Origin of the sequence: Paenibacillus sp. DS2015 (assembly GCF_050433705.1) — a bacterium.
Lineage (GTDB): Bacteria > Bacillota > Bacilli > Paenibacillales > Paenibacillaceae > Paenibacillus_AQ.
This window is the reverse complement of the sequence record NZ_JBNPWS010000007.1, coordinates 57672-173014: the sequence shown is the minus strand read 5'-3', so window position 1 is coordinate 173014 and position 115343 is coordinate 57672. Positions and strand designations below refer to the sequence as shown.

The window sequence follows — 115343 nt, the reverse complement described above, 5'->3', positions numbered from 1 at the left end:
CTAATGCCTTGATCAGCAACTGAATAACCTTTCCATGATAGGGTAATGTTATACATATCATAACCCTATGACTGGATAAGGAGAGAATTATATATGAACAATAATATTGTAAATGATTATGCTGGTCAGATGGGACACAAGCTGCAGAAGTCGTTAGGACATTTCTTATTTGATTGCCTGAAGCAGGAGGGTATAACTGAAGTTTTTGGCGTGCCTGGTGATTATAATTTCACTTTACTTGATTGTCTTGAGAGATACGATGGCATCCAGTTCATAAATGGACGGAATGAATTGAATTCAGGATATGCTGCAGATGCCTATGCTAGAATCAAGGGGATATCAGTACTCATAACGACGTATGGTGTAGGGGAAATGAGCGCATGTAATGCGATTGCTGGCGCTAACAGCGAAAATGTCCCCATTATTCACATCGTAGGTTCACCTCCTGATAAAGATCAAAAAGAAAATAAGTTCATGCATCATACCTTGATGGATGGGAATTTCGATGTGTTCCGTAAAGTATATGAGCCCATCACAGCTTACACCGTTGTTCTTACGCCTGAAAATGCTGAGATTGAGATACCAGCTGCCATTCGTATTGCACATCAGAGGAAGAAACCGGTGTATTTGGTAGTGGCCGATGATCTGGTCATGAAACCAGTCCTAGCCCATAATCAAGTTACCTCACCCCAACCCAAATCAAATCCCAGAACACTACAGGCAGCATTGGACCATGCACAGCATCTGCTGAGCCAGTCTCAAAATACGGTTCTATTGGCAGATGTCAAAACCATCCGATTCGGTCTACAGGTATCCGTACGCAAACTGGCTGAGTCTATGAATATACCCGTTGCATCCACTCTATATGGAAAGAGTGCTTTCGATGAAAGCCATCCTTTATTCATTGGAATGTATGGAGGAGCATTTGGTAGTCCAGCAGTTCGCAGTACAGTAGAGAGCGCGGACTGTATCATTGCCGTGGGATTAGTGTCAGCAGACACCAACATGGCCAATTTTACGGCGAAACTGAACCCACTTCAAATGGTGGAAATCCAACCGAATATGGTGAAGGTCGGCGAGGCAGAGTATCCCAATGTGCAAGCAGTAGATATGCTTTTTGCCTTGCAGAATATCGGACACAAGCAGCAAAGTCCGGTGATGAAGGGAACATTTCCTTATGATAAGATGACGGACAAGCCTGACGACTACATCTCAGCAGTATCCTATTATCCTCGCTTTCAGCACATGCTGAAAGAAGGCGATATTGTAATCGCAGAAACGGGTACATTTTATTATGGTATGACTCAGGTCAGACTCCCGCGTGACGTGACATTTATCGCTCAAGGTGGATGGCAGTCCATTGGTTATGCAACACCATCGGCTTACGGTGCTTGCATAGCAGCACCTAACCGCCGCATATTACTCTTTACAGGTGATGGTTCTTTGCAGCTTACTGTTCAGGAGATTAGTTCCATGCTGTATTATGACTGCAAACCGATTATTTTTGTATTAAACAACTACGGGTATACCATCGAGAAATATTTGAATGTGAAGACTGAAGATCAGCAATATAATCAAGTGCCTAATTGGTCTTACACGAAACTAGCAGAGGCCTTCGGGGGCGAAGCCTTCACGGTAACTGTCCGTAGTAATAAAGAACTTGATACTGCAATTTCACGTGCCGAAACCGAATGCAATCACAAGTTATGTCTCATCGAAATGATTGTCAGCGATCCCCTGGATGCACCAGAATATATGCATAATATGCGTAGATATATGGAGCAGCAAGAGAAGCAGCGGAGTTAAAAGTAAGCGAGCGAGAGATGGGCAAAGAAGATTATATAGTGGACAAGTTATTCGCGGTTGAATGATTTAGATAGTAGCTTAAACAAACAAGGTTATTTGATCATTGGTGCGAATCTAGCAGACTAAAGATAGGCAATAACTTAGTTTATACTTGAAAAAAGCCATGAATATGCCGTTTGCGGCATATCCATGGCTTTTATTGTTCAGACACACGACCGCTCAAACCATAGGAAGGCGAGATATGTGAATGATTTTGATCGATTTGTTGTAGACCAGTAGGACGTACACAAGGTCCAATATAAAGATCAGAATATACATAATCGTTAACAAAACGGATTGTGGGAAGAACGAATAGCATAAGATGGAAGCACATAGGGTGCCTATCATTTTGAGATAAGCGATAGTTAAGGATTGACCTAGCAACTCGTGGGTCATTAGCATCTTAATGAAGAGGATGGACATCAACAGATTGATACCAAAGGCGGAATAAACACCCAATGTATCATGAAATTCAACGGCCATTCCATAATGCAGTAGAAATGCTCCGATCAATAAGGAGAAAACAGAAGCATGAAGCGTGTGTTTGGGATATGATTTTTTTGAATAATAGAGAAATTGAAGTAGAATGATGCAATCTAATAGAAACCACACAAAGGTTACGATTTGCTGAAGTGGATGAAACGGCATAAGAAAGGTTAGTAGGAATTCCCAAGTAATATTTGCACATATAGCGGCTAAGGGCATACCGCAGAATTGATCCTTAAACCCTTTATAAATAATGAGAATATAGCCGATAGTCCAAAATAGGGCTATCCCAAACATCAGAAGATATTCTACTTGTAGCGGTAAAAGGTGCTCCATATCGTGGTGATCGCATCCTTCCATAAGATTTGGGACTATCAAGAATAAATAAACTAGCCTGTCTAAGTATATGAAACAAGCAATCCATGTAGACCATTAGGAGAGTAGGCTGTGTCAGTAGACCTTTGGGCTGTTTGTAATAAGTGTCAACAACAGAACAATTGTTCCGTTCATCGATTATAAGCAAGCAAATTCCTTTGATTTATGTCGTGAAAAATACAGGCTAGTAAACAATCAGCATCTCTCTTATTTGAATACAATAATGAAAAGAGAGGAGTGGAAAATCATTAGAAAATTTAGAGCTATCTTAAATGGACGTAACGAGGTACCGCCTGTGAGAACTATTGCTACCGGGAATGCGGTTTTTCATCTTAATGCTAACGGCACTCAACTGAGATTCCGACTTGTCGTCAATAATATCTCCCGGATTACTCAAGCTCATATCCATCTTGGACGTAGGGGGCGAAATGGCCCCGTTGTTGTATTTTTATTCGGACCCAGTAAATTTGGTATTTCAGTAAGACGTGGCGTTGTGACAGGAGTCCTGACCAAGCGTGATCTGGTAGGTCCTTTACAAGGTAAAACTCTCCTTGATTTAGTCCGGGAGATCGACAGAGGTAACACTTACGTTAACGTGCATACCGTGCAGCATCCGAATGGTGAAATTCGGGGCCAAATCAGCAAGTGACCAGCAAGCATCGAGAGAGCTCATCAAAGGGATGGTAGCCATAATGTATGTAAGGAATCGCCCTTTAGTAGACGGGGAGTCCATCCATAAGTTGAGCAACAAATAAAATTGCTAAGTAGCTATACCTACATGTAGCCGACATAACCACCTATGTCGGCTGTTCATACAGCAGGGTATATTCCGATTTATCAAGTTGACACATTATCAGAAGTCGTAATATACAAATTACTTCTGTATGAATGATGTATAAAAGTTGAATTCTGGCACAGCATATACATAATAGGCACATTATAGTCAGGTGGGTGATGTTCATTAATAAGAAAAAAATGAGTTTGTATGTGCTTGTGATCTTGATACTGATCATGGCTTTGGGATGCCAAAGACAGGACTCAGCACATAAAGAACAGGATTTAGTCCGAGTTAAATCCATAAACGGAGTGAATACAAAGAAAGTTATCTTATTGGTGATCGATTCTTTAATGCCGCTAGCCATTGATAAAGGAATAGCGCAAAAAGAACTTCCCACCATACAATATCTGATCGAACATGGTCAATATCATAAGGATCTGGTTAGTTCCTTTCCTACTATGTCCGTGGCGATTGATAGTTCTCTGCTTACAGGAACATATCCGAATGGGCACCACGTGCCTGGTTTGACTTGGTATTCGACGAAAGAAAAGAAACTCATCAATTATGGAACTGGTCCGATGGAGATCATCAAACATGGAGTTGACACGGTATTGGTTGATGCATTAGTCAACTTGAACGGTAGTCACTTAAACCCACAAGTACCAACCCTTTACGAAGACTTGACCCGACGTGGGAAGAAATCGGGTAGTATTAACGGATTGATTTATCGGGGAAACTTTGATCATACGTTATCCATTCCTGCTTGGATTCAGGGTCCTACCTCTTTGCCCAAAAAAATCGCTGTAAAAGGACCCGATTATTTAGCGTTGGGCTCATTATCTGATCCGCTTGATGGTATCCAGAAACTGCCTGATGGTTTAACCCATCGTATGGGTTTAAACAATCAATTTTCCATTGAAACGGTCAATTATTTAGTGAAAGCAAATAAATTACCCGATTTTTTATATGTATATCTACCTGATTTGGATCAAAAGATTCATAAAAATGGTCCTTCGGAACTTAATGGAGTTAAGGAAGTAGATAAACAGCTTCAAACATTACTGCAAAGCTTTGGTTCACCGGAAGAAGCTTTGAAGAAAGCGATATTTATTCTCGTTGGAGATAGTGGGATGACCCCAATTTTATCTGATAAAGATAACCCGGTTATCGATCTGCCTTCTATTTTAAAAGACTATGACGTATTGCGTCAGGGTGAAGCAGTAACGAAGGAAACAGAAGTCGTTCTTGCCGTTAATGAAACGATGGCTTATGTCTATAAACTTAAAGCGGACAAGTTAAAAGACATAGCCAATGTATTAAAAGCTGATCCTCGCGTCGATATTATTTCATGGAAAGAAAAGGAGTGGATATACGCTATTCAAGGTAACTCCTCCAAAGAGATCAGATTCAAGGCGAATGGAAAACTGATCGATCCTTATCAACAAAAATGGCTGATCGAACAAGATGCAGATGTATTGGATTTGAAAATAAATGCTCAGAATCATACATTGAACTATGGTCAGTATCCTGATGCATTGCAAAGGTTAACTGGAGCCTTACATTCTAACCCTGGAGAATTCTTGGTTGTTACTGCAAAGCCGGGTTATGAATTGGCAGACAGAAGCTCGCCCACGCATAAAGGAGGAGGGGGTCATGGAGCTCTAGGACAAGCAGAATCGCTAGTTCCCCTTATCATCAGTGGAACGGATCAGCAGCCCCAATATTTACGGATCATTGATTTAAAATCATTTCTCCTTAAGCTGATAACAATGTAGTCTTTGATCTACAGTAAAAAGAAACTAGTATACTAAATTGATTGGTTATAGATGGGATAATAAAAAACCTGCAATTTGCCAAATTCAACCATTGGCGGATTGCAGGTTTTTTATCTTGTTGTATAGTAGGCAGCTATTCCCTTATATCGCTGGGAACAACAGCTTCCCTGTATTAATATTAAGGTTTATCTATAGCAAGCGAAGAAGAATTAGTTTTCTTTTCTTGTTCCGCTTCCTCTGGAGTAGGCATATGGTTTGATGTTCTAAGTGGTAGTTCCTTCAGGAAGAACACAAGAACAAAAGCAACCACAAGCACGACAGTTCCTGTCAAGAACACTGACGACAACGTCAGACCTAAAGCATCACGGATCGCATCAATCATTTGTGAGAATACAGGCTGTACATCAGCGGGTAGACTTGCCTGAGTTTGCTCTAACAAAGGCTTGTTCATCAGCGCCTGTGGATTAGCGAAAGAAAGCATTTGCTCAGCAAGTTTTGGATCCATCTGAGAGAAATCAGGTGCGGACTCCGATTGCAAAGCATCTTTTAAGTTTTTGGATAGATTATTTGACATAACCGTACCCATAACAGCTATTCCGATTGTACCGCCGAGATTGCGGAATAATTGAGATGAGGCCGTAGCTACACCCAACTCTGCGTGAGAAACTGCATTTTGCGTAGCCAGCGAGAACACAGGCATTCCTAGTCCTAGTCCAAGACCAAATACAGTCATACTAAGAACTGCCATCGGTACACTATTCATGAATACCATAATCGACATACCCGCAATCATAATCGGTATACCAATCAAGGCATAACGTTTATATTTCCCTTTTTTAGCCATCATCTGCCCCGTAATGGCGCTGGCGATAACCATGACGATTGACATAGGCATAGTTACATATCCAGCGTAGGTTGCGGAAATGCCCAGTACACCTTGTACGAAGAAGGAAAGATAAATCATAGCACCCATCATACCAAAGTTCATGATAAACCCAATAATATTGGATATCGTCACTACGTTATTTTTAAACAGATGAAGCGGTAAAATTGGGTTTTTAGCTTTGGATTCAATATATACGAAGATAAGTGCCGACACGACTGTTCCTGCCAAAAGTCCAATAATTTGTGAAGATCCCCATGCATATTGCGTTCCCGCCCAAGTGAAGGCTAGAAGCAATGGGACGATGGTCGTTGTCATAAATAGGGAGCCTAGATAATCAATGCTGGTCGACTCTCCGCGTTTGGCTTTAGGGAATAGGGTAAGAATCATCACGAAGGCAACAACACCAAGTGGAAGGAAGATCCAGAACAACCAATGCCAATCTAGATTGTCAATCAAATATCCTCCGAGCGAGGGTCCGAGCACACTAGAGAAACCGAATACTGCCATCATTAGGCCCATCCATTTACCACGTTCACGTGGTGGAAATAAATCTCCGACAGCCGTAAATGCTGTGGACTGGATAATACCTGCTCCAATCCCTTGAATACCGCGGTAAATAATAAATTGATAAACGTCTGTTGAAGTACCTGTTAGAAAAGCTCCTATCATAAATAGCAGAATACCTGCTAACAGAAACGGTTTGCGTCCGAACATATCTGACAGCTTACCAACAAGGACCGTAGCAATCGTTGATGTAAGCAAGTAAATATTAATGGTCCAAGTATAGTATTCCATACCATCTAGAATGGCGATTATGCGCGGCATGGCTGTACTTGTAATGGTCTGATTGATTGCCGCAAATAGCATTGCAGCCATAATAGCAATCATAATACTAAGTTTTCGTTTGCTTGATAAATGTTCCATTTGGTTTTTCCCCACCATTATTCTAATTTTATCTATTTAATCTCTGATATTAATTTTGTGAAGATCCTTCTCAAATGCTCAATATCTTCACTGGGCAGTATTTTAAAGTATGATCCCATAAGTTCTCGTTGGTTTTCCCTTAGCCCAAGAACCATTTCTTCTCCTTTCTTGGTGATCGTAATATTAACAACTCTTCGGTCACTCTCTGCGCGCTCTTTATTCACGTATCCTTCTGCAAACAAATGGTCTGTTATACCCGTGATTGCCGCAGAAGTAAAGCTGAGAGAACTGGCAAGCTGGGATACTTTTTGTGGACCGTGTTGGGATAAGCGATAAAGCGTCTTACATTGTGTAATACTTAATTCGTGCCCTTGTTTATTCCAGTCTTGGGTAATTCCTTTTAATAGTGTCTTGAACATGGAAGAGATTTCATAAAACTCTTCATTTTCAGTCAAAATTTAACCTCCTAGATCATCAAAACGGAAATTAACGTAATCCATAAAAATTTAGTTAACTACTAAATAATTAACTGATAAAGTATTTAACCGAGAGCTAATATATCATTTGTTTATAATTTCGTCAAGGTTTCAGAGGTACTAAATTTGCACGAGATGTAGAAAAGGCTCCTTTTCATTATTGGAGTCAATATCTGATATCATCTGTTTACAATTTAAGATTATAGGAATATAATCAACTAAAATTTGCATTAGGTAAAAATAATTGCACGAGGACAAAAAATAATGTTGGAGGAACTTCTATGTCTGGACAATTAAATCTTAAAAATGAAAATCAAATCATAATTGATAAGCAACGGGAAACACTAAATACTGAATTGATCTTGCGGGGAGGAGGCAAAGGATTGTCAAAGCTACTGCCATTCCTTGGTCCTGCGTTTATAGCTTCTGTTGCCTACCTGGATCCAGGTAACTTTGCCACAAATATTACAGCTGGCTCACGATATGGATATCTTTTGTTATGGGTCATTGTATTTTCTAATTTAATGGCAGTTTTAATTCAATCTTTATCCGCCAAACTTGGAATTGCCACTGGGATGAACCTTCCAGAAGTAGCCCGTGAACGGTTTCCTAAGAAAGTCTCCTTATTTCTGTGGATTCAGAGCGAATTAGTAATCATTGCTACAGACTTAGCTGAATTTATAGGAGCAGCATTAGGACTTTACCTACTGTTTGATATTCCTATGTTGTTGGCAGCTTTTATTACAGCCATTGGATCCTTCGCTATTCTGGAATTACAACGCCGCGGAGTACGTACACTTGAAGCAGGTATCAGTGCAATGATCTTCATTGTTGCATTGGCCTTTGCTTTTCAAGTCATCTTATCTAAGCCTGATATCGGTGCTATGGCCGCAGGTATGGTAACACCAAGGTTTCAAGGGGTAGACAGTATTATACTTGCTGCTGGAATTCTTGGAGCGACAGTCATGCCACATGCTATTTATCTTCATTCATCACTCACACAAAACAGAATTGTTGGACGAAATGCTCGTGAGAAAAAACGAATTTATAAAATGGAGTTATTCGACATCGTCTTTGCTATGGCAATTGCTGGGGCAGTAAATTTGGCTATGGTGATCATTTCTGCGGCATTATTCTTCAAAAATGGTCTGGATGTAGAGGATTTAGAGGTAGCTTTTCATCAATTTGGACAATTAGTTGGACCTTTTTCGTCAATACTGTTTGGGCTCAGCCTACTTATTGCTGGTTTGGCGAGCGCTTCTGTTGGGACGATGGCCGGAGATGTTGTCATGCAAGGTTTTATCAATAAACGTATTAATCTATATCTACGTAGAGCAATTACAACGATTCCCCCTCTGGCCATCATTTGGAGTGGCGTTGACGCTACAAAAGCTCTAATTATGAGCCAGGTGGTATTATCCTTTGGTATTGCATTCGCCTTGATTCCACTCATACTATTTACAAACAATAAAAAGATAATGGGAGAGCTTGCCAATCATCGATTCACTAAAGTTGTAGCTTGGATCATTGCAGGCATCGTTGTCTCATTGAACTTATTTCTTATCGTAGAGATGGTCATTTAGCTTAAATGAAGTTCATTACAGTTACTCATAATGTTCTCCATATGACAGTGTCATATAAAGATACTGACTGCTGTGAATATCGTACCCATCCGTTCAGGGATTAGAATGAATATACTTACTGAATGAAGGGATGATTGACGCAATGGAGAGAGATAGCAGTAGAATTCGCTTGCTAGATATACTGAGAGGCTTTGCTGTATTGGGAACGCTTGGAACTAATATTTGGATAATGGCACATCTGGGGGATTTGAACTATATATTTTCCTTTAACCAGCATGCGTGGCGGGGTTCTTTCCAAGATTGTGTAAGAAGCTTCGTGTTGTTTATAGTTAATGGAAAACTCCTTGGCTTATTAACCATCATGTTCGGCGTAGGGCTTGAGATGAAGTATCAGCAGACCTTACAAAGAGGAATTGCTTGGCCTGGCGTATATATATGGACATCCATAATACTTATGGTGGAAGGATTCATCCACTTCACTCTAGTAATGGAATATGATATTCTGATGAGCTATGGTGTAACAGCGATCATTGTAGCTTTTATTATAAAAGGCGGTGATCCCCTCATGCGACGCGTGATGAAGATTGTTGGCGGACTGCATGGGGTAATGATGCTCCTAGTATTGGTTCTTGGAATCTATCTGGGTCTAACCGGAGCTAATATTTCTTTAGGAGATATGAACGAGACTGTATTATTATATAGAGATGGCAGCTGGATCCAGCAAGTACAGGAACGCTTAACAAATTTTGTTATGCTACGTTTTGAAGCCATTTTCGTGATTCCGATGAACATTTTTCTTTTTCTACTAGGGATTCGTTTAATGAGATCTGGGACGTTTGCTGCGGATGAGAATGGGAGAAAGAAAAGAAAGAAACTACTTCAATTTGGGCTATACATAGGTATTCCGTTGAATTTACTAATTTTCGTGCCAGGCGGCTACTTTGATTTTCCCGTCCGTTATTTATTTGCACCTATTCTTTCGCTCGGATATATCGCATTGATTGCTAAATTAGTAGAAACATTTCAGAAGCTCTGGCTGTGGGATAGACTCGAGCATATCGGTAAAATGTCACTCAGCTGTTATGTAATGCAAAATGTAATTGCTACGGTCATTTTCTATGGATGGGGTTTCGGTCTTGGCGGCAAAGTTGACTCCGTAACGATTGTGTTTATATGGCTTGTTATAAGCTATTTCCAGGTACTATTTGCTTCCCTATGGCTGAAGCGCTTTAAGTACGGTCCGATGGAATCAGTACGAAGATTTACTTCTAATCTATTAAGCAAACGATGAAGAAACGGATGAGGTAGAGAAGTAGAATGATTATAGAAATTAGGTGTGCATCTAATGACGTTGAAGAAGATTTACCCTGCAGATCAGATTGAAAAATATTTATTTATCGATATCATTGCTGTAATCTTTCTAATATATCGTGTTGTCATTTCAGATTGGGCCATTCATTTTACTGTCAAACTATTAGTCATCGGATTATTTGTAGGTTGCTATTATATTGGCTTGTGGTATCGGGATTGGCGTCTGCTCTTGTCTAGTCTTGCAGGTTGCCTACTCATTGTAGCACTTAGCATGTACGTTGATAATTGGCTATTAATATATGGATTTGTCTTTGCAAATCTGCTTGGTAGAGCTTATCAAAAGTGGATTATCAGTGTAGGGATGGCTGGCATCATTGTTATGTTTCTAGTGTTCTGTTGGATCAATGAGGGTAGTCCGTTGAGTATGTTCGCACCCACGTATTTTCCAAATCTTATCGCCCAGCTTGCCACACCCATCGTTATTTATACAAGAACGAAGGCTAATTTCTTGAAAGAGAAGCTGGATATCGCGAATGCTCAGCTTGAACGTTATATCCAAGAGGCGGAAAGGACCCGGATTGCTAGGGATCTTCACGATACACTAGGACAAACGTTGACGATGATTAAATTAAAGAGTGAGTTGACAATAAGACTGGTGGATAAGAATCCAGAGAAGGCTAAGCATGAACTAAATGATATTTTGAACACCTCTCGTCATGCATTAAAGCAAGTGAGAGAACTGGTCACCGATATGAAATTTATATCCCTTGAGAAAGAGATTGAGTTATCGAGGGATATTTTGGAGAAGGCTGAGATTGATCTAGTCATGATGAATAAAGAGTCTAACCCATTACCTTTGTTAACCAATGTGGCTGAAACGATGCTCGCACTGTCTGTCAGAGAAACCATTACCAATATTATTAAACATAGCGAAGCCCAACAATGTACAATCAAGCAATACACGCAAGATGATCATTATGTTATTCAAGTGAGCGATGATGGAAATGGCAACCTACAGGAAGGTCATGGGAACGGTATTCAATCCATTCGAGAACGAATGGCCATGCTACAAGGCGAATTACATATTACACCACCGAACAATGGAGCTACGCTTACCTTAAAGGTTCCACTGACGAGCAATGGGAGGATATAACAAGCGTGATACGTGTCGTGATAGCAGAAGATCAGAAACTTCTTCGAGAGGCATTAACGTCTTTATTATCCTTAGAGGATGACATTGAAGTCGTAGGAGTAGCAGCGGATGGACAATCAGCATGGGAGGCTATCCAGCAACATGAACCGGATGTTTGTTTGTTAGATATCGAAATACCAGTACTTACAGGTCTTGAAATTGCCAAGAAACTCAGAGCATTACGGTGCTCGTCAAAAATAATGATAGTGACCACCTATGCCCGCCCTGGTTTTTTGCAACAAGCTATGGATTTGAAGGTGGAGGGCTACTTATTAAAAGATGAACCCATCGATTTCTTAATTGAATCCATTCGTAAGGTCATGGCTGGTGAGCGGGTCATTAGTATGGACTTAGCAGCGGCTCTATTTTTAAAGGAAGAAAATCCACTCACTGAGCGTGAAACGGACGTATTGCGAATGGCACAAGAGGGGCTGACGACCAAAGAAATTGCAAAAAGCTTATTTCTAACAGACGGAACAGTACGAAACTACTTGTCTTTAGCTATTCAGAAGCTAGAGGTAGAGACCCGACAACAGGCCACCGAGAAAGCGCATGAGCGAGGCTGGATTTAAGCGATACGTGTGTGTCATTACGTTCATCGACAAACGTTGAAGATGCGATGTATCCATTAATATAAGATAGAAAACACAAGGACTTCAATGATTAGATTGAAGTCCTTGTGTTTATTTAGGATAGAAAATAGCGTTGTGCCAAAGGAAGTTCATCAACGGGATGGCAGAGGAGAGTCTCCCCGTTTACAGATACGCTGTAATTCGTTGGATTAACCAGAATCTCTGGCGTTTCTCCATTTAAGATCATATCTCTCTTCGTTACAGTCCGACAGTTCACAACAGGCTTGAGCTGTTTAGTGAGTCCAAGCGCACCTAAGTTACCTGCGCTCAAGGATGCTTGCGAAACGAATGTTGCGCACGTAGCGGAACGAGCTTTGCCGTAACTACCGAACATGGGTCTATACATATATGGTTGTGGGGTTGAGATGGATGCGTTGGGATCGCCCATCGCACTATGAATAATCATACCGCCTTTAATTACGAACTCAGGTTTCGCACCAAAAAATGCGGGCTTCCATAATACCAAATCAGCCATCTTGCCCACTTCAATGGATCCGACATATCGAGAGATGCCATGTGTAATTGCAGGATTAATAGTGTATTTAGCGATGTATCGTTTAACTCGATTGTTATCAGCCTGACTATCGCCTGATAGAGAACCGCGTTGTTTTTTCATTTTGTCGGCTGTCTGCCATGTTCTTGCTGCGACCTCTCCCACGCGTCCCATAGCCTGAGAATCGGAACTTGTCATGCTAATCGCGCCAATATCATGCAAAATATCTTCTGCGCCTATGGTTGTTGCTCGAATACGAGAGGCTGCAAATGCTACATCTTCAGGAATTCGTGGGTCGAGGTGATGGCAGATCATAAGCATATCCATGTGTTCATCTAGAGTATTCCGTGTATACGGCATAGTTGGACTTGTTGAAGAAGGTAGAATATTGGGCATTGATGCAACACGCAGCAGATCCGGGGCGTGACCACCGCCAGCACCTTCAGTATGATATGTATGAATGGCACGACCGTTGAACGCCCGAAGACTGTCTTCGACGTAACCCGCTTCGTTTAGCGTGTCGGTATGAATATTCACTTGTATATCATATTGTTCAGCAACAGTCAGACACTTGTCGATGACATAAGGTGTACTTCCCCAGTCCTCATGAATTTTGAGTCCTCCTACGCCCGCTAGCACTTGTTCGTTCAAAGCCTCTGGTCGCGAGCTATTCCCACGTCCAAGCATTACGAAGTTCATTGGCAATGAATCGGTGGCTTGTAACATACGCTCTATATGCCAGACTCCTGACGTACAGTTCGTGGCTAGTGTGCCTGTAGCTGGGCCTGAACCTCCGCCAATCATCGTTGTAACACCGCTTTGTAGGGCAATCTCTATCTGTTGCGGAGATATGAAATGCACATGGCTATCAACACCGCCAGCTGTAACAATCAGATTCTCGCCAGAGATGACCTCCGTGCCTACGCCAATGTACATGTTAGGCGTAACACCATCCATCATAAGTGGATTCCCTGATTTGCCAATCCCGCTAATAAGTCCATCCTTGATACCGATATCTGCTTTGACAATTCCCCAAGTATCCATAATAACAACGTTTGTAATCACGGTATCGAGAACACCCTCACTGCGTGTCGCAAGAGGATGTTGCCCCATGCCATCTCTAACCGTTTTTCCTCCACCAAAAACACACTCATCACCATAAACGGTAAAGTCTTTTTCAATCTCAATTTTCAGTGATGTATCAGCCAGTCGAATACGATCTCCTGTAGTAGGGCCATACATGCTTGCATAGGTAGCGCGATCAATAGTTTTCATTATTCGATCCTCCCGTTCATCAAGCCGGCGAAGCCGTGAATTTCTTTCGAACCACCAATTTCTACGAGTTCAATTTCTTGTGTTTCACCAGGTTCAATTCGAACCGATAGGCCTGATGGAATATCGAGACGGTAACCTTGCGTTCCTTCTCGTTCGAAAGAGAGGGCTGGGTTGGATTCAAAGAAGTGGAAATGCGATCCAACTTGAACTGGGCGACTGCCTTTATTGGTAACCGTACGAGTTATGCGCTGACGATTCGGTAGTAAGACGATAGGATCGTCGGCAAACTCATACTCGCCAGGAGTCAAAGCACCTGTACGTCCTTCAATCGGGTCATGAACTGTAACGAGCTTCGTACCATCGGGAAAAGTAGCTTCGATTTGGACTTCGCTTAAGAGTTCTGCAACGCCATCCATGACTTGCTCGGCTGTTAAAACATGCCTTGCTTCTTCCATAAGGGAACGGACGGTTTTGCCATCACGTGCGCCTTCGATGACGAACCCAGCAATAAGGGCGATGGATTCAGGATAGTTCAGCTTTACACCTCTAGCGAGTCGTTTCTGAGCCATATCGGCGGCAAGATACATCAATAGCTTCTCTCGTTCTTGTACGGTTAAGTGCATAAATAACACAACTCCTTCTGACCCTTAGCAGGTTGATTTCATGGGCATACGTGTATTCTCAAGACGATTAAGGATGGGAGGTTTGAATAACGCGTAGCATATAATGTTGAAAATTTATCATAATAATCCAGTTTGGTCAATGTATTTTTGTTAGGATATCTAACATGTAACTTGAATATAGTGACTGCATCGGTATGATTGCTAGTTATATGACATTATATATTACATATATATTCGAGGTAGGTGGAATAATTAGCATCTCCGAATCTGGATAAATAGGTGTGGATGTGATGTCAACGGATTGGATATAAGAAGTGCGGATAGGACTTTCTCATGACTGTATTCAAGAAATGATGAAAATAAACATGACGCAATTACCGTATCACTAATGAATTCGAGTAAATGTGTAATGTTATGTAACATTATTTATGTGCGAATCACCATAAATATCACAATTCAGAGTTAATTTATCAAATAAATAAAAATATATGTTAAATATGTTGACATATAAAATATTACCAAACTATAATGGAGACGCGAACAAACAATGGGAATTTAATCCAAATGTTCGGGTATTTATAAAAAATAGAATAATTGGGGAGTGGAGAGATGAAGAAGAGGTTATTTTTTCAATCTAGCTTATTGTTGGTGGCATTGAGTATCGTATTGGCTGGATGTGGGGGAAACAACAACGCGACATCAACGAATAAAACGGCTAACACGCCGACAGAAGCAGTGAATACGGAGACAGCTGCAGATGGGGAAATTAAAGTAGGGATTCTTCACTCGCAAAGCGGTACCATGGCAATCAGTGAAGTCTCGGTAATAGATGCTGAAGTGATGGCAATCGAGGAAATTAACGCTGCAGGTGGCGTGCTTGGTAAACAAATTGTGCCTGTTCTTGAAGACGGCGCTTCGGATTGGCCGACCTTTGCTGAGAAAGCGCGTAAGCTAATTTCTGAGGATAAAGTTGCCACCGTTTTTGGTGGATGGACGTCTGCCAGCCGGAAAGCGATGTTACCAGTATTTGAAGAATTAAACGGCTTACTCTGGTATCCCGTTCAATATGAAGGACTTGAGTCCTCGCCAAATATCTTTTATACGGGGGCAACCACAAACCAACAGATCGTCCCTTCGGTTTCTTGGCTGCTTGAAAATCGGGGCACAAAGTTTTACCTTCTCGGTTCGGATTACGTATTCCCGCGAACGGCAAATCTCATCATTAAAGAGCAGTTGAAAGCAGAAGGTGGTGAGCTGGTAGGTGAAGAGTACACACCGCTCGGCCATACGGATTACAGCACGATTATCAGTAAGATTAAAGAAGCAAAACCGGATGTGGTATATAACACGCTTAACGGCGATAGTAACGTTGCATTCTTCAAGCAACTGAAGGATGCAGGTATTACAGCTCAAGACCTTACGACGCTTTCAGTTTCGGTAGCCGAAGAAGAAATTCGTGGTATTGGCGTTGATGTACTGGAAGGTCATCTTACAGCATGGAACTACTACCAAACGACGGATACGCCTATGAATACAACGTTTGTTGCAAACTATAAAAAGAAATACGGAGACAACCGCGTGACAGCAGATCCCATTGAAGCAGGTTATACGGCAGTCTATTTATGGGCGGCAGCTGTAGAAAAAGCCGGTTCCATTGACGTAGATAAGGTGAAAGAAGCGGCGAAGGAACTCGAATGGGACGCACCCGAAGGCAAGGTGAAAATTGATGGAGAGACACAGCATATTTATAAAACGGTACGGATCGGTGAGGTTCAAGCAGATGGTCAATTTAAAGAACTATGGAATTCAGGAACGGTGGTTAAGCCGGACCCATTCCTAAAGGGCTATGAATGGGCGGCTAACATTTCCAAATAAAAAAATTAAAAGGTAGACATTAATTCGCAGCAATGCTTGGAGGGAGAATTCGTTAGGATCGAATTCTCCCTCCATGTTCATGAAGGCCTGCGAGGGGAGTGGTCACATGGATGTATTTCTACTTCAGCTCTTTAATGGACTCAGCATTAGCTCAATTTTGCTGCTTGTCGCTTTAGGGCTGGCCATCACATTTGGACTTATGAAGGTTATTAACATGGCACATGGCGAGTTAATTATGATAGGTGCATACGCCACTTACTTGACTCAAAATTTGTTTAAGGATTATTTGCCAGAATCACTATTCAACTGGTATTTCGTACTGGCGATACCTGTAAGTTTTGGAGTAGCCTTTATTTTCGGACTTTTACTTGAAATGTCGCTTATTCGATTTTTGTATGGAAGACCGCTTGATAGCCTTCTTGCGACCTGGGGTGTTGGGCTCGTACTGCAACAATTGGCACGAACGTTTTTCGGCGCACCGAACGTTGCGGTGAAAAGTCCCACTTGGTTGGATGGTGGATTGCGAATTATGGACGGTACACTACTGCCTTATAAGCGTCTTTTCATTATCGCACTTGTTGTTGCCTGCCTCGTTGCGATGTACTTTTACATTTACCGCAGCCATGAGGGCAGAAGAATGCGGGCGGTCATGCAAAATCGCGATATGGCCGCTTGCCTTGGTGTATCGACACGCCGTGTAGATGCGATGACGTTTGCCATAGGCTCGGGTATTGCTGGTATTGCAGGCTGTGCACTTACACTATTAGGTCCGATTGGTCCATCTCTTGGTACCTATTATATTGTCGATGCCTTTATGGTCGTTGTGCTCGGCGGTGTCGGCAAGCTCGTGGGAACAGTCATGGGCGCTACGGGAATTGGGATGTTTAATACATTGTTTGAATATTGGACGAACGCTTCGCTCGGCAAGGTGCTTGTGTTTGTATGTATCGTTGCATTCCTTCAGTGGAAGCCAATGGGGTTAGTTGCAATGCGCACACGCTCCCTAGACTAGGTGAGGTTGGATCCAACATAACGGAAGGTGGAGTTTACTCATGCAGCTAAAAAAGTTGACACGACAGCGAATCTGGATACTTGTCGGTTACGTAACTGCAGCAGCGGTATTATTCTCGGCGCCGTTGTTTATCAGCGATTTTCGGCTTAACTTGCTGGCGAAATTTCTAGCTTTTGCAATCGTAGCATTGGGGCTTGATCTTATATGGGGGTATACAGGCATTTTGAGCTTAGGCCATGGCATTTTTTTTGGACTTGGCGCCTATGCAATGGCAATGTATTTGAAGCTTGAATCAAGTGGAGGGAAACCACCTGATTTTATGGGCTGGAGTGGGCTCAAGGAGCTTCCGTTCTTCTGGAAACCCTTCGAGAATCTTGCATTCGCTGTAGCCATGGGCATTTTAATTCCGGCGTTGTTGGCAATGATTCTTGGCTACGTAACATTCCGCAACCGCATTCGTGGCGTATATTTCACGATATTGACACAGGCGCTTGTCATTATTACGACAACTCTGTTGATCGGTCAACAAGCTTACACAGGGGGAACAAACGGAGTCACCGGATTTTCTACACTACTTGGCTTCTCGCTTGGATCACCTGATACGAAGCGCATGTTTTACTGGATCACGGTTATCGCTCTCATTGGCACCTTCGTATTTTGCCGATTTGTTATAGGAAGCCGGTTTGGCAAAGTCCTACGGGCAATTCGGGATGGTGAGAATCGCGTCAGGTTTATCGGATATAATCCAGCGATCTATCAGACGGTTATTTTCACTATATCAGCAGCCATTGCTGGACTCGCAGGGATGCTTTTTGTCCTCCATGTTGGCATTATTTCTCCGTCTATGCTCGGTATTATGCCTTCTATTGAAATGGTTCTATGGGTTGCCATCGGTGGCCGGGGAACGCTTATTGGAGCAGCACTTGGGGCTATTCTAATGAACTGGGCAAAGAGTGAGTTTAGCACCGCTTATCCAGAAGGTTGGACGTTATTTATGGGATTATTGTTCGTAGTGGTGGTTGTCTTTATGCCGCGAGGAGTTGCTGGTCTAGTAAGTCAATTGAAGTTCCGTAGAAAAAGGAGGGAACCGCAACATGAAGGAGTCCGCAATCCTGCAGTGTGATGATGTAACGGTTGAATTTGACGGTTTTAAGGCGGTACAAGGCATGAGTTTAAATCTCCTCAAGGGGGAACTTCGTTTTCTAATTGGTCCTAATGGTGCTGGGAAAACAACCATGCTTGATGTCATTTGCGGTAAAGTCAGACCGTCTGCGGGTAGCGTTACATTTGGGGACAAAATTGATATTACGCGTAAAAAAGAACATCAGATCGCAGAGTTGGGTATTGGACGCAAGTTTCAAGCACCTTCTATTTTTCCAACGATGTCGGTAATGGAGAATCTGGAAATTGCCATGCGCCAGAAGCGCACTGTATTCGCCACCATGTTCGCTACAATGCATACCGAGGAAAAGGATCGTATTCATAGTCAACTGCATATGATTGGATTGCACAATAAGTCGGACTGGCGTGCCGGCGGGTTGTCTCATGGCGAGAAACAATGGCTTGAAATTGGGATGATGCTTCTGCAAGAGCCGGAGATATTGTTATTAGATGAGCCTGTTGCAGGGATGACAGACAAAGAAACGGATAAAACCGGCGAATTACTGCATGAAATAGCTCGTAAGCGTTCAGTTGTAGTAGTGGAGCATGATATGGAGTTTGTTCGGAACTTTGCCAGCAAGGTTACTGTCATGCATGAGGGGAAATTACTGAAGGAAGGCTCAATGGACGAAGTGCAGGGCGATGAACGAGTAGCTGAAGTGTATCTAGGGAAAAGGAGGGATACCGATGTTAGCCGTTCAACAGCTTGAGACGGGGTACGGGGAAAGTACTATTCTGCGGAACGTTTCACTCAAGGTCAAGCCGGGGCAGGTCGTTTGCTTGCTCGGCCGCAATGGTGTTGGAAAGACAACACTTATGAAAAGTATTATGGGGCTGCTGAAAGCACGAGAAGGTTCCATATCGTACAACGGTTCCGATTTAACGAAGAAGGCGCCTGGGCTTCGCGCGAAGAGCGGTATCGGATATGTGCCGCAGGGTCGTGAAATATTCTCGCAACTATCCGTTTATGAGAACCTACTGCTCGGGCTTGAAGCCACTAAGGTAAAGGTCGATAACATACCGGAGGAAGCTCTCGCTAAATTTCCTGTGCTGCCGACGATGTATAATCGGCGAGGTGGTGATTTGAGCGGTGGTCAGCAGCAGCAGTTGGCATTCGCAAGGGCGCTCGCTTCAAAACCGGAGGTCCTTCTGCTTGATGAGCCTTGTGAGGGTATTCAACCGTCGATCGTAGATGATATTCGTGATGTTATCCGCTCGATTAAGCAGGATGGCAAGACATCTATTCTGCTAGTAGAGCAAAGCCTTGAGTTCGTGAAAAGTGTTGGTGATTACTTTTACGTGCTGGAGAAGGGCGCTATTGCTTGGGAAGGCGAATTTGAATCACTTAATGATGAGGTAATACGCAAGTATTTAACAGTTTAGAGAGATTGACGTATAATCAACATTAGAGATTGCATGGTTAACTTTAATAAACTACGCCCTTAGTAGATACCTTGGTGTATCTGCTTTTTTTAGCGGATTGCTGTTAATAAACGATAAGCCATACTAGCATGATAAATAAGCTTGTGAAGGGATGAAGGGATGAGTTGGGTGATTTCTCAATGAATAATTGTCACGAAATTGTGACATGAGGTAAAATTTTCATGTTATAGTGTCATTACGTGTGAAATACAGATAGTAAGTATGATGTACATTATAGAGTCGATTGGGACTTTGGTTGTTACCAAACCGGAAATATTACGTAGATATACTAAAATGCTCAGATCAATACAATGTCATATGTCCGATAACAAGGTCATGACGCAATAAAACCGTATGAATATTAGGCGTTCACTAAATTAACATATAAGTATTCCTACTGGACGTAGAGGAGGTATCATTATTGACTAATACAAAATACATAAAGTTACTAGGAGTCATTTTAAGTGTGGTGGTATTAAATATTCTAGTGCTCTCGCCCGGATTTATGGGGGTGAAAATAGGCGAAAGTGCTCTCACAACAGCCATTGGTGTAACATTACTATTCGCCAGTGCGCTAGTGCTAATTTACGGAAGTTATGTCCTATTGTTTAAGCCACCCGTAGTGATACCTGTAAAACAAATTAAAACGCATGAGGACTACGTTGAAGCATTAACACACTATAGACGTGTAAGAGTACTGGAGCATGATATGACTCATGCTGTAGAACAGTTGGAGCGAATACAGAAGAAGAATGAGACTTTGTTAAATGTTCTAAATCAGAGATTTGATCCGGCAGAGTTAAGTTACAAGAAGTTTGCCTCGGTCATTCAAGAGGTAGAAAAGCTATTTTACCTTAACGTAAGAAGTGTACTGAATAGGCTTAATGTTTTTGACGAGTCGGAGTTCAAGAGAGTTATGAATCCTAATGTAACACAGTTTTCAAGTGAGCTTCTTCAAGAAAAGAAAAACGTTTATAACGAGTATTTGTCTTTTGTGAAAAGTTCTATAGGTACTAATGAAGAGATTTTGTTGAAGCTGGATAAGTTGCTGTTAGAGATATCACGCTTAGATAGTTTAGAACCAGGCGATATAGAAAGTATGCCTTGCATGCAAGAAATAGACTCGTTAATTAAGCAAACAAAATATTATAAACAGTGAGAGGTGCAAAGAATGGCAAAGAAGAGTAAATTTTTCCTAATATCCGTTATTCTCGTTGTATTCGTGTTCGCCCTTGTGTATTTCGGAGTAAATCTGACCTCAAATTTTGGGAAAACAGAAACTCAAGTAACTTCGGAAGACGCAAATAAGCAATTAAGCAAGCTTTACTCTAATATCTCGATCACTACGGAGACGCCAGTAAAAGGTCAGATCGATCTAAATCCAGCTGATGTTGCTGAGTCGTTGCCGGATATTTCTAAGTTTCCTATAACTGTAGAGAACACGACGGATCATTTCGTAGAGATCTTCTCCTCCACTGAGAAATCGGGTACGGGTATCGACGGATGGTTGACTGAAGTAGCGACCGAGTTCAACAAAGCTAATATTGTTATTAACGGGAACGCTGCGTCTGTTAAGATACGGAATATCGCTTCCGGAACAGCGGCAGATTATATCAAATCCGGTAAATATGTACCCGACGCTTATACACCTTCTAACGAGTTATGGGGTGAAATGGTAAAAGCGAGTGGTGTTAAGACGGAGATTGTATCTAAGCGTCTCGTCGGGAATGTTCCCGGTATTGTCATAGTAAAGGCCAAATATGATGCCCTAGTAGATACCTATGGGTCGGTGAATGTCAAAACAGTTACCGAGGCGATCGCGAATAACGAGTTCTCGATGGGGTATACAGATCCGTTCGCTAGTTCCACAGGGTTGAACTTTCTTGTCACAGCCCTTAATACGTTCGATAGCACTAATATCTTAGGAGATAAAGCCGTTCAGGGGTTTGAAAAATTTCAAGCCAATGTACCTTTCATTGCATCTACGACTATACAAATGCGTGAAGCAGCGAAGTCAGGTATGCTTGACGGGTTTGTGCTGGAGTACCAAACCTATATAAATGCTACAGACTTAAAAGATGCTTATGTCTTCACGCCATTTGGTGTAAGACATGACAGTCCGTTGTACGCGTTAGGTGAGGTGCCCAAAGAAAAGTTAGATATCATTACGAAGTTTGCTGAATTCGTCGAGCAAGCACAATATCAGGATTTGGCGAAGAAAAATGGATTCAATAATCTAGATGACTATAAATCGGAAGTTGCAGTAGTCGAGGGTAGTCTCCTGTCTTCTGCACAGAAGTTGTGGAAAGAAAAGAAGAACGGAAGTAAACCCATTGCGGCAGTGTTCGTTACCGATGTTTCCGGAAGTATGGCAGGTGAACCTCTGAACCGCTTGAAAGAGTCCCTTTTGAAGGGTCAAAAGTATCTAGGAAAAGATAACAGTATCGGCCTTGTCTCCTATTCAAGTGGTGTAACCATCAATCTCCCTATTGGAAAATACGACACAAACCAGCAGTCCATGTTTGTTGGAACGGTCAACAGCCTTCAAGCCAGTGGAGGTACGGCAACATTTGATGGAATCGTTGTGGCTTTGAAAATGCTTCAAGATGAAGTAGCGATTAACCCCAATATTAAGCCTATCATCTTTGTCTTAAGTGATGGTGATACGAATGAGGGTCATTCGCTCAAAGATATTAAGGGGTTAATTGAGAACTACAAGGTTCCCATTTACACGATCGGATACAATGCCAACATTGAGGCGCTTCAAAGTATCTCGAATATCAATGAGGCCGCGAGCATTAATGCTGATACAGATGATGTAGTCTACAAGATTGGAAACTTGTTCAACGTCCAAATGTAACTTAAATCAGGGGAGGGTTAACATGTCATTCACAATGGAAATACCAAGTCAAGAAGAGATCAAGGTAGCGATCGAGGAAGAAGTTAAGCCCGTTCCCGAGGAAGTGGCAAAACTAAAAGAAGTAGCGGAGAACAATGTCGCAACGATTATGGCCCTAGATTTCGAGTCGCTTGAGAAGCGAAAAGAAATACTTCAGTCGATCGATTCTTTCGGTATAAATACAATGAAATCATCCTCAGATAAAAATACTTTGCTTCAAGTTTCAGTAGGAAATCTCTCGAAAACGGGAGATGAGGGAGGCCAAGTAGCCAAGGGACTAGCTGAACTGCATACTCAACTGAAAGATTTAGATCCAAGCGTAATAGACTTTGCTAAGACGGGGTTCCTCGGCAAGCTGTTCAATCCATTACGTGCTTACTTTCTCAAGTATCAAAAAGCCGATGTTGTGATTGCTGATATTGTTGTCTCATTAGACAAGGGGAAGTCGACACTCAAGAACGACAACACCACACTAGAGATCGAGCAACAGACGCTGCGGGATTTGACCAAAAAGCTTCAAAAGGAAATTCAGCTAGGGATGTTAATGGACGAATCGATCGATTCGCAAATCGAAGCGGCCAAACAGCGTAGTGAAGATCCTGACAAGATCCGCTTCATTACCGAGGAAGTACTGTTCCCCCTGCGTCAGCGGGTTATGGACTTGCAACAGATGTTAGTAGTCAATCAACAGGGGATTATGGCGATCGAAGTGGTAATCAGGAACAACAAAGAACTGATTCGCGGGGTAGATAGAGCCAAGAACGTTACCATCTCAGCATTGAAGATTTCCGTAACTGTAGCAAGTGCTCTCTATAATCAGAAGATTGTATTGAAAAAAATCGAGCTCTTAAATCAAACCACGAATGATCTGATCTCCGGAACGTCCAGAATGTTGAAGACTCAAGGGGTTGAGATCCAGAAACAATCGCTAGAAGCTAGTATCTCGGTGGACACCATGAAAGAAGCATTTACCGATGTATTATCGGCTCTAGATTCTATCAGTACCTACAAACAGGAAGCCCTGCCAAGAATGCGTGAAACGATCAATCAGTTCCGGGAATTGGCTGATGGTGGAGAGAAGCAAATTCAGCGTCTGGAGAAGGGTCATAAGTTGGGACTGTAAGATTTTAGTGAATATAAGTTTATCAATAAGTCCGCGTAACTAGCGGGCTTATTTAAATACTATCGAAGATAGATTACTTTAATTTGAATAATCGCTTTTATCATTTGCATCTTCTTTACTATTTTATAAGAAATGCTCCTAACGAAATTGACGTACAAAGCTTTAAACAAATGGTGCATGATTATAGTACAGACATTTTGGAAGCTCAGCCCGCTTCAATCACATCGAATCAACGCATCGTAACACAACATATAACATTACGATTGAGCACGAAGGGAAGAAGGCAATGTCCGAGGTTTCCACGTTCGTAAGCGACGACACTTGCCTGACAACAATGCAATTAATCTAGAAAAATGACGTTTCGTTAATGGAGCGGACAGTAATGGTGTATTACTCGAACTAACTAGTCTGAGTTGTTTTTTTTGTAAATTAACTACATTCATTAGTCAACAAAGCCGAGAAAATCCGTTATGTAGCGGTATCCTACACCAATGTGTGTGGACTTTTCAATGGCCTCGAAGAATCCGAGCAGCTTTTTCTCTGATTAGATATCGTTACTATAAATGAGCCTCAAGACTAATCTTAGATCGGTGTGATATTTTTTTAACAATCTGGTATAGCTATTAACTATAACTAGATATAGTTTAATCCAGTTACACTATAGCACCAGATACGTGATATCTTTCTATTAACAAGTAATTTAAATAGGAGTGGTACTGGATGGTAAAGAGTAGTGTATTGGGATATCCACGTATTGGTGCGGAGCGCGAATGGAAGAAAGCACTCGAAGCGTTCTGGTCTGGCAAAATTGAAGAACCAGAGCTTCATAGTACATTACAAGAGATTCGTTTGAATCATTTGCGTAAACAACAGGAGAAGGGCATTGACATCATTGCAGTAAATGATTTTAGTTATTACGACCATATTCTGGATACAGCTACGATGTTCGGGATTGTTCCCAAGCGTTTTCCTTATGCTGGTGGTATTGTTCCATTGTCTGTATATTATGGTATTGCCCGTGGGACAAAGGATGCAACAGCAAGTGAAATGACGAAGTGGTTCAACACGAATTACCATTATATCGTTCCCGAGTTAGATGATGCTACACCGGTACTCACGGAGAACAAACCTCTTATAGCTTATCGCGAAGCTAAGGAAAATCTTGGAATCGAGGGAAAACCAGTTATCGTAGGACCTTTAACATTCTTGAAACTATCCAAAGGATATAATGTTGCAGAAACAGATGCATGGCTAGATCGTTTGCTACCACTGTATGTGCAAATACTTCAGGAGCTTGCGAATGAAGGGGTGCAATGGGTACAAATAGATGAACCGATTCTTGTTCAGAAATTAAGCGCAGAGGATCTTCAAAGATTGAAGACAATCTATGGAACTATTGCGAAGTCTGTCCCTAGCTTGAGCATCATGTTGCAAACTTATTTCGAATCCGTAGAGAACTATAAAGATATCATCCAGTTGCCAGTCCAAGGATTAGGTCTTGATTTCGTGCATGGATTGTCTGGAAATTTGTCATCCATTAAGGAATATGGTTTCCCAGCAGACAAGATTCTAGGAGCGGGCGTGATCGATGGTCGTAGTATCTGGAAAGCATCACTTCAAGAGAAATTGGGACTCCTAGAAGAGTTAGGTGAACTCGTGGGGACAGACCAGCTAATCGTGCAATCATCGTGCAGTTTGCTTCATGTTCCGGTTACGGTGGCTAGTGAGAAGAAGCTATCAACTGAGCTTAAGGGTGCCCTCGCATTCGCTGATGAGAAGTTAGATGAGCTTGTTCTTCTAGCAAGAGCAGTGACTTCAGATCAAGCTGCCATTGCAGACGAATTGGCACAATGTGAACTTGACCTACAGGCACTTAAACAATCCGGCGAGCGTAATCGTAACGATATTCAGAGCGCGGTTGCCACGATTAGTTCGAAGCATCCTGAACGTCAACTTCCTTTTGCAGAGCGTCACGTTGTACAACAAAAGAAGTGGCAATTACCATTGTTCCCAACAACGACGATCGGAAGCTTCCCGCAATCGGCTGGAGTACGTAAGGCCCGTCAATTATGGCGCAAGGGTGAATGGAATAACGAGAAGTATATTGGTTTTATCCAAGAGCAGATCGATATTTGGATTAAGCTACAGGAAGAGATTGGATTGGATGTTCTTGTCCATGGTGAATTTGAACGTACAGATATGGTTGAATTTTTCGGTGAGAAGCTTGCCGGATTCGCGTTTACTCAGTTCGGATGGGTACAATCTTACGGTTCTCGTTGTGTGAAACCACCAATTATTTTTGGTGATGTAGCATTTGAAAAGGCAATGACTGTTGAAGAAACGAAGTATGCTCAGTCGAAGACAGATCGTCCTGTTAAGGGAATGCTTACTGGGCCTATTACGATTATGAACTGGTCTTTCGTTCGTGATGATATTAGCCGTGAACAAATAGCCTACCAATTGGCCTATGCACTTAGACAAGAAGTAGAAGCACTAGAGATTGCAGGCATTGGAATGATTCAGGTTGATGAGCCTGCCATTCGTGAAGGGCTGCCACTGAAGGAAGAGGAGCAAGCGAACTACTTAGCATGGGCTGTCAAAGCGTTCCTCATGACCACATGTACGGTGCAAGACACTACTCAAATTCATACGCATATGTGTTATTGTGAGTTCCATGACATGATTGATTCGATTGAAGCGATGGATGCAGACGTGATTTCGATCGAGACATCTCGCAGTCATGGTGAACTGATTCATAGCTTTGAATTGAACACTTACAAATTGGGGATCGGTTTAGGTGTTTATGACATTCATAGTCCACGAATTCCGCGAGTAGAGGAAATGACGAGTATGATTGAACGCGCCTTGCGTGTGCTAGATCCGAAGCTTTTCTGGATCAATCCAGACTGCGGACTTAAAACGCGTGGATTCGAAGAAACGATCGATTCTTTACGCAACATGGTTGAAGCGACACAGATCGCACGTTCGAAGCATTTCCTAAAAGTCTAGTCATTTACTCCAAATGCTAAGTTAATGAGAAGCATTTGGAGTAAATGACAAACAAATTTTCAAATTGATTAATCCGATTCTTATCGGTAAAAACGGGGGCAATACTGAAAAAATATACTACCCTATCATAATCTCGTATAAAAATTCCTGAGTCTACTCAGACGCTTCCCATTTCACACTTGTCTTCAAGAACAGCCAGTACGATCAGCTCGACTCCGTCTCATTGAAGGCAATGGGGATTACGGCTCTTGCAAAGGATCAAATGAAGATTGTCGTCGATCTCAACAAGAAACAAATCGTTGAAGCACCGGACACTAATCTTACAATCATTCAGCCCATTAGCCAGGCAGGAGCGGGGGAGGTTCAGTTCCAACGCAAGCTTGAAAAGGCTCAATCTTCGTACAGCATCATGATGTGGCTGGACGACAGTTTCACGGATGCGAAAGGCGAGAAACATAAAATGTTAACGGAAGGTTTGTCCCAAAGAGGACATGGAGTTTCGACAAAAGATGATACAGTAGAAGACAATTACTCCTATAATTTTGGAGAGAAAGCCCTCGACTATCCGCAGCCGCTTACTATAGAGATCAAAGAGTACTGGAATCCGATTATGGAAACGCAAACTGTAGAGTTATTTTCGAAGAAATAGGGATGAAATTAAGGATTGAGAAAAGACAAGTAGAACGTTCACATAAGGTAGGATCAAGGGATATAGTATCCCTTGATCTTGCCTTCTTTCCTTATGGTTGATGCTATGAATCTTGCTTATGAGGAAGGCAATATAGGGAACATCGAATTGAGAAATAACAGTCTCAATGGCTTATTCTGACTTGCTATGTGAGACGGAATATGCTTTTTTTATGGAAAAATGAACCATTTCATCCGGTTAACCGTAATATACCAAAGTTTGATAATTAAAGGAGGAACTTTATGAAGAAAAGGTTGGCATGGTTTCTGGCAGCTGTTATTGCACTGACACCACTAGTCCCTACAGATGCAATAGCGTCTAGCCGCGATGTTGCAGTTCCTAATCTAGAACTAGAGAAGATCGCTTCTCAGAAAGCGGCGCTACTTACCGAAAATTACGGCACGAACAGCGTCCAGTATGCATTAATCGATAACGGCAAGATTAAAGTGTCGGGACAGACGGGCTTAAACGATAAGGAAGAAAAGATCCCTCTGACCAAGGACACGATGTATGGTATCGGATCGACGAGCAAAATGTTTACGACCGCTGCTGTCATGAAATTGGTAGATGAGGGGAAGATCGACTTGGATAACTCCTTAGTGCAGTACATAACTGATTTCAAGATGAACGATGAACGTTATAAGCAAATCACCCCACGTATGCTATTGAACCATTCTTCTGGTCTTCAAGGGTCGAGCCTGGGTAATGCTTTTCTGTTTAATGATGATGACACGTATGCACACGATACGCTACTGAAGCAGCTGTCTATTCAGAATTTAAAAGCTGACCCGGGGGCATTCTCTGTTTATTGTAATGATGGATTCACGTTGGCTGAGATTCTTGTAGAAAAAGTAAGTGGTATGGCATTCACCGCATTCATTCATCAATATTTTACTGAACCGTTAGAAATGAACCATACGAAGACATCGCAGGACGTATTAGAGTCAAGTAAGCTAGCGGGTCTTTATCTTCCGACTTATCCAGAACAGCTTCCGAATGAAACTGTCAACGTGATTGGAACGGGCGGAATCTATTCTACCGCTGAGGATCTAGTTCTATTCTCGCAAATATTTACAGGACAGGAGAAAGGTATCCTCTCAGACAAGGCGGTACGGGCCATGGAACAAGAGGAATACAAAAAGGGAGTGTGGCCTAAAGATGCAGATAATTCAGTTGACTTCGGGCTTGGTTGGGACAGTGTAAGGTTATTTCCTTTTAACGATTATGAAATAATGGGCCTCAGCAAGGGCGGGGATACGATTATGTATCATGCTTCCCTCGTAGTGCTTCCAGAACAGAACATGGCTGCTGCGGTACTGTCGTCGGGCGGTAGTAGTTCGACGAACGAGCTGCTTGCGAACGAGCTGCTTCTTCAGGCGCTGAAAGAGAAGGGTACGATTAAAGACATCAAACCGGAAAAATCATTCGGCAAGCCTGTAAAGGCTGACATGCCGAAAGACATCATAAAGTACGCAGGCTATTATGGTACTACCAATCAACAAATTAAAGTTACTATAAAGAATGGAGAGCTATCATTATCGGTGCCGAGTGTCCCCGAGTATCCAGAGCAGAAATATGTATATACGTCGGATGGGTCTTTTGTTAACCCAGAAGGCAGCTCGAAGATCAGTATTGTAACTGAAAAAAATGGACGCATTTACCTGTGGAATAGAGAATATGCAACCATTCCGGGGTTGGGACAATTGGCAATATCTCAGTACTTAGCCGAGAAGCTGGAATCTCAGATACTATCTCAAGAGACGGAAGATATATGGGCAAAGAGAGAAGGGAAAACGTATTATCCTGTGAGTGAAAAGTTCAGTTCTCTTATTTACATGATGAATCCGACCCTCAAAATTTCCCGTAACAATGATCTAAAGGGTTATCTAGGGGATAAGATAATTACGGGTCCGAATACTGCTGAAAGCCAGCATCAAATCCCTACCATGGGAAGCCGAGATACGGCTGAATACCTTTTTTACATGAAGGATGGTATCGAGTACCTTGAGTCGGCTGGAAGCGTGTTTGTCAGTGAGGAGAAAGTAAATCCACTCTATAAAGGTAAGTATTCTACGGTTAATGTTCAAACGGATGGCCACGCGAGATGGTATAGTGTACCTGAATCGGTTGTAGGCAAGAAGATGACAGTTGCGATGCCAGAGCAGGGCGCTTTTGCGGTATATGACGAAAAAGGAGCTTGCATGAACTACACCATAATCAGCGGCAATAATGAAGTTGTTCTACCTGAGAACGGAACGATAGTATTTGCTGGCATGGCTGGCTCTTCGTTCAGCATTTTGCTCGAGAAGTAGTTTCATTAGCCAGATTTGATTGCAGTAAAGGCTATTTTTATAAGGAACATCTGTTAACTTTGGCTTGCTCAAAGTTAATGGGTGTTCTTTTTTTCAATCTTTAATGTTTGATTTACATAACCATGGGATGTTTATTTTGAGAATACAGTGTAATAACCAATTGACATTATGTATGATATATATTACATTATGTACACAACATATTACTTTGGTAAATATTAGGATGAAGGAGGAAAAATTATGTCCTATCAAGAAAAAAAGAATATCGTATCCTTAATGGGTACCTTACTGGTTTTTGTATGCTATTGTTTGTACGTATTTGAACGGTACCCCGAAGCAACCCTAGATTCGACAGATACCTTCAGATTTTGGGCGTCAGTCATTTTAATCTTAATCCCAGTGTCGATTGTAGCCAAAATCATCATTACTATTATTTTCAACATTATCTATAGAATATCTACGAATGAAAAGGAACCTTCATTTGCTGATGAACTAGATAAGATCATTGAATTGAAAGCCACAAGGAATTCTCATTATGTGTTTATCATTGGCTTTCTTCTAGCCATGGGATCGCTCGTCATGAATATGCCACCCTATATGATGTTCATCATCCTGATTTTCTCAGGGCTATTGTCAGAGGTAATTGGCGTTATCACACAGATTTATCTTTATCGGATCGGAGTCTAAGATGGGTAAACTTCATATCAGTAATAACATTCGTAAATTAAGATTTCACAATAATGAAATGACGCAACAACAATTAGCTGAAAAAGCGAGCGTGACACGACAAACTATCGTAGCCCTAGAACAAGGGAAGTACTCTCCTTCACTGGAACTGGCTTTTCGTATTGCTCTTGTCTTCAACACACCGTTGGAAGAAATATTCTTTATCGAGAATAAGGGGGAATTGATATAAAAGCGATCGTATGTGAGAAATATGGAACGCCCGAAGTTCTTCAGCTTAAAGAAGTAGAAAAACCTACGCCCAAGAACAATGAAGTACGGATAAAAGTACATGCGGCAGTTGTAACACCCTCGGACTGTTCCTTTCGCAAAGCAGACCCGTTTATGGTCAGATTTGTTTATGGTTTCAGAAAACCCAAATATCCGATATTAGGGGTTGAGCTAGCTGGGGAAATTGAGTCAGTAGGTAAAGATGTAACGTTATTTAAGAAAGGTGATCAGGTTTTCGGTATAAGTCCGAATAGCTTTGGTACGCATGCCCAGTACATGTGTTTGCCCGAAGATAAGCCGCTGATTATCAAACCGACCAATGCGACCTATGAAGAATCCGTCGGCGTCTGTGATGGGGCATTAACTGCATTGATTTTCCTTAGAGATACGGCAAATATACAGCACGGACAGAAAGTATTGATCTATGGTGCTTCTGGAGCCGTAGGTGCTTATGCTGTACAACTTGCAAGGTACTTTGGAGCAGCAGTGACCGGAGTATGCAGTAATAGGAATTTAGAATTAGTGAAATCTCTGGGTGCCGATAACGTCATTGATTATACTCAAGAGGACTTTACCCAAGGTGGTCAGACCTATGACGTTATTTTCGACGCGGTAGGCAAGCGTTCATTTTCACAATGCAAAGGCTCACTAAAACAAAAAGGAATCTATCTCTCAACCGTCCCTACACTGGGAACTCTGCTTCAAATGTTATGGACTGCCAAGTTCAGCAGCAAAAAAGCAATATTTACAGCCTCAGGCTTAAAGCAGAGTAAAGAAAATCTAGTCTTCCTCAAAGAGCTATTTGAAGCGGGAAAGATACAATCGGTCATCGATAGACGCTATCGGTTAGAACAGACAGCCGAGGCTCACAGGTATGTTGAACAAGGACACAAAAAAGGAAATGTGGTTATAACGGTACATCAGTAAGGTGAGATGCTAGAACCAGACAAACATGAAGGAAGCATGGTTGAATGCAATGTAGAATGCAATGTAGAATTCTGTTCAAGCGAGAATCAATAGTCAAAGTCGCAAGGGCTGTCACGTGGCAGCTCTTTTTTATGTCATCCAACATCTTGACAGAGAGAAATAATTGTCAGATACTTAGTAAATGATCTTTGTAAAGTCAGTTTATTATGGTTGTATAGGGGAGTTGTGCATGGAAAACGCGAACGCAAATTTAATGAAAGAAATAAACTTGAACAATGTACGCCGAATGATGAAACAGATCGGTGTTGCAACAAAGCCCCAACTAGCTTCAATGACAGGACTGAGTGTGGTAACCATCAACTCACTTGTAAAAGAATTGCTTGATTATGGAGAGATGTTTGAAGATAAAGCCATTTCTTCTAGTGGGGGAAGACCCGCTTTAGCGTACCGTTTCAACTATGACTTCAATCTTGCATTGGTGATACATATGCATGAAAAGCAAGGAACAGATGTCATTTTTACAACAGTAGTTAATTTACATGATGACATTATAATGAAGGAAGAACATGCCATCCCCATTCTTGATAGTACACAATTGTATGAAATGATCGATCAGATTCTTTCCCTTTATTCCTCCATTAAAGTTATTGGACTAGGAATTCCGGGACAATCTGTGAATGGAGAAATTACGGTTAGCAGTCATGAAAAGCTTCTGGGAGTCCGATTGATTGATGAAGTACAGAGTAGATTTGGCATTCCTGTTATATTGGAGAATGATGTAAACGCCGCAATTAGCGGATACTGTTCTCGAGCACAGTCGAGCGAAAGCCAATGTGTATTAGGCGTGTATTTCCCTGATAAATATCCACCTGGCATGGGGATTCATTTAGAGGGGAATGTTGTAAGAGGAAAATACGGGCTTGCTGGTGAAATCAAATTTCTCCCGATGGATATTGATTGGAACGGTTCTTTTGAAACGGAGGAATTTATAGCGATTCTTAGCAGCATTATTCAGACTCTAAATGCAGTTCTTGCCCCAGATCAAATCGTAGTTTATCAAAAAATGATAGACGAAGATACCTGGATTCCACTTTGGGAATTGTATAAATCCAAACATATGATGCCTTATTATCCTGAAATCATTTTATTGAATACGTTTTATGGGGATTTTGAAGAAGGCATGAGATGGCTAACCTTAAAGGAACTAGAACCCTCAATTTTACATTACAAGTGATGGATCGGAATAATGAAGTCCTTGATTAAGCAATACATCCTTGAAGAGATAAACAAATGAGTTTTTAACTTAGGAAGGAACATTAATATGGCAACGTGGTTTATTATTATCATTTATCTTTCTTTTATCAGCTTGGGAATTCCAGACTCCTTGCTAGGGGCCGCTTGGCCAGTCATGCATCCTGAAATTGGGGCATCCTTTGAATCGGCAGGACTTGTAACCATGATCGTTTCAGCGGGAACCATCCTATCAAGCCTATTCAGCGGGACCATTATTGAGAAATTTGGAACAGGGAAGGTTACTTTAATCAGCTGTTTCTTGACGGCAGGGGCGTTGCTGGGTTTTTCTGCCTCACCTTCGTTGCTTTGGCTAATGATTTTGGCTGTTCCTCTCGGTCTTGGGGCTGGGGCTGTCGATTCAGGGCTCAATAATTATGTGGCTACGCATTATAAGGCTCATCATATGAGTTGGTTGCATTGTTTCTGGGGTGTAGGAGCAACTATGGGGCCAATGATTATGTCTTATTCTATTGCGACTCAGAATTCTTGGAGAGAAGGTTACTTACAAGTTGCGATGATCCAATTTGGTCTTGTTATCATATTGTTTGTTACGCTTCCGTTATGGAAACGTGTTGCTGCACAACAACAATCTACAATCATTCCAGTAGAAACTGGATCACACCCTAACGAGTTAAGAGAAGGCAATGAACTAAAACAGACACATCCGATTCGGATTAGAGGGGTAAAGTTTTCGCTTATTGCGTTCTTATTTTATTGCGGTGTTGAATCAACCGTAGGTTTATGGGGTGCCAGTTATCTGGTAGGTGCAAGAAATGTCTCTGCGCAAACAGCAGCTGGTTGGATTTCCTTGTACTATGGTGGAATTACAGTAGGGAGGCTTATAGCCGGATTTGTGACTCTGAAAATAAACAATCGTGTTTTAATTCTGCTTGGCCAACTTACCGCACTTGTAGGCGGACTTATTCTGTTTATACCGTTGCCTGACGCGTTCACACTCATGGGTTTCATCCTTATTGGCTTAGGGCTGGCTCCTATTTTTCCTGGTTTGCTTCATGAAACGCCTACCCGGTTCGGCAAAGAAAATTCTGCTAAACTGATGGGATATCAAATGGCGGTTGCTTATACGGGCTCTACATTACTCCCTCCTATATTTGGTCTCATCGCTTCGCGTACAAGTATTTCCTTGTTCCCAGTGGCTGTTCTAGCTTTTATCATCTTCATGCTGTTCAGTTCAGAGAGATTAAACCAAATAATAAAACAATAAGTGCGTTAATCTAACTTGATTACTGGGTTGAGGCAAAACAACATTTCTCAACTTATGGGTAAATATGAATTTAGCGTTGGTTTTTATGAAAAGGAAATTGTAAACAGGTGTTGAGCTAACACATTCAGTATTGATGATAAATTAACAAAATCATACTCTCTAGTTAATAAACCACGGATATAATATTGTAGGTCGGGTGAAAAAACAAGCATACTAGAGAGGAATTGATTAGAGAATGAAGTCGTTAAAGAAACAAGTAACCGTGGCTGTGTTATCTGTACCCATACTTTTGAGCTCTTTAGGAGTCGGTTACGCAAGTGAGGCAACAATTCCCACAACAGTTACTCTCCCTTCGGAACCATCTGAGGGGTATTTTGTAGATAATTACAAAAATAATAAATCGGATAATAAAACAGTAGATTCAAATCCAACAATCGGGTTACTTTCTGGGTTTAATAAATTGTGGGCACCGGGTACGACATGGGACACGGGTACCAAGCTGAACGATAGCGTGCTGGATCTCAACATTATAAAAGTATTTAACATGGCATATCGCCGCACTGCTGTTGAATCCGATGCAGCATATTTGGATGACCGCAGAAAGCAGAGCTACAGTGTGATCTCCGGCCTGGGTTCGCTGACTGATACATATCGAGCTAAAGCAGAAGCGACCACTACGATCAACGATGTTGTAGTAGATGCCACGACTCAAAAATATAGTGACGAAGGCAACAACGCAGGAAGTACAGATTCCAGTTTGGGCAACATGGTGGGTTTGGTCAATACTTTACGTGGTGAATTTTCAACGACGAATCCGGCTAAGTCGTATTTTAATTATCCTCGTCCGTTTCGTTGGGTCAACAACTCTCTCGTAATTCCAACCCTCATTCCGGTGCGAAATTCTGATCCGAGTAGTGACGGCGGCTTTCCTAGTGGTCATACCAATGCTGCATATCTCAGTGCTTTTGCTCTGGCTTATGCCGTACCAGAACGATATCAGGAACTGTTAACACGTGCGTCTGAGCTTGGTAACAATCGTATCGTTGCCGGTATGCATTCACCCCTTGATGTCATAGGAGGACGTGTCATGGCAACTGCTATGGCTGCTGCTATCCTGTCCGATCCTGACAATATCAGTTTGAAGCAGTCCGCTTATCAGGATGCTCACAGTGAACTGTTAACGCAAAGCGGTACATCATCAGATCTATACAGCGATTACGTCACGAACAAAATAAGTTATTCCGAACGATTAACCTATGGCTTCAGTCAGATGGATTCAACGACTTCTCCAATAATTGTTCCAAAAGGAGCGGAAGTACTGCTTGAAACACGTCTGCCTTACCTTGACAACACTCAACGCCGCTGGGTGTTAGCTACGACAGGTCTCCCTTCAGGTTATCCCGTACTTGATGATGCTGAGGGATGTGGACGCCTTAATCTCTTTGCCGCCGCAGACGGTTATGGCGCTTTTGCCAATAACATAACAGTGACCATGGATTCCCAACAAGGTGGATTCAATGCTTTGGATAGCTGGCGCAACAACATTTCTGGTGTCGGAAAGCTGACCAAAAAAGGAACAGGTACGTTGAAGCTTGCTGGGAATAACACGTATTCTGGTGGTACTCAGATTGAGCAAGGCACACTTCAAGGTGATTCGAAGACGGCTTTTGGGACCGCGAGTGTGACGAACAACGGGGGAACTCTCTTGGAGAATGTTGACGGACAACTGATTATTGGAGGAGATTACAAGCAAACTGCCAAGGGCGCACTAGAGCTTAACATTGGTAGTAAAAAAGATCTGCTCAAAATCAAGAATGTGGCAACACTCAACGGAAAATTACGCCTAAATTTCACGGACAAATATGTACCGGTTAATGGCGAGACGATTATGACGTTTGATAAACGGAGTGGAGCATTTTCTTCCATCGAAACAGTAGGTTTGCCAAGTAAATACAAAGTAAAATTGATCTACAAATCCAACAGCGTTCAGTTAGAGGTAACCAAATAACAATGCTTATGTAAGTAAGCGTCAAGCTTCCCGCTGTGATTCATGTCATCCGCCTAAAAATGCAGGTAGAAATGTACAGCGGCACTAACATTGGATCAGTTTAATGTCACGTTAAGATGACACTAGACTGATCCTTTTTGTTTTCTAGCGATGATATTGGAGCTGGAAGAAGATCATCAATGTACGTACGAAGCAGTGAATGATGACGAATTATCGGCAATTGTTTGTAGTTCAAAAGCCGGTGAAGTTTGTGATTCAATAATGGAAGCAGTATTTAACAGGACTAACATAGTGAGAAAAATAAATATTGACAACAACAACGCTAATCGTTATTATTACTATTAATATTCCGCTTAATAGTAATAATTACTATTAAGCGCGTCCGTCTTATGCATATAGAATAAAAGCAAGACTTATGAATGGGTACTTGATTTTTACTAATATTTACATCTTCGCTTCGAAAGGAGTATAGGTAACATTGAACATTTTAGGGTCATAAAATTGTTGTAATCCATTTTTTTTGTTTTCAAATTATAGTCCATTCCGAAATGGAGGCGCGAAACGTGCTATGGAAGTCAAATTTATTAAAACAAATCCAACTCAGAACATGACCATTCTTGTAGAAAGTCAACACAACAGAGAAATGTACCAACGAGTGGCTTCCCGTATTATGGCCTATGATAACGTTTACGCTGAGCAGGTAGGGTTTATTGAATCATCGGAAAGGGATATGGCATGGGCTCGGCTACAAATGATGGCTGGAGAGTTTTGTGGTAATGCAACCATGTCTTTAGCCGCAGTAATGGCTTGGAAAGAGAACTTACAACCTGGAAATCATTTAGAAATACCTCTGGAAGTTTCTGGATCAAATCATTTGCTGGTGTGTCAGGTAAAAGCGAGAAAAAACGGATATCTTTGTAAGTTAGACATGCCACTTCCCTTATCTATAGATAAAAAAACGATAAACTGCAAAGGAGTGAACATTCAGACTACTATTCTCAGATATTCAGGAATTGTTCATGCAATAGTCGATGTTCCCTGTATTGATCCCTATGCAAGAGAGATGGCGCAGATCATGGTGAAATCTCCTGAGTTATTACAAAACGAAGCTGCGTTGGGAATTATGCTGTATCGAAATCAAAGTAATGAGATGGCACCCTTGGTTTATATTCCCGCTACAGAAACTATGATTTGGGAACGGGGTTGTGGTTCGGGTGTTGCTGCATTAGGTACATACATGGCCATAGAAACCCAAAGAGACGTTCATTTGGAGATTAAACAGCCGGGAGGTACTGTAGAAGTTTGGGCGCAATATCAAAAAGGGGTTATTAACCATTTGGCAATTCAAGGGCATGTTGATATATCTGCTGTAGGAACGGCTTTTGTATAGCCGGGGGAAAATAACGTTAGGGAGAGTGGAATATAATGACTGATCAAGATATGTTAATTCAACAATTGAACACTTTTCTATCCGAATTTAGGCAACTCAATATTTTGAATAACAAAAATGTAAATAACTATAGCGAAATGGAAAAGACAATAGGTCATTTCACATCTTTTATATTGAGTAAAAAGAATGTGAAGATTTGGGAGGGAATTGAGCGCCAAAAGGATGATAATCTGGCAAAGCAAGTAGCAGAAATTAGGAAACAGTCCGCACTTTGCGTATGGAATATGGAAAAATACAGGGCGTTAGAATTTCAAGACAACAGGCAAGATATAGCTGATTATTTCAGTAATATAGAAGCATGTATTGAAATGGAATTTGACAATTTTGAGATTACATCTAATTCTAAAGTGCTATTGATTGGATCTGGAGCATTTCCAATGACGCCTCTATTCATTGCCAAGAAAACGGGAGCGAAAGTGGTTGGTATAGATATTGATCCAGAAGCGATCAATCTTTCAAGAATTATTGTGAATTTACTGAATAAGAACTCCAACATCACGATAGAAAATTGTACAGTCGATCAATTGGAATTTACTCAAAAGGCTACACATATTGTTTTTTCCTCCACTATAAAGGAGAAGTTCGATATTCTCAAGCAGCTGCATGCATTGACAAATAAAGATGTTGTTGTAGCTATGCGATATGGGAACGGTCTAAAATCTTTGTTTAATTATCCCTTACAAAATGTAGAAAGTTCGCTTTGGAATGTAGTGAAAAGTACAGCACACCCAGAAAATGTATTTGATACTGTTTTATACAAAAAGGGTTAGATATATGATGTATTTTTTGTGGAAAAGGAGGATGTAAACTTGGGTGTTATGAAACGAGTACTCATATTGGGAACGGGTTCAGCAGCGATACAAATTGCGGTAAATCTAAAAACCAAGTTAGATTGCAGTGTTGGGATAGCAGGAAGGATTTCGGCACGATCAAAAATTTTTTTTAGTGAATTGAACGAGAATAACAATAGAGTCTGTGTCCATATTCAAAATAATGAGCACATTTCAATGTCTGGTGAATGCTTTATAGATCATGCATTTGCAGGGTATGAAACGATTAGCGAGGAATGGGATACGATTATAGTATCGGTTACGAATAACGCATATATCAGCGTGATAAAGCAATTAGATTTAGAGTTTATGAAGCGTGTACAATGTGTTGTCTTGGTGTCTCCAATCATGGGTTCCAATCATCTGGTCTCTCATTTTTTGAAGCAATCTGGCTGTTCTGCTGAAGTAGTTAGTTTCTCAACATATTATGCTGCAACAAAAGGAAGGGACTCTGCCACTGAAGTATTGACTAAAGCTGTAAAAAAGAAAATATATATTGGATCTACGGACAAGAACTCTGAAGCATGTAGTCAATTATCGAATGTGCTTAATCAGTTGGGGATCGCTGTTGTACTAACAAAAAGTCCCTATGAAGCGGAGAGCAGAAATATTTCAATCTATGTGCATAGTCCGATTTTTATGAATGAGTGTGCCCTGGATAATATATTCGGAGAAGATAACAATCCCAAATATGCATACAAGTTTTATCCGGAAGGCCCGATTACTCAATATGTCATGCATGACATATTGGAGCAGTGGAAAGAAATTTCATTAATATTAAATACTTTAGAGGTAGAACGTTTTAACCTGCTCGAATTTATGAATGATGACAATTATCCAGTAAGCCCTCAAAGTTTATCGCGAGATGATATTGAAAACTTCACCTCGTTTGATGCTATCAAGCAGGAATATTTATTATACATACGGTATGCATCTTTATTGATCGATCCATTCTCAACTCCAGATGCAAATGGTAAATATTTTGACTTTTCGGCAGTCCCCATCCAGAAGGTATATCAAGACCCAGAGGGGTATTGGTGCATACCCAGAGTCCCGAATGAAGATTATTACAGATTGAAAATATTACAAGGTACAGCACGTAACTTAACTTTGCTGACCCCTACTATAGACAAATTGATCAAAAATTATGAACGTAAATTGGAACAATTTGCGCAAACCAATCAAGAGTACCTGTTGTCTGATGATTTCATTCCCAAGTGTTGGGACGAAGAGGTTTCATTAATTTGTAATGAAATTAGAAGTGCGAGGCAATTAAATTAACATGAATATTATTAAAAATAATTTAGCCATACGGGGTATTCTGTATGCCATTACATCGAGCTTAATATTCAGTATTATGAACGTGTTTGTAAAAGCTACAGCGGCCTCTATTCCTTCCAATGAAATTGTTTTTTTTAGAAGTGTTATTGGAACTATCATGATACTGTACCTTATGAAAAAAGATAAAGTGTCATTTTCAAAAGTAGGCATACCCATGCTTGCCTTGCGGGGATGTTGTGGAGCGCTATACATGATTTTTTATTTTTACACCATTGCCAATTTACCATTGTTGGATGCCATCGTCCTGATTAATACTTCACTTATCTTTACCATTCTGCTCTCGCGTTTATTCTTAAAAGAACAGATTTCACCTAAAGTCTATTTCATTATGCCGATTGTTATTGTTGGAGCCATGTTTACAATAAGACCTTTCGGATATTCTACCTATTCTCTTGTAGCGTTGTTAGGAATTTTGGCTGCTGTTTTTTCTGCTGCAGCCGGTATATGTATAAGATATTTGGGCCAGAAACATCACACATACGAGATTATCTTCTATTTTATGGTGACTGCAACAATGGTCTCTATTCCTCTGATGTGGAACGAATTTGTTCTGCCGAATTCTAAAGAATGGTTTTATCTAATCTGTATCGGTGTTATTTCTTTAACGGCACAAGTTTTTTTGACAAAGGCCTTTACCCATGAAAATGCGATTGTGGTAGAAATCGTGCGTTATATCGGCATTGTGTTTAATGCGTTGTGGGGATTTATTTTCTGGATGGAAATACCCAATATACTCTCGGTCATTGGAACAATTTTAATTGTAGGTGGATGTTTTGGTATCACTAAAATAAAGAAGGAAATGACCAAATCTTAGAAAATAATCATACTATGGAGGTTTCTCATGAAAAGAAATGGAAAGAAAATCATAACAAAATCGTTATTTAAGTGTTTCGTAATGGTATTATCATTATTTATCTTATTGACAGGTTGTTCAACCGATTCTACCGTATCTGAAATTTCATCCACATCACAGAAACCGATAGCTGTTAAAGAGGATTTGGTGCTTGCCGTGGGAATCATGGATGGTGGGCAGTTCGATCCCAAGAAGGGTTGGGGGATGACACAAATCCGTCTGACTCATAGCTCACTGTTAGCTATTGACTCTGATCTTAATTTTATTGGGGACCTCGCGAAATCCTATACCATCAGTGATGATGCGCTCACGTGGACATTCCCGCTCCGCGATGATGCCAAATTCTCCAACAATGAGCAGGTTACTCCGGAAGATGTCAAGTTCACATATGAAATGCTCAAGGAGGATGGCATTAAATTCGATTTGTCGTTTGTCAAATCAATAGACGTAATTGAGGACAATACCATCGCTATTACGCTTAATGAGCCACGTTCCACCTTTGTAAGCCAACTTACGGAGATCGGAATCGTCCCCAAGGCTCATTATGATGAAAATTATTCCCGAAATCCGATCGGCTCAGGACCTTATAAAGTGGTGCAGTACAATGCGGGACAACAAGTCATTATGGAATACAATGCTTATTGGTACGGCAAGGAACCACAATTCAAAAAATTGACCTTCCTACTTCTCGAAGAAGATGCCGCTCTTGCAGCCGCGAAGGCTGGGGAAGCCGACATTGTTTACGTTCCACCGACATTCGCAGAGCAAAAAGTAGAGGGAATGACCCTTCGTACTTATGAAAGCATTGACTCCCGCGGAATCATGCTACCCACAGTGCCCAGCGGCGGTAAAGGCTTGACCAATGGCAAAGAAGTAGAGATTGGCAACGATGTGACGTCAGATCTCGCGATCCGCCAGGCACTTAATATTGGACTGGATCGCCAGAAGCTTCTGGATGTGGCACTGGATGGACACGGTGAGAAGGCATACTCACTTGCTGATAATTTGCCTTGGTTCAATGAGGAAACTATTGTCGAGGACGGCAAAATTGAGGCAGCAATGAAAGTCCTCGCCGATGGTGGGTGGGTAGATACGAATAAGGACGGTATTGTAGAGAAAGACGGTAATAAAGCAGAGTTTGACATGTATTTCAGTTCCAGTGATCAGCTTCGCAGTGACCTTTCCCTTGCTACTGCAGATCAAGCGAGTGCCTTCGGTATTCAGATCAACCTTATCGCCGTTTCATGGGATGAGATTTATCTGAAAGGCAAAACAGCAGCAGTCGCATGGGGGGGCGGAAGGCATCACCCGTACCAACTGTATACAATGAATGCAACCGATCAGATCGATAAGGGCATTGGTAATATGTCTAACTACCATAATCCTAAGGTGGACGAGTATTTGAAACAGGCAATCACTTCTTCCACACTTGGAGAGGCCAACAAATACTGGAAGCTTGCTCAATGGGATGGAGAAACAGGCTTTAGCGGTATCGGGGATGCTCCAATTATTTGGTTAGTGCGAGTGGACCATTTGTATCTAGCTAAAGAAAATCTGAATCTAGGTAAGCAGCCGATTCACTCGCATGGTCATGAATGGGCATTGTTCGGCAATGTAACAGAATGGGAATGGAACAATTGATTCGCTGATTATTATTAAGAAAGAGAGTCTCTGGAGGCTCTTTCTTCAGAAACTCTCTTTCTATGGGGAAGGGGAGTAAGTTATTGTGGCAAAAAACATCGTTGTTCATCTATTTCGCGTTGTGACCTTGCTGATCGGATTATCCATTCTGACTTTTTCTCTCATCCATCTGTCTCCAATGGATCCGATCAATGCTTATATTGGCGGGGACAGTTCGGCGTCGCCAGAACAAATTGAGAGAATCAAAGAATACTGGGGCTTAGACAAAAGCCCTGTGGAGCAATATATATCCTGGGCAGGGGCACTGCTACAAGGAAACTTTGGAATTTCAAAAATTTACAGAAGTCCAGTCATTGATATTATTCAAAGCCGTTTTCTATCATCTCTTGCATTAATGGGCACGGCGTGGATTTTATCGGGAGTGATCGGATATGTTCTCGGAATGACCGCCGCTATGAATCGAGGGAAATTTATTGACAAGATCATTAAATGGTACAGCTATACGCTGGTTTCCACTCCAATTTTCTGGATGGGACTCATTCTTTTAATTGTTTTTGCGGTATGGATCAAATGGTTTCCCGTAGGCCTAGCGATGCCTGCTGGGGTACTGGAGAGTGACGTTAGGTTTATAGACCGGGTCCACCACTTTGTGTTGCCGGCCCTGACCTTAAGTATTCTCGGGGTTGCCAATGTAGCGATGCACACTCGCGAGAAAATGATAGACATTTTGAACACGGAATATGTCATTTTCGCGAAGGCCCGAGGCGAAAGCAAATGGCAAATATGCAAAAATCATGGTGTTCGTAACTCTATAATTCCCGCTATTTCGCTGCAATTTGCTTATTTCGGTGAACTTTTCGGAGGCTCTATGCTCGCAGAGAAGGTATTTGCTTATCCGGGGCTGGGCAGTACCTTGACCACTGCGGGATTGAAGGGTGACCTACCTTTATTGGTGGGCATTATCTTGATTAGCTCCTTGTTTGTTTTTGCAGGAAATCTTATTGCTGATATCTTGAATAAGGTTATAGATCCGCGCATGAAGGGGGCGGCCTAGGATGCTGAGCCTACAAAAGGGAATGAATGTACGAAAAAATATAATTCTACTGCTTGCCTTATCTTCCGGATTTTTGCTGACTATTCTGGTTCTCAGCTTTTGGCTGAGTAATGAAAATCTTCGTTTGAGTGTCGCGAGTAAGAACCTTTCCCCCAGCCTTCAACATGTATTTGGCACGGACTGGCTCGGTCGGGATATGTTCACGCGTACCATGAAGGGATTGCGTCTGTCACTGACAGTGGGAGCCTTTGCCTCTATACTCAGCGTTCTAATCGCAACCTTTATGGGCATTTGTGCGGCGACCTTTGGAAAAGTAGTTGATAACGTCATATCATGGCTTATCGATTTGTTTATTGGCATGCCTCATCTCGTTTTTATGGTTTTGATCTGCTTCATAGTAGGTGGTGGAATACACGGCATCATACTGGGCGTTTCGCTCACACATTGGACGGGGCTAGCAAGGGTGGTTCGCTCGGAAGTATTACAAATTAAAGGTGCGGAATACATCCAAATATCGAAAAGCTATGGGAAATCCGCGTGGTATATCGCAAGGAAGCATATATTACCATCTATATTCCCACAAATTATGATTGGCTTTCTGTTGATGTTTCCCCATGTGATTCTGCATGAAGCCGCTCTGACTTTCCTAGGGTTCGGGCTCTCTCCGCAAACCCCGGCTATCGGGATCATACTATCTGAGGCGATGAGCCATATTTCTACCGGAAAATGGTGGCTCGTCGTGTTGCCGGGATTACTCTTAGTAATAGTCGTTAAAAGCTTTGATAGTATTGGCGAACAGCTTCGCATTTTAATGGAGCCTTCCAGCTCCAATGAATAGAGGGGATACATGATGAGTAACACACAGACCAAACCGTTACTACAGGTGGAGAACCTGTCGATTGGCTTCTCTCAATATTTTAAGGGAACACAAAAACGTGTAATACACCCCATAGCGAATTTGCATGTGGATATTGATGAAGGTGAAATTGTAGCAGTGGTAGGTGCTAGCGGTTCAGGTAAAAGTCTGTTGGCACACGCTGTGCTAGGAATCTTACCTGGCAATGCCAGCTGCAACGGAAGTATTCTTTACAAAGGAGAAGAATTGACACAAAAGAGAAAAGAACAACTCCGGGGAAGAGAAATTTCCTTCATTCCACAATCTATCAATTATCTTGATCCTCTCATGCGTGTAGGGCGACAGGTACAGATCGGACTCGATCAGAAAACTGCACAGGCAAAGCAAGAAAAACTATTTGCACAATATGACCTAAAAAAGAGTGATGGACGGCTACTTCCGTTTGAGTTATCGGGCGGAATGCTCCGCAGGGTGTTGTTTGCAACTAGCGTTCGAGAGGGTGTCAAACTTGTCATTGCCGATGAGCCAACGCCCGGAATCCATCCGCAGGCGCTATCCGAAATCTTACAGCAACTGAAGCAATTTGCCAAAGATGGTGCGGGGGTCATGCTGATTACTCATGATATTATGTCGGCGCTTGAAGTTGCAGACCGCGTCGCTGTCATCAAGGATGGAACCACCGTGGAAATCTCCGAAGCAACGGCTTTTGAAGGTAAGGGAGAACGATTGAAAACCGAATATACCCGAAGGTTGTGGCGGGCCTTGCCGCAGAATGATTTCGATTTGGAATTTAAGGAAAAGGAGGGGGATCATGTCTCTAATTGGGGAGAATCTGGGTCACTATTATCAGAAAGATCGCTGGATTTTTAAGAATATAAACATTTCAGTAGCTCCAGGTGAGGTCCTTGGTTTATCCGGCTACAGCGGATGCGGAAAAACCACGTTAGCCAGAATTTTGGCAGGGTATATCACACCCCGTGCGGGTCAAGTAGGGCTAGATCATAACGCTTGGAGGCACGAGAAATTTCGCCCCGTACAATTAATCTATCAACATCCAGAAAAGGCGATTAACCCCAAATGGCGTATGCGGGATGTTTTGACCGAATCCTACACGCCTACTCGGGACATTCTAGATGCTTTCGAAATACGGGAGGAATGGATGAACCGTTGGCCTGTCGAGCTTTCCGGTGGTGAGAAACAGCGTTTCTGTATTGTTCGAGCTCTCAATCCCTCTACCAAATATATTATTGCCGATGAAATGACTACCATGTTGGATGCTATTACACAGGCACAAATCTGGAATGCATTTCTTAGCATTTGCAAAAGCAGAGACATTGGTGTTATTGTAGTCAGTCACGAGACCAGCCTTTTGAATCGGGTATGCGATAATATATACAAGGTAGGCGAGTAGTAAAGAAACCTGATCATCGTCAATTAGCATGTAATCCTTAAAGCGGATCTGTTCGATATCAGTAAAAGAGGCAGTTGTGATTCATGTCATCCGCCAAAAAAATGTAGGGAGAACTAACATTGGGATCAGTTTAATGTCACGTTAAGATGACACTAGACTGATCCTTTTTGCCCTGCTGCCAGTTAAATAGTGTAATTAATACATACCGTTTCATGAGATCCTTTCAGACGATATATCTTCTGAAGATACTAAAACCGATGAGGAATGAACCAAAAAACGAAAATAATTGATGACAACGGACTCACAATATAAGAGAGAGGAAAGGATTGGACTTGAAGTCAAACGAAATTTTAAGCCATATCCTGCTTTGACGCAGATCGATCTGGTTATTGTGACCGGTATGACAATCTATTTCATCGTTCAATCTTAATACGATGATTATGGGAAATGAAGCAGCATAAAAAGCTAGAAATTGTTTACATTTTTGAAAGACAGAAAAACAAAATAAGGCAAGGTAATGAAAACAGATTGTGACACAATCCATTTACAGCGGACAAGAAAATATACGCATAACAAGCCGGCTTTATCGCGTTTTATGATCAAGGGATATACGTTTTTGCCTAGACTTAAGGCCAAGAACATATATAGTTAGCCGAATGGGCAATAATAATTATTCATAGACGATAATCAAGTTAATGTAAGCGATTTTAAATTTAGATTGACGAAAACCATTTTCATAACTATTATTGTAATGAAAACAGTTCTAGGAAGGTGGTCGCCAAAGTGAAAATTTTTTTTGAACAGGCTCAGAAGTTTGGTAAATCGTTTATGCTTCCTATTGCAGTTTTACCTGCAGCGGGTCTATTACTTGGCATTGGAGGTGCTTTATCCAATGCCAATACGGTTGCATCATATCCATTTTTACAAGTAGCCTGGTTACAGCAGATTTTTACGGTTATGAGTAGTGCAGGAAGTATTGTGTTTGATAACTTGGCACTGATATTTGCTATTGGTGTAGCTGTGGGACTGGCTAGGGCGGACAAAGGAACGGCAGCTTTAGCAGCAGGTATTGCCTATCTAGTCATGAATGCAACCATTAATGCCATGTTGATCAATTCGGGAACACTTGCGGGGGAAAACTTGGCAAGCGCGGGTCAAGGCATGGTGCTAGGAATTCAATCTCTGCAGACCGGTGTTCTTGGAGGGATTGTGATAGGACTGGTTACAGCATGGCTTCATAATCGATACAACAAGATAGAGCTCCCCCAATTCCTTGGTTTTTTTGGCGGATCTCGATTCATTCCTATTGTTTCATCTTTTGCGGCCATCTTTATCGGTATAATTTTATTCTTGATTTGGCCAACAGTCCAACTCGGAATAGCGCAGCTTGGTAGTTTGGTCGATAGAACCGGGTATATAGGAACATTTTTTTACGGATTTTCCTTAAGGATGCTTGGACCACTTGGGTTGCATCATATCTTTTATCTTCCCTTCTGGCAAACGGGTCTAGGAGGAACACTGGAGATCGGGGGAAAGGTTTACGAAGGAACACAGAATATTTTCTTTGCACAATTAGGAGATCCTTTAACTGAGAAGTTCTTCTCCGGTACATCAAGATTTATGTCGGGACGTTTTATAACTATGATGTTTGGTTTGCTTGGTGCCGCACTTGCAATTTATCATACGGCTAAGCCCCAACATAAAAAGGTAGTCGGCGGTCTTATGTTATCTGCCGCACTCACATCGTTCTTGACGGGAATTACGGAGCCATTGGAATTTTCATTCTTATTTATAGCTCCAGTACTATATGTGATTCATGCTGTATTTGATGGATTGGCCTTTATGCTTACGCATATTTTTGAAATTACAATTGGCCAGACCTTCTCTGGAGGATTAATCGACTTTATTTTATATGGAATTCTTCAGGGTAATGCGAAAACAAACTGGATTTTAGTACCAATTATAGGTATCATCTGGTTTTTCCTTTATTACTTTACCTTCCGATTCTTGATCGTTAAACTCAAGCTAAAAACACCAGGGCGTGAGGAAAAGGTGGAATCAGAACCAGATGTAACAAGTCAAATTACCAATGAATCGCCAAAATCAGGAGCGGCACGTTCGATCGCCATTTTGAATGGATTGGGCGGTGCAGATAATATTAAGGATCTAGATTGTTGTGCAACGCGGCTTCGTGTATCGGTAAAGGATACAGATAAGGTAGAAAAAGAAGCGCTTTTAGCTACGGGAGCCAAAGCAGTTGTTCTTGTCGGTAGCGGAGTGCAGGTCATTTACGGACCTCAGGTAACGGTAATTAAGAATGAAATTGAAGAATATATGGAAACGGAGTGAATACAATGAATTTAGACAAATTAGGTTTAAAAGGCGGTCTCGTAGTATCATGCCAGGCTTTAGAGCATGAGCCGCTTCATAGTTCATTTATTATGGGAAGAATGGCAGTTGCGGCAAAAGAAGGCGGAGCGATAGGCATACGAGCAAATTCTGCTGTTGATGTGAAAGAAATCAAGGAACAAGTTGATCTTCCAGTGATAGGGATTGTGAAAAGAAATTATGGAACAAACCCTGTATTTATTACACCGACGATTCAGGAAGTGGATGAACTTGCTGAGGTTAATGCAGAAATAATTGCTGTTGATGCAACTTTGCGTGCACGGCCGGACGGTAAAACTCTAGATGAATTCGTCAATGAAATTCGTACAAAACATCCGCAAATTTTATTAATGGCAGATATTTCGACAAAACAGGAAGCAATAAATGCAGAACGGCTTGGCTTTGATCTTATTTCCACTACATTAGTAGGATATACAGAAGAGACAGCAGGACGTAAGCTATACGATGATCATTTTGCAGCATTAAAAGAGATCATCTCTAATGTGAATACACCTGTTGTTGCTGAAGGAAATATTATGACCCCAGAGATGGCGGTAACCTGTTTTGAAGCCGGAGTCTACTGTGTTGTTGTTGGTGGAGCTATTACTCGTCCAATGCAAATTACGGAGCGCTTTGTCTCGGAGATTTCAAAATTGTGGCAGCCAGCTCCTTCTAGCAAATAATAAGAGACTAACCTATAAAAAACAGCCAACTTACTTATAGTTGGCTGTTTTATTATTCTGCTGAATAAAGGGCTTGTAGCGTTTGTTGCCGTGCCTTGAGCAAATCTCTATCTTCTAGCAATAGAAGAGAAATTACGTCTAGGATGTAAATAATGGCTAGTTGGCTATTGATGAAGTTAACATCTCCAGAACGTCCGATCTCCGGTGTGAAAATACAAATATCTGAGATTTCAGATAGGGGTGTATGATCGAAATTAGTGATTCCAACGATTTTGGCTCCTCTATTTTTGGCCGCATTTAATGCATTGCTGACTTCTGTGGTTCGACCTGAATTGGACAAACCAATGACAAGATCGTCTTGGCCAAGAAGGGAAGCACTCATGATCATCATGTGCGAATCTGTCACCGCATCGATTACGATATCCATCCGAGTTAGTCTGTGTTTGAACTCTAAGCCAGATAGCCCCGAACTTCCTAGACCATAAACGTAAATTCTCCGAGCTTCCTTTATGTACTGGACAACTTGTTCGATTCTGCTGGTATCCAGCATTTCCGCGGTCGCATTCACGATATTATTATAAATATTTTGCGTTTTCATAAAAATGTCGGTGTCGTTACGAGGATGTTGGACTTCTCGGTTAAGGCGAATTTTAAAGTCGACAAAGGTATCACAACCTACTTTTTTACAAAACCGAGTAATCGTTGACATGGAAGCATTGGTATTAGCCGCCAAATCCCTAATATTGATATTGTTGATGGATGATTTATTTCGCATGACATAATCAGCAATTTCCTTTTCTTTTACCGAGAAACGTTGATACTCAAGCTGTAGTATGTCAATGACACTGGATGACATTATTAATCCCCATTTCGCTGAAACTATTAACATTTTTAATTTCTATCCTATTAGTCTACTTCCAAAATGGCAAAAGCACAAATGACATCTAACGATTCATAAGTTTTTTGAAGGTCCCTAGCCAACGATCCCACTGGGTAATTCCCCCTGTTTACTAGAAGAACTGTCCAAAATATTCACTTTAGAAATCGTTGCTAAATGGTTAGTTTAATCACGAAAAACCACTATAAGGCGTGAACTCAATGTTCGCGCTGAATAGTGGTTTTCTTAATATATCACCTTCATATTTATAGGATCAATTTATACGAAAGAGACTAGCCATGTCTGTAAAGAGAGTCCTCCGTCAAGTTGTCCATAAAAAAGGGTTAAAATGCGACAGGCAGAGAAGCTAATCCTTGCGAACTTAATGTAAAGTTCCAATTGACGTTCTCGCGAGGGATGTTCAGCCGCAAGTTCGGCATGCGTCTCAGCAAGGTGGTAAATGCAATGTCCGCTTCCACACGGGCTAAGGGCGCTCCAAGACACATATGAATGCCAAATCCAAAGGCAAGATGACGATTTATTTTTCGAGTGACATCCAATTCCTCTGACTGCGAGAATTGGCTCTCGTCACGGTTCGCTGACTTTAAGACGGGGATAACAACTTCGCCCTTCTTGATCAGTTGACCGCCTAGTTCAATGTCTTTCGTGGCAAAACGCGGTCCTGCGATCGTAGACGGTCCATTGAAACGTAGAAGTTCTTCGACGGCCGAAGGGACCAAGCTTAGATCTGATTTAAGCTTCTCAAGCTGAGCGGGATGATCCAATAGCATCATACTACCGGTCGCGATCAAATTCGAGGTGGTTTCGTGACCAGCGAAGATCAATAGCGTAATCATCGAGATAAGTTCGTCTTCGCTGAGTCGGTCGCCTTCTTCTTCAATAGCGATCAGCTGGCTTATCAAGTCATCCGCAGGGTGCTGACGTTTGTGGGCCACAAGCTGCGCAGTGTATTCGCCAAAGGCTCGGAGGTTTTCGTCAACTTCCGGATCTTTTCTTCCAAGACCAAGCCCGTGAGCAAGTGTCCCGGACCAAGCATGGATCTGGGAACGGTCAGCTTGTGGTACTCCGAGCATTTCGGAAATAACGTTGATAGGTAAAGGATAGGCATAGTCCTCAACAAGGTCCATTTGCCCTTGCTCTAGCACCTTGTCGAGTAATTCATCGGCAATTACCTGTATGCGAGGGCGCAAGCTTTCCATATATCGAGGAGTGAATACTTTAGATACTAGTACACGCAACCTGCGATGATCAGGATCATCAACAAAGAGCATGGATTTACCAGTGAAGAAGGTAGGAGGTGCGGATGGATCATTTCCAGCCAAGCTTTGCCGAAAGTCATTACTTCCTTCGATAGTGGAGGGGTCAACTGTAAAATGGACATGGTCCTTGAGTACCTGCATAGATTCTTTCATACGTGTAACCATCCAGGCTTGAATATTATCCCCACCCATTGGAAAAGGAATAGGGATGACTGCGCTCATTTCACGCATGTTGGCGAATACCGCAAAAGGGCTTTCATTGCTTTCACCGTTAAATAGATTGAGTGCCTCAGGAACAATTTGATCTGGTGATTTCATGTGATCATCCTTTCTCGCACATTTATAATATTTAACTGAATTTTGAAGTAGAAGGGAGCAGCAATCATCAAAGATATGAAGCTCCTAAACGTCTGTCACACGAGAAATTAATGAAAGAATGGACACAAGAAAGGATCCGTAAAGTTAGCTGTATTTGTTGAAAAAGAAATATTAGTAAGCAGACCATCCTGCATCTGCTGCTATCACGACACCATTGACGTAAGAAGATTCGTTACTGGCTAAGAAAAGAGCAATGTCTGCAATTTCTTCTGGCTTCCCAGCGCGTGGCATCAGACTAACACCGCGTGTAGCGTATTGTAACCCTTCCATATCCATGCCATCCATTGAAGCAGTTAACCCTGTTTCGACTGCTGCTGGTGCAATCCCGTTACAACGAATACCTTGTGGTCCGTAATGAGAAGCAATATTTTTAGTCATCCCAGTGACTGCGTGTTTAGCTGCAGTATAGGTAAAGCCACCGCGTCCACCTGTTAAGCCAGCAATGGAAGATAGATTCAGGATGACACCGCTACCTTGTGCTTGGAAGTATGGTAACACTTTACGTATACTACGCATAATGCCACCAACATTAATGTCCATTATTCGGTTCCAAATATCATCTTCTACATTATGAGCAGCTTGCATTTTATCTAATACACCTGCACAGTTAACTAAAATATTTACTTGGCTGAATGTCGCTACGGTTTCATCGACCATTTTTTGAATGTCTTCTTCTATTGCGACATTGACTTTTAAACCTAATGTTTCAACACCTTGCGATTTAAAGTCCTCAACAGTAGCATGTAGTGCTTCTTCATTGAAATCTGCAATCACAAGCTTTGCTCCTTCTTGTGCAAAACGTGTCGCAATGGCTTTACCGATGCCGTTGGCTCCACCTGTAATAATGGCAACTTTTCCTGCTAATCTGTTCATTAGATGTGCCTCCCTTATTCATTTAGTTAAAATGCGCCATTATTTCGGTATTTCCCAAAGAAAGAAAAACGGCTAGTTGCTGTCGCTCTGTCCATTTTGGAAAAAAAGATCGAAAAATTTGAGTGAATCGTGAAAGCTGAAAACACGGCCTATGAGAAGATTGCGAAATGTTTGGTTGTTTTATGTCATTCATTCATAAACAATCTAGTGAATTTGTATAGTTTTCCGACAATGTTGCCAAATTATACATTTCCCTAAAAACAACAAGCGAAATATGGCTTCAGAATGTATTTAGATTCCGTTTATACATTTGCATTAACTATTTAGAAAGAAGGTTTACAAAGCGGATTGTCATGTCGAAGGTGGTATTGGGGTCGTTTCATACACCGAAGTAATAGGTTTACCAACGAGTTTGTAAGTTATGAAGCTATCAACGCTTCTGCTATATAGTTTTAAAAAAACGTATGCTTTTCAGTAGCCTCCTTAAGAGGTTCTTTTTTTTTAATAACGTATGAAATGTCCACACGTGTATATCGTTTTTACATATTATATAAATCGTAGATGTTCAAATCAAAATACTAGTTTCATTTATTTATTGAATTCTTCTGTTCAGTAATTGTGACTAGTAGTAGATTATGGTGTTGGTAAATATAACAAATAACATCTGTGATGAGTGGAATTTAAATGCAACGAAATATGAAATAATTTGTAATTGACACTTTAGAAAAAAGGAGACTGAGATAGATGGCGGTTTTATCAACAGGACTCATAGAAAATAATGAGGGGTCAGTGGTGATCGGCCTACTCATCGAGTGATAGTGAAAATTGATAATCGTGATACTGTGAACTCCTCTACAGTAATAATTCAGGGTTTTTATCTAAATGGGTCAAGAAGGTTATATGTTCTTGAAGATATAAGATTAAATTCAAATGAAGTGATTACAAAAGAGTATTATGCAGATTTTAATTCATTTGAATTTCTTTTTATCACTGAAGGTGTTGCAGAAGATGAGACTCAAATTTCAGTCTGGGGTAAAAATTCAATGGGTCAGTTAGTGACAGCTCACCGTATTATATCTTCCGAATTGCTTGGACCAAGAGGTGATGGCGCTACAGGGGCTACGGGAGCCACTGGGGTTAAAGGTGCGACTGGAGATACAGGTGTAACTGGGGATACCGGATCCACTGGGGATACGGGCGCAACTGGTGATACAGGCGCAACTGGAGTTACAGGTGCTTTTCAACAATTTCAGGTATCTGAGAATACAGCAAATACAGTGGGGAGTTCAGCAATCCCGATAGTTGCTGCCGCTACTGCATTAAAAACCATTACAATAACGGGAGTTCCGGGAGGAAGCCGCATTTGGTTAACAGGAATCGTTGGCTGGGAATCTACGGCAGGTAATACAGCAATCCAATTACAAATTCTCCGCGGGGCGACTATTATCTTTAGCACTAATCAGCATGCAACTGGGAATACCACATATGCATCGACGAGTGTTAATCATGTGGATATAACACCTGGAACCGGTAATATTACGTATTCGTTAACCGCACTAACTATTATGGGTACAGCGAATGCTATCGGAGGAATCACCTTTACCGGGGCTTTAATACAGCCTTAGTTAAACATAGATTTCAATTGAAATATTAAAGACAGTTTTAAACATGAGGCCAACTTCATCAATTAATAGAAATTTTCATTTCTGAAATGTGCCAAAGAAAATTTGAAATGAATCACTTTACAATATTAAGAATAAAGTACTGATCTTTTATTTGATAAAGATCAGCATTTTGTTCTACTCTGATAAAGAGTAAAACGCTACCAAACCCCAATGTGAGTTGAATCATATGATCATAATTCCAGTTATAGTACTGTAAAAGGTAATACAAAAATTGGAGTATCCTAAGAACAGGTATACATACCATGAAAGAGGTGTTCATATTGGAGCTTCCGATATTACAAATTGGTCATATTAAATCAAGAGTACCCATTATGCAAGGGGGGATGGGCGTTGGAATTTCCCTAAGTAGTCTTGCTGCTGCTGTAGCTAATGCAGGTGGAATCGGTACCATTTCAGGTACAGGTATATCTATAGAAGAATTAAGATTACATATTCGTAAGGCACGGGAAGAATCCAAGGAGAGAATGGGATATATCGGAGTTAATGTCTTGTTTGCGGTTAAGGATTTCGCTGAAAAAATGCAAGCTGCCTTAGAAGAAAAAGTGGATTTCATCATTTCTGGTGCCGGCATATCGAGAGATATGTATGCATGGGGAAAATCGCATAATACGCCTGTCATTTCTATCGTTTCATCTGCAAAAGTAGCAAGACTATCTGAGAGATTAGGTGCTTCTGCTGTGGTTGTAGAGGGGCATGAAGCGGGAGGTCACTTAGGTACAGACCGGCCTTTATTTGATATTCTTCCGGAGGTTGTGGAAGCCGTCAAGATTCCGGTAATTGCAGCTGGAGGCATCATGACAGGAGAGGATATCGCTAAGGCTATGCAACTAGGTGCATCTGGTGTTCAGATCGGAACACGGTTTGTAGCTAGCCATGAATGTGATGCTCCACTAGCCTTCAAACAGATGTATGTAGATGCACAGCAGGGCGATACAATATTGGTTAAGACTACGGTAGGATTACACGGAAGAGCGATCAAGAACCGATTAACAGATTTGATAAGTAATGAAAATACGAAATTACGCATTGAGAAATGCCATAAGTGCCTGAAGGTGTGCTCGTTTCGTTTTTGCACAATGGATACTCTAAATAAATCCCTTGCGGGAGATGTTCAGAACGGGTTGGTTTTTGCTGGCTCGAGGGTGCATGAGATCGAAGAAATTAGAACCGTTCAACAAATCATCGACAAGCTTATGAATGATTACAGGGAAGTACAGTAACCTGGAGCTTGATGATATGAGATAAGCTGCAATAAATGGAAATAAATAATAGGCGTCTCTCCTTAGAGGAAGACGCCTATTATTTATCTTACCGGCAGCTAGTAAAGGGAATCACTTAATGTTAAACACCGGAATAAGCCATGAATCCACCGAATTAATGGGCAGGATAGTTGAGTATGACTATAAAAAAACATATACTAGTGATTAATATAATAGAGATTATGGAGTGATCTTTTTGGATATTAAAATAGATGATCTAAATGGATCAGAAGTGGCAGAATTATTGGGGGAACATCTTCAGAGTATGGCATTACATTCCCCACCAGAAAGTATACATGCCCTAAATCTTGAGGAATTGAAAAAACCAGAAATTACATTCTGGAGTGTATGGGAACAAGATCAATTGATTGGCTGTGGGGCACTCAAAGAACTTGATGGTCAACATGGAGAGATAAAATCAATGAGGACTGCAACATTACATTTAAGGAAGGGTGTTGCCAAGCGACTCCTTGAGCACATCATTGAAGAAGCGAAGCGACGCGGCTATCGAAGGGTAAGTTTGGAAACGGGTTCTATGGAAGCTTTCGAGCCAGCTAAGAGACTATATGCGAGTGTTGGGTTTCAATATTGTGAACCGTTTTCCAATTACGTGGAGGACCCATATAGTGTATTTATGACAAAAGATTTATGAAATTATTTTATTGGAGGCATTACAATGAGTCAACGCTATCGAATCACAAGAACAATTCAGGAAAATAGTATTTCAGCACAAACCATATCTTTAGAAGAGTGTAAACAGTATTTTGCGTCTAAACCTGATTTTTCCTACACCCCTGTATTTACGGTGGCAGGATCTACGAGCATGTCCATTGAGGGAGATTTTTTCATGTGGAGCTACGACAATTCTAAGATCCCATTCAGACATTATCAGGGAGATATATACGTGTCTGGTACTAATGAAGCAGTGATCCCCATAATGATTGAGGTTGCAAGCGAATTAAGAGCAGATGTGCTGGAAGATTAATCTTTTCGATATCGAGGAGCCTGAGCTCTATCAACGCCGACTACAAGATGGGATGAGGAAATGTTTCCAATGAGCACGAAAAGACGGTAGCCTGTGAAAAGGCTACCGTCTTTTTCTGATCCCACCAGTGCTGTCCAGCAATATCCCTTTTAAATTCACCTATTAAACATTATTAATATTAGCAAAATATTCACGAGTATCTTTGCGTGATTGAGGAGTTAATACGCGATCAAGCTCTTCATTTAACCAAGTAAGTGACTTGTTACGCAGAACATTGCGCATACTATCTTCAGCTTCGAGCATAGCCATGTTAATCACACAGGGAGAAGCTAGAGTGCATGCTGCATATTCTTCATCACGGCATAGATAGCTATTATTTTTGATGTTTTTACATTGAAAAATGGGGGTAGTACCTTCAACAGCTTCAACTACATCCCAAAAGGAAATTTCCGCAGGAGACTTGGCCAACTTATAGCCCCCTTTTACACCAGGGACAGAACTCACAATACCACATTTTGTTAATTTGCTGAAAATTTTCGAAAGATAGGTCTCCGAAACACCTTGAAACGCGGAAAGCTCTTTAATTCCAATGGTTGAATCAGGAGGAATATCAATTAAATACACCAAGCAATGCAATCCATATTCAACGCCAATACTATACTGCATTCAAATACCTGCTCTCTAAATATAAAGGTTGTTTTTAATCATCTTAGGTGGATTTAAAACCCTTGTCAAATAGGGGCATTTAAGGATTTTCATCTAAATGACTCCTGATTTTTGGTTGACATCTATAAAGTAAAAAGATATTATAGACTAGGTTAATCGACGATATATGTCATCTATATTATAGTTTATGAGGCAAGATAAAAGTTATTGTTCACGGAGGAGATTAGTATGAAGAAGGCTAGATTAAATCATATCACTGCAAGCCCAGGTGCTATGCAAGTGATGATGAAACTGGAAGAGTTTATTAAGACAAGTGGGTTGGATGCAAATCTATATGAATTCATTAAGATCAGAGCAGCACAAATTAACGGGTGTGCTTATTGTCTTAACATGCATACACGGGATGCGCGGAAAATGGGCGAGACGGAGCAGCGGATTTATTTACTTAGCGCATGGCGCGAAGCACCCATTTATTCCGACAAAGAAAGAGTAGTGCTTGAGCTTACGGAAGCTGTAACTCTTATTTCCGAGCAAGGCGTACCACAGGAATTGTATGAAAGAGTTCGGGCGCACGTGGATGAGGCAGAATATGTGGTAATCATCATGGCAATCAATACCATTAATGCATGGAATCGAATCGCCATCTCCACGGGGATGTTCCCTGAAAAGGAGTAAGAGAAGCTTATACCTATAGAAATTAAAGTGTTCTATATATGCTTTATAAGGAAAGAGTTCGGAAATGTGGTGTGACTCTTGGCATCCGACATACCTATTATAATAATAAACTTGGTATACAGAAACAGATGAAACTAAGATTGTTTGGACATATAAACTAACTATATAGTTTGATAATGAAAGGGCTACCGAGAGGTAGTCCTTTGTTGAGCTAACAGGAGAAGATATTGAATTACATATGAGATGATTATCTGATGATGAATTGCATTTCTTGACGGGTGAAGTTGTTTGGAACTCGCTGACATGACGTAACATTTGCAAGTAAGACGGAACCCCGAAAAAGAGCGAGTAATAAAGTTCGTTAACGAGTATGAATTCCACGTTATCCCAAGTCATTAAATTGCAACTTTTGTTCAAGATTTATCGTTAAGGGTATGTATTACTAGATGAAAGGGTGATTTCAATCAAATGAAAACTAATAACTGGAAAACAACGTTACTTACACTTACACTCGCTATCGGTGTTTTGGTGTCTCCAGGAGTCTCAATATTATCTGCTGATCATGCAGAAGCCGCCAGTCCCAAATATAAAATTGCACAACAGTCTTTTAACATTAAAGGATCTAAACAAAATATCGGTACAATCAATAAAAACGGCACAACCTATATTGCACTGCGCAATCTGAATACGGCACTAGGTCTATCCACCAATTTCAATAATTCAACCCAGATGATTCAAGTTAAAGGCAAAAACCGCGTCATGGAGATCAATTTGAAGAACAATGCCATGCAGCTGAATGGTCAGCTTCTCACCGGTCCGGATCCGATTGTGCAGGATTCTACGACCTATTTGCCATTACGATACCTGTTAGAACATTTGGGGTACGATGTAACGTACCAGAAAGGGACAAAGCTGATTGGAATTGAGGCCATTCAGGAAAACGAGCTTAAGATCCAATCTGAAGTCATAGGTGCAGATGGAGATGGGAAATCCTTATTGGTCTATTATCCTGTTATCTCAGGTTACTCCAACAATGCGGTTCAGAAGAAAATTAATACATTTGTGAAGAAGGAAATCGATAAGCAAATTACCGCCGCCACCAAGTTGATGAACCAGTCAGAAACGGATGACCGCCAGTTGAGCTTCGATGGCCGCTATACTGTTAGCTATAACGAAAAGGGAAAACTGAGTCTTTATATGGATTATTATATCTATTTAGGTGGAGCACATGGCGATCCTATACGTGTTCCTTATACTTTCGATTTAGCTACAGGTGCTGAAATTACATTACAAGATGCCGTGCAGGGTAGCGCAGACTATGTTTCGATCATTAACAAAAATATCAAAACCCAAATTAAAAACCGTCAACTTTCGCTTCAGGTTCCTTTTGAAACAATAGAACCGGATCGGAATTTCTTCCTTAATCGCAGTGGAATCGTTATTTACTTTGAGCCCTATGAATACACCTCGTTCGCTGACGGCATGCCGCAATTTGTTATTCCTTTTTCAGCCTTTAAGTAAACAGTAATTGATGTAGTTATCGATAAGATCGTATTAAACGGAGAGATAGAGTTATTATCGAATTTTAACAAGTTGCTTACCAGAGACTGGTCAGCAATCGTTCCCCCCCACCGTATCATGATCCAAGCCGACCTGGGTAAAATGCTGGAAATCGACGGTCACCGTACCGATTAGCTGGTTTTAGCCATTACTCAGGTCAATGTTGTTAAAGGACCCATGTAGATTCATTCTACTCAAGTATGCGAGGTATTGACCAAAAGTCGATATTCCGTTTTCTATGGTGATCCAAGTTTTGTCAGACAGGTTTGTACCGGTCTCCATCGCCTTTTTCGCCGATGCGATAAGGGGACATCGCTTGCAGTCCGTTTGATACCTGAATCTGATCCTCCCTCAATGTTCCTTCTTCCATCTTTCTTTCCATGTCAAAATCCGTATTGCCTCCAACAGTGCTATTTCATGTAACATACACTATCTAAAAATGGAGCTACTTACTCTACATTGGATTCTTCAGAGAATTCTGATATGCCATGTTTTGCACCTTCGATCAATTCCAACGTGAATTATCATAATATTGATAGTTTAAATCAAAATACAGTGAGATTTCACAATGATATATCAATATTATTATATTTGTGATTATGTTCAAAGTTGGAATCAGATGAAAATGACAGATTGTTACATGAAAAAGAGGTAAAGAAAAATAAAGGAAAAGTGATAAGGAGAAATGAATTCCATAGATTGCGTATATATGGAACAAAATCGTACAAATGAGGAGAGAAGCAAGTTGGTAACGCTACTACTAATTATTATTTATCTCGCATTTATAGGTCTAGGATTGCCAGACGCTTTGCTAGGCAGCGCTTGGCCCATTATGAAACACGATATTGGTGCCACAACAGAAATGGCAGGTTACATATCGTTAATAGTCTCATTCTGTACGGTAATATCGAGTTTATTTGCTAGCAGATTGTTGCACAGATATGGCACGGGAAAGGTAACATTGTTGAGTTTGCTCTCTACAACGATTGCTTTGTTGGGATTCTCTATTTCAGAGGATTTCATATTTTTAATTCTTCTTGCTATTCCATTGGGCTTAGGTGCAGGGTCTGTGGATGCTGCATTGAGCAACTATGTAGCTCTGCATTTTAAAGCCAAACATATGAGCTGGTTACATTGTTTTTGGGGAATTGGAGCATTTACGGGTCCAATTGTAATGTCATTTGGGCTGAACCATGATAACAACTGGCGTGTAGGATACGTTACGGTAGGGTTACTTCTGCTTACTATTGCGGGGATATTATTGGCGTCATTGTCTTTATGGAAGATTTTCGAGAAGAGGGGAATAGAAGAAGGAAGGAGCGATGAAAAGAAGCTGATCAGCAACAGAGAGGCTTTACGAATCCCAGGCGTGAAAATGTCCATGATTGCCATGCTCTGTTACAATGGTTCGGAAACAGCTATTGGTCTATGGATGGCATCCTTTTTAATAGTAAATAAAGGGGTCTATCCTGGCACAGCAGCAGCTTTATCTTCCTTATTCTATATTGGAATCATCCTTGGACGAATGATATCAGGATTTCTTTCGACTAACGTATCTAGTAAACATCTGATAAGATATGGTGCAATCATTGGCTGTTTTGGACTTTTAATTCTTGTTTGGCCGGTCCCATATTGGATTGCAGCGGGAGCCCTGTTTATTATCGGGTTGGGAGGAGCACCAATCTATCCAAGTATTGTTCATTCAACACCGGAACGTTTTGGGAAAAAAGCTTCCCCAAGTGTAATTGGACTTGAAATGGCAAGCGCTTATACAGGTTCAACACTAATTCCACTAGTCATGGGTATTATTGCAAGCCAATTTGGAATGTCTATGGTACCAATAATTTTGCTCATCCTTTTTAGTATCATGTTAGTGTCTTCTGAAATGGTTAACGTAGTCTACAGACGCAAGGTTGGATAACATTGATATACTGTGCATAAGTATATGTATATGTGTTTGAAAATAGCTTACATAACCACTCATTGAAATGATAGTTTACTACTCGTGCGGTAGAAGAGTTCAAGCAACGTGGTATAGATAAGTCTACTGATCAGCTTTTGAGTTTTTTAGCGACTGTTTTTGTAGGCTTTTTTGTGTCTCGATTTGTTTTGTTGAAACCTCTTCCTAATATATCATTTGGTCTGAAGGGAGTCTTAATATGCCAGTATTGCAGATTGAGCATTTAACAAAAGATTATGGTCATAATCGTGGTGTTTTCGATGTTACTTTCCAAGTTGAAAAAGGTGAAGTCTACGGCTTTTTAGGACCGAACGGAGCTGGGAAAACAACCACGATTCGTCATATCATGGGATTTTCTCGTCCTCTGTTGGGGTACACCTTAGTAAATGGATTGAATAGCTGGGAGAGGGCCAGTGATATTCAAAAGAATCTAGGGTATTTGCCCGGCGAAATTGCATTGCCTGAATCATTGACGGGTACGCAGTTTATTAAGATGATGGCTGATTTGCGTGGGATAAATGATATGACTCACACCAATTATTTGATTTCAAAATTCGAGCTTAATCCTGCGGGCAGTTTAAAACGTATGTCTTTAGGAATGAAGCGGAAACTCGCAATTGTAACAGCTTTCATGCATAATCCCGCCATTCTTGTTCTTGATGAGCCTACAAGTGGACTTGATCCTATTATGCAAAGTGTATTTATTGAATTCATCAAAGAGGAAAAAGAGAAGGGGAAAACGATTTTACTATCGAGTCATATCTTTAATGAGATTGACGCAACCTGTGACAAAATATCAATGATCAAAGATGGACGGCTAATCTCCACTTTTACTTCAGATGAACTTCGTCACAACGAGAGTAAATCTTTTAAATTCGAATTCAATTCCAATGAAGAGTTCGAACGTTTTAGAATAGAGGTTCAGTCTCAAAAATATATAGAAGTTACTTCTTTAAAAAGGCATAAAAATCAAGCGGAAGTACGAGTAAATGATACCGACATCAACATGTTCATAAGCATCATATCAGACTATGATTTGAAGTTCTTTTCTGAGATCAAGTTTACACTTGAAGATTACTTTATGAAATTTTATGACCGAAACTCTAAGACAGAGGGAGGTGCCAACAATAATGCCATTGATAGAAATTAATAATTTGACAAAGGATTATGGCCAAGAACAAGGCATTTTTAACATCAACCTCTCGATTGAAAAGGGTGAGGTATTTGGTTTTGTCGGTACGAACGGGGCAGGCAAAACCACGGTGATTCGTCACTTGATGGGATTCTTAAAACCACAAAGCGGAAGTGTAAGAATAAATGGAATGGACTGCTGGAAGGACTCGGCTGAAATTAAAAAATTAATAGGCTATACGCCTGGTGAGATCGCATTTCCCGATGCTCCAACGGGAACAGAATTCCTAAAACAGCAAGCTGAGCTGTTAGGACTCAAAGATATGTCCTATGCGAATACCATCATAGAGAAACTTCAACTTGATCCAACAGCTAACTTAAAAAGAATGTCAAAAGGAATGAAACAAAAGACTGCAATTGTCGCTACCTTAATGGCTGATCCTGATATTTTGATTCTAGATGAACCCACAACGGGACTTGACCCTCTGATGAGAGCTGAATTTGTAGATATATTAAACGAAGAAAAGAAGAAAGGCAAAACGATATTTATGTCGAGTCATATGTTTGAAGAAGTTGAACATACGTGTGACAAAGTTGCGCTTATCAAAGACGGTAAAATTATTGCTGTAAAATCAACCATCGAGGTTAAACACAATGAAGAGAAGATGTACAAAATAGAGTTTACTTCGCATGAGGAATACCAACGCTTTTTGTCAGAGCCATTTGATTTTGCAGATAAACGCGAGAGTAAAAATCAAGTCATTGTAAAGATACATGATCGTCATATCAATACGCTCTTCAAAGTGCTCAAAGTGTATAATATCAAGTTTATGACCGAAAACAAGTACACACTCGAAAAATACTTCAGAAGTCTATACTAAAGGAGGAGAAAACTAATGTTTAGTAAAACGATCTTTAAACAAACATTGAAAACCAATGTTAAGCTATGGCTTATTTTCACGATCATCATGAGTGTTTTATGTGCCGTACTCATAGCTGTTTTCGATGCAAGTACGTTATCTAGTATGTCGGAGATGGTGAAGGACACGCCACTTGCGAGCTTATTAGGATCAACTACATTCCTTGGCATGCTCGCTCAAACTTTTTACTCGATACATGGTGTTATTTTACCATTAATATTCGTTATTATGACCGCTAACAGTCTTATCGCAGCGCAGGTAGATAGAGGCTCTATGGCTTACTTGTTATCAACGCCTATAAAAAGAAGCACAGTAGTTAGAACACAGGCGATCTACCTAGTATTATCGCTTGTGGCCATGTTTGTAATCTTAACAATCGTAGGGGTATTATCTGTTCACACTTTCCAGAGTGATATTGATCTTAATATTTCAGATTTGATTATGCTCAATGTAGGTTTATTTCTCTTAATGTTTGCAACAAGCAGTATTTCTTTCTTATTTTCTTGTATATTCAATTTATCCAAAAACTCATTGGCTTTTGGTGCAGGTATACCGCTTGCTTTCTTTCTCTTTGAAATGATGGGGAAGGTCGATAGCAGCCTGGAGGGATTTAAGTATCTGTCACTGAATTCACTATTTGATACAAATGCAATCATAAACAATGACATTTATGTGATTCAATTTATTCTCCTTGGTGCTGTAGGTATTGTACTTTATCTGATTGGTATACGTGTCTTTAAGGAAAAGGATTTGCCACTATAAGAAGATTAAGAAGGCTCAAGCAGTCTAGAGGAGCTACGCCCAGAAAATTCAAAGAAACGGACTCTTTTATAACTGCTTAAGATGAGGGGATCATACCGAGCCTCTTATTCCTGATATATCATTTCTTTTCAAAAATATATGTTGCATTCCCTCGTGAAGTTCCAGTATTAGTTGTTTTCTGCGTGGAATGATAAAAGTGCTTCTGCCGTAATACCCTTTGGATACTCTTGTTCCCAAACTTCTTTCTCAGTGTAAGCTTCATACCACATATCGGCGATCACATCTGGATCACTCACTTTGCCAGACCCTGGTTCAGTAATGAATAAAGCTAATGAACGATGTCCAACGTAAATTCCTTTGTCCGTTAATTCAGTATGAAGGTTCGCAACATAGTTACGTAGACCCGCAATACCAACGCCAATATTACCCATCATCGCCATTGGGTGTAATGCTGAGAAGCCTGTTGTAAATAATAACGCGCCGTCTTTACGCGCAAGCATATCCGGTAAAACTGCATTTACGATATTGATTGAACTCGCTGCATAACCTTCGAATGAATCACGAGCATTTTCAATTGTTAATTCTAAAACTGAAGTTGGAGGATAATTACCTGGTACCGGACTAACTTCTAAAACATCTATTTTGCCGTATTTTTCTTTAATTGCTGTAATAGCCGTTTCGATTTCTTCTTTGCTGTAAATATCAGCTGTAAAGTAAGAAGATTCGATACCAACAGTTGTTAGTTCATCTACCATTTTTTGAAGTCTCTCTGCATTTCGCGCAACTAATGCGACTTGAAAGCCTTCCTTACCGAAACGCTTTGCCAAAGACAATCCTAAACCTTTACCTGCTCCAATAATCGCTAATGTTTTCATATGTTTATCTCCCTAATTGTTGATCTATTTATTGCAATTGCATTTACAATTGACGCTTCTCATCATATAACGCATAATTAATGTGTTCAATGGTCAATATTTATCAATGTGATAATTAATAGTCACAATGATAAATATTGACCATTATCTTTATTGAAAGGAGCCTTTTTAAATGGGCAAAGATAAGGTAGACCTACGTATAATAAAAACAAGGAAGGCTATTAAAGAAGCCTTCTTGACGTTAGTTCAAACAAAAGGTTACGAACGGATAACGATACAGGACATTGCCGAAGAAGCTATGATCAATCGAAACACTTTTTATTTACACTATGTGGACAAACCTAATTTGATGGAGAATTTATGTCAGGAGAGCATTGAAAAATTGAATGTTTGTATTAACTTGGAAATGAAAGATATCGATGAAATGAATAGGGACATATTTATATCAATCTTAAGCGAAACGTTCAAAGTGATCGAAGCCGACATGGTTTTCTTTAAAACGATGCTTAGTCAGAATGGTTATCCTAACTTTTCGACATATTTAAAAGAAGCATTAAAAAGTATTATGCTTGCCGGTATCGGTAATCATTATAATAATCAAAAAATAAAAATCGGCTTGGAGTACATGATCTCAGGATTAGTAGGTGTGATTTGTATGTGGATTTCAGATTCTGAGAATTTGGTTGTGGAAGAGGTCGTCGAACAACTGAGCGAAATTCATTTTCATAACGTGTTGGACTTGTTAAAAAACATGAACAACGGTTCCCTTATACGTTAATATAATAAAGCCTTGGCAGTCTAGTCTTTATTTCCGATCCAAGGCTGTGGTTGGTTCCATATTTTTATAAATGCGGCTATTAGCGTAAGCATTACCATAAATCCAACGAATTAATATTATGAATGAACAGAGCCGAGGAAAGACAAAATAAGAAGGTGGTATACATCTCAATCCATTTTCCAAAGGAGGATATCTGTTATGGCACACCAGAAGAGAAGGAAAGAAGCTGCCTGGAAGTCACGAAAGCAAGAACAGCATCCCCATGGTAAAATCAAATCGCTCAAGGAATTGTCCGGCGAATAGGACGAGGAATATACTGCTTGGAAGAGAAGGACTGTCGGCGAAATTTACCGACAGTCCTTCTTTCTAAATCTTCGTTTAATAATCTTCAAAAAGGTAGAGTATCTGAGAGAAGAATAAGTAATGAACAAAAAACATCTTTGAAGGGTGGATCATAAATTTAGTTCGCCTGAATACATGAAAACTATTGACTGTTCGAACAAACAGTATTATGATGAGTTCATAGGAACTGACTGATCAATCAAACAGTATTGGAGTGAGCGAGCAATGACTAAAACACAACCGTCCAACCAGGACGAACGAAGAAGCGCCATCATGCAAGCGGCATTCACGTCATTCGGGCAGGTGGGTTACACGAAAGCGACCATGAAAGACATTGCGGCCAAGGCGGGCGTGGCTCAAGGGTTGATCGGGTACCATTTCAGCACGAAAGAAACGCTGCTGGTCGAAGTGGTCAGGGAGTGGATGATCAACAAAGGAATGAAGGCGGCCTTTGCGAAGCTGGATCTGCAGCTATCTCCTGCGGAGATTCTTCAGCAGGGGTTGCTCCACGTAGTTGAATTTCGAAAAGAAAACCCGGAGTGGTTCACGTTATTGATCAGCCTTTGGACGGAGAGCGTGAACAACGAAAAGCTCGCTAAAGAGTTGCTGGAACTGTACAAGGAAATGAAATCGGGCATTATGGAGATCATTGATCGCATGGAGCTGCAGCTGGACCGGAGTGAAAAGGAGACTTTAGCGTCACTGATCCAGGCCGTTATCGACGGATTGACGCTTCAAGCTCCTGTACCGCTGTCTCCAGAGCCGATCTCCCTCGAGCAAGTGTCGCGGGGAATCGGATGGATGCTTGACGGAATTCGATCTGCAGCCCAGGAAAAAGGAGAATAAAACCATGAATAAGAAATTGATTAGAATCGAAGGCTTGGTCGTTCTGGCGCTAGGTACTTATTTATACTTTTCGAATGGGTACAGTTGGGCGATCTTCCTACTGTTGCTGATGCTGCCCGACGTGTTCATGATCGGTTATGCGGTCAGCAAAAAGACGGGAGCGTATCTGTATAATTTTGCCCATACGTTCGTCACGCCTTTGCTGTTGTTACTAGCGGGGATAGCTTTATCGGTCGACTTCCTCACTATGATTGGCTTCATCTGGATGGTTCATATCGGTATGGACCGAATGATGGGCTACGGATTGAAATATGTAACGGATTTTAAAGACACGCATATCCAGAGACTATAACACCATTCGCATATAGAATGCTTACGCTCCAGCCGTTGCCTGCAGACGGTGATGCACGACGTTTCCCGCTTAAAAGCGTGGGGGCGTTCTTTTTTTTGAAAATAGCTGAATATAAATTGTAATATACTAGACAAACATTTTGTTTTAAACATATTGATTAACACCTTTAGCAGGGTTAAAATAACATTGTTACATTTTTAACAAGTACAGGTTCTGAAGTTCTGTATCGAAAATCTTGCAACCATACACGTATGGAATTTAGGGGGATTCGTATGAAGTCATTACAGCCTATTAGTATTGGAAAATTAACTCTTAAAAACAGATTTATTATGGCAGCTATGGGACCCGAGTTAGGTAATTTTGATGCAAGAACGGTCGATTATTATGTTCGAAGAGCTCAAGGTGGTGCATCAATGATCTTGACGAATGTAATTGCTACTGAAGCGATTGATGGACATGGCCCTTCCGCTACATTGACAGAAGAAAGTTTCGAAGGGTTTAAGAGTCTTGTGGATCAAGCTCATCAACATGACTGTAAGATATGTATTCAAATCATGCCAGGTGTTGGACTAGGTGGAAAATCTCCTGAACGAAACATGCCGGCTAGTGTATCTGCACTGCCTTTGTACCCTGGCTCCGAAAACAATTTTGAAGAATTAACAAAAGTTGAAATCAAGTTTATTCAGGCTGAAGTGTTTAAAACAGTAAGTCTTGCCAAAAAGGCAGGTGCAGATGCGGTTGAAGTTCATGCCTATGGTGGATATTTAACTGATAAATTCATGTCTCAAAAGTGGAACACGCGTACAGATGAATATGGGGGAAGCTTTGAGAATAGAATGCGGTTTTTGAATGAGATTATTGAAGGCATACAACATGAACTGGGAAGTGATTTTCCTCTGATTGTTAAATTTACGCCTTCTCATTTCCTGCCGCCAGAACTCGGATATAGGGGAATGGATGAGGGGCTTGAAATCGCTAAGATGCTGGAAAAGAAAGGTGTACATGCCTTACATGTTGATACGGGATGCCACGATAACTGGTATATGGCTATGCCTCCAATCTATCAGCAAGAAGCGACTACTCAGATTCTCGCAGCTAGAAAGGTGAAGGAAGTTACGTCATTGCCTGTGATCACAAATGGCAGATTGGGAGATATCGGCAAGGCTGAAGTTGCACTTCAAAACGGATGGATAGATATTGTTGGGGTAGCCAGAGCTTTTCTTGCCGATCCGGATTTCCCGAATAAAGTACTGAATAACAAAACGGATGAGATTCGCTCCTGCATTTACTGTAATGAAGGGTGCATCAAAAGCGTCGTAGAAGGTGAAAGCATCAAATGTGCAGTAAATCCACTGGCAGGATTCGAGAGAATTAAAAACGTGAAGAAGGTAGTTGAGGGAAAAAAAGTTCTCGTCATCGGTGCAGGTCCAGGCGGATGCCACGCCGCAATTACTGCTGCTGAAGCAGGACATGATGTGGAAATTTGGGAAAAAAATGAGCATTTGGGCGGTAATTTCTATAACGCATGTTTGCCTTCATTTAAAAGGGATGGAGAGAAGTTGCTTCACTATTACAGTATTGAACTAAAAAAATTAAATGTTCGCATCAAATATTGTAAAGAGGCTACGGAAACATCTATATTAGCCTATAACCCTGAAGTGGTCATACATGCAACAGGCGCTTCGCCATTAAAGCCTAAGTCCATCCCTGGAATTCAAAAATCTCATGTTGCCACTGCTACGGATGTATTACGGAACAGCGTCTTTGTTGGTGAGCGTGTGGCGGTCATCGGTGCCGGCTTAGTAGGTTGCGAAACGGCGCTTGTATTGGCCAATAACGGAAAGAAAGTAACCGTGATTGAAATGGCCGACAAGATATTACCCGAGCCTGTATTTATTCAGAATGCGATGATGCTCCATCAAATGCTGCAGCATCCGAATATTAGCTTCAAACTTTCCAGCAGGTTGGTTAAGATTGATGACCAATCCGTAACGATTCAGACCTCTGAACAAGAAGAAATTCTACCATGCGATAATGTTGTTCTGGCCATGGGTTTCTTACCGAATACAGCTATTTATAATTCATTAAAAAATAAGATCAATATTGTAAATGTTGGCGATAGTGTGAAGGTAAGAAAAGTCTTGGATGCGGTTCATGAAGCCCATGAGGCGGTATTGAACTTATAATATTGATTATGCTAGAGGGAGCCGATTGCAACAATGCAATCGGTATCTTTCATTCCCATGGTTACCTAGTTGTTTCATACATTTTTTATACATATCGTATGTCAATATAGTATGCTATGGATTAATAAGTGTAAGGGGTGGCAAATGAGAGAGCTAACGAACATAGAGGAACGTATTCTGGATCGGGCGTTGTACTTGATGGGAATCAACAAGACTTGCAATATATCCATTCGGGCCATAGCCAAGGAAGCTAGTGTTAATGTAAGCGCCATTAATTATTATTTTAGAACTAAGGATCAGATGTTAAGACTGGTCAAGGAGTTCTATAATGAGAACAGCCTGAGCGTACTATTGATATTGAAGAATGACGAATATAGCGATGATGAAAAATTGTTACTAGCTGCCAATGAGATTATGGAATATTCATTGAGGTTTCCAGGAAATATGGTAATTACAAACCATTCGATGAACCTAGCCGAGAAGGATGAGACTTCAAAGAAAATAATCGATTTATCTTTAGAAATAGGGAATCTGATGCGGCAAGCGTTGCGTAATCTTATACCTGGTGATGAAGCAAGTAGCAACTACAAGTACCTAATATTCACTTCATCCATTAATTATCCTTCAGAATATCAGGGCATTGCTAACTTTTGGGGGCCGTTATTAGTTGATAGAGAGAATAGAATGGCGTATCTCAGACTACTCATTAAGACTCTAAAATCAGATTAGCCAGCCATAAATCTATACTGAGCGAATCCTCCATCATCTCATTTTCGTAAATCAATATATATTACAGAGCACATATAAATAGATGTGAAAATGCCATAATACGGTGCGTGTATCCATATTCACGCTGTATAATGGCATTTATATTATATATTATCATTTGTTTTCTATTATACCGTTCCTATACGGGCGGTAATATTAAATAAAAACGAAACCGAAAAGAAAGGGTTCCACGACATATCGTTGTCATGGAACCCTTCGTTTGGTTCGTAGCCAGCTGCCAAGCTTTTGGAACTCATTGAATTAACTTCAATGCGTTTTCTGGAATCTCTTCCTTTTGTATTAATGTCCAATTTTTCGTGTAGGCTCCTTTGGCAAGTACTTTCACATATGTGTCCTGGTTCTGCTCTTGACTTGAAGAGAAAGTAATTGCTGTCTTCTCACCCTGCGCTGTGTAACCGGTCAGATTATATCTGTAGCGGGTCCATTCATTTTTACCTTCAGTCTCGGCAGGTTTATTGATGACTGCATAGACATATTGTTCCTTATATAATGGGTTGAATTGATCAAAATCCCGTTTGAATGTTATATACATGCCCGAGCAAACAACTATTGCGATTAGTATAAAAACAAACTTTTTTTTCATCGAAATAAACCTCCTAATAATAGTTGTTATAACATAACGTTTTTAACGACTTTTCGATAGTAACCGAGAGTGAAGAGAGCGAACAGAAAATAGATGGAAGTATAAGCTCCTATCGAAATGATCGTAGGAATGGTAATGTCCGAAATAAACATGAAGGAAGCCGCTTTAACTGCAAAGATCGAATGAAGCACTCCGATACTTAGCGGGAGTAGAAATACAACCATCTGCTTTCGCACAATACCCTTCATAAGCATCTTCTCGTCAAACCCAAGCTGCCGTAGTGTCCTGAAGCTCTGTTTTTCCTGCTCAGCCTCAGTCATTTGTTTGAAATACAGGATACTGCCTGTAGAGGCAAGAAAAGCGAGTCCTAGAAAGGCAGCTATAAAAATCAATATTCCGGTAAACTCAAGTGCAGTTCTATATTGTGAATAGAAATCGTAAGAAAAGTGCTCGTCTAGTTTATATTTGTCGTAAAGGGAGGAAGCTAGCGCAAGCTCCGTTTTGTCCGGAATGACGTACGTGTCAAACTGTACCTTTTCAAACTCGGGAGTTTTAAACATTCTATCCTCGATATCTTTCAATGTGGCTTCTGACACTACAATCTGACTTCCCAATATATTGGAATTAAGCATATTCTCCAATACTAATTCATTTAGTACATAGCTGACGTTCTGTCCATCTGCCTGGAGCTCAATCCTTGTGGGATAACGTTTGGAGAGATCAATGTCGTCAAATGTATTTAATCCCCCTACATTATATTGGAATGCCTCCCCATAGGCAGGTGCGGCTAAATTTCTCCCCGAATCTTGAAGCTGTTCGGCCGGAATCCATATCAAATCTCCCTCCCTACGGCTGGATTCATCTAGTCGATTCAGGATCACTCCCGTTGTCCGGATCGCTTCAATTGTATAGTGGTTGAAGTGAATTCCTTTGCTCTCCAGCTCGCTCGTAAACGACTGTGCATCCAGTTGTCTATTCTCAAATGCGAAATCATCAGGCATAGCCATGCGGGTGTCATGCTCTGCAGAGTAATAAAAAGAATAGGCTATAGTTACAAGTGTAATGGTTAGAGCTGATAACACAGTAATCAAGGTAAGCGAGTTGGCATTACCTTTCATTCGATGCATGAGCGGAGCAAGTGACAAGCTGTTATACAATCCTAGATGCCCTTGTTTCCGTCGACGGATCCAGGAGAAACACCATCTGATCGTCACACGGAACAATATATAGGTTCCTGATATAGTTGATACCATTACCAATAATGCATTCAACACTAATTGCTCATCTACCATACGACCTGATAATTCATAGCCATAGCCAAGCAGCACAACACCAAGCACGGCATAAATGGCAGTAAGAAAAGTCGGAGGCTTGCTGGATAGGTCAGGCTGTTGATCAGCCTGAAATAAATTTAGCAGCGAACTGCGATAAATCATTACTACGATTTCAACGGAAGTAATCATTACAACGAGAACAAAGACGATCACCGTCTCGATGGCTGCTGGGAAAGAAAAATCTATGCCAGGCATGCCATCCAAGCGGAGCAATTTCATTAGAATTAGGACAAACAGACGGGATACCAGTGCTCCACAGATAATCCCTGATAGCAGCGCACCTAGACCGAGTAGAACATTTTCAATGATTAGATAACGAGCAACCCAGCCTTTGGATAGACCGATGAGCTGGTACAATCCGATTTCACGACTACGCCGGCGCATAAAAATACGGTTAGATGAGACTGCAAAAATTACGATAATCACTATAAGCAATATTGCTGCAGATTGAAAAGCCACCAGAAATTTATCGCTTGAATCCAGCATGGACTGGACCTGTTGATCGTGCTGCAGGGAAGCGAAGACGAAGAACAGACTCATACTGAAAATTAGAGCGAAGAAATACAAATAGTAATGCTTCACATTTTGCCGCATGCTACGAAGTGCTAATTCAGTGACTGTCAATATGGTCGCCCCCTAATACAGCCTGCACGTCGATGATTTCTTTGAAGAATGACTGTCTGGATTTCTCTCCCCGATACAGTTCGGAATAAATCTTCCCGTCCTTTAAGAACACCACACGGTTACAGTAGCTGGATGCGACTGGATCATGCGTGACCATGATAATCGTGACCTCTCTTGTCCGGTTCACCTCATCCATTACAGACAACAGCGATGATGCGGACTTTGAATCCAGGGCACCCGTAGGCTCATCTGCAAAGATGATGGAAGGCTGGTGGATAAGGGCACGTCCAGCGGCAGTGCGTTGTTTTTGACCACCAGAGATTTCGAACGGGTATTTTTGCGATAGTTCCTTGATTCCAAGCACATCAGCAATTGCTGTAAACTCGCTCTCTGCCTGCTTTTTACTTATTTTACTAAGTGAGATAGGCAGGAGGATGTTCTCCTTAACCGTTAATGTGTCTAGAAGATTATAATCCTGGAAGATGAATCCAAGCTTGTTTCGGCGAAATGCTGAAAGGGCGGTATTGTTCATGGTAGAGATATCTTTGTCTTCGATTAGAATCGTGCCATCTGTAGTCCGGTCAATCGTTGCAAGTACGTTAAGCAATGTTGTCTTCCCAGAACCGGAGGGACCCATAATTCCTACGAATTCTTTGCGGAGAACACGTAAATCTATTCCCTTTAATACCTGTTGGGCACCGCCCTTTGAACCATATGATTTGTGAACGTTGCGAGCGTGTAAGACTGTTTCTTGTTCATTCCATTCATTCATGTTGAACCTCCTAAATTTGATTGTAGCTTAAGTGTACGTTGAACTCCCCGCCTTGTCGCACGTTCTGGGTGACGAGTTGAAGAGGTACATGACAAATTTGTCATGTTCACAAGTAGAAACGGCAATGCCGTCCTTTTTCAAAGACGGCACCCGTTTCAACGGAAATATAAGGAATAAGGTATATAGAATCAATTTCATAATTACGCAACCCGATTTAGCTACATCGGCGATTATGAAATTGATTCAAGTGAAACTTATACTTTCTTAGATTTTAAAAAAACAGTCAAGAATAATCTTGGCTGTTTATAACGGGATATTGTCCTCTTGACCTCTTCTAACCGTTTCGAATGCATTGGGGTCCGTAAAAGTGATTCGCATCGTCGTACCTTGCCTCTGACCAGCTTGGACATGAAGTGCAACGCCTATTTTCCCTGCTACAGTCTGGGCAAGATAGAGCCCAAGTCCGGTAGCAGCATTATGAATTCTTCCATTCTCGCCTGTGAATCCTTTATCAAAAATACGTGGCAGGTCATGCGGTTGTATCCCCGGACCTTCGTCAATCAAATCTAGGATAATATTCTCTTTCTCCGACATCGCTGTTATGAATGTAATAGCCTTGCCGGAGGGACTGTATTTAATGGCATTAGTCAATAATTGCCGGAGGATAAAGCGGCACCATTTGCGGTCTGTAACGACCATGGCATCATCTCCTTCGATGCCGACTGCCAAATTTTTCTCCATACACCAGGGGGCCAGTTCTCGGATTTCTTCTGCCGCAAGACGTTGTATCGAGACTCGTTCAAGCGCGTAGTCTGATTCCAAGGCCGGAAGGCGAGTCATATACAGCTGGCGGTCAATAAGTAAATGAATCCGCAGCCATTCTGATTCGATTCTACGTAGATCCGCATCACTCGATCGTGCGTCTAAGATCAGCTTCATAGCGGTAAGAGGCGTTTTAACCTCGTGAATCCAGGAAGCTGTAAAATCATTTTCGATCAACTGGGATTCCTTCAATTGAGAAAGCTTACGTTTGAACTGGTAAAAGGCCTCTCGTAATACATCGTTCGTTATGCTATCCAGATGATTATCAGGTTCGGGAAGACTCTCCATCCAATCCGAGGCCGTGACTTCTTGCAGCTTAGCGAGGGCTGCTACATATTTAGTTTCTTTCTTGTAACGCCATAGAAAAAACACAAGAAATATAATGACATATAAAGCATTTAAATAAAGGAGGGAAGTCAATTCAACATGAATTCCTTGCTCGAAAAGGATAAGTACATCGGTCAATCCTAGTAAACTAGCAAATAGCAGAATCCAGCTTTTTCTTGTTAAGATGTAACGGATGAACATAGCACTATTCCTCCTATAAAGTGACGGCCATATAACCCATCCCTTTCTTTGTGACAATTCCGTCTGAAAGTCCCAGCGGTTCTAATTTATTTCGCAACCGGGTGACATTAGCTGTAAGGGTATTATCATTTACGAACTGCTCGTCTTCCCATAGCTTACGGAGTAAGTCATGACGGGAGATAATGGTATTATTAGCTTTCACGAGTGCGATCAACAAAAAGAATTCGTTTTTGGTCAAGTCAGCTTCCTCATCTGATTTGCGGATAACGCCTCGTTTTAAATCAACCAAAGCACCGTTCCATTCGAGAATATCTGTCTGGCCTTCTCCATAAGCATAAGTTCTGCGAAGAATAGCCTGGATTTTGGCATATAGTACATTCGCGTGAAAGGGTTTCTGGACAAAATCATCCGCCCCCATATTAAGCGCCATGACCATATCTAAGGGGTGATCGCGTGAGGATAGGAAAATAATAGGCACCTCGGATACGGAGCGAATTTCTCTGCACCAATGAAAACCATCAAATTTAGGGAGCGTGATGTCCATGATAACGAGATGTGGTTGTTGCTCCTGAAATGAACGCATGACCTCATCAAAATAATCCGGTCTCGTAACCCTAAAATCCCACGCTTCAAGTCCTGTTTTCAACGCTTCAAATAACGCATGATCATCTTCCACTACAAATATATTAAACTCCATAGAGTGAACCTCCCAATATTTACTAGACGATAGCTACGACTTCACCTCTGCTTAAGTTATAAAGCATGTTATTGTAAAATGCAATTTTAACCAACACATTGATCTCTCTATCTAAAAGTATCCAATAATAGAAATATTGAAACGATGAACCGCATCATAGATACACATGATATTTGGAACTTTATGGATTATAAAGTGTCTTATTATTATAGAGAATGAAATGACTAGGGATGTTTACCCAATAAGCGCGAGTTCAGATCCCATAGCTTTGAAAAATGGAACGTTAAAAATATCTAGATCGCTCTAAAGGAGAAAAGCATGAAAGTCAAACTCCTTGAGTTATGATCTTTGCTTATCTTAAAAGGAAATAAACTTGGTAAGAGGATAAAATGGTAATCATATTTACATTATATAGTTTTGACATATTGCAAATAAACAATATATAAAGATTTCATGAATAAACCAATCGATATTTTTAAAGCACTATCTAATGATGCTCGTCTTCAAATCTTGGAATGGCTGAAGAATCCAGAAGTTCATTTTTCACCCCAGGAAGGGATCGATCTTGTTGAAGTAGGGGTATATGTGAGTCAAATAACTAGTAAGTTAAATATGAATCAATCTACTGCATCTCAATATCTTTCTATATTACAACGAGCGGGGTTAGTTAATGCTACTCGTATTGGTAAATGGACGTATTATAAAAGAAATGAAGTTGCAATTAACCGAATTGGTTCGTATCTCCAAAAGGGTGAATGATACTGATAGATCACATTGGATACAGTATTATTCACTTTTTTACATCCGGTAAAGGAGCAGAGCATATCTTAGAAGTGGTTGGCGGAGATAGCATTAATCATTCGATTGAAGCTCTAGCTCTACAAGGACACATTTATATTATTGGTTTTCTGAAAAGTATGATGGCGGAAGTTAACTTATTTTCACTTCTAGCTAAGCAAGCTAATATACAAGGAATCTATGTCGGTCACCGCAAAGCATTCGATGATATGAACAAGGCTTTTGAAGAATTGAAGATTAAACCCGTTATCGATACCGTTTACTCATTTAATGAAGCTATTGAAGCATATGAACATCTAGGCCGAGGAGCTTTTGGGAAAATCATCATCCGAGTTTCAGAATAAACAATATACTTTAATTATAATAGCCAGTATTAGTTTAAGAATGAGCAAATAAATACAGATTAATAAGTGTATAAGTATTTCACTAAAGCCTGATGATTCAGGATTTTTTATCTTTATGTATTTTCAAAAAGAGACATATAGCCCCGGATGAATAAAAAAGAATGTTGTTAGACTATTGTATGGATAAATATGACTATAATTTAGTTTAACCCTCGCATTTTCTAGCATATCGCATAGATATATGTGATCTTTCTACAGAAAAGCAACAAATTAGTTAATCAAGTAGAGCATTTCGTTCTTTGAAATGAGAAATGCTTTTTTTGTATTTTAGAAAATAACCACTTCATACTACATAACAATAATAATATATTGTTTTGCTGATTGAGCTTTCCGGCGGCCATGGCTTATTGATCGACCAATTCTTCTGGGAAAAAACCAATCAGCGGACAGACCGCTATGGCGGCGACTTCCTGAAGCGGACCCGGTTTGCAGCTGAAATTGTCCAGGCCGTCCGCGCTGCAGTCGGCCCGGATTATCCAATCTCCATTCGGCTGTCCCAATGGAAAATGATGGATTACACGGCGAAGCTGGTGGATACGCCAGAGCAGCTGGAGCAATTTCTAAATGTGCTGGTAAAAGCAGGGGTGGATATCTTCCACATCTCGACCCGTCGGTTCTGGGACCCGGAATTTGCAGGCTCGGAGCTTGGCTTCGCCGGATGGGTGAAGAAGCTCACTGGGAAAACAACGATTGCCGTTGGTTCCGTAGGCATGGATAATGATCCCGCAGAGGCAGAGGAAGCGGACCACAAAGGGATGGAGGAGCTGCTAAAGCGGCTGGAAGATCAAGAATTTGATCTGGTAGCGGTCGGACGCGCGCTCCTGGGTGATCCGGCATGGGCGACAAAAATCCGGGAGGGCAGGATGGAGGAGATTCAAGCCTTTACTCCTGAGGCGGTAGCCAAACTATATTGAAACTAATGAACCCAAACAAGCAGGTTAAGGCACGTGTCCTTAATCTGTTTGTTTGGTTTTTATACGATACTGACTATAATCCGCATTTTCCGCCGTATACGTCTTCTGGGTCCGGAGGACGGGGAATACCTAGTGCTGATCTTGTGATCATATATTTGTTGGTCTGGTCGCAATAATTATAATTGAAAGCTTACGTTATCATGGCGAATAAAAAAGAAGTTGATTCAAAAGAACATTACAACGATGAGTTTAACTCATATGCGATTGAGGAAGAAATCCACGGAGTTATAGAGTTTCTTACGTCCGGGGTTTACGTTTCTAAACCCTCAAATTGGGTAATAACTCACAAATAATCATATTCATATAACAAACATAAAATGATGTTGCCGCAACAGTACTCAATGGACGCTTACCAACTGCAAATATCATGAAATCAGTGGTTGTCTGAACATCAACTGTAGTAATGAAATGTGCATGGATTAACGATAGAAAGGCGTGATCAAACGTGTATCAAAAGTGTTCTGCTATCATGAAAATATCCATTTTCGTCATGGTTCTATCGCTATCAGCATGCTCAGGAGCAAATGAACCTGCCACCAACCCTGAAACTTCAACACCGGTTAATGAAGCGGTCACCGCTCCTGCATCTGAGAACGAGAAAGCTCCCGAAGTGACGCGTCCCCAGATCGAAAGTTTTGATTTGATGACGGGTGAGGGTAATCAATCACATTCGGCTACATTGCATCAAGGTGATGGCTTTTCTTTATACGTATTCGAAAAATTTGCTTTCGACGCTGACAAAGGACGTCTGTTTCTTAGCAGTATTCCGGAATACGATGTCGAAATCGAATCGCTTCCTGCAAATTATGATCTAGCGCAACTTGAAACTGCAGGAAAAGAGGAATTGAAAGAATTCGGCGAAGTATCCGATTTTAGTGGTGAGCTTGTCGAGCATCCCCTGGGTTCCGCCGAGATCTATCTTCAAGTCTCGAGTGGTGAAGGGATTAACGATTATATCGTGTGGCAGTCAATAACAGGTGACGCTTTCCTTTTCCGTCTTCACAATCCAAAAGGCAAGGAAGCTTCGGATTTTGCCGGTCCTGTCCTCGTTTCATTATCTACGGTTCAAAGTGATTCATGAGGAACGAGGTTTTAGCACCGATTCAATTTCTCCAACAAGGCAACAAGATTCATCTTGGAACGCTGCTAGGATGTACTTCTGAAAAGTTATCGATGATATTTAAAGAATTTCAAGTTTTTGAAATCCGTTCAATGCAAATTGTGGTACTATAACACTTAAGATAGTGGAAAGCGTGAGTAAGGTTTCTAATTTTTACGTTAGAGCCTGATTAACTTAAGAAAATTGCTGATCTGGATATGCCATTCTGGATTCTGTTGCTATGAATGAAGTTGAGTGATGGTTGTAATCATTCGTTTAACTACCATGAAAGTTGTAGACCCGAACGGTGACGACGTAATCCTTGAGAAACTGAAATTAACATAACAACAGAATCAGTTAAACTCCATTAAGTTTCCTTGCCGCTTCTTCTGGGTCAAAACGAATACAATATTATTGATTTCATATAACCTCCGCAATCTCCTGGGGATAGGGTGACTTCCCTGTGACTTGGTTGTGGAGTTTTTTTTTGTAGTAAATGAACTTTTTTAATCGCTGCGAACTCTTATCTATGAAAAGGGGTGAGAACATGAAAGTAAGCCGTCTTGTCAAACAAGCCCAAAAAGGCAACAAGGAAGCTTTATTACAACTAATCATAGCCGATCAGGACGCTTATTATCGTCTTGCCCATACATACATGGGAAATGAGCATGACGCGATGGATGCCATGGAAGACATGATTGTTACACTTTATGAAAAGATTGATCAATTGCAAAAAGGCGAATCATTCTACAGCTGGAGCAAAACCATTCTCGTCAATCGGTGCAAAACATTACTCCGCAAAAAGGATCGATTTCTTCCATTGGAGAACGAGCGAGAATCCTCACTTGCTACATTAATTGACGATAATCCATATCGCTACTCAGAGTCTGAGATGAACATGGATGTGCTGCTATCTCATCTGAATGCACAGCAGCGAGAAGCGATCGAACTTCGTTATGTTCATGATCTTGCGTACCAGACGATTGCGGACATGACCGGGTCACCGCTTGGCACAATCAAATCTAGAATCTCACGAGGATTGCAAAAACTAAAATTCTTAATCGGAGGTGATGGTTATGCAAACGATCGAGGAGAAATTACAGGAACACAAACAAAGCTTGAATGTGGTACAGGCTCCGTCAGAACTTGAGTGCAGACTTCGCATTGCACTGGAGCATGTCCCCACAAAGAAAAGAAAAATGAATAAAGCGATGATATGGCTTGCATCATCAGCTGCCGCACTCCTTTTGATTGTCGGAACTTACCAATATCCAGCGTTTGCTTATTACGGAGGTAAGTTGTTAAATCAAATGGAGCTGAATTCACTCAGCTTTGCTGAAGTGGCGGAGCAAGGATACGGACAAACGATCAACAAAAGCAAAACACTCCCGGATGGCACAGTCATAACCATTAACGGAGTTATTGCGGATGATAATGGATTGTCACTGTATTACACGATTGATCGACAAGCAGGATCCGTGTTTAATGAGAAGGGTTCTTTCCGTTATTCCATGGATAAAATCCAAGGATTCTTAACGGATTCAATGCTAAGAAGTGGAGGCGGCAATCATAGCAAAGACGAGACCCACTTCGCGGGAGTGGACAAATTTGATCCGGTAAGTCCATTCGCCAGGACATTAACCGTAACATTCAGTGTGTGGCTAGATAACGGAAAACGAGCTACCTATCCAATTCAATTCAAGTATGAAGCCAATAAAGCGATGAAAAGCATCATCAAGGAAAATATTTCGAAATCCGTTCCTGTCGATCAAGGGACTGTCCACTATGACTCCATTACGGCTTCTCCCACTGCAACCATCGTGAAGGTGCATTATGAAATGGATAATGAGGAATTTCCGAGATTCATGGGTGAAACAAAGCTTTATGTGAATGGAACAGAATTGAAATCATGGGGATCGCGGGGTTTGGTTGGAAAAGACAAATTGGGATTTGAACTTGAATTTGATGTGCTTCCGACAGACAAGATAGAGAATGTTGAACTTGTACTCGAAAATTTTCCTGGTTATCAGAAAGTAGAAGAGCCGATCTCTCTAGCTTCACCGTCAGACAAATCCATCACAATCGGAAATGAAAAGATATGGATTCGAAGCGTCACAAAAACTGATACAGGCTATGATATCGTTATCGCTAGAAAACAGTTTACATTCTTGGAAACGGAACATTTATCTGTTCAAGCTGGTGATATCGTAGTTCCCGTATCATCCATTTCGACATCACGGCCGTGGGATATGAAAAACGGTAACATCCTGTGGGAGCAGACGTATTCTTTTAACACAATGGAGGAACCGGAACTCCTGCTGCTGGACGGATTTGACTATATTAAAACCTACGACAAGACAATATCTATTCCTGTAGATCAAAAAAAATAAAATCATACGCATATTACAACGGCTCAATATATTCACTAACGGGTAACGATCATTCAACAGAGCAAGGGCTGCCAAGTGGTAGCCCTTTTCTCAACTAACTAATAGAACAGATGCATTGTAAAATTCGTGGCAAAGACGGGCATCAAGGCGTGTACTCTTGGAAAGAAATTCGTGATCATCAGCGAAAAAGTTCAAGTCTTGACTCGGGACAAGAGCTTGGTCTCAATCCACCAATTCAAAACTTCGATACTGAATGTGTTATTAGATACGCTTTCATATCCGTATTAATTGCATGGTTAAGTTTTGCTGTTTTAAATAATTTTGCGAGGTTTTCTACACGTTCTGTCACTAGACCACTAATTTCTCCAAACATAGTAGCCACTAGAACCTTTGGTGGAAAGAAATCGAGCATACAATATTCCATCTTTAATCTGTCCGCCAACACCGGGAAAAGCTGGTAATAGTCTATCTCCAACAATATCTAGCCACGAAGAAAATCCAATTGAATTACTAGTCATTGTAACAATATTTTTGCTTTGATTGTCTTTTAGTGCTAACAACGCTGATTCGGATCGATCGTAACGAACTGTAACGAAAATAAAATCATATACATCATCATTTTCAAGCGTAATGGTATGGTATTTGAAAGGGTTAAAGAATTACGTAGGATTTCAAGGAAGAGCAAGTCGTAAGGAATATTGGATGTTTACTCTTTTCTGTTGCATTTTTTCCTTAGTGCCTTCGATATTGGAGGAAATTACAAATATATCTCCAATATTATCAGTGCTCTATTATTTATCCATCTTCTTACCATCTTTAGCTATTGGATTTCGTAGACTACACGACACTGGAAGAAGTGGATGGTGGAACTTAATTGTACTTATTCCCTTAATTGGTGTCATTATCTTTATTGTATTTACCTCTCAGGATAGTCAAGAAAATGATAATCGATATGGACCAAATTCTAAAATTTAGTTGTTAAGTTACGCTAACCCCCTGACGTTATAGCGAATCTGGTGTAGCTGCATCAGATTATGCTGAATAATGCCATCATAAAGCTGGAAAGAGCCTGACCCCAGCAGAATGCCACCAATCCACCTACGTAGCCAGAAAGTCCCGGCGTCTGAGGTCTGCGAGCATGAATGAAGAACCTATCGTTGTAAAAAAACTAAACACATCGAATAAGCCATCGGATACAAGGCCAACGTTGCTGGTGGATTTATCATAAAAGTGTGCCCGTGCAGAAGTTGGTGGAACACGACCTCACCTATAAAGGCAATGCCCCGAAGCCGAATAAAATTTCCTGAACATAAATTAAGGGCCGAGTAATTACGTCCGGCAGATTTATTCAACCTTATACTTTCTTTTTCCATGATCGATCTCCTTGATCTATGTATTATTCATGCTTGAACTCTTATATTCTTACCCTCAAAGAATTACGGTAACCCCTGAGATGTACACAATGATAAGAACAAATTCGGAGGCATAAGACAAGAAGGATCAGTAGATTTTGAATTTCTTGCATAAGCACCGCTCTATTATGGAAAACTTCTGTAGTGCGAATACAGTATGATTCCATTTTGAGGAGGTGACAAATATACACAAACCGGGTAATCGAAAGGATACCGTTGAACACTTGCAAAACGCGATTGAGAACACGATTGAAAATTATCAGGAAGCGGATGATTATCTCAGATAATTTGGAGATGAAATTCCAGAATAGGAAAAAACTCAAATCGATGAAAAAAACGAACGCTGTAAACATAGCGTTTCTGGATTTCGTGAAGAAATCAAAGACGAATCAAGTCACCAGCAACACTCATAATATAGTGACTTATTTAGAATTCCTAGGAGGTTAACATGATGACAAATCAGGATCCGCAGGAGCTTCTTAAGCAAAAACACGAGCTTGATGAACAAAAAAGGCAGTTTACAAATTTTGCTCGAGGTAATTGCGGCCATGGTGAGGTAGAAGCAGGCCAGGAATTCAGTAATGATCGAATGCTTGACGATCAAAACCGTATGAAATCTGTTGAGAACAGACAGGATTAATCTTAAAAGCTAAAAATAAGCCGATCCTTTTCTGGATCGGCTTAGAAAATGATTATAATGTTGTACCCTTAATGTATTATTTGTCCTACTGTATTTTCATAGTTGCTGAGAGTATGAGTATTACAGCCTAAAGATATGTCCACCCATATGACACATTATAGAGCAGACAAAAGTCTCCTTCTATAATGTGTTTTTTTATGAGAGTGCAGATAAGTTTTAACAATACACCGATACGGGGAGATAAATTAACTCATTATAGGGGAAAGGAAGCGACTAATTATTATATCTGACGAATGAAAGGTAGTCTAGAATTTTACCCATTAAACTAACGAGCAGGATAGTTTAATGTATCCTATTATTTAAATAGACTAATATCCAAAAACAAAATCGCGTCTTTTTAGATCTGTCTCTTTGAGTTCACGACGGTCGTTCTACTCAAAGTTTAGAAATAGTACATATTTAATGTATTAAACAGTATAACATAATACCCGTAAAGATACTGAGGACACATTTTAAATATATCCCACCGGATTTTGAAAGAGAGATATTGTTTATAAAGAGGTGAACATTTATTTATCTTAACTGGAAACTATTCTATAAGTTGTGTTAATCTTCCTAATAGTGAACTCGATTTAGAGAGGGGGATGTTACTTGAAAAGAAACGTATTATATATTGAAGATAATGAGAAAATAGGCAGTTGGGTAAAAGAAGAATTGGAACAGCGAGGATTTTCAGTTCAGTGGTTGCTTTCTGGTGAAGGAGCTGAAAAAGAAGTAAATCAGCATGAAATAGTTATTTTGGATATCATGTTACCTGGTTTAGACGGATTTACAGTGGGAAAACGATTAAAAAAGGTAGCTCCTGCTGTTCCTATTTTGCTGTTATCTGCTCGAACATCGATAGATGATAAGGTAGATGGTTTACAATTTGCTGATGATTATTTAACGAAACCATTCCATACGGATGAATTAGTTGCAAGGTTAGAAGTATTAATCCGTCGAAGTGGTGGAACACATTCCGAACGCATTTTATTAGGAAATCATATTGAAGTAGATCCAGAAATCCAAATGGTATTTGACAAAATCACAGGAGAAGAGATTATATTGACAGGGAAACAACATCAAATTTTAATGTATTTCTTACGCCACCCTAATCAAGTTTTACCAAAAGAACAAATTTATGAAGCAATTTGGCAAGAAGCTTATATAACTGGTGATAAAACATTAATGGTGCATATCCATCGACTGCGTCAAAAGTTGGAACGTCATCCAGATTCCCCAGAGATTATTGAAAACTTGAAGGGAATAGGCTATCGGGTGAAACTATGAAACAGACTAGATCATTATTTCGTCGCTTTCTAAAAGGACATTTTCTATTTATCTTTTTCCCTCCAATTGTGCTTATTATCTTCTCTGCGTTCTTTGAGTTTTCGGGTATCAATGAAGAAGATCTGAATACGTTAAATCAGTTTTACATTACACTAATTTTGTTTGGTTTTATTATTTTCGCATTTGTTGTAATCTCTTGGATTTTCTTCTTGAGACTTCGTAAACGTCTCACCCGCTTACAGGAAGTCATGTCATTTTCAGCTAATCATAATTCATTTCCTATACCAATATCTGTTCAAAGTGATCGTATGGATGAAATAGACCAGTTAGGAAGTTCTTTTAATTGGATGATTCAGCAGCTTGAAGACAGTCGAAAGCGAGAATATGAAGAGGAATTGTTACGACATCGACTCATTGCGAATTTATCTCACGACTTACGAACGCCACTTACCATTTTGAGAGGACATGTCACCAGATTAAATAAAGAATCAATAAGTTTAGAAGGACAAAACTCATTAACAGAGATAAACCATACGATTACAAGAGTCGGAGATCTAATGGATGATTTACTTTCCTATACATTGCTTACATCAGGGAAACATCCTTTTGGGCCCACTTCAACAGATATTGGACGTTTAGTAAGAGCGTCTGTTGCTGCATGGTATCCTGTATTTGAAGAAAAAGAAATTCAAGTTCATGTTGATTTGCCGACAGAGGTGACTTTTTATTGGGAAGCAGATCCCAAATGGATGACACGGGTTCTGGATAATTTATTTCAGAATATTGTTCGCCATGCGGCAGAGGGGAAATATGTAAACATTGTGGTTGATGTAGAAAAAGAACTGATCATTGTTGCAGATAGAGGTCCAGGTATGGATAACTCTTCCTATGAGCGTGGGGCGGGGATTGGTTTATCGACTTCAAATTATATGTTGAAAAAAATGAAGCTGAAAGCTGACTTTACATCAAATGAATATGGCACAAGAGTAGCTATTGGTAGAGCTTAACCTAAAGTTAACCCAGAAGTAAACAGCATGATAACCGAGATGTAACTTTGCTTCTTTATAATTAGAACCATAACAGAAAGGAAGTGTTATGGTTGCTTACAATTAATAACTTAGTCAAACATCGCGGAACGGGGGAAATCTTATCAGGTATCAGTTTTAATGCTAGACCAGGTAGAGTAACAGGTTTTTTAGGTCCAAATGGGGCAGGTAAAAGTTCTACACTTCGTATCCTGCTTGGATTAGATCGTGCCACCTCAGGAAGTGCACTAATTAATGGAAAGCCATTCGCAGAATTACATAATCCTTTAGCAACAGTAGGTGCTGCACTTGATGGATTTGGAGCTCATCGTATGCGAACAGGACGGGCACACTTGCGTTGGATTGCACGTGCCGCAGGATTGTCTCGCTCACGTGTCGAGGAAGTTCTGGAAATAGTAGGTCTTACTAATGCAGCTGGGAAAAGGGTTGGGAATTATTCCCTTGGTATGGGGAGAAGACTTGGAATGGCAGCTGCACTTCTTGGTGATCCCAAAATATTGGTTTTAGATGAACCAGTAAACGGGCTCGACCCAGAAGGAATTCGTTGGATTCGGACATTTTTACGTGAACGAGCTGAGTCTGGAAACACGGTGTTGCTATCCAGTCATCTAATGGGAGAGCTTGCAGAGACTGTTGATGATGTGGTGATTATTAAGAATGGAAAAATCGTTGCAGATGGAACATTGGAAGAAGTAATAGGTAACCATTCCACGCTGGAGGAAGCCTTTTTTTCCCTGACATCTGAACATGCAGGTGATGTTGTATGAGAGCATTCAACGCAGAACTATCAAAATTGTTCTCCCTGCCGGGCATTTGGCTTGCCTTTCTTATTGGAGCATTTGCCCCAGCGGTCATTGCTGCCTTGGACAGCATACAAGAAAAAGTGGAGATTATAGCTGGAGTTAGCACTCGGCTATCGGAAGTTGGCTATACGGGATTAGTTCTTGGTGTGCAAGGTATCATTATTCTTGGTGTGCTAGCTGTCAGCAGTGAGTATTTGACAGAGAGCAGTGAATCTGGTGGAGGACAACAGATTACAACAAGTTTAACTGTTGTTTCATCCCGATTTCATTTTTTGCTGGCAAAAGCAGGCGCTGTGACAGTGATCAGCATACTGCTTTGTATTATTGCTATTATGACAACTGTGTCAGCAACGCATCTTATTCTTGGTGAATATGCCCCTGCATTTGAAGCATCTAGACTTATCGGCGTGGTTTGTTACTGGACATTTACTGCTCTTATAGCATTTGGGATTACTGTTCTAACAAAGAATGGCATTATCCCGCTTGCTGTGCTCATGATAAATTCATCCGTTGTATCATTTAGTGTCCTGCTATCTAGGGTTACAAAGTTGGCGTTTTACTTACCAGATAGGGCTGGCGCTGAAATGTTTATGTTTACAAGCGACAAATTTCACACCCCGTCCACAGGCAGTTTATTCGACAGATTTCACACCCCGTTCACAGGCGGTTTAGTCATGTTTGCCTGGGTAGTCGTTATTTTCATTGTTGCAGCTATTGTTTTCTATAGGAGGGACGTTGCATCATGAGTGTCTCATCTAGTAGAAAGATAACACAAATCCTTGGTGCTGAACTGGATAAATTAGTTACATTACCATTGATATGGCTCACTCTTATGGGTACATTCATTCTTAATTTAGTTTTAGCCGCAGCTTTTACTTCTGTTGGTCTACTAGGGGCAGCAGGAACGCAAAGTATACTGAATATAGGACTTTCTTCTATGGGACATCTTCAAGCGGGGTTCATTATTCTTGGTATCTTAGCTACTTGTTCGGAGTATACTGGTGGACAGATTCGAACTACTTTAACTACGATACCTTGGCGTGGGTTACAATTATCCACGAAGCATTTGGCATTGGCCATTATAACCATTCCTGTGGCGTTTATTATTGCTGCATCAGGTGTACTATATACTTTTATTATGATGAGAGACACAGCAGTAGTGATTGAAATAGACACAATGATAAAAACATTAGTAGGTGTAACAGGCTATCTAACATTAACCACACTTCTCAGTGCAGCTATAGGTGCTTTATTAAGACGAACCACACCTGCTTTAGTGGTACTACTTGGTTATTATTTCATTGTCAGTCCATGGACGAGAGTTTTTCTACCTAGTATTAAAAATTATTTGAATTATTTGCCGGATACGGCAGGTTATTATATGTATATGCCGCCTTCCTCTGATGAAATAAATGTCCTTACACCATTGCAAGGGACAGGTATTTCCATGTTATGGACACTGATCTTTATTATAGTAGCTATTTTAGCTTATCGTAAACGAGATGCCTAAGTTGTCGCATATATCGCGAACCTCGAAGTCAATGCTGAAGGGGAAAGTGAGGTGGAGACTCGAGCGGATTAAACGGAATTTCTGCATAAACACACGGCAAGTTGTTTACATTCATTAATCAATCCTGAGCGAGAAGTTCTCTACTTAAATTCGACTTTATCAAAATATGACATAACAAATACCCATGATGGCTAACGAGCTGTCAAGGGTATTTGTTTAATTTGGAAATATAAACTAATGCTACGTTAATTAGAATTCGGAATTTCGATAGGTTTGCGGTGTCATTCCGAAATGTATTTTTAAAAACCGTCTGAAAATGACTTTGACTAGAGACATAGCAAATTACTGATCACACTGGATCTTTTTATAGATATTTTCTTTAACAAAGCTTCTGCTAATCACTTTATCAACCATTAAACTATTAAACTATTCAATTATTCAATTATTCAATTGAATAGTTTAATGGGTTTATCTATAATAACATAAACTCATAAATTGAATTTATAGGAGAAAACAAAATCCTTGGAGGGTGAGAATTATGACTCAAGAGCTTCCCGTTCGAGATTTCAAAGATAATTTGTATCATCAGTTCTCTAGAATTGGTAAATGCTTGTCCAGTGATAAACGTTTAGAACTCATGCATTTGCTATCGCAAGGACCCAAGTCTGTAGAAAAGATGGTTGAGGCCACTGGAATGAGCATGGCTAATGTATCGCGTCATCTTCAAATTTTACTTGATGCTAATCTGGTGAAATTTAATAAGAAGGGAACCTATGTCATCTATACCTTGGCAAGTCCTCAGGTCGAAAGCTTTTTAAATTCCTTATGGCGAATAAGTAAAATGCAGCTGGCGGATATTACCCGAATTAAAAATGATTTTATGTATCAGTTGGGGGAATTGGATACGCTATCTATGGATGAAATGAAGAAAAAAATGGAAGATGGCAGCATTATTTTATTGGATGTGCGCCCATGTGAAGAATACGAGGCAGCACACATCCCAGGAGCTGTGTCCGTTCCGATGGAGAAATTGCATCATTTCTTACAAACTCTCCCCAAAGGGAGTCAAATTGCCGCTTATTGTCGAGGACCGTATTGTGTTTTTGCTGCTGAGGCGGTGAGGGTCATGCAAAAAGAGGGGTTTACAGCTTTCCATATGGAGGAGGGAGTATATGAATGGCAAGAGTATCATACGATTCTCTAAATCCATTTACCTGAATAAATTATTACATTGTTTATTTTTAATATGGGGAGAGAAGAATCGGATATGTCTGAACACACTTTAGTGACCACCAAAAAGGCGAAGATCTCCGCTTCACAAAAGGAATACGTGGAATCACCTGAAAAGCAGCGACAATTGTATAAAAGAACCATGATGATCGTCATTCTTTCTCAAATTTTCGGAGGAGCTGGGCTAGCTGCTGGTGTGACGGTGGGGGCCTTGCTAGCTCAAGATATGCTTGGCACTGATAGTTTTGCTGGGGTCCCGGCCGCGCTATTTACATTAGGTTCTGCTGGTGCTGCGCTATTGGTCGGACGTCTTTCACAGAACTTTGGTCGCCGGGTTGGATTAGCGACTGGATTTATTGTAGGGGGAATTGGAGCAATCGGTGTTGTATTAGCTGCCATGTTGAATCATTTGCCGCTTCTCTTTATTTCATTGTTAATCTATGGTGCTGGCACAGCAACGAACTTACAAGCTCGTTATGCTGGTACGGACTTAGCACATCCTAAACAACGTGCCAAATCGATTAGTGCCGCCATGCTATTCACAACATTTGGTGCAGTTGCTGGACCGAATCTCGTAAATATCACGGGGCGAGTAGCTACCTCCATGGGGGCTCCCACATTGTCGGGTCCATTTATGTTAGCAGCCGTGGCGTATATAGTAGCCGGGTTGATCCTTCTCATATTTTTACGGCCAGATCCATTTATTATTTCTAAGGCTATTGCTGAAGCTCAACGCGTAAAAGAAATTCAGAACAGTACGGATGCAACAAAGGTTACAGAACCAATCATTAATAAATCAGGCATCATCGTAGGGGCTACGGTGATGATATTAACTCAAATTGTAATGATTGCCATTATGACCATGACACCCGTTCATATGAAGCATCATGGATATGGTCTAGGAGATGTTGGTATCGTCATCGGTATTCATATTGCAGCAATGTACTTGCCTTCTCTGATTACTGGTGCTCTTGTCGATAAATACGGGCGTACACTAATGTCCTATGCTTCAGGTGTAACCTTGCTCTTAGCAGGCTTAGTGTCTGCGCTTGCACCAGGGGATTCAATAGGATTTCTCATTCTCGGTCTTGCGCTCCTTGGGTTAGGATGGAACTTTGGATTAATCAGTGGAACAGCAGCAATTATTGACGCGACACCACCCCAAACTCGGGCAAAAACACAGGGAACAGTGGATGTCCTAATCGCATTAGCTGGTGCTTCTGGCGGAGCGTTATCGGGTATGGTCATGGCCCAATCCAGTTATACAACACTTTCTTTTATCGGAGGATTCCTTTCTTTGCTTCTAATTCCCGTTGTCGTTTGGTCCCGGAAGAAGCAAAAGTCATGAAACGATAGGACGAGATTTACGCAGGAGGACAGGGGAAAAACCATACAGTATACTCCACACTGTATGGTTTAAAACTTAACAAGCATGTTTCAAAAGATAGCTGGGTTAACCTGGGGCTTTTGCATAGACACTTTGTATGGACATATGTACAAAATACGGGTTTTGTGATTATGTATTAAGATAATCTCAATTCATACCCTAATATGCTGCTTTCACTTGCTGCTACTCGAACTGTTATTAAGACTATTGCTTCTGGAATCCGTTTGCGGATAATATCTTGTGTTTTCTGAAAAATAACTTGATAGTCTCCCTCTGTTGGAACCTGCATGATGACTGTTTCGATATGCGTGTTATTGCCGATTACCGGCCAACCATCAGATGTCCAGCTTACAGGAGCAAGATATACCTCTCTGCCCAAATGATGAGCCATAGGATATGAGACCGGTCTGATTCCCAAGCAGACAGCCCAGCTCCCGTCCTGAGTCTCGATCAAATCTGCATGACCTGTTGCATGTATGCTACTTTCCATGCTTCTGTTCGAGAGAATAGGATTATTTGCATAAGATTCATAGGGTCCAAATGGATGTTTGCTTCTTGCGATTGTCTCCATATGTCCATATTCTGTGCCACCTTCAGCGATCATCAAATAATAGTAACCGTTTATTTTGTACACGTGAGGGGCTTCAGGATAAGCGCCGCCACTTCCTTTCCATAACAGGCGGCTCTATGTCAGCATGCTGCCGGTTTCAATATCGATTTCACACTGATAAATAGCATGACCCTGATCGCCGGTGCGGGAAGACTGAAAGTATACGCGTCCGTCATCATCAAATGTTAGCGATGGATCTATTCCGTCCTGTGCAACAAGTATCGGATTTGACCATATTTCTGCTGGGTTTTTCGTTTTAATAAAGAAATTCCCGACTCCGCTTACGTTCGTTGTCGCCATATAAAACCAGCCGTTATGATAACGGATTGTCGGTGCGAAGATCCCTCCTGAACTCCAGGAGTTAGCTAATGGCAACTGCTCCTCTGTTGTAAGGCAATGACCGATCTGACGCCAGTGAACAAGATCTTTGCTATGAAAAATGGGTACTCCAGGAAAATATTCAAATGTACTTGTGACTAAATAATAATCGTCACCAGCTCGGCAAATGCTGGGGTCCGGATGAAAGCCCGGTATTACGGGATTAGTATACTGCATATAACCGCACTCCTGTCTATTTTATCGTTAGACTACAAAAACATTAGATAAACTCATGTATAAAACCACATTAATTGTAATTCAAACCAAGATAGTAAACCTTCATTTTCAAGTCTCATAAGTAGCATTATTTAGACATAGGATCGCCTGAGGCGGTTGTCCGTTAAGAGTGCTTTGTGTCGGTTATGATTTATTCCTTAATGTATACACGAATTTTAATATCCTGATCATGATTACCGAATCCAGCCCCATAGAGCGTCAATCCACCAACGTTTTTTGAATTCTCGTCAACCGCGAAACGAAGCGACCAGAATTGTTCCTTTAGCTGGATATCCTCAACAGTTACGTCCGACATCCACTCACCATCTATAAATGTTCCCAAGGCATCAATGCGAATTGTCTTCAATAATCCGTATTGATTCACATTTCGATGCCACCATTCCGGCGTATATTTGCCGCGCGCCGCTCTTCCGAAATCTGCTGGGCTTGTCCAGGTTCCAAGCAATACACCGTTAAACGTGAATTGGATATCCGAAGGCCAGTAATCTCGGAGGCCGGGCGCCTCAGAAGCAAATTCCATTGAAATTTCAATAGCATTAGCGGTTTGATTGGGAAGAATATAGTTAGGCGTTTTGTACTCGACATAGCCTCTCCCAAACCACAGGATGGAAGCGTGAACCCGCTCGGGATCGAGAAAATAGCGCGGGTCGTCCCAAATCCCGATTTCCTTCTCACGGGTTCCGAGCCCGCAAGTAGGGTAAACTTCAAAAGCGGTATAATGACCGACTGAAATCGTCTGCTCTGCGAACCTCGCAGTCCGGCTGGCGGTTGGGAGCTCAATTTCGACACTCTTGTGTTTAAGGAAACACATTTTGTGCGTACCTCCATTTTTACGTACCCTGCGGCTTCCAATTAGTTCGGCTACCTCTAGCTTTCGGATGTGCATGGTAACGATAGATGGGCTAAGCTCTAACTTTGCCGCAATTTCCTTAACATTCAATTCGTTATCGGCAATGAGGTTCATAATTCTCCATCTAATTTCACTTGCCAACGCTTCGTATAAAGCAATGAATTTCGGTTCATCGTTCGCTTTTATCATAAACATAATCACCTGACTCATAGTTATTGAATTCACATATATATTATTTTAATAAATATAAAGAAAACTATCAACCCAGTTACATTGAAAGTTTTTGCTCAATAGTGTTTAATTTTCTTAGGTTGTAATCACAATGAATTCTTATTTATATAAATTTAAAGAAGAGGTGGACAAATGAACTACAATAACCCAATCATTAAAGGCTTCTACCCCGACCCAAGCGTTTGCAAAGTGGACGACACCTATTATTTGGTCTGCAGTTCCTTTCAGTATTTCCCTGGTGTTCCGATTTTTGAAAGCAAAGATCTGATAAATTGGACTCAAATCGGTCATTGTCTAACTCGAAAAAGCCAGATTCAGTTGGGCACCGTAGACAGTTCCGGAGGTGTATTTGCCCCCACTCTGCGTTATAACAATGGTCGATTCTATATGACGACCACAAATGCCACAATACAACAAAACTTCTATGTCTGGACTGACGATATTTACGGCGAATGGTCTGAACCAATCTACGTCGACCAGGGCGGGATCGATCCGGATATATATTTTGAAGATGGAACAACATATTTCATGAGCAATGGGACAGACGATTACGGAGTTGGCGGTATCATCCAATGCGAAATTGAAATTGAATCTGGCAGGAAGTTAACGCCAAGTCGTTCGGTCTGGCAAGGTACAGGAGGACGTTATTTGGAAAGTCCTCATCTTTACAAAATAAATGGAATATATTACTTGATGGTATCTGAAGGTGGAACGGAGTATGGCCATATGGTCACTTATGCGCGTGGAAATTCACCTTCCGGCCCCTTCGAAGCCTATGCGAATAATCCCGTGCTGACCAATCGTAATTTAGGCGGGTACGAGCTACAAGGAGTCGGCCACGGCGATCTGACTCAAGACCAGGAAGGTAATTGGTGGATCATTCATCTCGGATTCCGCCAGACCGGAAAGTATCTAACGTTTCATCACTTGGGACGCGAAGTTTTCCTGACTCCAGTTACTTTTGGCGAAGACGACTGGTTTACGGCAGGTCATGAAGGTACCACTCTTATGAGTTTCGAGACAGATCGTATCTCTAGAACAATCATTCAACAAGAGAAAAAAGTCTATACGTTCGAAAACACGGATTGGAATCTGGACTGGTGTTATCTTCGTCATCCGGTTGCAGAACATTATCTGTTGGAATCCGATAAGCTAAAGCTTAAAGGAACCGGAGTAACAATAGATGTTCCGGCATCCCCGACATTTATAGGTATTCGTCAAAAAGATTTCAACGCGGTCATTTCATGCGAGATCAGTCTTACCAGTGGTGAAGCTGGCATTACTCTTTATATGGATGAAAACCACCATTATGATTTAGCCTTGCGTAACCATCAATATGGATACGAAGTCATCGAACGCCTTAATATCGGAGAAATCAAATCAACTGAAAAAGCTATAGATCTGGGCCATTGCAATCATGCTACATTGGTTATTAAAGCCACTCCTACTCTTTATCACTTCTATGTTCAGATTGGAGATACTGAAACGTTACTTGGATCTGCGCAAACGAAATATCTCTCTTCAGAAGTAGCGGGAGGATTTACAGGTGTACTTATTGGTTTATATGCCACTGGAGAAAGCCCTGATTATAATGCAGTGTTTTCACGTTTTAGCTGCGAGTATTATTAATACTCCTATTCGAGCACTCCAGAAGTTTCATTTAATCATTTACCAACAAATCCCACCTCATAATAGCATAAAAACTCATTTGCAATTTAGTATTGCAAATGAGTTTTCTTCACTAACTGACATCTAGCTCTGTATTAAAATATTGCTTGTTTCAATCATTCTAATTTAATTATTTTCCTCAAGGAATTGGATATGCCATCAACGATTTCCTTACGCCCTTCATCATTGATGCCACTAGCATAACAACTAACACATGGTATCGTTAATTTATATACACCATCATGGAGTCCATCTTCTGATATGACTTTCTTTCCTTTACAGAATGGACATGGATGACTTGCTTTAACCTTATTGATTAGGGTGACAATTTTTTTGTAACCAAATGCTTCATACACATAGGTCAGTTTTTTGTATTTTCCATTGGTAAAATACTTATCAATGATGTTTTCTCTCGTTTCGGTGATATTAGCAAAATCACAGATGGTGATCACATTATTCATGCTGATGGATTCGATACTGCGAGCTATACTGCCCCAGAATGGCAGTGTGTTTTGTAGAACCATTTCATAGTGAGCAAAGCTTGCTAGCTCTAATTCAAGCATTTTCGTACTGGTTGCTCTTCAAGTTTCTCTCTCGTTATCATTCTCTTGTGTTCCCCCAACTTATTTTCTTTTATCGTTCCAGCACCCTTGTTCAAACTATTTTTTTTCATAAAGTAATTTCTCACCTCTCAAAGTGAATACCCTTATTAGTTAACTAATAATTAATCTATAGAGAAGCTTTAGAAAACTATTCAAGAGGTATTGCACCATCAAGGATCGATCCCCAGTTATAGAAACATCATATCTTTTCCAATCCATAAACTTAATATGTAAAAACAAAAGACACTGACCCAAGGAAGGGCAGTGTCTAATTAAAACTCATATACATCCGCTTATTTGAAGTCTGTATACGGAATTACAAACTCCTGCATTCCTTCCGCAAAGGAAGTGTACTCATTTTGTGTGAAGTAAATAACAACTCCAGCACGGTTAAGGAAATAATCACGATCTGCCTCTATAGTCTGGAAAGGGAAATTTAATAACAAGTTGCGACTTTTAATCTGAGACTTCATCTTATTGTTAATAATCGATACGTACTTCTCATTGCTATTTGCGACTTCTTTCAATGAGAGCGAATTACCAGTTGCTAAGTCGAATGTGTAAGGTACGCGTGCTGTATCCCCATGAGCTCCCCCTGAATAGATGTGATAATCCAAGTATAGGCTCAGTCGACCCAGTTCGTTATAAGTTACCGTATAATGACCATCGAAGCTCGGTTGTCGGATTGTGGCTTTTGGATTATCGGCTAAGATTTTTTTGTTTCCTTCTACTACCTGATCCATTTGCTTCGAGCCTGCCGCAATATTCCTGTCCGCTTCTTTCTTCAAAAATGTATTTATTTTCTTCTGAACGGTAGTATTCTCATAACCCGAGATAACTGGATAATACACAAGCAATGACTTGCCATCTCCATCTGCTCCGATGACTTCCGAGATAATCTTTAGCTTATTTTCTTGAATAGCATGAATACCAATCAATTTGGTGGTTCCCTCATAAGAAACAGCATAACCCATTCGCTCTAAAACGAAGCGAAGCGGCAGATAAGTAGTATTATCTTGAACAATCGGTTCAGGTCCAAAGAGTAGCTGCTGCCCGTTCAATGTGGTTACTTTATTCTTAAGATCAATCTGCAGTACCCGGTTTCTCCCATCAATCTTAACCACCTGAGTCGCCTTCATATAATTGGTACTAAGGTCTAGACTATTATTAAGGTGGCCCAATGCGATGTACGTTGTGTTATTCTTATTAATCGTATTAATACTCACTCGAGTTCCTTCTATACTAAACGGCGTTTCTGTAATCTTATGCTTTGAAATGGTAGTTGCCGCAGCTACATGCCCAGAAGGTAATGACAGCGCCATAGGGGCAACCATAAGAGTAGCTACAAGTGTAGCCGCAAGTATATTTCTTTTCCCTTTATTCTTTTTCAATTTACAACATCCCCTTCTCATGTTAGTCAATCCCATATAGAGTTTGATACCCTCATTTAACGTCAGACATTCAGAAAAGGTTGCAAACACCAAAAAATAGTTACTAATTCCATCAAGTAATTTGATAATGAATAAAAACGAATTAGAGTTTACGATTGCATTTTCTATCTCTGGATTAATAATAAGTTAAATAGTTACTTACTGGACTGGAAGTAGGCACTTTTTTATAATAGAGTTACCTTTAGGTGACTATTGGAGATATGAGAGGAGTTTCCTTTTCATCAATGAGCACCACATCTTGCGGTTCAACGTCCGTCCCTTTTTTACACACCTTGAGCGAGACAACGATTTGTTACACGAAGGTACATAGGAAAGCCAAAATGATCTCTGAAAGGAGCTATCCATGGACAAAAAACTGATGAAAATATTGAAAAAGTTATATCTGCATTCCAATGGTGACTATGATATCGAACGCGAAGTTGTTATATATCAGACGGATACACTCACTCCCTCCGAACAGGATATTTTGAAAACACACGTTTGGACACCTAACGACCTGGAGATGATCCTCCATGATGATATCATTCGTAAACTAATCGCCTTGCAGCAGAACGATCGTCTATCCTGGTCCACGATTACCAATGCATTTATTGCCGGTGTTGGTGGAAGTTATCCCCGAGGCATATCCACACTTGCAAGCTACCATATGATGATCCACATGAAGCAACACGGTTATGAAGAAGCTGAACGGTTCCGTATTTGCAAATTTTGCGGATTTAATCATAGAAATGATGGTTGGGACAACCTCTCCTCCATTCGATATGCCATCCACCAGGGTTATGATTACAGCGGAACAAGCTTAGGTGCATACGTCGATTTGACAGAGTTTGTCACCTTACTGGAACAAGGGCCCATTACACCGACTGAAGAGGACATGGTTACTTTTAATCAACTGCTTCACAGTATGGATGAGGCAGAAGACGATGAATCCCCAGGGAAATATGAGAAACGACTCACAGCCGATAAATTGGTTAAGGGTCACGCAGGCATTCGCCGTGGTATTCTGCAATCTCTTTCCATGGTAGGTGTTCTGGCTAACCAGGTTCTCTCCCTCAGTCCAGACCATTGGACGAACATGGAGGACATCCTGAATGGTGAGTTACAGCTCAATAATACGAATGGCCGGTCCGATATGCAGATGCCATGGGCAGGCTGGCAAGGAAAACTTGGTGTAGATTGGGCCAAGGCCCGGAATCTGTTTGGGGATACAATTCAAACCAAAGGCTAAGCCTTTTCTTTGTGCAGACTTCTTCCAACATGTTGTTTAGGATTATTTTCTTCTTGCAAAAGAGTCAGTTAATCAAAATGTTTCCCGTCTATCCAAACAGGAAGCATTTTTTGGTGCTGTTCTTTTCAATTCCGGATCATCCAGGAATGCTGCTTATATCCATCTGATTTTTTCTCTGCTGGCGTTCTCTCTTTGCCCTTCGGTATGTTGGCTCAGGAGCTCATTCCAGAACCAGAAGTCCCTTATATTACGAATTACAGGAGCTGCTAGTCAACTTTTTGAAGAAATGGCAGCGGAAACTGGACAGTCCCAGCCGGACAGCGTGTTCAGAACGGATATGCTACTGACTGCCCTGAGCAGCAATTCCTATCTGTTTCAAAGAAATGTGCGCGGCAATTCTCCCGAACGCATCTTGGAGCAGATGTGCCGACGTTTATATAACACCGCATGGTTAAATGCGAATAAGCCTTGTTCATCCAAGGCAATCTGCTGAATGAACAAGGCTTATTGTATATTATTTACTCCTGTCGGAGTGGCGCAGGCCGCACCCGTTTATTGGATCAACTGAAGAAGCTCTGCTGTGCTTACTTTGTACTGTGGCTTGAATTCCTTGGATGCAATATAACTCCCCAGGCTTGACAGGAACTGCCTTCCTTCCGGTGTTGCCCCTGCTTTGCCCGCGTCTAAAGCACATACCATCAGGTTGCCAGAACCTACTTGACACTCAAAGAGAAAACCGAGTTTATGATTGCGCTCAAAGTTGTCGATCGTCTGCACGATCGGGCTCCATTCCTGGTCCGTTCCATCCAAGATGATCGACTTCGAGTGTTGAACAATACTCCACCAGGGGTAGGTGGAATATTGTTCGCACGGGAAGTCACGGAATACAGGGTGGCTGTTGTCGATCAGTAGCCCCATGGTGCCGACAGGTACAGGTCGGTTCATATTCTCAGAAATGGACCGAAACATCGGGTAACACCAGAAATCCGTACAGTAAAAGCCTTCAACAGCGTTGTGGAGAGACTCCGGTTTCGGCATAAGTAACACATTTTCACCTTGCTCCAGCAACGCAAGCGCCTCATCGGAAAGCTCCTCGAATAAGTGGATGCCCTCAAGCACGCTGCGGTTCTTCTCTGGATAAATCCACAGGTCGTAGGTCTTACGGATATTCGTTCCCTCGATCCACAAGGAGAATACAGCTTTACTCATCTGCGCAACGGTAGGAAGATCGATGGCCACCTGGCAGATATCTATGTAATTCTCCTCTGCTGGGACTACTGCTGTGGCTCTACCTTCCGCCAGCGTTCCTCGGTTTACGCTCAGATCCCAGTGAAGTTCAAGGGTATCGGGGGTCCCACTCCGGTACAAGCACAACTCGACGTGGGCGCTGAACTGCTCGCCGGAGACGTAGTTGTACCTCGGGAATCTCGCCATCAGGACGGCATCACTGCAGAACGTGCGCCATTCCTCCGGCGTTATCATTCCCTTGGAATCCATAAAGGCGTCGAGGATGCCGACTAACGCTGTTCCTTGTCCGCTGAAATCCTGCAGATCCAGCAGTTGGAAGCCGGCAAGTCTCCGGGAGCGGAAGGCTGCCTCCAGTTCCTCTTTGTAGCAGGCTACAGCCAGCTGTCCTGAGCACTCGAAGTATTTGGTAGCGAGATGGCCCAGCCCTTTACTTTCCAACCGTTCCCGGAAGATTCTGAAATTTTCGGCTTTGAGCGGGCCTTTGTATTTCCCGATTTCCTCATAGTCTGGGTAGGTAGCGAATTGTCCAATCTCATGAGAGATAACCGGAATCTGCGGAATCCATTCTTCGGCCGCATCGCCGAGCTGTACCGTCTTGGCTTCGGTTCCGTACTGAATTTGGATCGTACCTCCAGCCTCCGTGACTTCATTGTTCCGTAGAGATGGAGGTACGATCTGATCGTCATAGTCCTTCATCGTTCCTGGTAGGTCGGTCTGAACATGTCCTAGGGGGGCGTCACACATCGCATAGGAGCCCCTGAATAAACGATCCCTGGAAAAGCGCACTCCGCTAAAGAAATCGTCATGCTCCAGAACTTCCGGCACAAATTGATGGTTATTGGATCCCTGTGTGTACAGATGTCTATTGTCGAACGCTTTATAGTCTTTCAGAATGGAATCAATCTTGGTTCTACTGCCCCATAGCTCGTTGCCAAGTGACATCATCACGAAAGAAGGGTGATTGCCGAACGCCTGCAGAATAGCATATCCCTCGCTGATCAGATAGTCCTGCTCCGCCTGGTTATGGCCCTCGTCGGTTTCTTCCGTAATTGTTCCCCAGAATGGCAGCTCTGGCTCCATGTAAATACCGAGCATGTCCGCAGCGGTAAAGGCAGCTTCCGGCGGGCAGCAAGTGTGGAAACGGTAATGATTGATGCCGTAGGACTTGGATATCCCAAGGATTCTCAACCATTCTTCAACATCAGTCGGAGCATATCCGGTCAGCGGGAAAATTAGGCCGTCATGTTTGCCGCGAAGGAAGGTCTTCTCCCCGTTGATCGTAAATTTGTCACCTTCCGTTCTGAATGCACTCAGGCCGAAGATCAGTTCATGTCGATCGATTGCTACACCATCTCTGTCTTTCAGAACGATGCTAATATTATAAAGATTGGGCGCGGATTCGCTCCAGAGCAGCGCGTCCGTACCTAACTCGTAGCCAATAGAAAATTGACCCGGTGATATTGCGAACTCCTGCTCGGGCACCGAGTGTGTCGTCAGACTGTTAAAACTTGTGGCTGTTACAGCAACGGGTCCTTCAACTGTGCCTTTCAGGGATGCTGTGATTTTGACAGACCGGGTGGACAGATCCGGATCGAGCCGGATTCCGCTCAAGTATGACTCACCGTAAAATTGAAGCTCGATGCGCCCGGTGATTCCGTTCCAGTTGGTCTGGGTATCAGGCGAAGTTAAATGTCCGCCTTTGGTCGGATAACCGGTATTGTCGACCCGAACGGTGATCATCTGTCTGCCTGCCCGAAGCTGGCCGGTCAATTCGTAAATATGTGGGGTGTTCAGACTATCACGGTTGCCAATCTCTTGATCGTCTAGCCAGAGTGACGTCAGCCGTGTTCGTTCCAGATATAGAAAGCATGCCTTTCCGGCGAGTTCGTCCGGTATTACTATCTCCCTGGAGTACCAGGCCTGTCCCTCAAACAGGTATTCATCCGTCAGGGCACCGACTAAAATATCATTGTTCTTCGGTCCCTTACGAGCGTACGATGTTGTGCCTGGCAATGTAATGACATCCGAAAAAGGCAACAGCTCTCCCTGTCTCTCCTCATCTAATTGCAACTTCCATTCGCCTTCAAGACTGATCTTTGTCTGCAAAACTATCACTCCTAATCACTGTGTCTAGATAAAAGTTTTAAGCTGTTGGCTGGTTTTGTCCAATTCGTACACTTCGGCTGTGTCGCAGAAGAGGCTGCCAGATCAGTTGATTTGATTGTAACAAATTAAGAACCTTTATCAATATCAGTATTTTCACAAACTTTACGCCAATCTTGATACTCGAAAGCTACGCCTCTGAGGATACTGATCCAGATACTGACACTTATGAAGTAAAAGAGACAGAGAAGTACATAAAAAAGGGCGACTTTTCATTCGGAATCGACGTAACAGTTCATTATCCAAATTAAAAGCTGGATAACTCATCATTTCTCGAGTCATCCAGCTTCTTCTGCGATACAGGATATCTTTAATTTGAGTATATTACAGACAATACGCTATAGAATTCGGCCTGTTATTTTATATTGCTATATTCTTCATCCGTTACGGGTTCCAACCATTCGGTGTCTCCCATTTGGACGTTTGTACTTATCGCAATATGTGTGAACCAAGTATCTGCTGTAGCCCCATGCCAATGTTTCACATCCGGACTGATTTCACTGCGTCTCCTTCATGCAGCACTTGTACCGGTTTACCTTCTTCCTGATAATATCCTATGCCGCCAGTTACAGGCTTCCCCTATGAAATAATTATTCGTTATTTTTTCCCCTTTCGGGAAGATTACACTTTCAGATAACTGATTTGATTTATTCATTTTTTTATGAACCTCGTCTAATAAATGTAGTTATGATGAACCGGGACTTCAGTCCGTAAAGGAAAGTAGCGTGTATTCATTTGGACACAGCAGCACTTTTCAACTTACTCCTGTTGTTGAGTAGGACGAATAATCATTTCATTGATTGCAACGTCCTCAGGTTCTTCAATCGCCAAAGCAATCGCACGCGCAATACTTTCTGCTTTAATTGCTCCTGTATACAGCTCATCTTGACCGAGCAAAGGACAAGTTTGCTTCATAAAATTTAATCGCATGTAAGTTCCGCCATAGCCGACTGTCAGTCTGAACCCGTACAGTTCATATCCGATCTGAGTATAAAGGCGAAGGTAGACTTTAAATATAGTTATCTTTAGCTTTCGTTTCCTTCATTTTTACTTTTTATAGTAAAATGAATATACGTCAAAGCATCTTAGAAGTGTTTCTAGCCAGAGCGATTACTGAAGAGGATCTGTTATGAAGTAAAACACAGTATAGGTGAGAGGTGTATCGAATGGAAGAGCAGTATTCAAAGAGGCTTGAATTGTTCGCAGAAAACGCGCAGAGGATCAAAAAGGAATTTGCCTGGCAAAATGCAATGGTCAACCGTTTGGCAGCATTACTTTACACGGCAGAGAACAAAATTGCAGATGATGATGCAATACGTGCTAGTTACGTGCTTATTAAGGAAAGTACTGGGCGTTTCTCTTCATTTAGGGGGACATCAGTAATTAGTATTGCTACCCTGCTCTCTCTATCTGATGACAAAGAAACGCAGCTTGCAAATACACTGGCCGTGTATGAATTATTGAAGGACGCCAAATTCAGAGCCTCTGATTATCTCGTCGTTGCCGCCTATCAGATCGCCGCTCTTACGACATCGGATCAATATCTACGTACGATAGAACGGGCTAAGATGTTTTACGACAGTATGAAAGCGAAGCACCGGTTCCTTACCGGTCAGGATGACTATGTCTTTGCCGCCATGCTTGGTCTTTCCGATATCGACATTGAAAGCGGTGTGGACCGGATGGAGCAGCTCTATACTGCACTTAAGCCTGAATTTCTGTCGGGGAACAGTGTGCAAGCCCTGACACAGGTGCTGGTTCTTGGGGACGATGCCCCAGAAGCGGTGATCCATGTACTTGCTTTACGCGATTCATTTCGTACACGTGGCATCCGGCTGGACAAGGAATATACCCTTTCTTCGCTTGGTGTGCTATCTTTGCTCCCCTGCAACAAAGATACAATCGTTACTGATGTCTCGGAGACATACGAATTTTTACGCACCAAAAAAGGCTTCGGCAACTGGTCCATTACAAAGCAGGAATTGCTACTTCTGTCGGCTGCGTTGGTAGCCTTCAAAAATGTGGATGATGTGCGGAATGGCATTTTAACCACGATGCTCTCTACTAGCATTACCAATATTATAATTGCGCAGCAGACTGCCATTGCCGTGGCAGCGGCTTCATCGGCTGCAGCTGCAGGTTCCTCTTCGAATTGACTGTGAGGCAAGACCTGAACTTGGTAAAACTCTTCACAACTAGAAATGAAGAATGATTATTATGTATACTAAACAAAAAAACACCAAGACCGATACTGATACTGATACTAAAATAACATCATTGCGTATCTTAATCGACTTTCACAACCTGATCCGTAGTTTCTAATACTCGTTAAAAGAGCCTCGATTTCGAGGCTCTTTTTATTGTAAGCGTATCTTAGTTGAAGCGATATGTCACTGCCCTAGAGATCAAATGAATTAACAATGAATCGAAGTTATTGTGAAACTGTTAAGGCGTAGGTGTACCGCCATTTGCATTGATGGTTTCTCCACTGATATAGCTCGATTCCTGACTGGCCAAGAATACGTAGGCCGGAGCCATTTCAGCAGGTTGTCCTGGACGCCCAAGTGGCGTGTTTATACCGAATTTTTCTAACTTCTCTGTCGGTTGTCCGCCGGCGACTTGCAATGGTGTCCATACTGGCCCCGGTGCCACAACGTTTACCCGGATGCCTTTGCTCGCTACTTGCTGTGCGAGGGCTTTGCTAAAGGTATTAATCGCTGATTTCGTAGTAGCATAATCCAATAGAATTGGTGATGGCTTATAAGCCTGAATTGAAGAAGTATTAATGATAGAGCTACCCGGCTTCATATGTTTCACCGCAGCCTTACAGAGCCAGAACAAAGAATATACATTAGTTTTGAATGTGTCATCAAATTGTTCGGTCGTTAGATCTGCAATGTCCTCCACGTACTGCTGCTTCCCTGCAACGTTAGCAAGAATATCAATTCCGCCTAGCTTTTCCATCGCAGCCGTAATCAGTTGCTCGCAGTATTGCTCATCCTTCAGGTCACCTGGAATGGCAATGGCTAGCCGACCCGCTTCCTCGATCAACTTGACCACCTCTTGAGCATCCTCCTCTTCCTCCGGCAAGTAAGACAGTAGTACGTCTGCACCTTCACGAGCAAATGCAATCGCAGTCGCACGGCCAATTCCACTGTCGGCCCCAGTAACCACTGCTTTGCGTCCGTTCAATCGTCCAGTTCCGCGGTAGCTTAACTCCCCTGCATCGGGCACGGGTGTCATTTTTTTTTGAAGACCAGGCTCCGGCTGTTCCTGCTTCCATTTAGCTGTTGGCTTCGGATATTGTGTTGTTGGATCTTGCATTGTGAATTGGTCTGGCATAATCAATTCCTCCTCATGGGTTGTATGTGTATAGTCTAGTAGTTATGTTATCTAACGGTTAATCTCTTCTCTTTGTAACCATGATCGGGGACGTTTAAACTGTTAATATATTTGTTTACAATTAATTCTGATGATACAAGAACAACGTATTATCGTACGTTAGTTTAGCTCTCTTACAAATTCTATTCTCATTAGTAATCTCTCCAAAAATCATAGCTATAGCGCAAAAGGGATCAGTCTAGTGTCATCATAACGTGACATTAAACTGATCCTATAGGTAACCTATTAATATACATAGAAGTATGATGATCCTATTTTTGTGCCGCTGTACATTTCTCCTTTATTCAGTTTCCATATTTACATTTATCTTCGAAAAAATAGCTTACGGTCTATTGACAATTAGCCTAAAAAAGTACCAAAACGAGCTCCCTTTTTAGTCTAGATCAATTGCATTGTTGCGATGCAAGTATTGTCGATCTGGAACGTAGAAATCTCGGATTCCGCCTTTTTTCCGTCGTGTTTGATCGTTATGTGATACGTTTGATCACGCGGCAGCCACAGATCGATAAATCCGTTAGATTGGGATTTCATAGTTTCGTCCAATATCACGGTGCCTTCCTTGTCGGCGATGTATACGCTAAACTCTTCTTTCATCAATTCTCCTTGGCATCCTGTCAAGCTGTGGATTGTGCAAGGGTGCGTTTTCTCGACGTAGGGAGCAATGGAAAGGAAAAACTCATTTTCGGGTAAGTCATAGGTTAATTTGTTTACATCGCCGTTGGTCACGATGAGTTGCTCCGAAGTAATTGAAGCGGACTGAGCTTTTAATATGCCCGTACTGTATTCATGCACCAATTGCTTAATACTTTGCGCATCATTTTCGTTAGGTACGTTTCTTTCAACGCCTCCTGCAAACATATACGCCCCTATTACAACCGCAACCAATCCAATAGCCAGCAATATTTTTCTTCTCAATCTGTATTCCTCCTCTTTTCTCATTTAACATGATCTTTCTATCTCTACGTATATACTATTTATGTTCACTTATTAATGTAACTAGTATTATAACCGAGATATCACCTATGTGGACAGGGCAAAACTGTGAATAATATGCAGAAAAGGAAGTGAAGTTGAGAAGGACCAGTCTAGCCATACTTCAATAGAGCCTTTGAGTCTATTTTCTCTATAAGATCTAGTCTTAACCTCAGGCTACGTTAAAAACACCCAAGCGACCTGACTTATCGGGTCACTTGGGCGTGAAATTGTCATTCAATTCATATCCTGTTTCTTCATTATCCTAAAAGCACCTTAAAACACAAAGCGATTAATACTCACTTGGAAAGTACCGGCGTGTTGCTCAGTTGATTGGGTTAAACTCGATCCAGTCGATCTGCAAACCCGCTTTGACGAAATCCAATTTCAATTCATAAAGGCCTGCTTCAAGTTCGACTCTAACAAGCTTCTGTCTGATCCATTTGCATTCCGTTCCATTCGTTTGAATGGTCGTCATCAATTGATCGTTCAATGTCACATTACAAGCACTTTGAGCCAATTCGGGCTCCGGTGACATAATGTGGACAATGATTCGGTACTGACCGGCCTGATCCACTTGCATGTAGGTCGATTCTGCTGCAGCAGGTTTAACCTGTGCGCTCAGGGATAATGCTTGTACTTTATCCGCCGAGAGAGAGGGATTCGCCTTGAACGTATCGACCGTTTCTATAATTTCATGTTTTCTCGAGAATACCGGTGCCTGCATGATGAACTCGCAAATGTTCATAGCAGAACGCTGAAGCTCTCCCCGGGTTAACGAACCATCTTCCAGGGATTTCATGGTATTGTCCTCCCAGCCATTGATTTCAGCCCCATAGTTAGGCACAACCATATAAAGATCGTTTTGTGCACGAACCATCCAGTTCGTGTATTTGCGATCCGCAGGTCCTCCATGGACGACATCGTTCATAATGGCCCACCAGTCCGTCATTACAATACCTTTAAAGCCCCACTCCCCGCGAAGAAGCGTGGTATTCAGGTCATAGTTGGAAGCTGCCCAATGCCCGTTGATCGGATTGTAGGATGTCATAATCGAATTTGCGCCACCCTGTTTCACTGCAATTTCAAAGCCTTTCAGATAAATTTCTCGCAGAGCGCGTTCGGAGACGACCGCATCTACCTTACTGCGATGCTTCTCCTGGTTGTTGCACGCGAAATGCTTTAGCGTGGCGTTAGAGCCGCCTTTCATAATGCCGCGAGTACATGCAGCAGCAAACAACCCTGAAATCAGCGGATCTTCCGAAAAATACTCAAAGTTACGCCCATTGAGCGGACTACGCCGGATATTTAAGCCTGGTCCCAACAAGGCGTCCACGTTGTAACTTACTAATTCTTGGCCTTCCATGACATAAAGCTCTTCAACCAGTTCCGCATTCCAGGTTGCTGCAAGCAGGGTTCCAATGGCGACCTGGGTCGCCTTCTGCCCGCTATCCATACGAATTCCGGACGGTCCGTCTGCCGTACAAGCAACTGGGATTCCGTAATTGAATAGGCTATCACTTACCCCTCCGAACGCCGAAGCGGTACCCGGTGTAACAAGTGGACTGTTCATGCCTTCTCCTCTGACAATAGCAGCCAGATCCTGATCACTGAGCTGGGCGATGAAGGCTCCCATCTCAACTTTTCCGTTATGGACATCTCTTAATTTATATCCTTGATTTCCCGTTTGCATAAGCGTCTTGGGAAGATTCTTCTTGATCCGTTCTGCCATAGAAATCTTGCGCTTCGGCACCTCTACAAAGGCGAGTTCATACGAACCGTCTTGCTTCAAATTACCGGTCTTCATTCTCATAAAGCTTTCCGTAGGCGCCATCGCTTCTTGCACCTGCAGCACGACTTGAAGAGATTCCACGACGAAACCGCGTAGACCTTCAAATTCTACTTCCTCCACATTTTTGACACTGGTACCTACATAAAGGCGATACGTCCCAGCTTCCAGCACATAAGCGGAAGTATGCCCAGTTACGCCGGCGTCATCATAAGAGGCCATAGAATGAACAGGGAAGCAGACAGTAAGACGCTGCGATTCACCCGGTTGAAGAACTTTGGTCTTCCCGAATGCCGCCAAAGCTTTAGCCGGCTGCCCCAGCTTTCCTTGTGGCGCTTCGTAATAGACCTGTACAACCTCTTTTCCCGCAAAGGTGGTTCCCGTATTGGTTACGGTTACGTCAATTTCAACGTGTTTTTCTCCTTTTGTGGAAGTCAGTTTGGCTTCATCTTGCTCGATTTTAAATTGGGTATAAGATAAACCGTAACCAAACTCAAACTGAACTTTATCTGGGAAGAACGTCTCAAAATAACGATATCCCACATAGATATCTTCTTGATAAACGTTCTTGAATTCATCGCCATAGTTACGGGTAGAGGGATAATCCTCGATGGAATAAGCAATTGTATCGGTTAATTTGCCACTTGGTGTTACCTCTCCAGCCAGTACGTCAGCAATCGCAATTCCTCCTTCCATGCCACCCTGCCAAGAGTAGATGACGCACGGAACCGGATATTTATAACTTTCATCGTTCATCCAGCTCATATCAATAATATTTGATACATTCAGCACAACGACAGTTTTTTCAAAATAGGTCGTTACTTGCTTTATCATCGCTTTTTCTTCTGGCGTTAGTTGGTAGCTTCCAGGCTCGTCAGCATTATCCTGATCTTCTCCCGCCGTACGTCCGATCACTACGATCGCTTTCTCTGATTTGTTTCTTGCATCCGACACCATCTCATCCGTTAAAGGCATTTCCTTCTGGTGCCATGGCTCTGCAGCCCAGCCTCCTCCACCATTGTCAAATGGATTGTGCTCAATCCACTTCTCATAGATAGCCGCAAGCTCTTCGTTGACGGTAAGATTCTCTTTACTCCGTAGACCGTCCAACAGATGAGTTGTATGTGTAACGTGGACACTTCCACCTGAACCTGTACCGCTTCGATAATAATTAACCTGAGTTCTGCCAAAAACTGAAACGTTTTCGGAATTTTGAAACGGTAGAACATTCCGTTCATTTTTTAACAGCACCGCACCTTCTGCGGCTACTATTCTACTAAATTCAGCAAATCCTTCTAATGGAACTCCCTGTCTCTGTGTACTCAATTTGTTCACTCCTGATTGTCTATTAATAATTCTCTATTATACAGTGCTGGTTCTATAAAAACCTACCACGTTCCTTTCGATATTTCCAGTATTTTATATACCTGTCACCTATACAATGAAGATTTACATGTGTTCAACAATAATGTCTTATTGGTTTGCTTCACAATTATATTGAAACTAAACGGGGTCTAAATAAAAATAACCCTTATAAAATAAGGGGTTTATTGCAACGACTATTATTTCAAGCGGACAGAGTGAGTCTATACATACGTGACAATCAAGACAGAAAATCTTTGACACGGTTCTTAAACGTTTCCCTACCTTTATACCCATTGTATAGACGACCATTCACTGTGGAGGAATTCCCAAAGAAAAAACGCTCGTAGACTGTTTGCCTACCGCCAAACGAACTGACGCTCAGTTCCCACGCCAGTCTAGATAACTTCACATTTTCTTTGCCATCCAAGCCTATCCCTTTTAGATAACGGTTCAATTGACCGCTGTTTTCAGTGTTGAAATCCTGTTCATCCGGAATCATAATCAGGCCGCTCCCACCAATTAACTGGATGATTTCAATCATACGGGGGTACATTTTCGGAAAATAAGCATTGGCAGCAAGGAGCGGCTTCCGATTTGGAAGCATACTGCCCCACCGATCAGGGGAAGCCCCCTTCTCGGCCGCCAGCTGCAGTGCCTTGAGCGTTTCCAGTGCGATGATAACCTCCGTTACTTTCTCGATGATATGGTCATGGCTATCGAGTCCAGCTACTTCGATCATGGATTCAATGGTTCCAAGCAGAAACTCCGTTTTGGCAATATTTTTACACATAATCTGTGCGCTGGCATGGGTATGAAAACGGCTTTCATCGATGAGGCGATATGCCAGATTCTCATCCCCACATATAAATACCCGATCCCATGGAATAAGCGCGTCATCGAAAATGACCAACGTATCCATCTCCTCATATCGTGCGCTCAAGGGATAATTATACGTGGATTCGCCCCCGACGAAACTTTCCCTGCATATAAACTTTACTCCCGGGTGATTGCTCGGCACTGCAAATGCGAATGTATAAGGACTTTCCTCGGCAGCCACTGAGAGGAATGGTGGCGGGAATACAAGGATTTCATCCGAGGTCGCCCCTTGCGTATCTAATAGGAATGCTCCACGAATGATGATGCCGTCCTTGGTCTTTTCAACTATACGTGCCGTCTCCGAGTCATCAAATGTCTTTAAAAAGGTTGATAGCCTACCCGCCTTCGGTTGGATAAATGCGTGCGATAAGGTGATATCATTTTCCCGGCAGTATTCATAGTAACACCTTAAATTAGCAGCATATTGAGGGTTTTTCTCTTCCAGAAGGCCCGATGCCGCGGAGAACGCCATAATGGCTGTATTCATATAATCGGGGGCACGGCCCAGAAATCCGTGATGAGTGTATGCCCAGGCCTGCATCATTTCTCTTCTTGCTGCAAGCTCCTTCTTCGTCTTTGGCTGCATGAAGGAAAGTCCAACAGGATCGCCTGTCAGCGGTGAAGAATAAGTCATTTTTGATTTCCATCTGTCTTCCTGCTGCACATCATACATAGAAGCTTGAGTCTGCATAAGCCCCTTGAAAGCTTTATGCTCTGAAATAGTCCCCTCTACCTGTACACCCGCTATCCAGACATCGGGCAAGTGTTTATTTATCCGTTCAATATATTGAGTACCATTTTTAACCGACATGTTCCAATCACCCCCTCGGTTCTACCTTACTGTATTCCGATCAAGGCAGATTTGCATAAACCAATACCTATGTTCACTACCAGCAGCTAGCTTTTTCATCATCATTTCTCTTATCGTCTTCTTTTCCTCTATATATGGCCTTCGGATCTTGATCCGTTTCAGATGGACAGTCAGTCTGGTTATTTCGATTGATGAACCTTACCTTCACCCAGCACTTTAGCAGTGATTCCACCAATCAATAAGGACCAAACGGCAGATGATATCCCAAGAAAAGATACATTTGAGATGGCAATAACGAAGGTAAACAATATCGAATATCTATAGGTTGATGTTGTGAATGCAGTTTGTAAGCTACCTAATAATACACTTAATAGTGAAAATCCAGTGATCATAGTAATGAAGAATGCAGGCAATGCTTCAATAAGAACAATTATTTTCCAAGCAAAGAAGCCGAACAGTGCAACTAACACACCGGATACGATGGCAGCCCGAAAGCGATTTTCCTTCAAACCAGCCTCTTCACTACTACAGAGTGCTGTCATCATCCCCCCTATATTGACTGCATGTCCACCGAATAGACTTACAAGCGCTGTTCCTATACCTGAATAAACAATGATTTTATTCGTCGGAGGATGAAATCCATTCTTTTTCAAGGCGGCTAAAGCGACAGCGAGATCATTACTCAGAATCAACACAGCGACTGGGATTGAGATTGATAAGAAGCCATGTACTGTAAATGAAGGCATAATAACTTGTGGCCAACTAAATTGAGCTTTTGAGATCATCGGAAAATCATATCCTAGGAAAAGCGCCAAGATACCAAAAACAAGTACCCCAAACAGAGGCGGAATCGATTTGGAGAACCTTGGAACAATAAAGAACCCTAAAATTGCAAATCCGGCTATATATGGAGACTCTTTAAAAGCAGGAACAATCTGGACCACATAATTTAATATTAGACCCGCTAACATTGAATCTATTAAGGGTTTAGGTATAAGTTCCAATATCCTATTAAATATTCCCGTGAATCCCAGCAAAGCAATCAAGCCGCCTGTCATCATGAAGCTACCCGCCAGCTCTTGTAACGTGAAATGAGCGGCTGCAGTGCTCAGGAAAGCTACTGCTGTAATTGAATGAGCTCCCGCGAATGGAATTCTATAACGCAGTGACAACAACATATTTAAGCTTCCACCTATAAAATAAACAATAAATAACCATGATATAAGCTCCGGTTGCGTTAATCCGATCAAGTCGGCGGTATTCATGATTAATATCGCTCCACCCGTGCACGCCATTAAAGCAGATAGGATTCCTGCTGATATGTTCTGAGTATTCATTTGTAACGTATCCCCCTTCATTATGTTATGATAAAAATTGATGTGTTATTTTCAATGAAAATGTAGGTGAACTGAATTGTGGAAGATTGATCGTTTAAGTGAACAGCCCCTCTATCAGCAAATTGCTAATCATTTGGAGCAAAGAATTTCATTCGGTGAATTCCCACCGGACAGCCGACTTCCGTCTGAACGAAAGCTGGCGGAGAAGTTAGGTGTACATCGTAGCACCATCATCCTTGCCTATGCAGAACTACGGGCTTTAGGGATTATTGAAAGTCGTTCCGGTAGTGGAACCCGAGTGAGTAAACATAAATGGGGGCTCGTTCCGAAGCATACGCCCAATTGGCACCGATACGTGGAGGGTGGACAATTCTTACCCAATCTCCCCTTCTTGCGTAGAATCCGTGAGGCTCTCGAACAAGACCGATCCTTAATCGACTTTGCTAGTGGGGAATTAGGTGCTGATATTTCTCCTGTATCTGAGATTAACCAGCTCATGAGCCAGGATTACTATACAGAGTATCTCGGTTATGACAATCCACAGGGTTATCTCCCCCTACGCCAATCTCTAGTTACATATTTGAATACGTATCGAAATATATCAACGACTGAATCTTCTATTTTGATCACATCCGGTTCACAGCAATCGCTTTATCTAATTACCCAGTGTTTGCTAGCTCCAGGTGATGCTGTTGCCATAGAAGATCCTTCGTATAATTACTCTTTGCCGATGTTTCAGTCTGCGGGTATACGTTTGTTTCGACTCCCTGTTGATCGTCAAGGGATCAATCCAGAAGACATACGAACGCTATATAGAAAGCATCGCATTAAAATGGTGTTTATTAATCCCAATCATCAGAATCCCACAGGGGTAGTCCTCTCTCCACAACGACGAATCGAGCTGCTCAACGTGACCAGCGAATTAGGGCTTCCTATTGTTGAAGATGATCCGTTTAGCCTTACCGCATACAACGGATCTCCAATACCGCCCATTAAATCCATGGATACTTCGGGCTCGGTATTATATATTGGTTCTTTTTCAAAAATTGCCGCTTCTGGTCTTCGAATTGGTTGGATGGTCGCCCCACATTCGGTCATCGAAAGATTGGCAGATGCCAGACAACAGATGGATTATGGGCTTAGTGTTGTACCCCAGCGTGTAGCTGCCCAGTTTTTGAATTCTCCCTTGTTCCAACCTCATTTAGAAAGATTACGAATGCGTCTTCAATTTAAAAGAGATCTACTTGTAAAGGGTCTACATGACGAGTTGGGTGATCTGGTTAGCTTTCGTATTCCCCAAGGTGGATTGCATTTATGGTGCAAGATTAACCCGAAGGTCAATGAGAGCCGATTATTAGAGGAATGTATCCGAAGAGGTGTCATTTATGTTCCTGGAAGTGTTTATGGTTCTGATACGGAGTATGTAAGGTTAACCTTTGCTAGAGCTAAAGAGGATGAAATTGTACCCGGTATAGCTAAATTTGCAGAAGCCCTCCGCTCCGTTGTTAAAGAATCGCATTAGAAAAGGTAAGCTAAAGTCTGGATATACGATCCCAGCTATTAGTTTACCTTTTCTCATGAATTCCGAATGGTGGTTCGCTTCTTTACGTGTTATTAAATCTTAGCTGTTCGATACGGCCAACCATATTAACACAAACAAGAGGATGGCTACTAGATAAGCTATAGACAGCTTAGATATGTTTGCCTTTGTTTTCTTCTGGTAATTCGTATTTGATGTCTTATTCTCTTTAGAAATCCCGACCAGAAAAGTTGCGACGCCTCCGATGATAGCCACCACAATAACTAATATGTATATGAACATTCATATCCCCCTCGGATATAGCTTTCTCTCTTATGTTAGCAGTAAATCTGATATTGATTATACAGGGTGATTTGGATTCTGTAACCTTCCAATTCACGATTAATTATACCATCCAATTTGGAAGGTCATTATACCTTCTATAGCGCATGATAGAATTGTTGGTTATCTTGTTCAAATAGACAGAGATTCTTAAACCCCTGTGCAATATGTATTGCACAATCCCAGACCGATTGATGTACGCTTGGATCAAGGGATTTAGCCATTAGATCTAAAACGTTTAAAATATCCGTTGAAACCATGACATTACCTTTCGCATAGTGCCTAATATAACCAAATCCATTGTATACATAGTGGTTAAAGTCTCTTTTTTGTAAAATGATTCGAAGGTGATTCTTATCATCTACTAAATAATGAAAGAAGTCAGTTACTTGCGAAATAGAGACAAGCACTTCACCGATTTGGTAGAGCGCAGTAGTCACTGTCTTAGGATCATAATTCCAAGTGATCTTATGGAAAGATTGCCCAGCTTGTAGTTTAAGTCCCCCCAAAGCGGCATTTAATAGAAGAAATGAATAGAACACTTAAAGAACAGGGGTTACCCATAAATTAGACTTAACCTGATAGGTCAACTCTCTTTCTGACATCCTAATATATTTTTTTGAATACTTATCAAGTAAATACGATTCAGACAATTTCAATGTCCTTTCCAGCAGTTATTGTTGGTGTTACTGAGCTAAAAATGATATGCGTACTGTTCTATAAGTTTGCCATTAACGGAAGAATTCAAACGTGTAATGAATAATATGAATCTAACTCGGTATAAACAAAAACGGAAGGGATCCCCTATGGGAGCCTTCCGTTTTGCTCATTACCGATATGAAATACGATTAAAGTGTAATATTACGCTGCTTTACGTTATCATTTATTTCGCGGGATCGCTGACTTTAACAAGCATTTTGCCAAGATTAGTACCTTGGAACAATTGTAGGAATGCCACAATCACGTTGTCGAAACCATCTACAATGGTCTCTTCATACTTTAATTTACCCTCAGATAGCCATATTCCAAGCTCCTGTAGTCCTTCCGACTGCCGATCAGCATAATCGCTGAGAACAAATCCTTTGATAAGGGAGCGGGTCTTGATCAATTTGGACTGAATTCGTGGACCCATATTATCATCCGTACTGTTGTAAGAAGAAATAGCGCCACATAGTGGAATACGTGCATGATCATTTAGTAAGTTCATCACAGCATCGGAAATCGCCCCACCCACATTGTCAAAATAGACATCGACGCCGTTCGGGCATGCTTGTTCCAAATCCTGATCTAGGTTCTTAGTTGTTTTATAATTGATAGCCGCATCAAAGCCAAGTTCATTCTTCAAATAGTCGCATTTCTTATCGGTACCTGCGATACCAACAACACGTGCTCCTTTGATTTTGGCAATCTGTCCAACCAACATACCCACGGCCCCCGCAGCACCAGACACGACGACAGTCTCGCCCTTTTTGGGCTGACCAATATCTAGTAAACCAAAGTATGCTGTGAGTCCTGTCAAGCCAAGAACACTTAAGTATGCAGACACGGGAGCCATCGACTCATCGATTTTACGTACAGTCTTAGCATCTACTGTATTATATAGCTGCCAACCCAGCATACCGATAATTTTATCT

The 115343-nt window shown here is 41.4% G+C and carries 100 protein-coding genes and 7 pseudogenes (1 of these 107 only partly in view); 73 read left to right on the top strand and 34 right to left on the bottom strand.

The annotated features are described in order from the left end of the window. Window positions 1–93: 93 nt before the first annotated feature. A complete protein-coding gene (locus J2T13_RS09155; RefSeq protein ID WP_429370473.1) occupies window positions 94–1806 on the top strand; it encodes an alpha-keto acid decarboxylase family protein in 1713 nt (570 codons plus the stop codon). Between the two features lie 219 nt (window positions 1807–2025). On the opposite strand, the gene J2T13_RS09150 is transcribed toward J2T13_RS09155, so the two are convergent. Continuing rightward, on the bottom strand, window positions 2026–2667 hold the full coding sequence (locus tag J2T13_RS09150) for a hypothetical protein (protein ID WP_429370472.1): 642 nt from the start codon (window positions 2665–2667) through the stop codon (window positions 2026–2028). 262 nt (window positions 2668–2929) lie between these two features. Here J2T13_RS09150 and J2T13_RS09145 point away from each other — a divergent pair, with 262 nt between their 5' ends. Next, window positions 2930–3355, top strand: a complete 426-nt coding sequence (locus J2T13_RS09145; RefSeq protein WP_429370470.1) for a CHRD domain-containing protein — start codon at window positions 2930–2932, stop codon at window positions 3353–3355. A 437-nt stretch (window positions 3356–3792) separates the two neighbouring features. Next, on the top strand, window positions 3793–5259 hold the full coding sequence (locus J2T13_RS09140; protein WP_429370468.1) for an alkaline phosphatase family protein: 1467 nt from the start codon (window positions 3793–3795) through the stop codon (window positions 5257–5259). Between the two features lie 178 nt (window positions 5260–5437). Here the strand turns inward: J2T13_RS09140 and J2T13_RS09135 are convergent, their stop codons facing one another. Further along, complete coding sequence (locus J2T13_RS09135) at window positions 5438–7069, bottom strand: MDR family MFS transporter (protein WP_429370466.1); 1632 nt, start codon at window positions 7067–7069, stop codon at window positions 5438–5440. Window positions 7070–7101: 32 nt separating this feature from the next. Next, on the bottom strand, window positions 7102–7524 hold the full coding sequence (locus J2T13_RS09130; RefSeq protein ID WP_429370464.1) for a MarR family winged helix-turn-helix transcriptional regulator: 423 nt from the start codon (window positions 7522–7524) through the stop codon (window positions 7102–7104). Window positions 7525–7826: 302 nt separating this feature from the next. Between J2T13_RS09130 and J2T13_RS09125 the strand changes: the two genes are divergently transcribed. The 4 genes from J2T13_RS09125 to J2T13_RS09110 all read left to right on the top strand — a co-directional run bounded on the left by J2T13_RS09125 (window position 7827) and on the right by J2T13_RS09110 (window position 12203). After that, on the top strand, window positions 7827–9128 hold the full coding sequence (locus J2T13_RS09125) for an Nramp family divalent metal transporter (protein ID WP_429370462.1): 1302 nt from the start codon (window positions 7827–7829) through the stop codon (window positions 9126–9128). 142 nt (window positions 9129–9270) lie between these two features. Further along, window positions 9271–10419, top strand: coding sequence for a DUF418 domain-containing protein (locus J2T13_RS09120; protein WP_429370460.1), 1149 nt, complete (start codon window positions 9271–9273; stop codon window positions 10417–10419). A gap of 54 nt (window positions 10420–10473) precedes the next feature. Further along, a complete protein-coding gene (locus tag J2T13_RS09115; protein ID WP_429370458.1) occupies window positions 10474–11592 on the top strand; it encodes a sensor histidine kinase in 1119 nt (372 codons plus the stop codon). 5 nt (window positions 11593–11597) lie between these two features. Next, entirely contained in the window at window positions 11598–12203 is a 606-nt protein-coding gene (locus J2T13_RS09110) for a response regulator (protein WP_429370457.1), read from the top strand. Between the two features lie 115 nt (window positions 12204–12318). Here J2T13_RS09110 and ureC read toward each other — a convergent pair whose 3' ends face one another. Together ureC and J2T13_RS09100 are read right to left on the bottom strand one after the other, a co-directional pair. After that, complete coding sequence (gene ureC, locus J2T13_RS09105) at window positions 12319–14031, bottom strand: urease subunit alpha (protein ID WP_429370455.1); 1713 nt, start codon at window positions 14029–14031, stop codon at window positions 12319–12321. After that, complete coding sequence (locus tag J2T13_RS09100) at window positions 14031–14654, bottom strand: urease subunit gamma (protein ID WP_429370453.1); 624 nt, start codon at window positions 14652–14654, stop codon at window positions 14031–14033. The genes ureC and J2T13_RS09100 overlap by 1 nt, the downstream gene beginning before the upstream one ends. Before the next feature lie 609 nt (window positions 14655–15263). On the opposite strand from J2T13_RS09100, the gene urtA reads away from it, so the two are divergent. From urtA to J2T13_RS08955, 29 genes are all read left to right on the top strand, one after another. After that, a complete protein-coding gene (gene urtA, locus J2T13_RS09095; protein ID WP_429370451.1) occupies window positions 15264–16529 on the top strand; it encodes an urea ABC transporter substrate-binding protein in 1266 nt (421 codons plus the stop codon). 106 nt (window positions 16530–16635) lie between these two features. After that, window positions 16636–17541: an urea ABC transporter permease subunit UrtB gene (gene urtB / locus J2T13_RS09090; protein WP_429370449.1), complete on the top strand. Its 906-nt coding sequence runs from the start codon at window positions 16636–16638 to the stop codon at window positions 17539–17541. 40 nt (window positions 17542–17581) lie between these two features. Then, window positions 17582–18664: an urea ABC transporter permease subunit UrtC gene (gene urtC, locus J2T13_RS09085; protein WP_429370447.1), complete on the top strand. Its 1083-nt coding sequence runs from the start codon at window positions 17582–17584 to the stop codon at window positions 18662–18664. Then, window positions 18636–19412 (top strand): urea ABC transporter ATP-binding protein UrtD, encoded by a 777-nt coding sequence (gene urtD / locus J2T13_RS09080; protein ID WP_429370445.1) that lies wholly within the window; start codon window positions 18636–18638, stop codon window positions 19410–19412. The genes urtC and urtD overlap by 29 nt, the downstream gene beginning before the upstream one ends. Then, the gene (urtE, locus tag J2T13_RS09075; RefSeq protein WP_429370443.1) at window positions 19390–20085 is read left to right on the top strand and encodes an urea ABC transporter ATP-binding subunit UrtE; all 696 of its coding nucleotides are present in this window, start codon (window positions 19390–19392) and stop codon (window positions 20083–20085) included. Before urtD ends, urtE begins: the two co-directional genes overlap by 23 nt. 460 nt (window positions 20086–20545) lie before the next feature. Further along, on the top strand, window positions 20546–21283 hold the full coding sequence (locus J2T13_RS09070) for a hypothetical protein (protein WP_429370441.1): 738 nt from the start codon (window positions 20546–20548) through the stop codon (window positions 21281–21283). 12 nt (window positions 21284–21295) lie between these two features. After that, window positions 21296–22984: a VWA domain-containing protein gene (locus J2T13_RS09065; protein WP_429370439.1), complete on the top strand. Its 1689-nt coding sequence runs from the start codon at window positions 21296–21298 to the stop codon at window positions 22982–22984. A gap of 22 nt (window positions 22985–23006) precedes the next feature. Beyond that, the gene (locus tag J2T13_RS09060) at window positions 23007–24146 is read left to right on the top strand and encodes a toxic anion resistance protein (protein WP_429370437.1); all 1140 of its coding nucleotides are present in this window, start codon (window positions 23007–23009) and stop codon (window positions 24144–24146) included. A 720-nt stretch (window positions 24147–24866) separates the two neighbouring features. Next, window positions 24867–27155 carry a 5-methyltetrahydropteroyltriglutamate--homocysteine S-methyltransferase gene (metE, locus tag J2T13_RS09055; RefSeq protein WP_429370434.1) on the top strand — a complete coding sequence of 763 codons (2289 nt, stop codon included), beginning with the start codon at window positions 24867–24869 and terminating at the stop codon, window positions 27153–27155. A gap of 232 nt (window positions 27156–27387) precedes the next feature. Continuing rightward, window positions 27388–27804 carry a hypothetical protein gene (locus J2T13_RS09050; protein ID WP_429370432.1) on the top strand — a complete coding sequence of 139 codons (417 nt, stop codon included), beginning with the start codon at window positions 27388–27390 and terminating at the stop codon, window positions 27802–27804. A 281-nt stretch (window positions 27805–28085) separates the two neighbouring features. Then, a complete protein-coding gene (locus tag J2T13_RS09045; protein WP_429370430.1) occupies window positions 28086–30155 on the top strand; it encodes a serine hydrolase domain-containing protein in 2070 nt (689 codons plus the stop codon). Window positions 30156–30395: 240 nt separating this feature from the next. Next, the gene (locus tag J2T13_RS09040) at window positions 30396–30842 is read left to right on the top strand and encodes a hypothetical protein (protein ID WP_429370428.1); all 447 of its coding nucleotides are present in this window, start codon (window positions 30396–30398) and stop codon (window positions 30840–30842) included. Window position 30843: 1 nt separating this feature from the next. Then, window positions 30844–31071 (top strand): helix-turn-helix transcriptional regulator, encoded by a 228-nt coding sequence (locus tag J2T13_RS09035; RefSeq protein ID WP_429370426.1) that lies wholly within the window; start codon window positions 30844–30846, stop codon window positions 31069–31071. After that, window positions 31068–32036 carry an NAD(P)-dependent alcohol dehydrogenase gene (locus J2T13_RS09030; RefSeq protein WP_429370513.1) on the top strand — a complete coding sequence of 323 codons (969 nt, stop codon included), beginning with the start codon at window positions 31068–31070 and terminating at the stop codon, window positions 32034–32036. Before J2T13_RS09035 ends, J2T13_RS09030 begins: the two co-directional genes overlap by 4 nt. Window positions 32037–32265: 229 nt before the next feature. Next, window positions 32266–33270 carry an ROK family protein gene (locus J2T13_RS09025; RefSeq protein ID WP_429370424.1) on the top strand — a complete coding sequence of 335 codons (1005 nt, stop codon included), beginning with the start codon at window positions 32266–32268 and terminating at the stop codon, window positions 33268–33270. An 87-nt stretch (window positions 33271–33357) separates the two neighbouring features. Further along, window positions 33358–34554: an MFS transporter gene (locus tag J2T13_RS09020; RefSeq protein ID WP_429370422.1), complete on the top strand. Its 1197-nt coding sequence runs from the start codon at window positions 33358–33360 to the stop codon at window positions 34552–34554. A 235-nt stretch (window positions 34555–34789) separates the two neighbouring features. Further along, complete coding sequence (locus tag J2T13_RS09015) at window positions 34790–36562, top strand: phosphatase PAP2 family protein (RefSeq protein WP_429370420.1); 1773 nt, start codon at window positions 34790–34792, stop codon at window positions 36560–36562. A gap of 568 nt (window positions 36563–37130) precedes the next feature. Continuing rightward, the gene (locus J2T13_RS09010; RefSeq protein WP_429370418.1) at window positions 37131–37952 is read left to right on the top strand and encodes a diaminopimelate epimerase; all 822 of its coding nucleotides are present in this window, start codon (window positions 37131–37133) and stop codon (window positions 37950–37952) included. Between the two features lie 35 nt (window positions 37953–37987). Next, the gene (locus J2T13_RS09005; RefSeq protein WP_429370416.1) at window positions 37988–38782 is read left to right on the top strand and encodes a nicotianamine synthase family protein; all 795 of its coding nucleotides are present in this window, start codon (window positions 37988–37990) and stop codon (window positions 38780–38782) included. A 48-nt stretch (window positions 38783–38830) separates the two neighbouring features. Beyond that, window positions 38831–40123: an opine metallophore biosynthesis dehydrogenase gene (locus J2T13_RS09000; protein WP_429370511.1), complete on the top strand. Its 1293-nt coding sequence runs from the start codon at window positions 38831–38833 to the stop codon at window positions 40121–40123. Window position 40124: 1 nt separating this feature from the next. Next, entirely contained in the window at window positions 40125–40997 is an 873-nt protein-coding gene (locus J2T13_RS08995) for a DMT family transporter (RefSeq protein WP_429370414.1), read from the top strand. A gap of 27 nt (window positions 40998–41024) precedes the next feature. Then, window positions 41025–42677, top strand: a complete 1653-nt coding sequence (locus tag J2T13_RS08990; RefSeq protein ID WP_429370412.1) for an ABC transporter substrate-binding protein — start codon at window positions 41025–41027, stop codon at window positions 42675–42677. A gap of 85 nt (window positions 42678–42762) precedes the next feature. Next, window positions 42763–43731 (top strand): ABC transporter permease, encoded by a 969-nt coding sequence (locus J2T13_RS08985; protein WP_429370410.1) that lies wholly within the window; start codon window positions 42763–42765, stop codon window positions 43729–43731. A 1-nt stretch (window position 43732) separates the two neighbouring features. Continuing rightward, on the top strand, window positions 43733–44569 hold the full coding sequence (locus tag J2T13_RS08980) for an ABC transporter permease (RefSeq protein ID WP_429370408.1): 837 nt from the start codon (window positions 43733–43735) through the stop codon (window positions 44567–44569). A 9-nt stretch (window positions 44570–44578) separates the two neighbouring features. After that, window positions 44579–45457, top strand: a complete 879-nt coding sequence (locus J2T13_RS08975; RefSeq protein WP_429370406.1) for an ATP-binding cassette domain-containing protein — start codon at window positions 44579–44581, stop codon at window positions 45455–45457. Then, window positions 45399–45998, top strand: coding sequence for an ABC transporter ATP-binding protein (locus J2T13_RS08970; protein ID WP_429370404.1), 600 nt, complete (start codon window positions 45399–45401; stop codon window positions 45996–45998). The genes J2T13_RS08975 and J2T13_RS08970 overlap by 59 nt, the downstream gene beginning before the upstream one ends. Window positions 45999–46284: 286 nt before the next feature. Beyond that, window positions 46285–46428: a hypothetical protein gene (locus J2T13_RS08965; RefSeq protein WP_429370402.1), complete on the top strand. Its 144-nt coding sequence runs from the start codon at window positions 46285–46287 to the stop codon at window positions 46426–46428. A 398-nt stretch (window positions 46429–46826) separates the two neighbouring features. Beyond that, window positions 46827–48347, top strand: a complete 1521-nt coding sequence (locus J2T13_RS08960; protein WP_429370510.1) for a maltose/glucose-specific PTS transporter subunit IIC — start codon at window positions 46827–46829, stop codon at window positions 48345–48347. 5 nt (window positions 48348–48352) lie between these two features. Further along, complete coding sequence (locus J2T13_RS08955) at window positions 48353–49069, top strand: N-acetylmannosamine-6-phosphate 2-epimerase (RefSeq protein ID WP_429370400.1); 717 nt, start codon at window positions 48353–48355, stop codon at window positions 49067–49069. Between the two features lie 52 nt (window positions 49070–49121). Here J2T13_RS08955 and J2T13_RS08950 read toward each other — a convergent pair whose 3' ends face one another. From J2T13_RS08950 to J2T13_RS08940, 3 genes are all read right to left on the bottom strand, one after another. Then, a complete protein-coding gene (locus tag J2T13_RS08950) occupies window positions 49122–49925 on the bottom strand; it encodes a MurR/RpiR family transcriptional regulator (protein WP_429370398.1) in 804 nt (267 codons plus the stop codon). A 365-nt stretch (window positions 49926–50290) separates the two neighbouring features. Then, window positions 50291–51448 carry a cytochrome P450 family protein gene (locus tag J2T13_RS08945; RefSeq protein WP_429370396.1) on the bottom strand — a complete coding sequence of 386 codons (1158 nt, stop codon included), beginning with the start codon at window positions 51446–51448 and terminating at the stop codon, window positions 50291–50293. A 267-nt stretch (window positions 51449–51715) separates the two neighbouring features. Then, window positions 51716–52477: a glucose 1-dehydrogenase gene (locus tag J2T13_RS08940; protein ID WP_429370394.1), complete on the bottom strand. Its 762-nt coding sequence runs from the start codon at window positions 52475–52477 to the stop codon at window positions 51716–51718. Between the two features lie 935 nt (window positions 52478–53412). Here J2T13_RS08940 and J2T13_RS08935 point away from each other — a divergent pair. The 4 genes from J2T13_RS08935 to J2T13_RS08920 all read left to right on the top strand — a co-directional run bounded on the left by J2T13_RS08935 (window position 53413) and on the right by J2T13_RS08920 (window position 56406). After that, a complete protein-coding gene (locus tag J2T13_RS08935) occupies window positions 53413–54102 on the top strand; it encodes a hypothetical protein (protein WP_429370392.1) in 690 nt (229 codons plus the stop codon). 302 nt (window positions 54103–54404) lie between these two features. Continuing rightward, window positions 54405–55382, top strand: a complete 978-nt coding sequence (locus J2T13_RS08930) for an NAD(P)H-dependent flavin oxidoreductase (protein ID WP_429370390.1) — start codon at window positions 54405–54407, stop codon at window positions 55380–55382. Between the two features lie 235 nt (window positions 55383–55617). Beyond that, window positions 55618–56073, top strand: coding sequence for a GNAT family N-acetyltransferase (locus tag J2T13_RS08925; RefSeq protein ID WP_429370388.1), 456 nt, complete (start codon window positions 55618–55620; stop codon window positions 56071–56073). Between the two features lie 24 nt (window positions 56074–56097). Beyond that, complete coding sequence (locus J2T13_RS08920; RefSeq protein WP_429370386.1) at window positions 56098–56406, top strand: hypothetical protein; 309 nt, start codon at window positions 56098–56100, stop codon at window positions 56404–56406. A gap of 162 nt (window positions 56407–56568) precedes the next feature. Here J2T13_RS08920 and J2T13_RS08915 read toward each other — a convergent pair whose 3' ends face one another. Continuing rightward, window positions 56569–57072, bottom strand: a complete 504-nt coding sequence (locus J2T13_RS08915; protein ID WP_429370384.1) for an RrF2 family transcriptional regulator — start codon at window positions 57070–57072, stop codon at window positions 56569–56571. Between the two features lie 228 nt (window positions 57073–57300). On the opposite strand from J2T13_RS08915, the gene J2T13_RS08910 reads away from it, so the two are divergent. Beyond that, window positions 57301–57747 (top strand): carboxymuconolactone decarboxylase family protein, encoded by a 447-nt coding sequence (locus J2T13_RS08910; RefSeq protein WP_429370382.1) that lies wholly within the window; start codon window positions 57301–57303, stop codon window positions 57745–57747. Window positions 57748–58032: 285 nt separating this feature from the next. Here the strand turns inward: J2T13_RS08910 and J2T13_RS08905 are convergent. Then, window positions 58033–58143 (bottom strand): annotated as a pseudogene (locus tag J2T13_RS08905) (MFS transporter); the annotation flags it as partial. A 72-nt stretch (window positions 58144–58215) separates the two neighbouring features. Here J2T13_RS08905 and J2T13_RS08900 point away from each other — a divergent pair. After that, complete coding sequence (locus tag J2T13_RS08900) at window positions 58216–59268, top strand: stalk domain-containing protein (protein ID WP_429370381.1); 1053 nt, start codon at window positions 58216–58218, stop codon at window positions 59266–59268. A 295-nt stretch (window positions 59269–59563) separates the two neighbouring features. On the opposite strand, the gene J2T13_RS08895 is transcribed toward J2T13_RS08900, so the two are convergent. Beyond that, window positions 59564–59689 (bottom strand): hypothetical protein, encoded by a 126-nt coding sequence (locus tag J2T13_RS08895; protein ID WP_429370379.1) that lies wholly within the window; start codon window positions 59687–59689, stop codon window positions 59564–59566. A 363-nt stretch (window positions 59690–60052) separates the two neighbouring features. Here J2T13_RS08895 and J2T13_RS08890 point away from each other — a divergent pair, with 363 nt between their 5' ends. The 4 genes from J2T13_RS08890 to J2T13_RS08875 all read left to right on the top strand — a co-directional run bounded on the left by J2T13_RS08890 (window position 60053) and on the right by J2T13_RS08875 (window position 64080). Continuing rightward, window positions 60053–61228 (top strand): MFS transporter, encoded by a 1176-nt coding sequence (locus J2T13_RS08890; protein ID WP_429370377.1) that lies wholly within the window; start codon window positions 60053–60055, stop codon window positions 61226–61228. A gap of 238 nt (window positions 61229–61466) precedes the next feature. After that, complete coding sequence (locus J2T13_RS08885; RefSeq protein ID WP_429370376.1) at window positions 61467–62417, top strand: ABC transporter ATP-binding protein; 951 nt, start codon at window positions 61467–61469, stop codon at window positions 62415–62417. Next, window positions 62398–63279 carry an ABC transporter ATP-binding protein gene (locus J2T13_RS08880; RefSeq protein WP_429370374.1) on the top strand — a complete coding sequence of 294 codons (882 nt, stop codon included), beginning with the start codon at window positions 62398–62400 and terminating at the stop codon, window positions 63277–63279. The genes J2T13_RS08885 and J2T13_RS08880 overlap by 20 nt, the downstream gene beginning before the upstream one ends. Window positions 63280–63294: 15 nt before the next feature. Continuing rightward, window positions 63295–64080, top strand: coding sequence for an ABC transporter permease subunit (locus J2T13_RS08875; RefSeq protein WP_429370372.1), 786 nt, complete (start codon window positions 63295–63297; stop codon window positions 64078–64080). Between the two features lie 167 nt (window positions 64081–64247). On the opposite strand, the gene J2T13_RS08870 is transcribed toward J2T13_RS08875, so the two are convergent. Next, entirely contained in the window at window positions 64248–64955 is a 708-nt protein-coding gene (locus J2T13_RS08870) for an SDR family NAD(P)-dependent oxidoreductase (RefSeq protein WP_429370370.1), read from the bottom strand. Window positions 64956–65127: 172 nt separating this feature from the next. On the opposite strand from J2T13_RS08870, the gene J2T13_RS08865 reads away from it, so the two are divergent. From J2T13_RS08865 to J2T13_RS08840, 6 genes are all read left to right on the top strand, one after another. Beyond that, a complete protein-coding gene (locus J2T13_RS08865) occupies window positions 65128–65733 on the top strand; it encodes a TetR/AcrR family transcriptional regulator (protein ID WP_429370368.1) in 606 nt (201 codons plus the stop codon). Window positions 65734–65931: 198 nt separating this feature from the next. After that, on the top strand, window positions 65932–66036 hold the full coding sequence (locus J2T13_RS08860; RefSeq protein ID WP_429370366.1) for a DUF6254 family protein: 105 nt from the start codon (window positions 65932–65934) through the stop codon (window positions 66034–66036). A gap of 264 nt (window positions 66037–66300) precedes the next feature. Further along, window positions 66301–66921 carry a TetR/AcrR family transcriptional regulator gene (locus J2T13_RS08855; RefSeq protein ID WP_429370364.1) on the top strand — a complete coding sequence of 207 codons (621 nt, stop codon included), beginning with the start codon at window positions 66301–66303 and terminating at the stop codon, window positions 66919–66921. A gap of 4 nt (window positions 66922–66925) precedes the next feature. Then, window positions 66926–67273 (top strand): DUF4260 domain-containing protein, encoded by a 348-nt coding sequence (locus J2T13_RS08850; protein WP_429370363.1) that lies wholly within the window; start codon window positions 66926–66928, stop codon window positions 67271–67273. A gap of 272 nt (window positions 67274–67545) precedes the next feature. Continuing rightward, window positions 67546–69459, top strand: coding sequence for an NAD(P)/FAD-dependent oxidoreductase (locus J2T13_RS08845; protein ID WP_429370361.1), 1914 nt, complete (start codon window positions 67546–67548; stop codon window positions 69457–69459). A 144-nt stretch (window positions 69460–69603) separates the two neighbouring features. Beyond that, entirely contained in the window at window positions 69604–70188 is a 585-nt protein-coding gene (locus J2T13_RS08840; RefSeq protein ID WP_429370360.1) for a TetR family transcriptional regulator, read from the top strand. Window positions 70189–70480: 292 nt separating this feature from the next. Here the strand turns inward: J2T13_RS08840 and J2T13_RS08835 are convergent, their stop codons facing one another. From J2T13_RS08835 to J2T13_RS08815, 5 genes are all read right to left on the bottom strand, one after another. After that, complete coding sequence (locus J2T13_RS08835) at window positions 70481–70831, bottom strand: YxeA family protein (RefSeq protein WP_429370358.1); 351 nt, start codon at window positions 70829–70831, stop codon at window positions 70481–70483. A gap of 26 nt (window positions 70832–70857) precedes the next feature. Beyond that, entirely contained in the window at window positions 70858–72789 is a 1932-nt protein-coding gene (locus J2T13_RS08830; protein ID WP_429370356.1) for an FtsX-like permease family protein, read from the bottom strand. Next, window positions 72776–73561, bottom strand: coding sequence for an ABC transporter ATP-binding protein (locus J2T13_RS08825; RefSeq protein WP_429370354.1), 786 nt, complete (start codon window positions 73559–73561; stop codon window positions 72776–72778). Before J2T13_RS08825 ends, J2T13_RS08830 begins: the two co-directional genes overlap by 14 nt. Window positions 73562–73864: 303 nt before the next feature. After that, window positions 73865–74911, bottom strand: coding sequence for a sensor histidine kinase (locus J2T13_RS08820; RefSeq protein ID WP_429370352.1), 1047 nt, complete (start codon window positions 74909–74911; stop codon window positions 73865–73867). A 13-nt stretch (window positions 74912–74924) separates the two neighbouring features. Next, a complete protein-coding gene (locus J2T13_RS08815) occupies window positions 74925–75608 on the bottom strand; it encodes a response regulator transcription factor (protein ID WP_429370350.1) in 684 nt (227 codons plus the stop codon). 453 nt (window positions 75609–76061) lie between these two features. Between J2T13_RS08815 and J2T13_RS08810 the strand changes: the two genes are divergently transcribed. The 7 genes and pseudogenes from J2T13_RS08810 to J2T13_RS08780 all read left to right on the top strand — a co-directional run bounded on the left by J2T13_RS08810 (window position 76062) and on the right by J2T13_RS08780 (window position 81273). Continuing rightward, window positions 76062–76367, top strand: a complete 306-nt coding sequence (locus J2T13_RS08810) for an ArsR/SmtB family transcription factor (protein WP_429370349.1) — start codon at window positions 76062–76064, stop codon at window positions 76365–76367. Continuing rightward, a complete protein-coding gene (locus J2T13_RS08805) occupies window positions 76364–76750 on the top strand; it encodes a zinc-binding dehydrogenase (RefSeq protein WP_429370348.1) in 387 nt (128 codons plus the stop codon). The genes J2T13_RS08810 and J2T13_RS08805 overlap by 4 nt, the downstream gene beginning before the upstream one ends. 380 nt (window positions 76751–77130) lie before the next feature. Then, a pseudogene (locus J2T13_RS08800) lies at window positions 77131–77724 on the top strand (12-oxophytodienoate reductase); the annotation flags it as partial. 529 nt (window positions 77725–78253) lie between these two features. After that, window positions 78254–78865 carry a hypothetical protein gene (locus J2T13_RS08795; protein WP_429370346.1) on the top strand — a complete coding sequence of 204 codons (612 nt, stop codon included), beginning with the start codon at window positions 78254–78256 and terminating at the stop codon, window positions 78863–78865. Beyond that, on the top strand, window positions 78862–79017 hold the full coding sequence (locus tag J2T13_RS08790; RefSeq protein WP_429370344.1) for a hypothetical protein: 156 nt from the start codon (window positions 78862–78864) through the stop codon (window positions 79015–79017). The genes J2T13_RS08795 and J2T13_RS08790 overlap by 4 nt, the downstream gene beginning before the upstream one ends. 413 nt (window positions 79018–79430) lie before the next feature. Continuing rightward, complete coding sequence (locus J2T13_RS08785) at window positions 79431–80033, top strand: RNA polymerase sigma factor (protein WP_429370342.1); 603 nt, start codon at window positions 79431–79433, stop codon at window positions 80031–80033. Further along, the gene (locus J2T13_RS08780) at window positions 79960–81273 is read left to right on the top strand and encodes a DUF4179 domain-containing protein (RefSeq protein ID WP_429370341.1); all 1314 of its coding nucleotides are present in this window, start codon (window positions 79960–79962) and stop codon (window positions 81271–81273) included. Before J2T13_RS08785 ends, J2T13_RS08780 begins: the two co-directional genes overlap by 74 nt. 356 nt (window positions 81274–81629) lie before the next feature. On the opposite strand, the gene J2T13_RS08775 is transcribed toward J2T13_RS08780, so the two are convergent. Continuing rightward, a complete protein-coding gene (locus tag J2T13_RS08775) occupies window positions 81630–81833 on the bottom strand; it encodes a hypothetical protein (RefSeq protein WP_429370340.1) in 204 nt (67 codons plus the stop codon). Window positions 81834–81903: 70 nt separating this feature from the next. Here J2T13_RS08775 and J2T13_RS08770 point away from each other — a divergent pair, with 70 nt between their 5' ends. After that, on the top strand, window positions 81904–82248 hold the full coding sequence (locus tag J2T13_RS08770; protein WP_429370338.1) for a DUF805 domain-containing protein: 345 nt from the start codon (window positions 81904–81906) through the stop codon (window positions 82246–82248). 29 nt (window positions 82249–82277) lie between these two features. Here the strand turns inward: J2T13_RS08770 and J2T13_RS08765 are convergent. Then, window positions 82278–82646, bottom strand: a pseudogene (locus J2T13_RS08765) (DUF2243 domain-containing protein); the annotation flags it as partial. Window positions 82647–82861: 215 nt separating this feature from the next. Here J2T13_RS08765 and tlp point away from each other — a divergent pair. The 9 genes and pseudogenes from tlp (at window position 82862) to J2T13_RS08720 (ending at window position 90591) form a co-directional block, all read left to right on the top strand. Continuing rightward, window positions 82862–83098, top strand: a pseudogene (gene tlp / locus J2T13_RS08760) (small acid-soluble spore protein Tlp). 35 nt (window positions 83099–83133) lie between these two features. Then, the gene (locus J2T13_RS08755) at window positions 83134–83325 is read left to right on the top strand and encodes a hypothetical protein (protein WP_429370336.1); all 192 of its coding nucleotides are present in this window, start codon (window positions 83134–83136) and stop codon (window positions 83323–83325) included. 651 nt (window positions 83326–83976) lie between these two features. Next, window positions 83977–84654, top strand: coding sequence for a response regulator transcription factor (locus tag J2T13_RS08750; RefSeq protein ID WP_429370334.1), 678 nt, complete (start codon window positions 83977–83979; stop codon window positions 84652–84654). Continuing rightward, a complete protein-coding gene (locus J2T13_RS08745; protein ID WP_429370332.1) occupies window positions 84651–85661 on the top strand; it encodes a sensor histidine kinase in 1011 nt (336 codons plus the stop codon). Before J2T13_RS08750 ends, J2T13_RS08745 begins: the two co-directional genes overlap by 4 nt. A gap of 92 nt (window positions 85662–85753) precedes the next feature. Next, window positions 85754–86467 (top strand): ABC transporter ATP-binding protein, encoded by a 714-nt coding sequence (locus J2T13_RS08740; protein ID WP_429370330.1) that lies wholly within the window; start codon window positions 85754–85756, stop codon window positions 86465–86467. Then, complete coding sequence (locus J2T13_RS08735; RefSeq protein ID WP_429370328.1) at window positions 86464–87249, top strand: ABC transporter permease; 786 nt, start codon at window positions 86464–86466, stop codon at window positions 87247–87249. The genes J2T13_RS08740 and J2T13_RS08735 overlap by 4 nt, the downstream gene beginning before the upstream one ends. Then, window positions 87246–88013: an ABC transporter permease gene (locus tag J2T13_RS08730; protein WP_429370326.1), complete on the top strand. Its 768-nt coding sequence runs from the start codon at window positions 87246–87248 to the stop codon at window positions 88011–88013. Before J2T13_RS08735 ends, J2T13_RS08730 begins: the two co-directional genes overlap by 4 nt. Before the next feature lie 538 nt (window positions 88014–88551). Continuing rightward, window positions 88552–89217: a metalloregulator ArsR/SmtB family transcription factor gene (locus tag J2T13_RS08725; protein WP_429370324.1), complete on the top strand. Its 666-nt coding sequence runs from the start codon at window positions 88552–88554 to the stop codon at window positions 89215–89217. Between the two features lie 63 nt (window positions 89218–89280). After that, window positions 89281–90591, top strand: coding sequence for an MFS transporter (locus tag J2T13_RS08720; RefSeq protein ID WP_429370322.1), 1311 nt, complete (start codon window positions 89281–89283; stop codon window positions 90589–90591). A gap of 328 nt (window positions 90592–90919) precedes the next feature. On the opposite strand, the pseudogene J2T13_RS08715 reads toward J2T13_RS08720, so the two are convergent. Together J2T13_RS08715 and J2T13_RS08710 are read right to left on the bottom strand one after the other, a co-directional pair. Then, window positions 90920–91795: pseudogene (locus tag J2T13_RS08715) on the bottom strand (glycoside hydrolase family 43 protein); the annotation flags it as partial. Window positions 91796–91985: 190 nt separating this feature from the next. Further along, window positions 91986–92894, bottom strand: coding sequence for an ArsR/SmtB family transcription factor (locus J2T13_RS08710; RefSeq protein ID WP_429370320.1), 909 nt, complete (start codon window positions 92892–92894; stop codon window positions 91986–91988). 174 nt (window positions 92895–93068) lie between these two features. On the opposite strand from J2T13_RS08710, the gene J2T13_RS08705 reads away from it, so the two are divergent. Next, entirely contained in the window at window positions 93069–94565 is a 1497-nt protein-coding gene (locus J2T13_RS08705; protein WP_429370318.1) for a glycoside hydrolase family 43 protein, read from the top strand. A gap of 191 nt (window positions 94566–94756) precedes the next feature. Here the strand turns inward: J2T13_RS08705 and J2T13_RS08700 are convergent. Together J2T13_RS08700 and J2T13_RS08695 are read right to left on the bottom strand one after the other, a co-directional pair. Then, a pseudogene (locus J2T13_RS08700) lies at window positions 94757–95170 on the bottom strand (excinuclease ABC subunit UvrA); the annotation flags it as partial. A 329-nt stretch (window positions 95171–95499) separates the two neighbouring features. Then, a complete protein-coding gene (locus tag J2T13_RS08695; RefSeq protein ID WP_429370316.1) occupies window positions 95500–96597 on the bottom strand; it encodes a stalk domain-containing protein in 1098 nt (365 codons plus the stop codon). A 403-nt stretch (window positions 96598–97000) separates the two neighbouring features. Between J2T13_RS08695 and J2T13_RS08690 the strand changes: the two genes are divergently transcribed. Continuing rightward, on the top strand, window positions 97001–97885 hold the full coding sequence (locus J2T13_RS08690; protein WP_429370315.1) for a hypothetical protein: 885 nt from the start codon (window positions 97001–97003) through the stop codon (window positions 97883–97885). A 552-nt stretch (window positions 97886–98437) separates the two neighbouring features. On the opposite strand, the gene J2T13_RS08685 is transcribed toward J2T13_RS08690, so the two are convergent. The 3 genes and pseudogenes from J2T13_RS08685 to J2T13_RS08675 all read right to left on the bottom strand — a co-directional run bounded on the left by J2T13_RS08685 (window position 98438) and on the right by J2T13_RS08675 (window position 102211). Continuing rightward, window positions 98438–101248 carry a glycoside hydrolase family 2 TIM barrel-domain containing protein gene (locus J2T13_RS08685; RefSeq protein ID WP_429370314.1) on the bottom strand — a complete coding sequence of 937 codons (2811 nt, stop codon included), beginning with the start codon at window positions 101246–101248 and terminating at the stop codon, window positions 98438–98440. Window positions 101249–101651: 403 nt separating this feature from the next. Then, window positions 101652–101951, bottom strand: a pseudogene (locus J2T13_RS08680) (cupin domain-containing protein). 104 nt (window positions 101952–102055) lie between these two features. Beyond that, a complete protein-coding gene (locus J2T13_RS08675) occupies window positions 102056–102211 on the bottom strand; it encodes a hypothetical protein (RefSeq protein ID WP_429370312.1) in 156 nt (51 codons plus the stop codon). 251 nt (window positions 102212–102462) lie between these two features. Here J2T13_RS08675 and J2T13_RS08670 point away from each other — a divergent pair, with 251 nt between their 5' ends. Continuing rightward, window positions 102463–103452, top strand: a complete 990-nt coding sequence (locus J2T13_RS08670) for a DUF4003 family protein (RefSeq protein WP_429370310.1) — start codon at window positions 102463–102465, stop codon at window positions 103450–103452. A gap of 289 nt (window positions 103453–103741) precedes the next feature. On the opposite strand, the gene J2T13_RS08665 is transcribed toward J2T13_RS08670, so the two are convergent. From J2T13_RS08665 to J2T13_RS08645, 5 genes are all read right to left on the bottom strand, one after another. After that, window positions 103742–104638, bottom strand: a complete 897-nt coding sequence (locus J2T13_RS08665) for an SDR family oxidoreductase (RefSeq protein ID WP_429370308.1) — start codon at window positions 104636–104638, stop codon at window positions 103742–103744. Between the two features lie 438 nt (window positions 104639–105076). Then, window positions 105077–105613 carry a CueP family metal-binding protein gene (locus tag J2T13_RS08660; RefSeq protein WP_429370306.1) on the bottom strand — a complete coding sequence of 179 codons (537 nt, stop codon included), beginning with the start codon at window positions 105611–105613 and terminating at the stop codon, window positions 105077–105079. A 382-nt stretch (window positions 105614–105995) separates the two neighbouring features. Next, a complete protein-coding gene (locus J2T13_RS08655) occupies window positions 105996–108785 on the bottom strand; it encodes a glycoside hydrolase family 3 C-terminal domain-containing protein (protein WP_429370304.1) in 2790 nt (929 codons plus the stop codon). A gap of 277 nt (window positions 108786–109062) precedes the next feature. Continuing rightward, a complete protein-coding gene (gene hpaB, locus J2T13_RS08650) occupies window positions 109063–110511 on the bottom strand; it encodes a 4-hydroxyphenylacetate 3-monooxygenase, oxygenase component (RefSeq protein ID WP_429370302.1) in 1449 nt (482 codons plus the stop codon). A gap of 179 nt (window positions 110512–110690) precedes the next feature. Next, window positions 110691–111848: a benzoate/H(+) symporter BenE family transporter gene (locus J2T13_RS08645; RefSeq protein WP_429370300.1), complete on the bottom strand. Its 1158-nt coding sequence runs from the start codon at window positions 111846–111848 to the stop codon at window positions 110691–110693. A gap of 76 nt (window positions 111849–111924) precedes the next feature. Between J2T13_RS08645 and J2T13_RS08640 the strand changes: the two genes are divergently transcribed. Then, on the top strand, window positions 111925–113370 hold the full coding sequence (locus J2T13_RS08640) for a PLP-dependent aminotransferase family protein (protein ID WP_429370298.1): 1446 nt from the start codon (window positions 111925–111927) through the stop codon (window positions 113368–113370). A 99-nt stretch (window positions 113371–113469) separates the two neighbouring features. Here the strand turns inward: J2T13_RS08640 and J2T13_RS08635 are convergent, their stop codons facing one another. From J2T13_RS08635 to J2T13_RS08625, 3 genes are all read right to left on the bottom strand, one after another. Next, window positions 113470–113670, bottom strand: a complete 201-nt coding sequence (locus J2T13_RS08635; RefSeq protein WP_429370296.1) for a hypothetical protein — start codon at window positions 113668–113670, stop codon at window positions 113470–113472. A 137-nt stretch (window positions 113671–113807) separates the two neighbouring features. Continuing rightward, window positions 113808–114251, bottom strand: coding sequence for a DUF2254 family protein (locus tag J2T13_RS08630; RefSeq protein WP_429370294.1), 444 nt, complete (start codon window positions 114249–114251; stop codon window positions 113808–113810). A 341-nt stretch (window positions 114252–114592) separates the two neighbouring features. Beyond that, window positions 114593–115343, bottom strand: the 3' portion of a protein-coding gene (locus J2T13_RS08625; RefSeq protein WP_429370292.1) for an NADP-dependent oxidoreductase. It continues 275 nt past the right edge of the window; the window shows 751 of its 1026 coding nt (coding positions 276–1026); its start codon lies beyond the right edge, outside the window; its stop codon occupies window positions 114593–114595.

What these genes read in the sequence shown, in the direction of transcription:
- J2T13_RS09155 (WP_429370473.1), top strand. Translation starts at nt 94, where the DNA reads ATGAACAATAATATTGTAAATGATTATGCTGGTCAGATGGGACACAAG.
- J2T13_RS09150 (WP_429370472.1), bottom strand. Translation starts at nt 2,667, where the DNA reads ATGGAGCACCTTTTACCGCTACAAGTAGAATATCTTCTGATGTTTGGG.
- J2T13_RS09145 (WP_429370470.1), top strand. Translation starts at nt 2,930, where the DNA reads ATGAAAAGAGAGGAGTGGAAAATCATTAGAAAATTTAGAGCTATCTTA.
- J2T13_RS09135 (WP_429370466.1), bottom strand. Translation starts at nt 7,069, where the DNA reads ATGGAACATTTATCAAGCAAACGAAAACTTAGTATTATGATTGCTATT.
- J2T13_RS09125 (WP_429370462.1), top strand. Translation starts at nt 7,827, where the DNA reads ATGTCTGGACAATTAAATCTTAAAAATGAAAATCAAATCATAATTGAT.
- J2T13_RS09120 (WP_429370460.1), top strand. Translation starts at nt 9,271, where the DNA reads ATGGAGAGAGATAGCAGTAGAATTCGCTTGCTAGATATACTGAGAGGC.
- J2T13_RS09115 (WP_429370458.1), top strand. Translation starts at nt 10,474, where the DNA reads ATGACGTTGAAGAAGATTTACCCTGCAGATCAGATTGAAAAATATTTA.
- ureC (WP_429370455.1), bottom strand. Translation starts at nt 14,031, where the DNA reads ATGAAAACTATTGATCGCGCTACCTATGCAAGCATGTATGGCCCTACT.
- J2T13_RS09100 (WP_429370453.1), bottom strand. Translation starts at nt 14,654, where the DNA reads ATGCACTTAACCGTACAAGAACGAGAGAAGCTATTGATGTATCTTGCC.
- urtA (WP_429370451.1), top strand. Translation starts at nt 15,264, where the DNA reads ATGAAGAAGAGGTTATTTTTTCAATCTAGCTTATTGTTGGTGGCATTG.
- urtB (WP_429370449.1), top strand. Translation starts at nt 16,636, where the DNA reads ATGGATGTATTTCTACTTCAGCTCTTTAATGGACTCAGCATTAGCTCA.
- urtC (WP_429370447.1), top strand. Translation starts at nt 17,582, where the DNA reads ATGCAGCTAAAAAAGTTGACACGACAGCGAATCTGGATACTTGTCGGT.
- urtD (WP_429370445.1), top strand. Translation starts at nt 18,636, where the DNA reads ATGAAGGAGTCCGCAATCCTGCAGTGTGATGATGTAACGGTTGAATTT.
- urtE (WP_429370443.1), top strand. Translation starts at nt 19,390, where the DNA reads ATGTTAGCCGTTCAACAGCTTGAGACGGGGTACGGGGAAAGTACTATT.
- J2T13_RS09065 (WP_429370439.1), top strand. Translation starts at nt 21,296, where the DNA reads ATGGCAAAGAAGAGTAAATTTTTCCTAATATCCGTTATTCTCGTTGTA.
- J2T13_RS09060 (WP_429370437.1), top strand. Translation starts at nt 23,007, where the DNA reads ATGTCATTCACAATGGAAATACCAAGTCAAGAAGAGATCAAGGTAGCG.
- metE (WP_429370434.1), top strand. Translation starts at nt 24,867, where the DNA reads ATGGTAAAGAGTAGTGTATTGGGATATCCACGTATTGGTGCGGAGCGC.
- J2T13_RS09050 (WP_429370432.1), top strand. Translation starts at nt 27,388, where the DNA reads ATGGGGATTACGGCTCTTGCAAAGGATCAAATGAAGATTGTCGTCGAT.
- J2T13_RS09045 (WP_429370430.1), top strand. Translation starts at nt 28,086, where the DNA reads ATGAAGAAAAGGTTGGCATGGTTTCTGGCAGCTGTTATTGCACTGACA.
- J2T13_RS09040 (WP_429370428.1), top strand. Translation starts at nt 30,396, where the DNA reads ATGTCCTATCAAGAAAAAAAGAATATCGTATCCTTAATGGGTACCTTA.
- J2T13_RS09035 (WP_429370426.1), top strand. Translation starts at nt 30,844, where the DNA reads ATGGGTAAACTTCATATCAGTAATAACATTCGTAAATTAAGATTTCAC.
- J2T13_RS09025 (WP_429370424.1), top strand. Translation starts at nt 32,266, where the DNA reads ATGGAAAACGCGAACGCAAATTTAATGAAAGAAATAAACTTGAACAAT.
- J2T13_RS09020 (WP_429370422.1), top strand. Translation starts at nt 33,358, where the DNA reads ATGGCAACGTGGTTTATTATTATCATTTATCTTTCTTTTATCAGCTTG.
- J2T13_RS09015 (WP_429370420.1), top strand. Translation starts at nt 34,790, where the DNA reads ATGAAGTCGTTAAAGAAACAAGTAACCGTGGCTGTGTTATCTGTACCC.
- J2T13_RS09010 (WP_429370418.1), top strand. Translation starts at nt 37,131, where the DNA reads ATGGAAGTCAAATTTATTAAAACAAATCCAACTCAGAACATGACCATT.
- J2T13_RS09005 (WP_429370416.1), top strand. Translation starts at nt 37,988, where the DNA reads ATGACTGATCAAGATATGTTAATTCAACAATTGAACACTTTTCTATCC.
- J2T13_RS09000 (WP_429370511.1), top strand. Translation starts at nt 38,831, where the DNA reads ATGAAACGAGTACTCATATTGGGAACGGGTTCAGCAGCGATACAAATT.
- J2T13_RS08995 (WP_429370414.1), top strand. Translation starts at nt 40,125, where the DNA reads ATGAATATTATTAAAAATAATTTAGCCATACGGGGTATTCTGTATGCC.
- J2T13_RS08990 (WP_429370412.1), top strand. Translation starts at nt 41,025, where the DNA reads ATGAAAAGAAATGGAAAGAAAATCATAACAAAATCGTTATTTAAGTGT.
- J2T13_RS08980 (WP_429370408.1), top strand. Translation starts at nt 43,733, where the DNA reads ATGCTGAGCCTACAAAAGGGAATGAATGTACGAAAAAATATAATTCTA.
- J2T13_RS08975 (WP_429370406.1), top strand. Translation starts at nt 44,579, where the DNA reads ATGATGAGTAACACACAGACCAAACCGTTACTACAGGTGGAGAACCTG.
- J2T13_RS08970 (WP_429370404.1), top strand. Translation starts at nt 45,399, where the DNA reads ATGTCTCTAATTGGGGAGAATCTGGGTCACTATTATCAGAAAGATCGC.
- J2T13_RS08960 (WP_429370510.1), top strand. Translation starts at nt 46,827, where the DNA reads ATGCTTCCTATTGCAGTTTTACCTGCAGCGGGTCTATTACTTGGCATT.
- J2T13_RS08955 (WP_429370400.1), top strand. Translation starts at nt 48,353, where the DNA reads ATGAATTTAGACAAATTAGGTTTAAAAGGCGGTCTCGTAGTATCATGC.
- J2T13_RS08950 (WP_429370398.1), bottom strand. Translation starts at nt 49,925, where the DNA reads ATGTCATCCAGTGTCATTGACATACTACAGCTTGAGTATCAACGTTTC.
- J2T13_RS08945 (WP_429370396.1), bottom strand. Translation starts at nt 51,448, where the DNA reads ATGAGCGCAGTCATCCCTATTCCTTTTCCAATGGGTGGGGATAATATT.
- J2T13_RS08940 (WP_429370394.1), bottom strand. Translation starts at nt 52,477, where the DNA reads ATGAACAGATTAGCAGGAAAAGTTGCCATTATTACAGGTGGAGCCAAC.
- J2T13_RS08930 (WP_429370390.1), top strand. Translation starts at nt 54,405, where the DNA reads ATGAAAGAGGTGTTCATATTGGAGCTTCCGATATTACAAATTGGTCAT.
- J2T13_RS08920 (WP_429370386.1), top strand. Translation starts at nt 56,098, where the DNA reads ATGAGTCAACGCTATCGAATCACAAGAACAATTCAGGAAAATAGTATT.
- J2T13_RS08915 (WP_429370384.1), bottom strand. Translation starts at nt 57,072, where the DNA reads ATGCAGTATAGTATTGGCGTTGAATATGGATTGCATTGCTTGGTGTAT.
- J2T13_RS08910 (WP_429370382.1), top strand. Translation starts at nt 57,301, where the DNA reads ATGAAGAAGGCTAGATTAAATCATATCACTGCAAGCCCAGGTGCTATG.
- J2T13_RS08900 (WP_429370381.1), top strand. Translation starts at nt 58,216, where the DNA reads ATGAAAACTAATAACTGGAAAACAACGTTACTTACACTTACACTCGCT.
- J2T13_RS08895 (WP_429370379.1), bottom strand. Translation starts at nt 59,689, where the DNA reads ATGGAAAGAAAGATGGAAGAAGGAACATTGAGGGAGGATCAGATTCAG.
- J2T13_RS08885 (WP_429370376.1), top strand. Translation starts at nt 61,467, where the DNA reads ATGCCAGTATTGCAGATTGAGCATTTAACAAAAGATTATGGTCATAAT.
- J2T13_RS08880 (WP_429370374.1), top strand. Translation starts at nt 62,398, where the DNA reads ATGCCATTGATAGAAATTAATAATTTGACAAAGGATTATGGCCAAGAA.
- J2T13_RS08875 (WP_429370372.1), top strand. Translation starts at nt 63,295, where the DNA reads ATGTTTAGTAAAACGATCTTTAAACAAACATTGAAAACCAATGTTAAG.
- J2T13_RS08870 (WP_429370370.1), bottom strand. Translation starts at nt 64,955, where the DNA reads ATGAAAACATTAGCGATTATTGGAGCAGGTAAAGGTTTAGGATTGTCT.
- J2T13_RS08865 (WP_429370368.1), top strand. Translation starts at nt 65,128, where the DNA reads ATGGGCAAAGATAAGGTAGACCTACGTATAATAAAAACAAGGAAGGCT.
- J2T13_RS08860 (WP_429370366.1), top strand. Translation starts at nt 65,932, where the DNA reads ATGGCACACCAGAAGAGAAGGAAAGAAGCTGCCTGGAAGTCACGAAAG.
- J2T13_RS08855 (WP_429370364.1), top strand. Translation starts at nt 66,301, where the DNA reads ATGACTAAAACACAACCGTCCAACCAGGACGAACGAAGAAGCGCCATC.
- J2T13_RS08850 (WP_429370363.1), top strand. Translation starts at nt 66,926, where the DNA reads ATGAATAAGAAATTGATTAGAATCGAAGGCTTGGTCGTTCTGGCGCTA.
- J2T13_RS08845 (WP_429370361.1), top strand. Translation starts at nt 67,546, where the DNA reads ATGAAGTCATTACAGCCTATTAGTATTGGAAAATTAACTCTTAAAAAC.
- J2T13_RS08840 (WP_429370360.1), top strand. Translation starts at nt 69,604, where the DNA reads ATGAGAGAGCTAACGAACATAGAGGAACGTATTCTGGATCGGGCGTTG.
- J2T13_RS08835 (WP_429370358.1), bottom strand. Translation starts at nt 70,831, where the DNA reads ATGAAAAAAAAGTTTGTTTTTATACTAATCGCAATAGTTGTTTGCTCG.
- J2T13_RS08825 (WP_429370354.1), bottom strand. Translation starts at nt 73,561, where the DNA reads ATGAATGAATGGAATGAACAAGAAACAGTCTTACACGCTCGCAACGTT.
- J2T13_RS08820 (WP_429370352.1), bottom strand. Translation starts at nt 74,911, where the DNA reads ATGTTCATCCGTTACATCTTAACAAGAAAAAGCTGGATTCTGCTATTT.
- J2T13_RS08815 (WP_429370350.1), bottom strand. Translation starts at nt 75,608, where the DNA reads ATGGAGTTTAATATATTTGTAGTGGAAGATGATCATGCGTTATTTGAA.
- J2T13_RS08810 (WP_429370349.1), top strand. Translation starts at nt 76,062, where the DNA reads ATGAATAAACCAATCGATATTTTTAAAGCACTATCTAATGATGCTCGT.
- J2T13_RS08805 (WP_429370348.1), top strand. Translation starts at nt 76,364, where the DNA reads ATGATACTGATAGATCACATTGGATACAGTATTATTCACTTTTTTACA.
- J2T13_RS08795 (WP_429370346.1), top strand. Translation starts at nt 78,254, where the DNA reads ATGAAAATATCCATTTTCGTCATGGTTCTATCGCTATCAGCATGCTCA.
- J2T13_RS08790 (WP_429370344.1), top strand. Translation starts at nt 78,862, where the DNA reads ATGAGGAACGAGGTTTTAGCACCGATTCAATTTCTCCAACAAGGCAAC.
- J2T13_RS08785 (WP_429370342.1), top strand. Translation starts at nt 79,431, where the DNA reads ATGAAAGTAAGCCGTCTTGTCAAACAAGCCCAAAAAGGCAACAAGGAA.
- J2T13_RS08780 (WP_429370341.1), top strand. Translation starts at nt 79,960, where the DNA reads ATGCAAACGATCGAGGAGAAATTACAGGAACACAAACAAAGCTTGAAT.
- J2T13_RS08770 (WP_429370338.1), top strand. Translation starts at nt 81,904, where the DNA reads ATGGTATGGTATTTGAAAGGGTTAAAGAATTACGTAGGATTTCAAGGA.
- J2T13_RS08755 (WP_429370336.1), top strand. Translation starts at nt 83,134, where the DNA reads ATGATGACAAATCAGGATCCGCAGGAGCTTCTTAAGCAAAAACACGAG.
- J2T13_RS08745 (WP_429370332.1), top strand. Translation starts at nt 84,651, where the DNA reads ATGAAACAGACTAGATCATTATTTCGTCGCTTTCTAAAAGGACATTTT.
- J2T13_RS08735 (WP_429370328.1), top strand. Translation starts at nt 86,464, where the DNA reads ATGAGAGCATTCAACGCAGAACTATCAAAATTGTTCTCCCTGCCGGGC.
- J2T13_RS08730 (WP_429370326.1), top strand. Translation starts at nt 87,246, where the DNA reads ATGAGTGTCTCATCTAGTAGAAAGATAACACAAATCCTTGGTGCTGAA.
- J2T13_RS08725 (WP_429370324.1), top strand. Translation starts at nt 88,552, where the DNA reads ATGACTCAAGAGCTTCCCGTTCGAGATTTCAAAGATAATTTGTATCAT.
- J2T13_RS08720 (WP_429370322.1), top strand. Translation starts at nt 89,281, where the DNA reads ATGTCTGAACACACTTTAGTGACCACCAAAAAGGCGAAGATCTCCGCT.
- J2T13_RS08710 (WP_429370320.1), bottom strand. Translation starts at nt 92,894, where the DNA reads ATGATAAAAGCGAACGATGAACCGAAATTCATTGCTTTATACGAAGCG.
- J2T13_RS08705 (WP_429370318.1), top strand. Translation starts at nt 93,069, where the DNA reads ATGAACTACAATAACCCAATCATTAAAGGCTTCTACCCCGACCCAAGC.
- J2T13_RS08690 (WP_429370315.1), top strand. Translation starts at nt 97,001, where the DNA reads ATGGACAAAAAACTGATGAAAATATTGAAAAAGTTATATCTGCATTCC.
- J2T13_RS08675 (WP_429370312.1), bottom strand. Translation starts at nt 102,211, where the DNA reads ATGAAGCAAACTTGTCCTTTGCTCGGTCAAGATGAGCTGTATACAGGA.
- J2T13_RS08670 (WP_429370310.1), top strand. Translation starts at nt 102,463, where the DNA reads ATGGAAGAGCAGTATTCAAAGAGGCTTGAATTGTTCGCAGAAAACGCG.
- J2T13_RS08665 (WP_429370308.1), bottom strand. Translation starts at nt 104,638, where the DNA reads ATGCCAGACCAATTCACAATGCAAGATCCAACAACACAATATCCGAAG.
- hpaB (WP_429370302.1), bottom strand. Translation starts at nt 110,511, where the DNA reads ATGTCGGTTAAAAATGGTACTCAATATATTGAACGGATAAATAAACAC.
- J2T13_RS08645 (WP_429370300.1), bottom strand. Translation starts at nt 111,848, where the DNA reads ATGAATACTCAGAACATATCAGCAGGAATCCTATCTGCTTTAATGGCG.
- J2T13_RS08635 (WP_429370296.1), bottom strand. Translation starts at nt 113,670, where the DNA reads ATGTTCATATACATATTAGTTATTGTGGTGGCTATCATCGGAGGCGTC.